This window comes from Thioclava sp. NG1 (assembly GCF_003122275.1).
Lineage (GTDB): Bacteria > Pseudomonadota > Alphaproteobacteria > Rhodobacterales > Rhodobacteraceae > Thioclava > Thioclava nitratireducens.
In genome coordinates this window covers 56,588-170,139 of record NZ_QFBB01000005.1, presented here as the reverse complement: position 1 = coordinate 170,139, position 113,552 = coordinate 56,588, and the positions used below count along the sequence as shown (strand labels likewise).

The window sequence follows — 113,552 nt, the reverse complement described above, 5'->3', positions numbered from 1 at the left end:
CGGGTCAGCGAGAACAGGTTGCCGCCGTCGAATTCAGGCAGCTGGCTGTCCTCGTTGGGAGCGTCCTTCAGGTGATCGGGCGCCCAGACGACCTGCGCAACCGGCTCGATCACATAGGCCGCGCGACCGCTCGTCTTGACCCAGGGCCAGCGGATCTCCGCGGCGACGGTTGGCTGGCCACGCAGGATCGTTTCGCTGAAGGCGGGGTCCTGGTTGGTCTCGATGATGTCGCCCGCGAATTGGGTCTCGATCGACCCGAGCATGCCCGGCCCGAACAGCCAGTTGCGCCGCCAATCGGCGGTGAGCGAGCCACGCACCATGTCGCGCCCGTCGGGGCGACCGTCGCCGTTCAGATCGACCGTCGCATTCGAAGCGCGCCGCGTGGCGAGGGTGGAAAACCGCACGCTGGCCTGTCCGCCGATCCCGGCGGGGCGGAAGGTGCGGAGCCATTCTCCGGTGCCGCTCAGCATTGGCTCGGTGGCGTTGCTCTCACCCGCGCGCAGCGAGTGGACATTGCCGACGCGGGCCCAGATCAATTCGTCGCTGCGTACCCGTTCGAGCGTGACGCCCGACCACAGGCGGTCATCGTCGCTGAGCCCGTAATTGAGCAGGTAGCTGTCGTCGCTGACCAGCCGAAGCTGCGCGGTCAGGCGAAACTCGCGCGGAAGCTGCGCCTCGAGATCGCCGAAGAGATAGCCGCGCGTGCCGCTGCGAATGTCGTCATTGCTCAGCGCGCCGGACCATTCCATCTTGCCCCAGTTGAAGGCCTGCCGATAGCGCAGGTTCAGTGTCTCGGTGCGCGAAGTGGCGAAATAGGGCGTCACCGTCAGATCTCGGCTGGGTCCGAGCGCGATGAAATAGGGTACCAGAAGCCCCGGGCCGAGACCGCTCGTGGTGCGGAAACGCGGAGCGAGGAAGCCCGTCATCCGCTTCACGCCTGGCGCGGGCAGCCGCAGCCGAGGCAGGTAGGCGATCGGCACGCCCGCCGCGCGGAACTGGGCGTCCTCGAATACGATCTGGCGCGTCGTCGCGTTATGCACGACGCGGCTCGCACGGATTTCCCAAAGCGGCGTCGGATTGGTCCGGCATACCTCGCAAGACGACGCCACGACCTTGTCCATGATGGTGATCGCGCCCTCGCGCCGCTCGATCCGGGCGGCGGCGAGCTGCAATTCGCGCGCCATCACCATGCGCGCGCTCAGCAGGATGCCGTTTTGCAGGTCGGAGGACAGTTCTGCCTGCGAGGCGAGGATCACCGCCTGCGACTGGCCGGGCTGAACCAGCCGGATCGGACCTTCGAGGTAAAGCTTGTCGGCCTTCTGGTCATAGACCACGCGTTTTGCAGACAGCCGGTTCGACTTGTAGAAGACCTCGACATTCCCTTCCGCGACCAACTCGTTCTGGTTGCGGATCGCGACCCGATCGGCCAGCAGCGTCGCCAATTCGTCCGAGGAGGGGATCGCCGCACCCTGCGTTGCGGGGGCCGTATCGGTCGCTGTTTGGTCTTGCGCGCGCCCGGGCTGCGGCCCTGCCACGCCAAGCGCGACGATCAGCGCCAGAGCGCTCGCCCGTCCTGCCAAAGCGCCGAATTGCCGCCGCATCACCCATCCTCCCGGTGCAGAAGCCGCGCCAGCGGCAGCATCAACCCGATCACCGGCGGCGCCCAGGCCGCGAGTAGAACGGGAATCTGTCCGTTATCGCCCAGAACTTGCGCGATATTGCGCAGGAAGAACAAGCCCAGACCGGCGGCCAAGGCGAAAAGAACCTTCGCGCCGATGCCGCCGAAGCGCACATGGTCCATCGTGAAGCTCGCCGCAATCAGGACCATCGCAACGAAGAGCACCGGCAGCGCGAGCTCCATCTGCAGCCACACGATATGGCGGCGCGCGGAGAAGCCTGCGGCCTCCAGCGAGGCGATGAAGCCCGGCAATTGCCAGATCGGCACTGCGGAGGGCTTGCCGAAACTGTCGCGGATGCTCGCCACCGTCAGGTCGGAGGGCAGCGAGAGGCTGTCTTCGATCGTAGCGTCGCGCTCGGGGTTGGTGGAGTCGCCCAACGGCCAGTCTTTCACGTCCTGCAACTGCCACGCGCCAGGCACCAGCGTCGCGGTTTTCGCGTCGATCCGGCGCACCGGGCCGCGTTGAGGGTCGAAAATCAGGAAGGTCACTCCATGCAGCGTCGTTGCATCGCCATTCGCGCGATCGGCATGAATCACCGCCTGCGCGAGCGTTTTGCCGTCCGAGGAAAGCCCCGCGCTTTGTCGCATCCAGACGCCTTCGCGCCCGATCGACACGGTCGAGCCCCCATTGGAGGTGTAGTGATCCAGGAGGGTCTCATAGCGCTTCGACGTGGCCGAGACGAGCGGGTTGCCCACCAGCAGCGTCAGCAGCCCGAGCACCAGCGCCGCCGCGATCGGTGCGGCCAGCATACGCAGTGCAGACCGGCCCGCGGCCCGGATCACGACCAGTTCCGAACTGCGCGCGAGAGAGATGAACAGCGCCACCGAGGACAGCATCACGATCAGCGGCAGGATCGTGTAAAGCGTCTCCGGGATGTTTAGCGCGGAGAGCAACGAGACCTGCAAAAGGCTCAGCCCCTGATCGGAGAAGCGGCGGATTTCCTCGACCACGTCGATCAGGAACAGGATGCTCCAGAAGCTTGCCGCGACGATCAGGAAGCTGCGGAGAAACCGTTTCGCAAGATAGAGAGCAAGCGTCACGCGGCAGCCTCCCGCTTGGGCCGGATGCGGCGCGGACGACCGGACCACCACAGCATGAACAGCACCATCACGATCCCGCCCAGCGTCGGCGCAATCAGGCTCGGCCAGAGCGAGGGGTCGCGCCCGGAACTGGTTTCTGCGGCGTTCTGAAGTACCTGCATCACGATCAGCCCGCCGATCGCGAGCGTCATCTGCCGCCACATGCCGAAGCGCGAGAAGGTACCCATCATCAGCGCCGAGAATCCGATCAGCGCCGCGATCGGGGCCAATAGCGGTTGCGTGATCCGCCGAGCGAGCTCCAGTCGTAGCGCGTCGCGGGCGGCCTTGACGCTGTCGGCGCCCGGAGTCGCCTCGAGACCGCTCCCCGCCATCATCGCGGCGAGGCGCGGGGTCATCATCTCGTCGATCTTCAGCGCCCGCGCTTTCCCGGACTTGAGGAAGGAGCCGATGTCGTAGGTGAAATTGGCAAAGCGGGTGACAGACAGGTGATCGGAGGGTTTGCGCAGGGTCTGGGCCATACCCGAGAACATGATCAGTTTCGGCCCCGTCTCGGTCTTCACGATCACCCCCTTGTCGGCGGTATAAATCGTGCTCGTCTGTGCCGAGCGGCTGTCGGAGACGAAGATATCCTGCAACTCCCCCAGATCAGAAATGCGCCGGATATAGATCGAGATGCCCGGCGCGGGATGCTGGAACGTGCCTTCGGTGAGGAATTTCGCGGTCAGGTTCTGCGCGACCTCCTGCTGGCGCTCGGCCAGACGGGCCTTCGCGGCGGGGACGAGGAAGTTCACCAGCAACGCCATCATCACCGAGGCGATCAGCCCGAAGACCAGTACCGGACGCGCCAGCCGCCAGTTCGAGGTTCCGGTGGCGCGCATCACCACCAGTTCGCTGTCCTGATCGAGCCGGTTGAACGCGTAGATCGTGGCGGCGAAGGCCGCGACCGGCAGCACGATGCGGATGACGTAAGGCAAGGTCAGCGCGGTGAATTCCAGCACCACCGTTGCGGTCTGGCCATCCGAAATCAGGCTGTCGAACATGATCACAGCCCGGTTGACCCAATAGACGGAGACCAGCACGAGCGCGAAAAACCCGAACAGCGCCATCAATTTGGACAAAACATATCTGTCCAGTCGCGTCACGACCCTTCAATACCCCCGAATATTTCCCTTTCTCTAGCCTGTCGGGCGAAGTGAGGGAAGGGCGCAGCGGGGGTGCTTTTCATTTTCCGGAGGCAGGGCTAGGCTCTCGCGCGAAATGATGCCAATCGCGACCGCGCGCCGCCGATCCGCGCGACGGTCCCATCTGCGGAGAGCCCCACATGACCCAACCCGTCGCCATCGCCTTCAAGGAAACCGATCCGGAGGGCTTTGCCACCCAAAGCGGGCGGATCGCTCTGATCGTGGGCGGGGACGGCAAGCTGGGCCAGGCCGGGCGCAAGCTGGACCGCGCGATGAAGGGCGCGATCAAGCGCGCGGTGGATTCGGAAGCCTTCGCGGGTTTGGGTGCGGGCGAGGCGATGGATCTGAGCTGGCCCGCCGCGATCGCCGCCGAAGCGGTGCAGCTGGTGCGGCTCGACCGGAAATCCAGTGCCGACGAGGCCCGCAAGGCGGGGGCTGCGATCGGGGCCAAGCTCGGCGAAGCCGGGGTTCTCGTGGTGGCGCAAGGCCATCCGCGCGCGGCTGATCTGTCGCTGGGGCTAGCGCTGCGCGCCTATCGCTTCGACTATCACACCGGCGAGGGCAAGAAGGATTTCGGCCCGGTGACGATCATGGTCGACAAGCCCGAAGAAGTCGCCGCTGCCGCCGCCCCGCATGCAGCACTCGCCGAGGGGGTGTTCTTCACCCGCGATCTGGTAAACGAGCCCGCAAACATCCTCACCACCGACGACTTCGCCGCCCGCCTCGCCGCTATGCAGGAGCTGGGCCTCGATGTCGAAATCCTCGAGGAAGAGGACATGAAGAAGCTCGGCATGGGCGCGCTTCTGGGTGTCGGCATGGGCTCGGAAATGCCCTCCAAACTCGTCGTCATGCAGTGGAAGGGCGGCGAGGAAGGTGAGGCGCCCTTCGCGCTCGTCGGCAAGGGCGTCGTCTTCGATGCGGGCGGCATCTCGCTCAAGCCCGGCGCGGGCATGGAAGAGATGACGATGGATATGGGCGGCGCAGGCGTCGTCTCGGGCGTGATGCGTACGCTGGCGCTGCGCAAGGCCAAGGCGAATGTCGTGGGCCTCGTGGGTCTCGTCGAAAACATGCCCGACGGGCGCGCGCAACGCCCCGGCGATATCGTGACCTCGATGAAGGGCGACACGATCGAAGTCATCAACACCGATGCCGAAGGCCGCCTCGTTCTGGCCGATGTCCTCTGGTATGCGCAGGACCGGTTCAAGCCCAAGGCGATGGTCAATCTCGCCACGCTGACCGGCGCGGTGATCGTCGCGCTCGGTCACGAGAATGCGGGCCTTTTCGCCAATGATGACAAGTTTGTAGCCGACATTCTTAAAGCGGCGAAGACCGAGGGCGAGGGCGCGTGGCACATGCCGCTGCAGCCCGCCTATGACAAGGCGCTGAAATCGCGGCTCGCGGATATGCGCAATGTCGGAAACCGCTGGGGCGGCGCGATCACCGCGGCCGCTTTCCTGAAGCGCTTCGTCAAGGACGAGGTGCCGTGGTGCCATATCGACATCGCGGGCGTCGCGCTTCCGCCGAACGAGACCACGCTGGCCCCGAAAGGGCCGACCGGCTGGGGCGTGCGCATGCTCGACCGGCTTATCCGCGACAAGTTCGAAGCCTGAGATGGGGCAGGTCAATTTCTACCATCTGACCCGCTCCAGTCTCGAGGAGGTGGTGCTGAACCTCGCCTCCCGGGCGGTGGAGCAGGGTTGGAAGGTGGAGTTGCGCGGTACCGATTCCGCGCGCCTTGACTGGCTCGACCAGAGGCTCTGGCTGATGGGAAGCGAGGCGAGCTTTCTGCCGCACGGGCTCGCAGGCGGGCCACATGACGCTTTGCAGCCGATCTTGCTGGGCACCACGCCCGCAGGCGACGGGCGCGAGGCGATGATGGCCGTGGACGGTGCCGAGGTCGCGGCGGAGGAGACCGACGCCCATAAACGCGTCTGGATCCTGTTCGACGGCAATGACCCGCAGGCGGTGCAACATGCGCGCGGCCAGTGGAAGACACTCACCGGCGCGGGCGCGAAAGCGATCTACTGGTCGGAAGAGGGCGGCCGCTGGGAGAAGAAGGCGGAGAGTTGAGCCGGGTGGAGATCAGCGCAGGATATGCCGGAGATGCGGAGCGCTTCGCCGGTCTCTTCGCGGATAGCTTCGCAGCCTGTGAAGGCCCCGACGAAGGTACGCTGATCGGGTCGCTCGTGCGCGACATCCTCGCCCGAACCGACCCCGGCGATCTGTACTGTTTCGTCGCGCGCGACGGAGAGACCCTCATCGGCGCAGTCTGCTTCACCCGCCTGCGCTATGTATCCACGCCGCGTCTTTCTGCTTTCGCCGATGGCAGTCGCCCCGACGCAGCAACGCAAGGGCGTCGGGCAGAGTCTGATCCGTCATGCCCTCGCGGAGCTTTCAGCGGCGGGTTCGAGGCCGTGCTGACCTATGGCGATCCGGCCTATTACGGACGGGTGGGATTTGCTCCGATTGTCGAGGCCGCCATTGCTGCGCCCTATCCGCTGACGATCCCGCAGGGCTGGCTCGGCCAATCCCTGACGCCGACGCCGCTCGGCACCTTCGCGGGGAGGCCGCATTGCGTGGCAGCCTTCCAGAGACCTGAGATCTGGTGAGCGCTACCGCAGCCGGTCGGGCTCCAGCACCATCACGGTCGGCTCGCGCGGCAAGGTTCTGAGCGAGACGATCACCTCGCTCACGCCGGGCCGCTCCACCGCGAAGACACCCTTCATCCCGTCGAGAAAGCTCTGCAGGGTCGGCTCGCCGAACCAATGGACCGGGATCACGATGCGTGAGCGCAACCGGTTCAGGATGCGGATCATCGTCGGCTGATCGACCGTGTAGGAGCCGTCCACCGCTGCCATCACGACGTCGAGCCGCCCGAGCGCCGCATATTGCGCGGGATCGGGCTCGTGATGCAGGTGGCCCAGATGGCCGATACACAGCCCCGCCACCTCGAAAACGAAGATCGAGTTGCCGTTCTCCTCGACCCCGCCCCAGCTGCGGATATCAGTGGGCACATTGCGGATCAGCATCTCGCCCAGATCGAGATGATGCTCGGCAGCGATGCCGAACTGATCCGACCAGCCCTTCAGCGCCACCGTCCCGTCCGGGATCATATCGGTCATATGGCTCGAATGAGCATGGTTCATCGTGACGTAATCGGGGGCAAACCGCGCCCCGCCGGTCCAGCCGTTGAAATCGGTAATGACCGACAGCCCGCCCTCCGTCTGCAAAAGGACCATCGAATGGTCGATGTAATGCAGCCGCACCGATTGCTCCGGCACCGGGTCGGACCAACTGGCCTTGTGCAGATATTCGATCCCGGGCGCTGCATCGGCGATCGCGATGCAGTGGCTGATCCGCTGGTTCTGCGCGGCCGCGACGACCGGCGCAAGCGTGGTGAAGAGGGCGAGAAGTAGGGCGCGGAACATGGCGAGCCTCCTTTTGCCTTAGCGTAAAGCGAAAAGCTGATTCCGGTCTATGCCCCTACGTAAGATGCCGTGCGCCCCCCGACGATTTCAAAGGGCTGACCGCGAAAAGATCGTCGCTTTACCCAAGTTTTGCAGCGTTTCTTCATAGGGTCAAATTCAACGAAAGATCGATGATTGTTTCACTTGGAGCCGCCATGTCCCTCGCCACACTCGACCAAACCGCTTATCAGAGCGCGCGCGACAGTTCCTTCCAGAATCTTCTGGTTTACGCGGCCAAGAAGTCGGGCCGTTCGGTGTTGCAGGTGCTGCGCGACTATCGCCAACTTGCGAGGTCGGAGACGCGGATCAACCTCGTCGAATATGTGCGCTTCGGGCTTTACGACGACCGGCCTGGCCTGATGGGGATGGAATTGCCTTTCTGGAAAGAACTCCTCGAAATCAACGAGCGGGCCGCGCGCAGCTTCGCCCCCGTCCGGTATCAATCCACCGATATCGCCATCACTGCGGATGGCCCCGTTGTGGTAGAGATCAACGCAGGCGGCGGGTTCGATCTTCCGCAATATTCCAATGGTCGCGGCATGCTCACTCCGGAGGTGCGCGCCTTTTTCGAAAGCTGCGGTGTGAAGTTCCGCCCGAAAAAGAGCCTGCTGCCCTTCTGATCGCTCTTCGCTCTGCTGCCGCGCGCGGCCTTCCCTTTGCGCCGCTTTGGGTCTATCAGCCGGGGCCGAAGGAGAGCCCCAGATGACCAAGTTCAGCTTCACCCTCAAGGCCACCGACGGCGCGGCGCGCACCGGGACGATTTCGACTCCGCGCGGCGAGATCCGTACGCCGGCTTTCATGCCCGTGGGTACCGCCGCCACCGTGAAGGCGATGATGCCCGAAAGCGTGGCCGCGACCGGCGCAGATATCCTGCTGGGCAACACCTACCATCTGATGCTGCGCCCTGGTGCAGAGCGCGTGGCGCGTCTGGGCGGGCTGCATAAGTTCATGAACTGGGACAAGCCGATACTGACCGACTCCGGCGGGTTCCAAGTGATGAGCCTCGCGAGCTTGCGCAAGCTGACCGAGGAAGGCGTGACCTTTGCCTCCCATGTCGATGGCTCGAAACATATGCTCTCTCCCGAACGCTCGATGGAGATTCAGAAGCTCTTGGGCTCGGACATCGTGATGTGCTTCGACGAGTGTCCCGCGCTGCCTGCGACCGAGGAAGAAGTGGCCAAATCCATGCGCCTCTCGATGCGGTGGGCGCAGCGCTCACGTGACGCCTTCGGCGACCGTCCGGGCCATGCGCTGTTCGGCATCCAGCAGGGCGGCGTGACGCGTGAGCTTCGAGAGGAAAGTGCCGAGAAACTCAAGGAGATCGGCTTCGAGGGCTACGCGGTCGGCGGCCTCGCCGTGGGCGAGGGGCAGGAGGCGATGTTCGGCGTGCTCGACTATGCGCCCGGCATGCTGCCGCAAGACAAACCCCGCTACCTGATGGGCGTCGGCAAACCCGATGATATCGTGGGCGCGGTCGAGCGCGGCATCGACATGATGGATTGCGTGCTGCCGTCGCGCTCGGGGCGCACGGGTCAGGCCTGGACCCGCCGCGGTCAGGTGAACATCAAGAACGCCCGCCATGCCGACGACCCGCGCCCCTTGGACGAGGCTTGCACATGCCCCGCCTGTTCGAACTATTCGCGCGCCTATCTGCACCACGTCTTCCGCTCCGGCGAGATGATCTCGGGGATGCTGCTCACCTGGCACAACCTGCATTACTATCAGGAACTGATGGCGGGCCTGCGCGCGGCGATCGACGAGGGGGCGCTGGCGCGCTTCGTCTCGGAATTCCACGAGACCCGCGCGATGGGCGATATCGAGCCGCTCTGAACCCCGCTCAGTGCGAGATCACGATCACCGCGGCGTAATGCGTCGCGGCTGCGGCCAGCACATGGCCGTGCCAGATCGCGCGCGAGAAGGGGATGCGTTCGGTCTGGTAGAAGATCACGCCGACCGTATAGGTCAGCCCGCCCACGACCAGCAGGATCAGCGCGGGCAAGGGCAGGGCCACGATCAACGGCCACATCGCGATCATCCCGAGCCAGCCCATCGCCAGATAGAGCCAGAACCCCGTGCGCTCCGCGCGGTGGAAGAAGCCGAGCTTCATCACGATGCCGAAGGTCGCGAGCGTCCAGACCGTCGCGGTCAGCGCCCAGCCCGCGACCCCGCCGAGGCCGATCAGCGCCATCGGCGTGTATGTGCCTGCAATCAGTAGATAAATCGCCGCGTGGTCGAAGCGCCGCAACACCGCACGCGTCGGTGCATGCAGCGTCAGGTTATAGGCGGCCGAGAGCGAGAAAGAGGCGATCAGCCCCACCGAATAGACCGCAAGCGGCCAGACGCGCCCCGCAGGTGCTGCGAGCGAGGCCCAGACGATCAGCGCGCTGACGCCTGCCACGGCGAAAACGACGCCCAGCACATGGACGACGCCATCGGCGACATGTTCGCGAAAGCTGTGGCTCAATTGGTGGCGCGTCATCGTGGTGATCCCCTCGGTCATCCTTTCAAGATAGCAACGATGAGGCGATCTCCCAAGCCGTGACGGAAAAAACGCTGGGTCACGAAGGGGCTCTGCGCCCGCGCGCTGGCGCCCCCCCCAAGAGGATATATGCGCAAACCCGAAGGCATTAACGAGAATTCAACTAATTCGCGGCGATAAACGAAGCACGGTACAGGCGGGGACGCCGATGACCGTCAAGACCGACGGCATCCGGCGCGACCGGTTCGGCCGCGCGTCGGGTGTTCCCATCGGGCTTGTTCAAATATCCCGGGGGTGAGGGCGAAGCCCGAGGGGGCAGAGCCCCCTCATTCTCTGACGTTTGCCGCGGTCCGGCGCCGGCGAGGGCAGCGCCCCCAGATATGCTCAGATGCCGTCGCCGACGAAGGCCTTCTCGACCACATATTCGCGGGGCTCGGAATTCGCGCCTTCGCGCAGGCCGAACCCTTCGAGCACCGCCATCACGTCCTTGTTGAAGGCGAGCGAGCCGCAGACCATCGCGCGGTCGGTCTCGGGGTTCATCGGCTCGAGGCCGAGATCCTTGAACACCTTGCCGTTCTCGAGATTGTCGGTGATCCGGCCCATATGGGGGGATTCCTCGCGGGTCGTGGTCGGGTAATATTTCAGCTTGCCCTCGACCATCTCGCCGATCAGCGGATCGTTGATCAGGTTCTCGACCAGCTGCCGGCCATATTCCAGTTCGGCGACGGTCCGGCAGGTATGCATCATGATGACCTCGTCGAACTTGTCGTAGGTCTCGGGGTCGCGCATCAGCGAGGCGAAGGGCGCGATGCCGGTGCCGGTGGCGAGGAACCACACGCGCTTGCCGGGCAGCAGCGCGTCATGGACCAGCGTGCCCACGGGCTTCGGACGCAGGATGATCTGGTCGCCCACATTGATATGCTGCAGCTTCGAGGTCAGCGGGCCGTCGGGCACCTTGATCGAGTAGAATTCCAGCTCCTCGTCCCAGTTCGGCGAGGCGATGGAATAGGCGCGCAGCAGCGGTTTGCCATTGTCGCCCATCAGTCCGATCATCACGAATTCACCCGAGCGGAAGCGCAGGGATTGCGGCCGCGTCACGCGGAAGGAAAACAGCCGGTCCGTCCAGTGGGTCACTTCGGTCACGGTCTGCGCGTCGGGCAGGGTTTTCACCTTGGGGATCTCGGTCACGGCGCTCTCGTTCATTGTCATATCTCTCTCGGGCCGGGGCAGGCGCCTCGGTCTGGCAAATATGCAGATCGGATACAGCTTGCGTCAGCGCTGGCCCTTGATCTGGCTCAATTGCCGGTCACGGGTGGGGTTTATCGGATATCGGCTGCAGGCGAAAGCCTCAGCCGGCAAGCCGCGCGCGGTAGTCATGCGCGGCCCAGTCGGCGCGGAAGAGCCATTGCGCCTGCGGTTGGCGCTCGGCCAGCTCCGGTGGGATTTCGACCTCGTCAAAGCCGACGCGCCGCGCCATCGCGTATTGATCCGCGATCAGCGGGCCCGCCGCGCGCAGCCGGCCGGAATAGCCGAGCGCACGGATGCGGCGCGCCAGCGAGAAGCCACGCCCGTCCGAGAAGGTCGGGAACAGGACGCGGATCATCTCGGCGCCGTCGATCAGCGCGGGTAGGTATCCCGCATCGATCTCCGGCGCGATATCGAGGCTCGCCCCGGTGAAGTCATCCTCGTGGAAGCCGTCGTCGCGAACGATCACGCTCATGCCACATTCTCCTTGTTCTCAATCACTTGGCCCTCACTGTTCACACGTACGGCCTTGCCGCCGATGAAGTGGATGCCGCATTCGGTCTTGGCGGCGCCGCGCCAGCGGCCCGCGCGTTCGTCCTCGCCCGGTTTCACAGGCGAGGTGCAGGGCGCGCAGCCGATCGAGGGATAGCCTTGCGCCACGAGCGGGTGGCGCGGCAGGCGGTTCTCGACCATGTAATCCTGCACATCCTGCTTGTCCCAATGGGCGAGCGGGTTGATCTTCATCCGCGCCTCGGTCTCGACCTCAAAGAAGTCGAGCGCCGCGCGCTGGCCGCCCTGAAAGCGTTTGCGCCCGGTGATCCAGGCGTCATAGCCCGAGAGCGCGTTTTCCAGCGGCACCGTCTTGCGCAGTGTGCAGCAGGCATCGGTGCTGTACTGGTGCAAAGTGCCATCCGGATCGTCGCGGGCGATCGCGGCCCGATCGGCCTGGATCACCTGCACATTCGTCAGGCCCAGCTTGTGCGCGACGTCGCGCTGATAGGCGAGCGTCTCAGGAAACAGCATCTGCGTGTCGATGAACAGCACCGGCGTGCCGGGCGCGATCACCGAGACCATATGCAAGAGCACCACCGATTCCGCCCCGAAGGAGGAGACCAGCGCGACTTCGCCCACGTCAGCGTCCCGCAACGCCCGCTCCATCACCGCGGTCGCGGCGTGGTGGCGGTAGCGTTCGTTCAGCCCGGCGACGCGCGTTGCGATATCCGGGCGATCATTGAGCGGCATGGCGTTGAGCCTCTGCATAGAGCGCCTCTTTGAACGGGTCCGGGCCAAGGCGACGCAGCGTTTCGAGGAAGCTCTCGGTCGCGTTTTCGCGCAGTTCGAGATAGGCACGCAGCAGACGCTCCAGCGCGGGGATCACCTCCGTATAGGCAAAGCCGGGGCCAGCGCGCTCGCCAAGCGCCATCGTCTCGGTCGCGTCGCCGCCAAGCGTGATCTGGTAGTTCTCCACGCCCGCACGGTCGAGACCGAGGATGCCGATATGGCCCAGATGGTGGTGGCCGCAGGCGTTGATGCAGCCCGAAATCTTGATCTTGAGCGCACCGATCTCCTGCTCCAGCCCGAGGTCGCGGAAATGGGTCGCGATCTGCTGTGCCAGCGGGATCGAGCGGGCCGTGGCCAGCGCGCAGTAATCCATGCCGGGGCAGGCGATGATATCCGAGGTCAGGCCGATATTCGCAGTAGCGAGGCCGCCCTTGCGCAGGGCCTCGAACAGCGCGGGCAGATCGGCCTTCGCGATATGCGGCAGGATCACGTTCTGCTCGTGGCTGATGCGCAGCTCCGACTGGCCGTAGCGTTCGGCAAGCTCCGCCAACAGGCGCATCTGGTCCGAGGTGGCATCGCCCGGAGGCGCGCCGTGATCCTTCAGGCTGACCGTGACCACCGCGTAATCGGGGTTGTGATGGGGCGAGACCGAGCGCGCGGCCCAGTCGCGCAGCAGCGCGTCGACATTGAGCGCGGCTTCGAAGCTCTCGCTCGCCCGCGCAGGCAAAACGGGCGGCGCGAATTGCGCCTTGAGATCTGCGAGGATCGCCTGATCAGCACCTTTGAAGGCCGCGCGGCGGGCCGGGAATTCGGCCTCGACCATCTCGGAAAACGTCTCGATTCCAAGCTCGTGCACGGTGATCTTGATGCGTGCCTTGTATTTGTTGTCGCGCCGGCCTGCGAGGTTCCAGGCCGCTACGATCGACTCCAGATAGGGCAGCAGATCGGCCACTGGCAGGAAGCTGCGCAGTTCCTTCGCGATCATCGGGGTGCGGCCAAGACCGCCGCCCACGAAGACCTGAAAGCCGATCTCGCCATCGCGCTCGACCAGTTGCAGGCCGACATCGTGGCCGCGGATCGCGGCGCGGTCGGCGCGCGCGCCATTGATCGCGATCTTGAACTTGCGCGGCAGGAACTGGAATTCCGGATGGTCGGTGGACCATTGACGGATCAACTCCGCATAGGGGCGCGGATCGGCGATCTCGTCGGCGGCGGCGCCCGCGAAGGCGTCCGTCGTCGTGTTGCGGATCGCGTTGCCCGAGGTCTGGATCGCGTGCATGCCGACATCGGCCAGCGCGTCGATCATGTCCGGCACATCGACCAGCTTCGGCCAGTTGAACTGGATGTTCTGGCGCGTCGTGAAATGCCCATAGCCGCGATCCCAGACATCTGCGATCTTGGCGAGCTGGCGCATTTGCCGCGCGTTGATCGTGCCATAGGGGATCGCCACCCGCAGCATGTAGGCGTGCAGCTGCAGATAGAGCCCGTTCATCAGGCGCAGCGGCTTGAACTCGTCTTCGGTCAGGCTGCCGTCGAGGCGGCGCGCGACCTGATGGCGAAACTGCTCGGCGCGCGCGCGGACGGCGGCGCGGTCGAAATCGCTGGGTTGGAACATGGATCAGCTCCCGGGTAGCTCAATGGAAGGGCCGGAGGCGCGGAAGGCCTCGCGGAAATGCGCGGGCTCGGGGCCATTCGGGCCAAGCGTGGCGGGCGCGAGATAGGCGCCGACGACTTTGTCGGGCTGCGCATTGGCCAGATCGAGCCACATCTCGGCAATCACCGGATCGTCGAGGAAAGCGGCGTCGCTCAGGCGCAGAACCCATTGGCCCGCGTCGTTCATGTAGACGACATGGCCTTCGCGCAGATCGTTGGCGCTGATCACGCCGGGGATGAATTTCTTGCTCATAGCGCGACCTCCTTCAGGGCGATGCGGGCGTCGCGCGGGGCGAGGCCCAGCAGGATCACGGCGGGGCCCTTGGCCTCGGCGGTAACGGTGGGCAGGGTGGCGAGCGTCGCGGGGCGGATCACCTGATCGGCGCGCGAAGCGTTCTCGACCACGCAGGCCGGGGTCGCGGGGGAGGCGCCATGCATCATCAGGCGCCCTTGCACGTAGCGGGCCGCGCGCTTGCCCATGTAGATCGCCGCGACCGCGCCGGGACGAGCGAGCGCCGTCCAATCCTGTTCGGCGAGCCCGTCGGCGTCATGGCCGGTGAGCAGGCGCAGCTCGCGATTGCGGCCGCGTTCGGTCAGGCTCTGGCCGAGCGATGCGGCGGCGGCGGAAGCGGCGGTGATGCCCGGCAGCACGCGATAGGCGATTCCGGCCGCGTCTAGCGCGTCCAGCTCTTCGCCCAGCCGCCCGAACACACCCGGATCGCCGGATTTCAGGCGGAGCACCCGCTGCCCCTCGCGCGCGAGGCGGACGATCAGGTCCGAGATGTCGCTTTGCTTCATCGAGGGGCCGAAACCGGTCTTGCCGGTCTCGATCAACTTCGCCTGCGGACCTGCAAGTGCGAGCACCTCGGCGCTCACCAGCGTGTCGTGCAGGATGACATCGGCGCACGTCATCTCGCGCAGCACCGCCATGGTCAGCAGGTCCGGGTCGCCCGGACCTGCGCCGGCAAGGGTCACCTGGGTCTGAGTTTCGAGAGTTTCCATGTCACGCTCCTCGTCTGCGTCTTGAGCGTTAATATAGGAAAATGTTCTCGTTTTTGGCTATATGCCCTTGCCAATAAGGACATTTGTTCCTTAAGGATTTGATGGGAGTAACAATCTTCTTTCTATCGGAGGGAAATCGGAATGGCGGTGCAGATCGACGAGCTGGATCGGAAAATCCTCGCGGAGCTACAGGACGATGCGAGCCAGTCGCTCGACGAAATCGCGCGGAAAACAGGCTCTTCCAAGACCCCGGTCTGGAACCGGATTCGCAAATTGCGCACGGCGGGGGTGATCGGAAAGCAGACCGCGATCCTCGATCCCGAGGCGCTTGGGTTCGATGCCTGTTTCTTCGTGCTGATCCGAACGTCCGAGCACGAGGCCGAATGGCAGGACAAGTTCCTCGCCACCCTGCGCGCGCGCCCCGAGGTGATGGAAGCGCACCGCCTTGCCGGCGATATCGACTACATCCTGAAAGTGCGGGTCGAGAATGCGCGCGCCTATGACCGCTTCTATCAGGCGCTGATCTCGGAAGTGAAAATTCACAACGTCACGGCGCTTCTGTCGATGGAAGAGCTGAAATCCACCACCGCACTGCCGCTGTGAGCGATCAGCGCTTGGTGTAGGTGGTCTCCAGCTTCTCCAGCCCGTGGAAATGGTAGAGATCGGCGTAATAGGGGCGGCGCGGCAGATCGAGCCCCTGTAGCCGCTCCATCAGAATCGGCAGGGCGAGTTTCAACTCCAGCCGGGCCAGCGGCGCGCCGATGCAGAAATGCGCCCCCGCGCCGAAACTGAAATTGATGCGCACCGGGCGGGACGGGTCGAAGGCGCTCGGATCGTCCCAAGCCGACGGGTCGCGGTTCGCACCGGCGAGTAGCAGCCCGATCCGTTCGCCTTTCCGCAGCATTTGCCCCTGAAACTCCATGTCCTCGTAGAGCCATCGCGTGAACAAGTGCAGCGGCGGATCGAAGCGCAGAAGTTCCTCTACCGTGCCGTCGATCCTCTCTGGCTCCAGCCAATGCGGCGCGACGGTCTGCTCGACGAGGGTCTTCACGCTGTTGCCGATCTGGTGGACGGTCGCCTCGTGACCCGCGTTCAGGAGCAGGATCACGGTGGAAATCAGCTCGTCGCGGCTCAGGTGAACGCCTTCCTCCTCGACCGCGATCAGTTCCGAGATCAGATCGTCGCCGGGCGTTTTGCGGCGGGTCTCGATCAGATCCCCGAGATACTCCGCGAATTCCGTTGAGGCCCGCGCCGCGTCTTCTTCGAGGCTGATGTCGCGGCGGGCCTGATACATCTGCACCATCGCGTTCGACCACGCGAGAAGCTTGTCGGCATCCTTCTCCGGCACGCCCAGAAGCCGCGCAATCACGATCACCGGAAGGGGCTTCGCGAAATGCTCCAGCAGGTCGCAGCCGCCCTCGGGCAGTTCGTCGACCAGCCGGTGGCAGAGTGTCGCGATCTCGTCCTCCATGCCTGCGATCCGGCGCGGAGTGAAGGCCTTCGTCACCAGCTTGCGCAGGCGGGTGTGGGTCGGCGCCTCCAACTCCAGCATCGAATGACGTTCGATCGCATAGAAGGGCTCGAGATGCTTCGGAACCTCCACCGCGTGTTCTGGCGGGGCTTCGCGCCCCAACCGCCGGTCCCGCAGCGCCGCGCCGACGATCGCGGCGCGCGCAGTCACGTGAAACCCGTATTCGGGCCATTGAACGAGAGGCGCGCCTTGACGCACGCGGTCATAGAACGGGTAAGGGTTCTGCACGAAATCTGGGTCGAGCGGGGATTGGGAAAGGGTCTGCATCGGCGCTCCGTTTGGTCGGAGGCCAGATTGGGCAGAAGGCGCCGCGCGATGCAAGACCAAGCGAACACGCCGCCTTGCATTGCCGCGCGGTTGGTCGCAAGGAAAGGGCGGGAGAGTGCTGATGCTGGGCCGTGTCGCTATATTGCTCATCTGGATCGCGCTGACGCTCGCCGCCTCGATCGGGGTGTGGCGGGTATCGGCGCGCGAGGGTCTGGCGCGGATCGAGGCGCAGGGGCAGTCCGACCTGCGGCTGGCCTCGGATCGTCTGGTGGCGGCCCTTCTGCAGTTTCGCGAAGTGGCCGTTCTGGCCGCCGATCATCCCGACGTGGTCGCGCTGGCGGGGCGTTTTGCCGAAGGGGGCAAGGCGGTCGGCACGTGGCGCGATGACGCGGTGAGCCTGACCTTGCAGCGCTTGGCCGATCACGCGGGCGCGCGCGACATCTGGCTGATCGCGCCGGGAGGCACGGTGCTCGCGGGCCCTGCGGACAGTCCCGATCGGGTCACGATGAACCGGGCGCTGGCCCGCGCCGCGCAAGGCGCGACTGGGTCAGAACATTTCGTCGATCCCGATACCGGCGACCGGCTGTTCGTCTTCGCCGCACCTGTCTTCGCCTCTGGCGGCCGCGTCTCGGGGATCGTGCTGCTGCGGCTGAATGCCGAGGATGTCGAGGCCGAGGGGCGCGGCAACCCGGTGCCCGTCTGGTTTACCGATGCCGACGGGGTGAGCTTCCTGACCAATCGGACCGATCTGGTGCTACTGTCCGAACCGGGCGCACGTCCCGATCCCGCGACCTATCCGGCGGGCTCGCTCGCCGGGGTGCTTCACTTGCGCGAACGCAATCTGGCGGGCCATCGTCTGGTGTCGGGGGATGGCTCGCTCGCCGGTCCCGCGCTGGATGTGTCGCGCGAATTGCCGGTGATCCAGATGGAGGGTCACGCGCTCGCCGCCGCCGATCCGGTGCTGCGCGCGGCGCGGCTTGCCGCGCTCTCGACGGCGGCCGGGTTTCTGGCGGTGGGCGCGGTGATCTTCGCACTCTGGGAGCGCAGGCGCGCGTTGGCAGAGGCAAATGCCGCGCTTGAGGTTCGCGTGGCGGAGCGCACGGCGGAGCTGTCGACCGCGAACGAGGAATTGCGCCGCACGCAGGCCGAGTTGGTGCAGGCGGGCAAGCTTTCGGCGCTGGGGCAGATGTCGGCGGGGATCAGTCACGAACTGAACCAGCCGCTGATGGCGATCTCGTCTTATGCAGAGAATGCCGAATTGCTGCTCGATCGCGGTCGGACAGAAGAGGCGGGCGAAACGCTGGGTAAGATCGGCGCGATGGCGCACCGTATGGCGCGCATCATCCGCAACCTGCGCGCCTTTGCGCGGCAGGAGAGCGAGCCCGCGACCCGCGTCGGTCTCGCGGCGGTGGTGGAAAGCGCGCTCGAGATGCTCGACGAACGGCTGAAGCGCGCGGGCGTCACCGTCGACTGGCAGCGTCCTGATTTCCCCGCGATCGTCATGGGTGGCGAGGTGCGGCTCAGCCAGGTCGTCATCAACCTGATCTCGAACGCGATCGAGGCGATGGAGGGCCAGCCCGAGCGCCGCCTGACGATCCGCATGGCGCGCACGGATGGCATGATCCGCCTCAGCCTGCGCGACACCGGACCGGGCATCCGCGACCCCGAGCGTATCTTCGATCCGTTCTACTCGACCAAGGAAGCCGGATCGGCAGAGGGGCTTGGCCTCGGCCTTTCGATCTCTTACGGGCTTGTGCAAGGGTTCGGCGGCAACCTGCGCGGCGAGAATGTTCCGGGGGGCGGGGCGCGCTTCACCATCGATCTGCGCGAAGCTGCGAGCCAACCCAGACCAACCGAGGTGGAGACATGATGCGCCGGGTTCTCTTTGTCGATGACGACCGCGCGGTGCGCGAGGCGCTAGGCCAGACGCTGGAACTGGCTGGGCTGAAGCCGACGCTCGCAGGGAGCTATATCGAAGCGAAGGACCATATCTCGACCGAGTTCGAGGGGATCGTGGTCACCGATATCCGGATGCCCGGGAAGGACGGGTTCGCGCTGCTGGACCTCGTGCAGAAGGCCGATGCGGAGCTGCCCGTCGTCCTGCTGACCGGCGAGGCCGATGTGCCGATGGCAGTGCGCGCGATGGCAGCGGGCGCGTTCGACTTTCTGGAAAAGCCTTGCGCAGGGAAAGACTTGCTGGCCGTTGTCGAGAAGGCGCTGGAAACGCGCGCGCGCGTAATGGAAGCGCGGTTCTCGCGGGCCGCCGGCAAGCGTGGCGATGCCGCGGCACGGATGCTGGTTGGCGACTCTCCGGTGGCGGAGGGCCTGCGCGAAGCGGCCCGTCGCGCGGCGCGCTCGGGCGCCGAGGTGCTGATCACCGGCGCGCCGGGTGCGGGCAATTCCAAGCTCGCCGAGGTGATCCATCTGCTCTCTACCAATGCGCGCCGTCCCTTCGTTAAACTCGCCGCGGCGGGCCTCGACGTGGAGGCGCTGGAGGCCGGTTTCGCGCAGGCCGAGGGCGGCACGCTTTACCTAGACGAGGTGGCCGACCTGCCGCGCCCGGCGCAATTCGCGCTGATCGAGCTCTTGGAGACCCGGCCTGCCACGCGCCTTATCGCGGGCACCTATCGCGACCTGCCAGGCGAGGCGCGGGCAGGGCGCTTCCACCCCGATCTCTACTGGCGGCTGGAGGCGTTGAAGGTGCGTATCCCCTCGCTCTCGGAACGCCCCGAGGACATTCCCGCGCTGTTTCGCCACTATGTCGCCACCGCCTGCGAACAGGCCAACCTGCGCGCGCCCGAAATCCCGGCCGAGATGACCGCACAGCTGATGGCCCGCGACTGGCCCGGCAATGCCCGCGCGCTTATGTCGGAGGCGATGCGCTTCGCGATGGGGCTGGAGGCGGGCGAGCCGCCGGCGGAGCTGGGCCTGTCCGAGCGGATGGCGGCGGTCGAGAAGTCGCTGCTGGCCGAGGCGCTGACCCGCGCGGGCGGCAACGCGACCGAGGCGGCGGCCGCGCTGAAGCTGCCGCGCAAGACCTTCTACGACAAGCTCGCACGCCATGGGCTGCGGCCCGACGATTACCGCGACTAGGGGCGGGCGAGGATTCGCACGGAGCCGCCTGTATCTGTGCGGGATTTCGCACACCCCTCGTCGGCGCGGGATCGGGGCTTTCTCGTAAGGCTTTGACTTAGATTGGTTATTCGGCATTGTCACAAGAGCTTCACGAAACAGTTGATCGGATCTCTCGGCGCCTTTCTGCTTGCCCCGATGCCGGGGAGGACCGGCGTGACATGAATACCGGGAGGACATTATGAAGAAATTTACCGCCGCCGTTTCGGCGCTCGCCCTCATGGCTTCGGCCTCGGTCGCAATGGCCGATCCGACGGGCTGCGACGAAGGCGAAATGGTCATCAAGTTCAGCCACGTCACCAATACCGACAAGCACCCGAAAGGGATCGCGGCGGCGCTGTTCGCCAAGCGCGTGAACGAAGAGATGGACGGCAAGGCCTGCGTCGAAGTCTACCCGAACTCCACCCTCTACAACGATGATCAGGTGCTGGAAGCGATGCTGCAGGGCGACGTGCAGATGGCTGCGCCCTCGCTGTCGAAATTCGAGACCTTCACCAAGAAATACCGCATCTTCGATCTGCCCTTCATGTTCAAGAACATGGAAGCCGTGGACGAATTCCAGAATTCCGAAGTCGGCCAGTCGATGAAAGAAGCGATGGTGCGTCGCGGTCTGCTGGGCCTCGATTTCTGGCATAACGGCCTCAAGCAGTTCTCGGCCAACAAGCCGCTGCTGGTGCCGGGCGACGCCAAGGGTCTGAAGTTCCGCGTGCAGCCCTCCGACGTGCTGATCGCGCAGATGGAAGCGCTGGGGGCGTCGCCGCAGCCGATGGCCTTCTCGGAAGTCTATGGCGCGCTGCAGACCGGCGTGGTCGACGGGCAGGAAAACACCTGGTCGAACATCTACGGCCAGAAGTTCTACGAAGTGCAGGACGGCATCACCGAAACCAACCACGGCCTGCTCGACTACATGGTCGTGACCTCGGTCGACTGGTGGGACAGCCTCGATCCGGCGATGCGTGACCAGATCAAGTCGATCCTCGACGAGGTCACGCAGGAGCGCAACGCCGCCGTGAACCAGGTCAACGAAGAGAACCGTCAGGCGATCCTCGATGCCGGTGCGACGATCCGCGAACTGACGCCCGAGCAGCGCCAGCAATGGGTCGATGCGATGAAGCCGGTCTGGGACCAGTTCAAGGATGACGTCGGTCAGGAAAACATCGACGCAGCGCAGGCGATCAACGCCAAGCACTGATCCGGAACGGACGGGCGACGGACCCCACCCGTCGCCCGAACTCACGGCGCGCGCGGCCCCCACATCACCCGCGCGCGCCACTTTCACCTCTCGACCTCAGACCGGAGTGAGCCATGAGCCAGCGCTATGAGCCGCGTAACGGGTTTTCGCGGGCGATCCACAACCTCGAGGAGACGCTGATCGCGTTGATCCTCGGCGTCATGACGGTGATCACCTTCGTCAATGTCGTACTGCGCTACGTCTTCAACTCCTCGCTGATCTGGGGGCTGGAGACGACGCTGATCCTGTTTGCCTGGCTGGTACTTCTGGGCATGAGCTACGCGGTGAAAGTGACCGCGCATCTGGGCGTCGATGCAATTATCAACATGCTGCGCCCCGGACCGCGCAAGGCCATGAGCCTCGTCGCGGCGGGCCTGTGCATTCTCTACGCGGTCCTGCTGCTGAAAGGGGCTTGGGATTACTGGGCGCCGTTCGCCGGGTTCGAGCAGACCTCGGGGCGCTGGTTCCCGACCGGCTTCCAGGAGACGCGCGACCGCGCCTTCTACGAGACCGACCAGGTGCCGATCGCGGATTGGCTCGCCGTCTGGCTCGGCGACCGGTTCAACATGGGCGAGGCCTATGACAAGTTGCCGCGTTTCATCCCCTATCTGATCCTGCCGATCGGCGTGACGCTTTTGCTGATCCGCTTCGTACAGGCGGCGATCGGGGTCGCCACGGGCACGCGTGCGGCGCTGATCGTGAGCCACGAAGCCGAAGACCAAGTGGCCGACGTGGCCCATTTCAACAAGGGTGACTGAGGCATGGATATTCTGTTCCTTTTCGTGATGGTGATCGGCTTCATGCTGATCGGCGTGCCGATCGCGGTCTCTCTTGGCCTGGCCTCGACGCTGTTCCTGCTGATCTTTTCGGACGCCTCGCTCGCCTCCATCGCGCAGTCGCTCTACGACGCGATGGACAACCACGCGACGCTGCTGGCGATCCCGTTCTTCATCCTTGCCTCGAGCTTCATGTCGACCGGGGGGGTGGCGCAACGGATCATCCGCTTCGCCATCGCCGTGGTAGGGCACCTGCCGGGCGGACTGGCCATCGCGGGCGTATTCGCCTGTATGCTGTTCGCGGCGCTCTCGGGCTCGTCGCCTGCAACCGTGGTCGCCATCGGCTCCATCGTCATCGCGGCGATGCGTCAGGTGGGCTACTCCAAGGATTTCGCCGCTGGCGTTATTTGTAACGCCGGCACGCTCGGCATCCTGATCCCGCCGTCGATCGTGATGGTCGTCTATGCTTCGGCGACCGACGTGTCGGTGGGCCGGATGTTCCTTGCGGGCGTCATTCCGGGCCTTCTTGCGGGCGTGATGCTGATGGCCACGATCCTGTTCTTCGCGATCAAGCGCAACCTGCCGAAAGGCGAGTGGCAAGGCTGGGGCGAGGTCGGCGCGAGCTTCGTCGACGCGTTCTGGGGCCTGATGCTGATCGCGATCATCATGGTGGGCCTCTACGGTATCCCCGGCATCACGGGTGGTATCTTCACCCCCACCGAGGCCGCTGCCGTCGCCGCCGTCTATGCATGGTTCGTCGCGAACTTCATCTATCGCGACATGGGGCCGCTCGACGAGGGCGAGCGAAAAACCTCACTTCTGAAGAAGCCGCAGGCACTGATCACCGCCATTTGGCACAAGGGCACGCGCGATACGCTGTTCGAAGCGGGCAAGCTGACAATCACGCTGATGTTCATCATCGCCAACGCGCTGATCCTCAAGCACGTCCTGACCGACGAGCAAATTCCGCAGAAGATCACCGAGGCGCTCCTCGGCGCAGGTCTCGGCAAGATCATGTTCCTCGTGATCGTCAACGTCATCCTGCTGATCGGCGGGCAGTTCATGGAGCCTTCAGGCCTCATCCTGATCGTCGCCCCGCTGGTCTTCCCGATCGCGATGGAGCTGGGCGTCGATCCGATCCATCTCGGCATCATCATGGTTGTGAACATGGAGATCGGGATGATCACGCCGCCGGTGGGTCTGAACCTTTTCGTAACCTCAGGCGTGGCAGGAATGCCGATCATGCGGGTCGTGAAGGCGGCCGCGCCCTTCCTCGCCGTGCTCTTCGTCTTCCTGATCCTGGTCACCTACGTGCCGTTCCTGTCGACATGGCTGCCGACGATGGCGATGGGACCGGAGACGGTCGTGAAATAACCCGAGCGGGGCAGGGGCTACTTCCGGCCCGATGTCCCGCCATTCCAACTAGGCGCGCCCGTGGCATCCCCACGCGGCGCGCTTTTCTGTGGGGTCGGTCTAGGGTGCTCTGCCCCCGCGCTGCGCGCGCGCCCCGGGACATTTCCGCCAGGGCGAGAAAACTGGATATTCTTTCGGCTTGGCGCAAATATCCCGGGGTGAATTCGCGAATGCGAAGAGGGGCAGCGCCCCTGCTGCCCGCTCGGAAATGGCACCGGCGCAAAATAAAAGGGCGACCCGATCGGCCGCCCCTCCTGCTCTGGCTATCGCCTGATTTTATTTCTGTTCGGAACCCGTCGGAGCCGCAGCGGCTGCAGCAGCCTCGGAGGCCGGCGGCGCGAGCTTCGGCGTGCCCTGACCGGTCTGCAGCGGGTCGTCCTGACGCTGCACCGAGCCTTCGAAATGCGCGCCGCTCTCGATCGCGATGGTTTTGTGAATGATGTCGCCTTCGACGCGTGCGGTCGAGGTCAGGCGCACCTTCAGGCCGCGCACACGGCCCACGACGCGGCCATTGACCACGACGTCGTCTGCCATGATCTCACCCTTGATCGTGGCGCTTTCGCCGACGGTCAGCAGGTGGGCGCGGATGTCGCCTTCGACGGTGCCTTCGATCTGGATGTCGCCGGTCGTCTTGACGTTGCCGGTGATGGTCAGGTCCGAGGAGAGAACCGAGGGCGCGGGCTTGGAGCGCGGCGCGGAGCTCGGCGTGTAGTCGCTCGAGCTGGACGTGGGGCGGCTCGGAGCGGTCGCGCTTTCAGCGGATTTGGGCTTGTCGCCGTCGGCCTTGGGGCCCGGTTCATGGATTTTCGATTTAGAAAACATTCTTACCAGCCTTGATGAAGGTCATCGGGTTAATTGGCTTGCCTCCGAGCCGGACCTCGTAGTGCAGATGCGGTCCCGTGGAGTGTCCGGTATTGCCCATATCAGCAATCCACTCGCCTTGCGACACCTTTTGCCCGACTTTCACGTGGAATTTGTTCAGGTGACCGTAGCGGGTGGTGATGCCGAAGTCGTGGCGGATCTTGATGATGTTGCCGTAGCCGCGCTCGTGCTCGGCCGCGATCACGACGCCATCGGCGGGCGCGTAGACCTTGGTGCCGATCGGAGCCGCCATATCGACGCCCTCATGCATCCGGCCCCAGCGCCAACCGAAGGGCGAGGAGAACCGGAAATGCGCCTTCACGGGCATCGAGAGCGGCAGCTTGTCGACGGCGATGCGATACATGTTCATCTCGTCGAGCTTGCGCAGGATGTTCTCGGCTCGGGCGGTATCGCCGTCGAGATCGGCTGTGCCCTTGGTCGAGAGCGAGATCGGCGAGAGCGGCCCGCCGGTGCCCGAATAGCCGCGCTTGATCTCCTTGAGGACGTGATCGGGGTCCATGCCGGCCTGCTTGAACACCTTGTCGAGCGGCTCCATCGAGATTTTCACGGCGCCTTCGAGCGTGGTGAAGATCTCGTCGTTGCGCTGTTCGAGAAGCCGCTTCTGCAGCGCGATCTTGTCCATCTGCAGCTGCGCGGTCTTGGCGTCGGCATTCGCTGTGTCGCGTTCCTTGGCTGTCTCTCCGAGTGCGCTGGTCAGCATGTCGACCGTTTTCGCCATGTCCTCCGCGCGGGCTGCCGGGGTGGGGCCGGCATCGGGGCCTTTGCCCTCGGCCTTGGCGAGTGCGAGGCGGGCGTTGTCGCGCTCTTCCATGGTGCGGCGCAGGGTCGCCTGAATCACGCCGATCCCGGTTTCCAGCTCGCGCTTGCGCTCTTCCGAGGCGAGCAGCGTGGATTGCATCTTCGAGACCTGCTCGAGGGCGGTCTGGAAGCGGTCTTGAGCGGCGAGAGCCTCGGCCGCGCGGGCGTCGCGCTCTTGCGAGAGCGCGTCGAGGCGTCGCTCGAAAGCGATTTTCGCAACCTTGTCGTTCTGCGCGGCCCCGCCAGAGGAAATCCCGTCGATGAAGAGCATCGAGGTCGCGACCATCGACCACACGAATACGCCAGCGCCAATCGCCAAGACGCTCGCCTGCGTGAGGGGGCGCAGTCGGACGAACCGCGTGGCGCTGTCTGATTTCAGAAACAGCCGCTGTTCGGGCAGGATGCGCTCGAGACGGGTGTTCAGGCGGTCGAGAATGCGTCTAGGCAAGCCGGTCGGTCCTGTGTTTGTTTCGGATCAAGGGCGACCACGAAGGGGCCGCGCGTCGCTCGCGGCGGTGCACCCGTCCTGCTTGTGGATAAGTCCTCCGCCCTTGGCCAAAGGGATTACCAAGGGGGGCAGGTCCGGGCAACCTCTTTCCCGGGCACATTCGGTCACGGTTCCCTCGCGCGCGCGGTATGAGCGGTTTCTTGCCCAAAAGACGGGACTTCCCGGCGGTTTAGGTCCTGCCGGTCATGCGGGCGTCACGTTGGTGTGATCCGCGCTTGCCGCTGGCGGTCGCCGTGCGACGGGCGCCGCGTCGCGAAGGCGGACGCCCGGGAAAGTCCCTTTTCGGGGTTTCGCTCAGCAGAGCTCTCGGACGGCGCCGAGCACCTCTTCTGCGTGGCCTTTGACCTTCACCTTCGGCCAGACCTTCGCCACCTTGCCGTCTGCGTCGATCAGGAAGGTCGCGCGAACAATGCCCCAGAAGGTCTTGCCATACATCGATTTTTCGGCCCAGACACCGTAAGCTTCGCAGGTTTCCGCATCATCGTCGGAGGCCAGATATATGCCCAGGTCATGCTTGGCGCAGAAATTCTCGTGCTTCTTCAGGCTGTCCTTGGAGATGCCGACAACGACCGCGCCTGCGGCGGCGAAATCCGGGGCGAGCCGGGTGAAATCGAGCGCCTCGGTGGTGCAGCCGGGCGTGTTGTCCTTGGGGTAGAAATACAGCACGACCGGACGGCCGGCGAAGGCCGACAGCGTCAGGTTGCCCTCCTCCGTGATCGGATTTCCGAGTGTTTCGAAGCTTTTGCCACCCGTGGCGGGCAGAGTGAAGTCCGGCGCTTTTTCGCCTGTCTCGATCATTGGGGAACCTCCTTGCAAGTTCGGGGCTTACTTTCCACGCCCGCTTGCGCGAGACTTAACCACGAGGCAGGAGACCCGGGCAAGACCGCGCGCGGTGGGCCCGGCAGATGAGACGGGGTCGGCACGCGCCGCTTCCGAGGGAGAAACGGCCCCGAGCCAACGGGCGCAAGACGAACGGTATGGAGAGAGAGCGTCCCGATAGCCGCGAATTGTCTGGCACGCCCGATAGGGCGGGCAAAGCGTCGACGGGCGACGCCGAGACGGTCGCCACCGGGGCGGAAACGTCGGCAGGTCGCGGCCGCAGGGCGCGCACCGGGCTCTTGCTGGTTCTCAGCTTCCTGTTTCTCGGAATCGTGGCCGCCGGGGCCTTTCTCGTCATCACGCATCGCGCGGTCGCCGTACCGCAATGGGTTGTTTCCCGCATCGAGACACGCGCCAATGACGCGTTGCAGGGGCAGATGCGGGTTCGGCTATCCGGCGGGATCGATCTCTATATCGATGACGGGATCCGGCCGCGAATCCGGCTGAACACGGTGCGGCTCGAGCGGCCTTCGGGCCTGCCGATCGCGGTGTTGCCCGAGCTGCGCATGACGCTCTGGGCGGAGCCGCTGCTGCGCGGGCGGGTGGAGCCGCGTTCGTTCCGGCTGCGCGGGGCGAGCCTTTCGCTGCATCGCCTGCCCGATGGCAAGCTCGATCTCGATTTCGGCGGCGGCAATCGCTTCGCCAATATCGACCTGAACAATGCCTCCGATCTCATTGAGACCTTTGAAAAAACGCTCGAGGTTCCAGCGCTGTCCAAGCTGCAGCAGATCAGCGCCGAAGACCTGCAACTCCGGCTGATGGACGAGCGTCTCGACCGGCTCTGGAAGGTCAGCGACGGCAGGTTCAAACTGACGCAGAGCGATAGCGAAATCTCTGTCGCGCTTGGCTTCGATCTGGGTAGTGGTCGGGCGAAGCCGGCGCAGGTCGCCCTGTCGATGACCACGCAGAAGGCCAGCCGCGAAGCGAGTTTCGGGGCTGCCGTGACCGCGCTTCCGGCGCGCGATCTCGCGGTGCAGGCGCCGGCGCTCGCGGCGCTCGGCGTGCTCGATGCGCCGATCTCGGGGGCGCTGCGCTCCGGGCTGAACGACAAGGGCGAACTGACCGGGATGAACGCGATGCTCGAGATCGGGCGCGGCGCGATCCGGCCCAACGAGGGCGTGAAGCCGATCCCGATCGAGAATGGCAAGCTCTATCTCAGCTATGATCCGAAGCGGCAGCGCGTCGAGGTCTCGACGCTTTCGCTCAACAGCAGGGCATTGCGGCTGCGGGCGGCAGGCCACACCTATCTGCGCGATCTCGAGGGCGGCGTGCCGAGGGAGATCCTCGGCCAGATCGCGATTTCCGATCTGCAGCTCGACCCGGCGGGTCTGTTCGAGAGCCTTGTGCAATTCGCGCAAGGCGCGGTCGACTTCCGGCTCAACCTTGATCCGTTCCGCGTCGATATCGGGCAGCTGGAGCTGAACGATCAGGGCGACACAACGATTTCGGCGCGCGGCAAGGTCAGCGCCGAGAAGGACGGTTGGAAAGTCGCGCTCGATGCCGGGATCGACCAGATCGACCAGACCAAGCTGCTCGCGCTCTGGCCGCCGGCGGTGGTGCCGAAGACCCGCGAATGGCTCGAGAAGAACGTGACCACCGGCCAACTGCGCAATGCCCGCGTCGCGCTGCGGCTGGTGCCGGGGGCGCAGCCGAAACTGGCGCTTGGCTACGAGTTCCGGGGCGCGGATGTGCGGATCATCAACACCTTGCCGCCCGTTCAGCAGGGCCGTGGCTTTGCCACGATCATCGACACGCGTCAGGCGCTCAAGGTCGAGGAGGGGCATGTGACCGCGCCGTCGGGCGGCCGGATCGAGGTGACGGGCTCGTCGCTCATCGTGCCCGATATCCGCATCAAACCAGCCCCGGCGGAGGTCACGCTGATGACCCGCTCGCCGATCCCGGCGGCGCTGTCGCTGCTCGATCAGCCGCCTTTCGAGTTTCTCAGCAAGGCAGGCATGAGCACCGATATCGCGCAGGGTTGGGCCGAGGCGCGTTCGGTAATCCGGCTACCGCTTAAACCCAAGGTGCCGCAGGACGAGATCGGTTTCGATGTCACCGCCCGGCTGACCGAGGTGAAGACCGACACGCTGGTGCCCAACCGGACGCTGCGGGCCGATTTGCTGACGCTGAAGGCCGATCCCAAGGGGATGACGATTTCCGGCAAGGGGACACTGTCCGGTGTCGGGTTCGATGCAGCCTGGACGCAGAAATTCGGGCCGGAGCACAAGGGCCGCTCGGAGGTTGCAGGCACGGTCGATGTAAGCGCTGACGGGCTGGATCGTCTTGGGATTGCCTTGCCGAACGGTATGGTGGGCGGCGCGGGCAAAGGCCGTATCGCGCTCGATCTGCGCAAGGATCAGCCGACCGCCTTCACCTTCACCAGTGCGCTGCAGGGGGTGCGGTTGTCGATCCCGGAAATCGGGTGGAGCAAACCTGCGGGCAGCGCGGGCGATCTGAAGATTTCCGGCACGCTCGGCGCGCCACCCGATATCGACAGCTTGTCGCTGAGCGCGGCGGGGCTGAAGGCGCAGGGCGGGATCACGCTGAACAAGGGCGGCGGGCTGAACCGGGCGCGGTTCTCGCGCCTCAGCGTCGGCAACTGGTTCGACGGTAGCGTCGATCTGATAGGCCAGGGCAAGGCGCGCCCGCCGAAGGTGAGTGTCACCTCCGGCGATCTGAACCTCGCACAGGCGGATCTGGGCGGCAGCGGCGGCGCCGGCGCAGGCGGTGGGGGCGGCACGTCGATTAATGCTGCCCTCGACCGGGTGCAGATAACGGACGGCATCGCGCTCACCGGGTTTCGCGGCGATTTCAGTACGCGGGGCGGTCTGTCGGGCCGGTTCCAGGGACAGTTGAACGGCAGCGCGCCGATCGACGGCACGGTGATCCCCGCCGCGGGCGGGCGCGTCGCAGTCCGGGCGCAAACGCAAGATGCGGGACAGGCGCTGGCGGCAACCGGAATATTCACCAAGGCGCGCGGCGGGCAGGGCACGCTGGTGCTGACGCCGGTTGGGCGGAAAAGCTATGACGGCAAGCTCACCGTCGCGAACCTGCGGGTGAAGGACGCGCCGGTTCTGGCCTCACTGCTGTCGGCGGCCTCGGGCGTGGGGCTGCTGGAACAGCTGAGCGGCGAGGGCATCCTGTTCAGTTCCGTCGATGGCGCCTTCCGCTTGACGCCCAACGGGGTGAGTGTCACACGGGGCGCCGCCGTAGGGGCCTCCATGGGGGTGACGATGACGGGCAACTACTACCCGCAATCGAAGACGCTGAACATGAAGGGCGTGATCTCGCCTTTCTATCTCGTGAACGGGATCGGTCAGGTCATCTCGAAGGCGGGGGAAGGGCTCTTCGGCTTCAACTACTCGCTGCGCGGAAGCGCCGACGCGCCGAAGGTCTCGATCAACCCGCTGTCGGTTCTGGCGCCCGGCGGATTGCGTGAGTTGTTCCGGGCGGCGCCGCCCAAGGTGCTGAGCGAATAAGGCTGAAGATGAAGCTAGACGATTTTGATTTCGAGCTCCCCGAGGGGCTGATTGCGACGCGACCTGCGCGCCCGCGCGATGCGGCACGATTGTTGTTAGCCGAAGGCGATACAATTCATGATCGCCACGTGCGCGATCTGGTCGACATCTTCCGCCCCGGCGACCGGCTGGTGCTCAACAATACCAAGGTGATCCCGGCGCGGCTGGCGGGCACACGGACCCGGCAGAGCGCCCAGGGCGAGGTGGTCGCGAAGGTCGAGGTGACGCTTCTGGAGCCCGCACCGGGCGGCGAATGGTCCGCGCTGGCGAAGCCTTTGCGCAAGGTGAAGGAGGGTGAGGAGATCGTCTTCTCCGACGCGCTTTCGGCCAAGGTCGAGGCGATCGAGGACGGCCAGCTGCGGCTCAGCTTCAACCTCACGGGCGAGGATTTCGACGCGGCTCTGGCCGAGGCCGGAGCGATGCCGCTGCCGCCCTATATCGCGGCGCTGCGCGCCCCCGATGACGAGGACAAGCGCGACTATCAGACCGTCTTCGCCCGCCATTCCGGCGCGGTCGCGGCGCCCACGGCCAGCCTCCATTTCACCCGCGAGTTGCTGGAGGCGCTGGCCGCCAAGGGTGTGGAGTTCACTGAAGTCACGCTGCATGTCGGCGCGGGCACCTTCCTGCCGGTGAAGGTCGAGGACGTCACCACGCACAAGATGCATTCCGAATGGGGCGAGGTGAGCGAGCAGGCAGCGGCCGAGATCAACGCGACCAAGGCCGCAGGCGGCCGCGTCATTCCCGTCGGCACCACCGCGCTGCGCCTGATCGAGAGCGCCGCACTCGCCGAGGGCGGCGCGAAAGGCCATATCGTGCCCTTCCGGGACGCCACAGACATCTTCATCTATCCCGGCTTCGAGTTTCGCATCACCGACGCGCTGATGACGAATTTCCACTTGCCGAAATCGACGCTGCTGATGCTCGTCTCGGCCTTGATGGGGCAAGATCGCATACGCAAAATTTACGATCATGCGGTTAAGACGGGCTACCGTTTCTTCTCTTACGGCGATGCGTCGCTTCTAATTCCCTAGAGTCGCTTTCAGGGCTTGGAAATGTTGTCGCCGCGGACTAGATGCCGCGGGACGACGCAATCCAATTCAGGCCCCCGGGAGACCGATATGCTGTTAGTGCTGCGCCAGACATGGCCGCTTTTGCTGGGCATCATGCTCTTGATGGTCGGCAACGGGATGCAGGGCACGCTGCTCGGTATCCGCGGCAAGATCGAGGGCATCAACACCTTCTACATGTCGCTCGTGATGTCGGCCTATTTCGCGGGCTTCCTGTTCGGGTCGCGCATGGTGCCCGAGATGATCGCGCGCGTCGGTCACGTCCGCGTCTTCGCGGCGCTCGGCTCGCTGATCTCGGCGGTACTGATCCTCTACGCGGCTTTCCCGAACTGGCCTGCCTGGGTCGCTATGCGCGTGCTGATCGGCTTCTCCTTCTCGGGCGTGTATATCACGGCGGAAAGCTGGCTGAACGCGGGCTCGACCAACGAGACGCGCGGCCAGGCGCTGTCGCTCTACATGATCATGCAGATGTTCGGCATCGTCACGGCGCAGGCGCTGCTGAACGTGGGCGACCCGGCGGGGTATCTCCTCTTCGTGATCCCCTCGGTTCTGGTGTCGCTGTCCTTCACGCCGATTCTGCTCGCAGCCTCGCCCGCGCCCAGCTTCGAGACGATCCAGCGCATGACCTTCAAGCGGCTCTGGGAAGCCTCGCCGCTGGGCATGGTGGGGCTCTTCCTGCTGGGTGGAATCATCTCGGCGATGTTCGGCATGGCCTCGGTCTGGGGTACCGCCGAAGGGCTCGACGTGAAGCAGATTTCGGCCTTCGTGGCGGCGATCTACGTTGGCGGCCTCGTGCTGCAATATCCGATCGGCTGGGCTTCGGACCGAATGGACCGGCGCCGCGTGATCATGGGGGCGGCACTCGCGGGCGCGGTGGTGACGTTCACGATCTTCGCGCTCAACCCACCCTTCTGGGTGCTGCTGATCGGAGCGACGCTGATCGGCGGTGTGGCCAATCCGCTCTATTCGCTCTTGATCGCCTATACCAACGACTATCTCGATTCCTCCGACATGGCGGCCGCCTCTGCGGGGCTGATGTTCGTAAACGGGCTTGGCGCGGTGGCGGGGCCGCTGGTGACGGGCTGGCTGATGAGCGTCATGGGTCCGGGCGGGTTCTTCCTCTATATCGGTGTGCTCTGCGCCGCGATCGCTGGCTATGCAGTGTGGCGGATGACGCGCCGCGAAGCGCCTTCGGTGGACGAGACCGGCTCCTACACGCTGCTCTCGCCGACGGCGACCGCGGTGGCGGTCGAGGCGCGTCTGGAAGTCGCGCAGGAGGAGGCCGAAGCGGCCAGCGAAGAGGAAGCCGAGACCGAGGCCGCGAAGAACGAGGATGCCGCCGCCTGATGCAAGGCCCTTTGCCTGCCTCTGCGCTTGCCCTACCATGATCTGATGACAGCGGGGCAGGCACGGCAGGGGAGGGCCGTCACCATGGATCGCATCAACGAGATTATACGCTTCTGGCGTATCGAGGTCGGCGAGAAATACTGGTACCAGTCGAGCGAGCAGATCGACGCCGCGATCCGGCGTCGTTACGCGCCGCTCTGGCAGGTAGGCGCGCAAGGCGCGCTGACCGAATGGGAGCGCAACGCGCAGGGCGCGCTGGCGCTTCTGCTGCTACTCGACCAGTTCCCGCGCAACATGTTCCGAGACGATCCGCGCGCCTTCCAGACCGACCCGATGGCACGGCGCCATGCCGATCGCGCCATCGCCGAAGGGTTCGACCTGCAGATCGGGCCGCCGCTGCAGCAATTCTTCTACCTTCCTTTCATGCATTCCGAAGAGCTTGCCGATCAGGACCGGGCGGTGACCCTGTTCTCCGAGCGCTGGCGCTCTGAAGATAACCTGCGCCACGCGCTCGCACATCGTTCAGTGATCGAACGGTTCGGGCGCTTCCCTTGGCGCAATTCCGCGCTAGATCGCGAGACAACGCCCGAGGAACAGGCATTCATGGAGCAGGGCGGCTACCGCAAGGCGCTTGCGGATGCGGATGAGTTGAAGCTGTCCGCAAAATAGTTTAATGCCAAACCAGTTTCTGACCGGAGGGAAGACATGGCATCGAAAACCTACGACATGATCGTGATCGGGGCAGGGCCGGGGGGCTATGTCAGCGCCATCCGGGGCGCACAGCTGGGCCTCAAGGTCGCGATCGTGGAGCGCGAGCATCTGGGCGGCATCTGCCTGAACTGGGGCTGTATTCCCACAAAGGCGCTTCTGCGCTCGGCCGAGGTGTTCCACCTGATGGAGCGCGCGAAGGATTTCGGCCTCAGCGCCGAGAAGTTCGGCTACGATCTCGACGCGGTGGTGAAACGCTCGCGCGGGGTGGCCAAGCAGCTCGCTTCGGGCGTCGGCCACTTGCTCAAGAAGAACAAGGTCGATGTCGTGATGGGCACCGCGAAACTTGCCGGCAAGGGCAAGGTTTCGGTGAAAACCGACAAGGGTAGCGAAGAGTTGACCGCCAAGAATATCGTGCTGGCGACTGGCGCGCGGGCGCGCAATCTGCCGGGGCTCGAGGCCGACGGCAAGCGCGTCTGGTCCTACAAGCACGCGCTCAATCCGCCGCATGAGCCGAAGAAACTGCTGGTCATCGGCTCGGGCGCGATCGGTATCGAATTCGCCAGCTTCTTCAATACGCTCGGCGCCGAGACGACGGTCGTCGAGGTGATGGATCGCGTGCTGCCCGTCGAGGACGAGGAAATCTCGAAATTCGCCAAGAAGCAGTTCGAGAAACAGGGCATGACGATCCGCGAGAAGACCACGGTAACCAAGCTCGACCGCAAGGCCGACAAGGTGATCGCAACGCTCGACAAGGGCGGCAAGACCGAGACGCTGGAAGTCGACACTGTGATCTCCGCGGTCGGTATCGTCGGCAATGTCGAGGATCTGGGCCTTGAAGAGGCGGGCGTGAAGATCGACCGCACCCATGTCGTGACCGATGAATACTGCCGCACCGGCGTCGACGGGCTCTATGCCATCGGCGATATCGCGGGCGCACCGTGGCTCGCGCACAAGGCGAGCCATGAGGGCGTGATGGTGGCCGAGCTGATCGCGGGCAAGCACGCCCATCCGGTCAAGCCGGGCTCGATCGCGGGCTGCACCTATTGCCAGCCTCAGGTCGCCTCGGTCGGCATGACGGAAGCGAAGGCGAAAGAGGCGGGCTATGACATCAAGGTCGGCCGCTTCCCCTTCATCGGCAACGGCAAGGCGATCGCCTTGGGTGAGAGCGAGGGGCTGGTGAAGACCGTGTTTGACGCGAAGACCGGCGAATTGCTGGGCGCGCATATGGTCGGCGCGGAAGTGACCGAACTGATCCAGGGCTATGTCGTGGGGCGCCAGCTGGAGACCACCGAGGAAGACCTGATGAACACCGTCTTCCCTCACCCGACCCTGTCGGAGATGATGCACGAGTCGGTGCTCGACGCTTACGGGCGCGCGATCCACTTCTGATCGGATGTGCCGGGAAGTGCGAAAGGCCGGGGGGAACCCCGGCCTTTTTGTTTTGGTGATAAGGGGCGCGCCCGAGCCTCGGGTGGGCGCTGCGCGTCGCCTGTGGCCGGGCGGTTTATCCTGCAAGTCCGCAAGTCGGATGCGCCTGCGCTGACATCGTCAATGCGCCCTCCCGGGGGGAGCGTCAGGCGCGGCCCGGGGCTGGCCGCCCCGTGCTGGTCATGACCAAGGCCCGTTCTTGCCTTTCCGGCGCACCTTCGGCATCGAGCGCGCGCCGCTCCAATCGCCCGTAGCCGGCGCGGGGGCCGCGCGTTCCCGACGCGCACCCGTACCGCCCGCAAGCTGGCGCAGCGCTGCAACGCGGTTCTCGGTAGAGGGGTGGGTGGCGAACAGGTTATCCGCGCCGTGCCCGCTCAGCGGGTTGATGATGAACATATGCGCGGTCGCAGGATTGCGCTCGGCGGCGACATTCTCGACCCGGCGCGCGCCAGCCTCGATCCGCTGCAGCGCCGAGGCCAGCCAGAGAGGGTTGCCGCAGATCGCAGCCCCTTCCTTGTCGGCCGCATATTCGCGTGTGCGCGAGATCGCCATCTGGACCAGCGCCGCCGCCATCGGGGCGAGGAACATCATCGCCAGCGTGCCCATGATCCCCATCCGCTCGCGCGAGCCGCCGAAGAACAGGGCGAAATTTGCCAGCATCGAAATCGCACCGGCGAAGCTCGCCGTCACGGTCATGATCGCGGTGTCGCGGTGTTTGATATGGGCCAACTCGTGAGCGATCACGCCCGACAGCTCTTCGCGCGACAGGCTCTGCATCAGCCCGGCGGTTACCGCCACGGCGGCGTTCTCGGGGTTACGGCCAGTGGCGAAGGCATTGGGCTGCGGCGTGTCGATCAGGTAGACGGCGGGCATCGGCAGGTCGGCATTCTTGGCCAGTTGCCCGACCAGCGCGTTCAGCCCCGCGCGGTCGCCCGGCGCCACCAGATGCGCGTTATGCATCCGCAGCACCATTTTATCCGAATTCCACCACGAATAGACATTCATCCCGGCGGCGAAGATCAGCGCGATCACCATGCCGGTCGCACCACCCATCAGGTAGCCCAGCCCCATGAACAGCGCCGTCATCGCCGCCATCAGCATCGCAGTCTTGGCATAACCCATTGTCGGTCTCACCCTTTGATCGTTACGCATCCGATATAGGCACGCGCCACGCCCACGCAATTCCATCGGCTGCGCAAAACAAAAGGGGCCCCGGCGGGACCCCTTCAAAATCATGCGACACAGTGCGCGATCAGCGCTCGATCTCGCCGCCACCTGCGTGCCAGTCGCCCAGACCGCCGATGTTGTAGACTTCGGCGTAGCCCATCTGGACGAGCATCTGCGCCGCACCTGCCGAGCGCCCGCCCGAGGCGCAATAGAGCGCGACCGGCTTCGCGGGGTCGAGGTCGGGATGCTTCTCCGGGCTCGACGGGTCGGCCTTCATGCGGATCGTCGCGAGCGGGATATGAAGCGCGCCCTTGGCCTTGCCCGAGCTTTTCACTTCCATGCCCTCACGCACGTCGACCACGGTCAGCTCACCGGCTTTCGCCTTGGCGACGGCGTCCTGCGGGGCAATGCGCTCGACCCGGTTGCCACCGGAAGGGCGAAGAAAATTCAGCATGTCGTTACCTCTTGCATTCGCGTGACCCGCAGGCCCGTTTCCCGGTTCATGTGGCAAATACCGGACCGCTTTCAAGAGTGATAGCGCGAAACCCGTCGAAAATACATTCAAGAAATGGAATTTAATGCCTAATTGCCGCAATTTTGATCGGGCTGCGAGGCGTGCAAGCGGCGCGACGGATACGCGCGACATTGCCGCCATGCAGAAAGTTCACATTTCGTTCGCAGATTTGGATTGGAGACTCGCGGGGAAACACCTATCTAGGGCTGGTGATAAAGGGGGCGTGGATGGCTGAACTGAAGTTCATCGAAGTGCGCGGCGCGCGCGAGCACAATCTCAAGGGCGTGGATGTCGATATTCCGCGCGACCAGTTCGTGGTGATCACGGGGCTGTCGGGCTCCGGGAAATCCTCGCTGGCCTTCGACACGATCTATGCCGAAGGGCAGCGCCGCTATGTCGAAAGTCTGAGCGCCTATGCGCGCCAGTTCCTCGACATGATGGGCAAACCCGACGTCGATCACATCTCGGGTCTGTCGCCTGCGATCTCGATCGAGCAGAAGACGACATCGAAGAACCCGCGCTCCACCGTCGGCACCGTGACCGAAATCTACGACTACCTGCGTCTGCTCTACGCCCGCGCGGGCACGCCCTATTCGCCCGCCACCGGCGAGCCGATCGAGGCGCAGCAGGTGCAGGATATGGTCGATATCGTGATGCAGATGGAGGAGGGCACGCGCGGCTATCTGCTCGCCCCGATCGTGCGCGACCGCAAAGGCGAATATCGCAAGGAATTCATCGAGCTGCGCAAGCAAGGTTTCCAGCGCGTGAAGGTGAATGGCGAGTTCTACGAGCTGGAAGAACCGCCGACGCTCGACAAGAAATTCCGCCACAACATCGACGTGGTCGTGGATCGCGTCGTCGTGCGCGAGGGGATGGAGACGCGGCTGGCCGACAGTTTCCGCACCGCGCTCGACCTCGCCGACGGCATCGCGATCTTCGAGAGCGCGCCGCGCGAAGGCGAGGGGGAGCCCGAACGCACGACCTTCTCGGAAAACTTCGCCTGTCCGGTGTCGGGCTTCACGATCCCCGAGATCGAACCGCGCCTGTTCTCGTTCAACGCGCCGTTCGGGGCCTGTCCGGTCTGTGACGGCCTCGGCGTCGAACTGTTCTTCGACGAGCGCCTGATGGTGCCCGACGTGACGCTCTCGGTGCAGGGCGGGGCGCTGGCGCCCTGGGCGCGGACGAAATCCCCCTATTACACCCAGACGATCGAGGCGCTGTCGAAACATTACGGCTTCGATCCGAAAAAGCCGTGGAAGGATCTGCCGGAAAACGTGCAGGAGCTGTTCCTGCGCGGCTCGGGCGATGAAGAGATCAAGTTCCGCTTCGACGAGGGCGGCCGCGTCTACGAGGTCAGCCGCACCTTCGAGGGGATCATCCCGAACATGGAGCGCCGCTACCGCGAGACCGACTCTGCCTGGTCGCGCGAGGAGATGGAGCGCTATCAGAACAACCGTCCCTGCCATGCCTGCGGCGGCTACCGCCTGCGGCCCGAAGCGCTCGCCGTGAAGATCGGCGGCAAGCATGTGGGCCACGTGGTCGAGATGTCGATCAAGGAGGCCCATGAGTGGGTCGCCACCGTGCCGGGCAGCCTCTCGCACCAGAAGAACGAAATCGCGACGGCGATCCTCAAGGAAATCCGCGAACGCCTCGGCTTCCTCGTGAATGTGGGTCTCGATTACCTGACCATGAGCCGCGCGGCGGGCACTCTGTCGGGCGGCGAGAGCCAGCGGATCCGGCTGGCCTCGCAGATCGGTTCGGGCCTGACGGGCGTGCTCTACGTGCTCGACGAGCCGTCGATCGGCCTGCACCAGCGCGACAACGACCGCCTCCTCCAGACGCTGAAAAACCTGCGCGATCAGGGCAATACGGTGATCGTGGTGGAGCATGACGAGGATGCGATCCGCCATGCCGATTACGTCTTCGATATCGGCCCGGGCGCCGGCGTGCATGGCGGTCAGGTCGTTTCGCGCGGCACGCCCGAAGAGATCGCCGCCGATCCGGCGTCGTTGACCGGGCAGTACCTGTCCGGCACGCGCGAGATCGCGGTCCCGACCGAGCGGCGCAAGGGCAACAAGAAGAAGCTCAAGGTCGTGGGTGCGACCGGCAACAACCTCAAGAACGTCACGGCCGAGTTCCCGCTCGGCAAGTTCGTTTGCGTGACCGGCGTTTCGGGCGGGGGCAAGTCCACGCTCACCATCGAGACCCTGTTCAAGACCGCCTCGATGCGGCTCAACGGTGCGCGTCAGACGCCCGCGCCCTGCGATACGATCAAGGGGTTGGAGCATCTCGACAAGGTCATCGACATCGACCAGCGCCCGATCGGGCGCACGCCGCGCTCGAACCCGGCGACCTATACCGGCGCCTTCACCCCGATCCGCGACTGGTTCGCCGGTCTGCCGGAGGCGAAGGCGCGCGGCTACAAGCCGGGGCGGTTCTCCTTCAACGTGAAGGGCGGGCGCTGCGAGGCCTGCCAGGGCGACGGCGTGATCAAGATCGAGATGCACTTCCTGCCCGACGTCTATGTCGAATGCGAGACCTGCAAGGGCAAGCGCTACAACCGCGAGACGCTGGAGATCCAGTATAAGGGCAAGTCCATCGCGGATGTGCTCGACATGACGGTCGAGGACGCGCAGGAGTTCTTCAAGGCGGTGCCCTCGATCCGCGAGAAGATGGACGCGCTGATGGAGGTGGGCCTTGGCTATATCAAGGTCGGCCAACAGGCAACGACGCTGTCAGGCGGCGAGGCGCAGCGGGTGAAGCTGTCCAAGGAACTGTCGAAACGCGCCACAGGTCGCACTTTGTACATTCTCGACGAGCCGACGACCGGTCTGCACTTCGAAGATGTTCGAAAACTGCTGGAGGTGCTGCACAGCCTCGTGGAGCAGGGCAACACCGTCGTGGTGATCGAGCACAATCTCGACGTCATCAAGACGGCCGATCATATCATCGATATCGGCCCCGAGGGCGGCGATGGCGGCGGCGAGATCGTGGCGGTCGGCACGCCGGAAGAAGTGGCCACCAACCCGCGCAGCCATACCGGCCATTACCTTGCGCAGATGCTGGGAGTGAAGGTCGCGGCGGAGTGATCCGCCGCGCTCTGGACGCGGGCGCGCGGGCTCAGCGCCGCGCGGTGCGGCCGATGACTTCCATGACCTTGTGGTCTTCCGCGCCGACTTTGTAGATCACGCCGCGCACGTTGTAGTAGCGCCAGGCGCCGGTCACGATCGGCAGATCGTAGCGGCGCAGGTTCAGGATCATCGAGTGCTGATAGACTGGAAACACATCGCCGACGCTGAACTCGGGCTCCATCTGACCCTGCAGTACCCAGCGTGACGTGCCATTGGTCGTGGCGACCTTGCAGAACGTGTCGCCCGTCGTGAGCGTCTTGCACTCCGGCGCGGCCTTTGCGGAAGCTTTGGCTTCCTGCGCTGCGGGGCTACCCATGTCGATCTTTCCACCGCGCATTACCTGAACCCCTTGCGCCGATCCTTCGGCAGAGGCGAGGGCGGGCAGGGCGCAGGTCAGCGCAATTAGGGCGAGCGGGCGCATCACGATCCTCATCTTGAAAGCCTATCCACGCGCGTGTCATCGGGCAACGAAATTGAGAATCGATACATCTTTCTGTCCTCCAACCTTTCGAGGACAATAAAAAACGGGCGGAGTGGTTCCGCCCGTTTTTCAATTTCCGTCTGGACTGTGGCTCAGAAGCCGACAATGTCCGTGGCCTTGCCGACCTGGGCGAGCACTTCGCCGCTCTCGGGGCTGACTTCGTAGATGTAGCCGAACGAGCGCCAGTAGGTCGCGTCAGCCTTCAGGCCGAACGCGGCGGGCTGGCGGAGGCGAACGTGGTTCTCGGTGATCTGCTGGCCAACTTGCCAAAGCAGGTCGTTGCGAACCGAGGGCTTCTGATCATGCGACTGGTTCGCGACCGAGACGCTTGCTGCCATTTTCGAACCTGCGGCGCTCATCGGACCATCTGCGAGAGCTGCCATCGGGGTAAAAGCTGCGCCGATCACCGCGATCAGCGCGACACGGGGGAGATAAGTCATGCGCGTTTTCCTTTCGTCTTGAGGGACCAAATGCCGCATTGCGGCGAAAAGGTCCATTGCAGATTCCGCATTGCCGCCATGCGTAGAAGCGAAAGCTGTTGCGCGCTGTAAGATGCTGTTATTGCTTAATAAAAAATTACGATATTTCCGTGTCAAATCACAAAGGCCTCCACTTTACGTGAAGGCCTCGTGTTCAGATGCGGCGCTATGTCGCGGTTGACGCTGCGTCTGCGAAGTCAGTAGCCGAGGATCGAACGCGCGAGTCCGATCAGAGCGAGCACTTCGCCGGTCTGGCGGTCGACCTGATAGACGTAGCCGTTGGAGCGCCAATAGGTGCGATTGTCGTTCAGGCCGTAGCGGTTCGGGTCGCGGATCAGGACGTAGTCGCCGGTGATCCGGTCACCGCGGCGCCAACGGCGCTCCGCGTCCCGCCATTCGTCGTCGCGCTCGTCGTCGTGGCGATAGCTCTTCTTGGCGAGACCGGGCGGACGGCAGCCATTGTTCTTCTTGGCCAGTCCGGGCGGGCAGCCCCTGTAATCGCGCTCTGCGTGGCCGCGGTCGTTCTTCCATTTGCCGTGGCCATGGCCGTCAGCAAGGGCGGCCCCGGGCAGAAGGCTCGCCCCGAGGGCAGCGGCGAGGGTAAGCTGGGTCAGGTGTTTCATGTGACCTCTCCTTTCCTGACGCGCTCATGCGCGTGTTGGGATATAAATGAACGTAGCTGGCCAGCCGTTCCATCGCGAAATCGGGCTTTATCCACGCGCAACCCTCTCACAAGCAAGACCCCGCCGAAGACGCGTGGTCATTCGGCGGGGTCCGGCTCGCCCTCGGGGCGAAATCAGGCTTCTGGGGTTACTTCTTACAGGTATTGACGCCAAGCATCGAGTAGAGCGGGCAGGTGCCCAGCAACCCGGTCCCGAGCGGAATCAGCCCCACCCAGAAAAGCCAGCGATAGGGGCCGGGCGGGGTCATGAAGAAGGCGATGATCAGGGCCAGCCCGACCACGATGCGCAGAGTGCGGTCGATGCCGCCGACATTGTTCTTGAACATTCAAAGCCCTTTCCGTGGCGCAGCTTCCTTGCAACTTGATACTGTTACGCGAACTCAGGCGGCAAGGATTAACTGCGGGAGGCGCGGTGACGCGCCTCCACTCGGAATTCAGGTGCGGCTGCGCTTTTCGAAACGCGGCAGCATGGCCGAGAAGTCGCGGCCCTTGCCGCCTTCGGTTTCCACGAAGGCCGAATAGAGCGCGGCGGCCAGCTTGCCCATCGGCGTGTCGGCATCGGCGCTCTCGGCGGCCTGCTGGCTCAGCCGCAGGTCCTTGAGCATCAGCTCGGCGGCGAAGCCCGGCTTGTAATCGTTGTCGGCGGGCGATTGCGGGCCGACGCCCGGCGCCGGGCAATAGGTGTTCATCGACCAGCTCTGACCCGAGGAGGTCGAGACCACGTCGAACATCTTCTCGCGGTCGAGGCCCAGCTTGTCGGCCAACGCGAAGGCTTCGCAGGTCGCGATCATCGTCACGCCGAGGATCATGTTGTTGCAGATCTTGGCCGCCTGACCCGCGCCCGCTTCGCCGCAATGCACGGCCTTCTGGCCCATCACGTCGAAGAGGGGCTTCACGATCTCGAAGCTTTTCGCGTCACCACCCACCATGAAGGTCAGCGTGCCGTTGGTCGCGCCGCCCACGCCACCGGAGACAGGCGCGTCGAGCGAACCGAGGCCGCGCTCTGCCGCCATCGCCGCGACCGCTTTCGCGCTGTCGACATCGACCGTCGAGCAATCGCACAGCACCGCATCTTCCTGCATCGCCGGGATCACTTCCTTCGCGACGTCGCGCAGGATCTGGCCGTTGGGGAGCATGGTGATGACGACCTCGGCCTCCTGCGCCGCCGCCGCTGCGGTCGTCGCCCGACCCACGCCCTCGGGCGGCGGGGCGGTGAGGTCGAAGCCGATCACTTTGTGACCCGCAGCGACCAGATTGGCCGCCATGGGCCCACCCATGTTTCCAAGCCCGATGAATGCGATTTTCATGTCGTCTCCTCCCAGATGGCCCATTCGGGGCCGAGCGGCTCCAGCATCTGCGCGACCGCCTCTTCCGGCAGCGCATCCAGAGCATATTTCCATTGCGGATTGCGATCCTTGTCTATGATCTGCGCCCGCACGCCCTCAAGAAAATCACCTAGCTCCGCCGCACGCCAGGTAAAGCGGAACTCATGGGTGAGGGCGGCGCGGATCGTGTTCTCGGCGCGGGTCATGCGGATCAGGCGCAGCGTCGCCTCCATCGACAGCGCGGAGTTGCGCAGCACCGTCTTGTAGGTCTTCTCGGCGAACTCGCTGCCCGAAGTCTCGAGCTTGGCGACGATCGCGCTGAGGTTCTCGGCCCAGAAGATGCGGTCGATCTCGGGGCGCAGGCCCTCGAGCTTGCCAGGTTCGGGCGGGGTGCGCGGATGGGGCAGGGTGTCGATATTGCCGGTCTCGATGAGCCGGGTCTTCAACTCCTCCCAATCGGCCTCGGGCACGAACATATCGGCGAACCCGGCATAGAGCGCGTCGGTTGCGTTCATTCGCGCCCCCGTGAGGCCGAGATATTCGCCCACGTGGCCTGGCGCGCGCGCCAGCAAGAGCGTGCCGCCCACGTCCGGGATCAGCCCGATCCCGCTTTCCGGCATCGCGACCTGCGTGCTTTCGCCCACGATCCGGTGGCTGGCATGGCCGCCGACGCCGACGCCGCCGCCCATCACGAAGCCCTGCATGAAGGCGACGATGGGCTTGGGATATTCCGCGATCTTTGCGTTCATCCGGTATTCGTCGCGCCAGAAGTCGCGTCCCGGCGCATAATCGCCAGCGATCCCGGCCCGGTACACGGCGGCGATGTCGCCGCCCGAGCAGAAGGCGCGATCACCCGCTGCGTCGATCACGACAAGATCGACCTCCGGGTCGTCGCGCCATGCGTCGAGCGCCGCCTCGATCGCCATGGCCATCTCGTGATCGAGCGCGTTGAGCGCCTTGGGTCGATTGAAGGTCAGCCGTCCGGCGTGGCCTTCCTTTCTCGCGATCATCGTTTCTTCGGTCATCCACGCTCCGCCAGCATCGCGCGGCTGACGATCAGCCGCATGATTTCATTCGTGCCTTCAAGGATCTGGTGCACGCGCAGGTCGCGCACGATCTTCTCGATCCCGTAATCGGCAAGATAGCCGTAACCACCATGCAATTGCAGGCATTGGTTTGCCACATCGAATGAGGCATCCGTCACATAGAGTTTAGCCATGGCGCAGAACTTCGTCGCATCATGGGTCTTGTTGTCGAGCTTCCATGCCGCCTGACGCAGGAAGGTGCGCGCGGATTCCAGCTTCACCTCCATATCGGCGAGGCGGAATTGCAGCGCCTGGAACTGGTCGAGCGATTTACCGAAGGCCTTGCGCTCGCCCATATAGGCCAGCGTCTTGTTGAGCGCGGCCTGCGCGCCGCCCAGGGCGGAGGCCGCGATATTCAGACGCCCGCCATCGAGACCCGCCATCGCATAAGTGAAGCCTTTGCCCTCTTCGCCCAGCAGGTTCTCCGCCGGAATGTGGCAATCGTCGAATTGCACCTGCGCGGTCGGCTGGGCTTTCCAGCCCATCTTGCGCTCGAGCCCGCCGAAGCTGAGCCCCTTTGCACCGTCCTCGACCACGACCGTCGAGATGCCCTTGGGCCCCGGATCGCCGGTGCGGACCATGGTCACATAGACATCCGAATAGCCGCCGCCCGAGATGAACGCCTTGGTGCCGTTCAGGACCCAGCCCTCGTTCGAGCGCTCGGCCTTGGTCCGCAGCGCCGCTGCGTCCGAGCCCGAACCCGGCTCGGTCAGGCAGTAGGAGAAGACCTTTTTCATGCTGACCAGATCGGGCAGCCAGCGCGCCTTGTCCTCGTCCGAGCCGAACTTGTCGATCATGCCGCCGCACATGTTGTGGATCGACAGGAACGAGCCCACGGCGGGGCAGGACATCGCGAGCGCCTCGAAGACGAGCGTGGCATCGAGGCGCGACAGGCCCGATCCGCCATAGTCTTCGGAGACGTAGATGCCGCCCAGACCCAGCTCGGCCACTTTCGGCCAGAGCTCTTTCGGGATCGTGCCAGCCTCTTCCCACGCGTCCGCATGGGGGGCGATCTCGTCCTGCCCGAAGGCATAAGCCATGTCGAAAATGGCCTGCTGTTCCTCGCTGAGCGCGTAATCCATGAAACTCCTCCCCGAGCTCACTTTCGGTAAAGGCTCGACCTCAACCGGATGAATTGAACACCCGTTTAATTTCGAATCCTTGCGAGAGTTTTGCAAGGGGGAGCTTGTGCAAGTGCAAGCGTGCCGTCAGCCCGTCAGATAATCCGAGATCACCGAGTGCGACCCGCGTGCCCAGACGTCATTGAGAAGCGCGGTGAATTTCGCCACGACCTCGGCATTCTCGGCCAGATCGCCGTAGATCTCGGACATCTCCAGCCACGCGGCGGGACGCTCCTTCGCCAGCTTCGACTGCGCGACGAGGCGATCCCAATTCGGATCGTTCGGCGCGATCTCGGCGCCGGTCTCGCTGGTGCCGTAGCAATAGCGGCACCAGAGCGCGCTCTCGAGGATCAGTCCGGTGCAATCCCGGCCCTGAGCGAGGCAATCGCTGATCGAGGTGATGATGAACTTCGGTTGCCGGTTCGAGCCGTCATGGCACAGGCGGCGGATCGTGTCGGCCACTTCCGGGTTCGAGAAGCGGCTCAAGATCAGCTGCTTGTAATCGTTCAGGTCGGTGTCGGGCACCGGCGGCACGATGGGCAGGATCTCGGTCGTCTCGATCTTGTCGAGATAGGCGCGGATCTGATCGTCGGCCATCGCCTCATGCGCGTATTCGATGTCCCGCAGGCCTGCGGCATAGGCGATGATCGCGTGCCCGCCATTGAGGATACGGATCTTCATCGTCTCGAACCGGTCGACCGCATCGGTGAAGGTCACGCCGACTTTCTCCAGCGCGGGGCGGCCTGCCGGGAAATTGTCCTCCATCACCCATTGCCGGAAGGGCTCGCAGGTGACGGGGGCGGCGTCCTCGATCCCGAAGCTTTGGGCCAGCGCACGCTCGCGCGGGCCGGTGGCGGGGGTGATCCGGTCCACCATCGAGTTCGGAAAGGCGACATTGGCCTTTATCCATGCGCTTAGCTCCGGATCGGAGAGTTCCGCCAGTCCGCAAACCGCGTCGCGCGTGACATGGCCGTTATGGGGGACGTTATCGCAACACATCACGGTGAAGGGCGGCACGCCCGAGGCTCGGCGCGCCTTCAGCGCGGCGATGATCGCGCCGAACGCGGTCTCGGGATGGTTCGGATTGGCCGCATCGGCCTGAATGTCGGGATGGGTCGGGCTGAACGTGCCGGTCTTCGGGTCGATGTAATAGCCGCCCTCGGTCACGGTAAGCGACACGATCCGAACGCTGGGCTGCGACATGGCGGCGATCAGCGGCGCATTTCCGGAGGCCACTTCGGCAAAACCAACCATCGAGCCTATCACGCGGGCCGATTTCGCCGCCGGGTCCAGTTCGATCACGCTATAAAGCCCGTCCTGTGCTAGAACCGCATCGCGCATCTTCGCATCGCCCGGTCGAACGCCCGCGCCCATGAGCGCCCAGTCATGGCCTTCGCCCAAATTGAACAGATCGTCGAGATAGACCGCCTGATGCGCCCGGTGGAAATTGCCGCAGCCGATGTGAACGATGCCGGGGGTGAGCGCTGCGCGGTCGTAACCGGGGCGCGCCACGTCTGCGGGAAGCTCGGAGAGGGTGTCGTTGGAAAGTGTCATGTCAGCTCATCCAGTTTCCGCCGTCGACATTGTAGGTCTGGGCGACGATGTATTCGGCCTCGTCCGAGGCGAGGAAAACGGCCATGCCGGTCAGGTCGGCGGCGGTCCCCATGCGGCCATAGGGGACGGACTCGCCGACCTCTTTTTTCTTCTGGCCCAGGGGTTTGTTCTCGTATTTCGCGAAGAAGGCATCGACGCCGTCCCAATGCTCGCCATCGACCACGCCGGGCGCGATCGCGTTCACGTTGATGCCATGTTCGATCAGGTTCAGCCCCGCCGATTGCGTAAGGCTGATGACGGCGGCCTTGGAGGCGCAATATACCGCGACCAATGCCTCGCCCCGACGTCCGGCCTGAGACGCCATGTTGATGATCTTGCCGCCACGGGCCTGCGCGATCATCTCCTTCGCCGCCGCCTGCATCATGAAGAGCGTGCCTTCGACGTTGATCTTGAAGACGCGGGCGTAATCCTCGCGGGTGATTTCCACGAGCGGCGCGGCGGTGAAGATCGCGGCGTTGTTGATCAGGATGTCGATCCCGCCCGAGGCGCGCATCTTCTCCATGGCGGCGTCGATGCTCGCCGCGTCGGTCACGTCGAGCTTGAGCGCGACCGCGCCGATCTCGGCCGCGGTGTCCTCGGCCCGCGCGATGTCGATATCGCCGATCACGACCTCCGCGCCTTCCGCGATGTATTTCTCCGCGAAAGCGCGGCCGATCCCACGGGCTGCCCCGGTGATCAGAGCGCGTTTGCCATTCAGTCGCATCAGATTGCCTGTCCTTGCGCGTCGAATTTGTGGAGTTGGTTGAGGTCGGGGGTCAGGTAGACCCTGTCGCCCGAATGCAGCCCGATCTCGCCACCGCCGCGCACGTTGATCACGCCATGCTTCGTTTCGACATGCAGGAACGTGTCGGAGCCCAAGTGCTCGGACACGCCGACCGTGCCCTCCCACGCGCCTTCGGTCGTCGAGACCTCGATATGCTCCGGGCGGATGCCGATGCTGTCGGCGCCGTATTTCGCAGCTTCGTCGCCCTCGATGAAGTTCATCTTCGGCGAGCCGATGAAGCCCGCGACGAACTTGTTGCGCGGCGAGCGATACAGTTCCAGCGGCGAGCCAACCTGTTCGATCCGGCCGGCCTGCAGCACGACGATCTTGTCGGCCATGGTCATCGCCTCGACCTGATCGTGGGTGACGTAGATCATCGTGGTCTTGAGCTTCTGGTGCAGTTCCGAGATCTCCAGCCGCATGTTCACCCGCAGCGCCGCATCGAGGTTCGACAGCGGTTCGTCGAAAAGGAACGCGGCCGGTTCGCGCACGATGGCCCGACCGATCGCGACGCGCTGGCGCTGACCGCCCGAAAGCTGGCCGGGGCGACGGTCGAGATAGTCGGTCAGGTTGAGGATGCGCGCGGCATTGTCGACCTTCTCCTTGGCCGCCGCCGCGTCCAGCTTTGCCATCTTCAGCGGGAAGGCGATGTTCTTGCGCACCGACATATGCGGGTAGAGCGCGTAGCTCTGGAACACCATCGCCAGACCGCGCTTGGCGGGGGGCAGGTCGCTCGAAGGTTGACCGTTGATCTCGATTTCGCCGCCCGAGACGTCTTCCAGACCCGCGATCAGGCGCAGAAGGGTGGATTTGCCGCAGCCCGAGGGGCCGACGAAGACGACGAACTCGCCTTCGTTGATTTCCAGATCGAGCGGCGGGATGACCTCGACATCGCCGAAGGCCTTGCGGACGCCCTTGAGGGTAATCTGTCCCATGGGTTTAGCTCCTTATTTCACGGCGCCGAAGGTCAGGCCACGCACCAGCTGTTTCTGGCTGAACCAGCCGAGGATCAGGATCGGTGCGATAGCCAGCGTCGAGGCGGCGGAGAGTTTCGCGTAGAACAGCCCTTCGGGGCTGGAATAGGCGGCAATGAAAGCGGTGAGGGGGGCGGCATTCGCCGCCGTCAGGTTCAGCGTCCAGAAGGCTTCGTTCCAGGCGAGGATCACGTTGAGCAGAAGCGTCGAGGCGATGCCGGGCACGGCCATCGGGGTCAGCACGTAGAGGATCTCGCCGCTCAAGGTCGCGCCATCCATACGGGCGGCCTCGAGGATGTCCTTCGGAATTTCCTTGAAATAGGTGAAGAGCATCCAGATCACGATCGGCAGGTTCATCAGGCACAGCACGATGACCAGACCGGTCCGGGTATCCAGCAGGCCCCAGTCGCGGAACATCAGGTAGATCGGGACGAGCACGCCCACGGCGGGCATCATCTTGGTGGACAGCATCCACATCAGCACGTCCTTGGTGCGCTTGCCCGGCACGAAGGCCATGGCCCAGGCCGAGGGGATCGCGACGATTAGCGCCAGCAGGGTGGAACCGAACGAGATCACCACCGAATTCATGAAGTGGCGGAAGTAGTTCGAGCGCTCCTGAACGAGATGGTAGCTGTCGACGGTCCAGGCCGAGGTCAGCACGTCCCACGGGGCCTTGATCGCGTCGCCCTCGGTCTTGAACGACAGGATGATCGTCCAGAGGATCGGGAAGAAGATCACTAAGGCCAGCGCCCATGCGATCACGGACATGATCGTGCGGCGGCGGTTGGAGATTTTGCGCGCCATTGGATTACGCCTCCAGGTTCTTGCCGATCATCCGCATCAGGAAGATCGCGACGATATTTGCGAGGATCACGGCGATCACACCGCCCGCGGCGCCTCCGCCCACGTCGAATTGCAACAGCGACTGGACATAGACGAGGTAGGTGAGCGTGGTGGACGCGTTGCCCGGCCCGCCATTCGTGGTCACGAGGATTTCCGCGAAGGTCGAGAGCAGGAAGATCGTCTGGATGAGGATCACCACGGTCGCGGCGCGCGCGAGGTGCGGCAGCATGATGTAGAAGAACCGCGACAGCGCGCCCGCGCCGTCCATCTCGGCGGCTTCCAGCTGCTCGGAATCCAGCGATTGCAGCGCGGTCAGCAGGATCAGCGTCGCGAAGGGCAGCCACTGCCATGCCACGATGATGGTGATCGAAAGCATCGGCGCATGGGCGAGAAAGTCATATGGCTGTAGCCCTATCGCCTTGGCGATATAGGCGAAAATGCCGTTCACCGGATTGTAGAGCATGTTCTTCCAGACCAGTGCGGACACGGTCGGCATGACGAAGAAGGGCGCGATCACGAGAACCCGCACGATGCCCTGGCCGAAGATCGGCTGATCGAGGAGCAGCGCCAGCAGGATGCCCCCGATCACGGTGATCAGCAGCACGCCCCCCACCAGCACCAAAGTGTTCTTGAGCGCAGTGAAGAAGGCGGGATCGGTGAGGAAGTAATAGTAATTGTCCCAGCCCACGAAGCCGCCCTGACCGGGCATCAGCAGGTTGTAGCGCTGGAACGAGAACCAGATCGTCATGCCCAGCGGCACGGCCATCCACATGAACAGCAGGATGACGGATGGCGAAATCATGAGACGCGCGGCAGAGCGCGAGGCTTGCGTGGACATCGGTCCGGCTCCGGTTATCGGAAGTTGAAAAAAGAGGCACGGGGCGGTCAGACCCAAAATGACCGCCCCGGCCGGGGAGGGGCCTGGTTACTTGATGTAACCGGCCTTCTTCATCTCGCGCTCGGTCAGGCTCTGTGCGTTTTGCAGTGCCTGATCGCCGGAGATTTGCCCTGCGAGCGCAGCCGAGAACTGCTGGCCGACGGCGGTGCCGATCGCCTGGAACTCGGGGATCGCGACGAACTGGACGCCGGTATAGGGAACCGGGTCGACCGTCGGATTGGTCGGGTCAGCCGCGTTGATCGAGTCCAGCGTCAGCTTCGCGAAGGGGGCCGCTTCGAGATATTTCGGGTTCTCGTAGAGCGAGGTACGGGTGCCCGGGGGCACGTTCGCCCAGCCCTCTTTCTCGGCCACGAGCTCGGTATAGTGCTTCGAGGTCGCCCATTCGATGAAGGTCTTCGCGGCGTCTTCCTTCTGGGTGCCCGCCGGAATCGCCAGCGACCAGGCCCAGAGCCAGTTCGCGCGCTTGTCGACGCCTTCCTTGTTCGGCGCGAGCGCGAAGCCGACCTTGTCGGCCACGGTCGAGTCCTTGGGGTTGGTCACGAAGGACGCAGCCACCGTGGCGTCGATCCACATGCCGCATTTGCCCTGCTGGAACAGTGCGAGGTTCTCGTTGAAGCCGTTGGCCGACGCGCCGGGCGGGCCGTATTTGTTCATCATGTCGAGGTAACGCGACATGGTCTCTTTCCACGGGGCCGTGTTGAATTGCGGCTGCCAGTTCTCGTCGAACCAACGTCCGCCCATCGAGTTGTCCATCGTGGTCAGGAAGGCGGCGTTCTCGCCCCAACCGGCCTTGCCGCGCAGACAGATGCCGTAGACTTCATTGTCCTTGTCGGTCATCGCGGCAGCGGCTTTTTCGATGTCGGACCAGGTCGGCTTCTCGGGCATTTCCATCCCGGCCTTTTCCATCAGGTCCTTGCGATACATCACGAAGGAGCTTTCGCCGTAGAAGGGCGCTGCATAGAGCTTGCCATCCACGGTAAGGCCCTTGCGGATCTGCGGCAGCAGGTCGTTCACGTCATAGCTGTCGGGCATGCCGTCGAGCGGCACGAGCCAGCCCTGCTTGCCCCAGATCGGAACCTCGTAGGTGCCGATGGTCAGCACGTCGAACTGGCCGCCCTTGGTGGCGATGTCGGTGGTGACCTTCTGGCGCAGGACGTTCTCTTCCAGCGTGACCCATTCCACCTTGATGTCGGGATGCTCGGCATAGAAGTCGTCCATCAGGCCCTGCATGCGGACCATATCGCCGTTGTTCACGGTTGCGACGGTGATGGTGGTCTCGGCTGCCGCAGCAGTCGCAAGCGCGCCGAGAGCACAGGCGCCCATGAGCGCCCGGATCGTATAAGTCATAGATTTCCTCCCTTGCGGTCTGAGCATATGCCCAAACTGTGAGAAAATATTCACAAACAGAACCCAAGCTGTCAATCAAGAATTACTGCGATGTCTTGATTTATTATGAACGCCGTCTCTAACGCCTTGTTTCGGCGTCAGTCTTCCAACAGGGCCTGAGCCGTCGGCTCGTCGGTCACGAGCCCGTTGAGAAGCCCGCCTTCCAGAGCGGCACGAATCGCGACCAGTTTCGAGCTGCCAGCGGCGATGCCGATCACCGGGGCGTCGCGCTTGGGCTCGATCCGGAACGAGCCGAAACGCGTCGTGGTGGGAGTGGTGATGTAGTTGCCCTGCGCATCGTAGAACGAGCCCACGAGCTCGCCCACGCCGCCCGCCGCGCGCAGCTCCTCGAGTTCGGCGAGGGTGACGAAGCCGTCCTTGTGCACCGGCGCGTCCTCGCCCAGCTGGCCGACGCCGACGAAGGTCGCATCCGCCTCCGCCGCGAGCCGCTTCACGGCCTGCACCGGCTTGAGCCGGTCGAACATCGCACGTTCCTCCACCGTTTCCGAGATCACCGGAACCAGCATCGGATAATGCGGCAGGCGCAGTTTGTCGGCCATCCGCATGATGACGTCATAGAACGAGGCAGAACCGTCCGGGGCGATGTTGCCGATCAGCGAGACGATCTTGTGCTCGGTCGCGGGGCGCTGCATCACCTCGTTCACCATCGCAGAGAGCGAGCGGCCCGTCCCGAAGGCGATCACCTGCGGCTCGGACCGTGCGAGGATCCGTTCGAGAAGCGTGGCGGCGAAAGCGGCGGTGGCCGTGGCCGGGTCGCCGCGTTCACCCAGCGACGGCGCGACGCGCACCGTCTGCAGCCCGAAGCGACGCATCAGCGCCGCTTCCAGTTCCAGACAGGCGCCGATCTTGTGCTCGATCCGCACCCGCACCAGTCCTTCTGAAACCGCGCGGCTCACCAGCCGCTGCGCGCGCTGGCGCGACACGCCAAGTTCGGCGGCGATCTGGTCCTGCGTCATGCCGCCGACGTAATAGAGCCATCCGGCCCGTGCCGCCTCGTCATCGCGCGAAGTTTCGGCCTCATTCATACGGCTCACGACTCTTTCTCCCTGATGAGTCCATTCTGGAAGAACTCGGTGAAATGCGCAAATTCGCGATGCGGACGGGCATCCTCGGGCGGCGTCAGGTCGCGCCCGGCTAGATGGCTGCCGCCGGTGAAACGCCAGACTTCCATCCCCGCCGCAAGCCCTGCACGAATGCCGTTGAGGCTGTCCTCGATCACCAGCGTGCGGGCAGGGGCCGCGCCCATCTTCTCCGCCGCGTGCAGGAACAGGTCGGGTGCGGGCTTTCCATGGGCGACCTCGCTCGCCGTGAACAGCCGATCGCCCACCCGGTCGCGCAGGCCTGCGATTTCCAGCGAGCGTTCGGCGCGCGGCAGGCTCGACGACGTGGCCACGCACCATGGCACGTCGAGTACATCCAGCACATCGGCCACGCCCTGAGTCACCCGCAGGTCCCGCTCGAACGCGTCGAGCAGACGCGCGCGATACTGCGCCTCGAACTCCTCCGGAAGATCAAGCCCGAACTCGGAGCGGATCTGCTTCATCACCGTGGGATAGGACCGGCCAAGGAAATGGAGCGCGACGTAATCGAGGTCGATATTCACCTGCAGCGTGGCCAGCTCGTCGATCAGCATCTGCGCCGAAATGATCTCGGAATCGATCAGCACCCCGTCGCAGTCGAAAATCACCAGATCGGTCATGGTTCCTCCCCCCTGTCATTCGCGCAGCGATAGCGTGCGAAACCGGGGATGGCCAGAGGCGGGAACGGTCTGTCAGACCATGGCCTCCTGCGCACCGATCCCGGTCACCCGAAGCACGATCGCGCCCGCGCCGAACAGGAAGACCGCCATCACGCCGAGCCAACCGACCCACGGGATGATCCAGATCAGCGCGCCGATCGCCGCGCCACCGAACGCCGCGAGGGCGCATTCGCCCGGCGTGACCGGCTGGCCGCGCCCGATCAGATCATGCAACCACGCGCCGATGACCCAGATCCCCACGATATAGCCGCCGAAGCCCAGCACCAGCACTCCGAGCAGCGAGAACGGCACCAGCACCAGCCCGATCACGGTCATCGCAAGCAGCAAGATCGACCCCACGAGCGCCGAGAGCCCGACGAACCCCGCAAGGCCCGCGCGCAAGGGATGGGCGAGGCTGCGCCGGCGCATGCGGTCCATCAAGCCCGGCGCGAAGACCGCGAGAAGCGTGGCCACGATCCCGACCACGAGCACGCCGCCCAGCCAGTCGCGGATCTCGATCAGGTAATTGCGCGCCGGGGCAGGGCGTGCCTTCGCCTCTTCGAATTCCTTCGCCTGATGAATGCTCACCCGTTCGGCCGGGGCGACGCTGGAGGGGACGGTCACCTCACCGGGCGTGTCGGTATAGACCTGAACCTTGCCTGTGACCGTCGCGCCATCGCCCCAGGTGACGGTCTTTGTTCCCAGCACGAGATCGCCCGAAATTTCGGCGTCGATCAGCGCCTCGTCGGCGCCGATGACCGCGCTGCCCGCGACAGGAGCCTCGAGCCGAACCTGCTGCCCCATCGCGCGCAGGTTGCCCGAGATCGTTCCCTTGACGGTGAGCGCCTGACCCGCGAGCGTCGCCGCACCCGCGACCGGGGCCGCGAGGTCGATATCCTGACCCGCCGCATAAAGGTCGCCGCCCACCCGTGCGCCGATCACGATATTCTGGCCCGCGAGATGCGCCGCGCCCGTGATCGGGCTACCCATAGTGACGTGCTGACCAGCGGCGAAAAGATCGTGGATGTTCTCACCCGTGGCACTCACGGTTCGGCCCGCGAGATAGGCGTCGCCGCCGAAGCGCCAGTCTTGAGTTTCCTCGGCCGCCGCGACCGAGGCGGCCAGAGCGACAGCGAGGCAGGCGAGGGATTTGACGAGGAAATTGCGCGACATAACCGGGGCCTTCCAGCGAAATTGACGATGGGGAAGTGTAACACCAATCGTTCACGGCCACGTGACATAGCTCAATACGGGCATAAAAACCTGCGATTTACGCATGTGAAAAGGGGCGCCCCTTCCGGAGCGCCCCTTCCCATAGATCCCTGAAGCGGGAACGGCTGATTACATCATGCCGCCCATGCCGCCCATGCCGCCCATGTCGGGGGCACCGCCAGCGCCTTTCGGCTCCGGCTTCTCGGCGATCATCGCTTCGGTGGTGATCAGCAGGCCAGCAACCGAGGCCGCGTCTTCGAGCGCGGTGCGGGTCACTTTCGCCGGGTCGATCACGCCGAACTCGAACATGTTGCCGTACTCTTCGGTCTGCGCGTTGAAGCCGAAGTTCAGGTCGTCGCTCTCGCGGACCTTGCCGGCCACGACAGCACCGTCCACACCGGCGTTCTCTGCGATCTGACGCAGCGGCGCTTCGAGGGCGCGCTTGACGATCGCGATACCGGCTTCCTGGTCGGAGTTCGCACCGGAGAGACCGGCGAGCACTTTCGCGCCCTGAACGAGGCTGACGCCACCGCCGACAACGATGCCTTCCTGAACGGCCGCACGGGTCGCGTTCAGAGCGTCGTCCACACGGTCCTTGCGCTCTTTCACTTCGACTTCGGTCATGCCGCCGACGCGGATGACAGCCACGCCACCGGCCAGTTTCGCGACGCGCTCTTGCAGCTTCTCGCGGTCGTAGTCCGAGGTGGTTTCCTCGATCTGGGTGCGGATCTGGCTGACGCGCGCTTCGATCTCGGCCTTGTCACCAGCGCCTTCGACGATGGTGGTGTCGTCCTTGGTGATGCTCACCTTCTTGGCGGTGCCCAGCATGTCCATGCCGACGTTCTCGAGCTTCATGCCGAGGTCTTCCGAGATCACCTGGCCGCCGGTCAGGATCGCGATGTCCTGCAGCATGGCCTTGCGGCGGTCGCCGAAGCCCGGTGCTTTCACGGCTGCGATCTTAAGGCCGCCGCGCAGCTTGTTGACCACGAGGGTCGCGAGCGCTTCGCCTTCGACGTCTTCAGCGATGATGAGGAGCGGCTTTTGCGACTGGATGACCTGCTCGAGGAGCGGCACCATCGGCTGCAGCGACGAGAGTTTCTTCTCGTGGAGCAGGATGTAGCAGTCTTCGAGTTCCGCGACCATCTTGTCGGGGTTGGTCACGAAGTAGGGCGACAGGTAGCCACGGTCGAACTGCATACCTTCGACGACTTCGACTTCGGTCTCCATGCCGCGGGCTTCTTCCACGGTGATGACGCCGTCATTGCCGACTTTCTGCATCGCGTTGGCGATCATTTTGCCGATGGCTTCTTCGCCGTTCGCCGAGATGGTGCCGACCTGAGCGACTTCGTCCGAGTCCTTGACCGGGCGAGCAGCGCTCTTGATCGCGTCGACGACTTTCGAGGTCGCGAGATCGATGCCGCGCTTGAGGTCCATCGGGTTCATGCCAGCGGCCACGGCTTTCAGGCCGTCCTTGACGATCGCCTGAGCGAGCACGGTGGCGGTGGTGGTGCCGTCGCCAGCCTCGTCATTGGTGCGCGAGGCGACTTCTTTCACCATTTGCGCGCCCATATTCTCGAACTTGTCCGAAAGTTCGATCTCTTTGGCGACCGACACACCGTCTTTGGTGATGCGCGGCGAACCGAACGACTTTTCGATGACGACGTTGCGGCCTTTCGGGCCCAGCGTGACCTTCACCGCGTCGGCGAGGATGTTGACGCCGTCGAGCATACGATCGCGGGCGTCGGTGGAGAATTTCACGTCCTTGGCTGCCATGTTTGTTGGCTCCTTGACTGAGTTGTTCTTGGGATATCAGGGCATCTCGGTAAGGGCAGGGCGCCTTACGAGATGATGCCCATGATGTCGCTTTCTTTCATGATGAGCAGCTCTTCGCCGTCGAGGGTCACTTCCGTGCCCGACCACTTGCCGAAGAGAACGCGGTCGCCAGCTTTGACGCCCGGTGCGATCAGCTCGCCCGATTCCTTGCGCGCGCCGTCACCCACTGCGACGACTTCACCCTCTGCGGGCTTTTCCTTCGCGCTGTCGGGGATGATCAGGCCACCCTTGGTTTTTTCTTCGCTCTCCACGCGCTTGACCAGCACACGGTCATGAAGCGGTTTGAATGCCATCTGGGTCACTCCCTAAAGGTTCCAGGTTCGAAAACTTTTAGCACTCGTTATTGGTGAGTGCTAACGATGGCGGAGTTAGTCACTGAGGCGGGCGGCTGTCAATAACCGAAAAGCGAATTTTTTGCGTCAATTCGAACGATCGGGGCGCGGCGATTTCGCCTCTATGCGGAACGCATATCGCGTGGCACTCTCGCCCTCATGAAATTCGCCAAGCTCCTTCGGCCTTTGCTGGCCCCCGCGCTTTCTCTCTGCCTCGCACTACCCGCATGGGCGGAGTGCCGCGGCACGAATATCTTTGACGCGCTGCCCAAGGCCGAGCAGGAGGCGCTGACCGCCGCCGCCGATTCCGCGCCCTTCTCTCGCGGATTGCTGTTCTCTGCAACCAAGGGTACGGAAAAGATCACGCTGGCCGGCACCTACCATCTTCCCGATCCGCGTCATGACAAGCTGGTCGGGGCGCTCTCGAAGGCGCTCGAGAAAGCGTCGCGGCTGCTGGTGGAGGCGGGCCCGGACGAGCAGGCGCGGCTGGAGCACGCGATCCAGACCGACCCGACGCTGATGTTCTCGACCGGCAAGACCCTGCCACAGATGATGTCCGAGCAGGACTGGAACATGACCAAGGCGGCGCTCGCGGCCCATGGGATGCCCGCTTTCCTCGCCGCCAAGATGCGCCCCGCTTTCGTCGCGATGACGCTGTCGCTGCCGCCCTGTGCCACGGCCGAGCTCGCCAAGGGGGAGGGCGGTCTGGACCTGCAGGTAATGACGCAGGCCGAGGCCGACGGCGTGCCGGTCGAGGCGCTGGAGCCGTGGGACACTGTCTTCAAGCTGTTCAACGGCATCACCGAGACCGAGGCGCTGGAAATGCTCCGCGCGGCAGTGATCGGCGCGCCCTTGGCTGACGATATGGGCGTGACGATGGGCGATCTCTATTTCCGGGGCGAACCGCGCCTGATCTGGGAACTGGCGCGCGAACAGGCCGTCACGGCAGGCATGAATGCCGATGAGGTCGAGCGCCAGATGAAGCTCTCCGAGGATCTGCTGATGGTCGCCCGCAACCGCAACTGGCTGCCCAAGATCGAAGCCGCGGCGAAGCAGGGGCCGGTCGTGGTCGCGGTGGGCGCGCTGCACCTTTCGGGTAAAGAGGGGTTGTTGCGGTTGCTCGAGAAGGACGGCTGGAGCATCGAGCGGCTCGATAGCTGAGACGTCGAAATGCAGTTTGCCCCGGGGCGACCCGCCCCGGTCCGCGCCTGTCCGGTTGCTCGCTTGCGGCTCTTTCCGCATCGCCAGACCCCTAGGTGACAAGCCCAGACACAGCGCCTATAACCTGCGCCGACAGTTGATTATCCGAGAGGATCTCCCCATGACGATTAAGGTTTTCGGCCACAAGGCCCCCGACACCGACTCGACCGGCTCGCCCATTGCCTGGGCGTGGTATCTCAACGAAGTCAAAGGCACCCCGGCCAAGCCCTGCCTGCTGGGAGAGCCCAATACCGAGGCGGCTTTCGTCATCGAGCATTGGGGCCTCGACAAGCCCGAGATCATCTCTGACGTGGAAGAAGGCGAGGACGTGGTCGTCGTCGACACCAACAACCCCGCCGAGCTGCCGAGCGGTATCAACGCGGCCAACGTCATCCAGATCATCGATCACCACAAGCTGACCGGCGGGATCGAGACCAAGGGTCCGATCGACATCACGATGCGCCCGCTCGCCTGCACCGCGACCATCCTCTACGATCTGATGGGCGACGACGTGGCGAAAGCGCCGCGCGGCATCAAGGGCGCGATGCTCAGCTGCATCCTGTCGGATACGCTGGAATTCCGCTCGCCCACCACGACCGATCACGACCGCGCCGTCTGCGACGCGCTGGCGAGCGATCTGGGCATCGACATGCACGAGCTGGCCGAGAAGATGTTCGAAGCGAAATCGGACGTCTCCGCCTTCACCGATGCAGAACTGCTGCGGATGGATTCCAAGGAATACCCGGTCGACGGCACGACCTTCCGCGTTTCCGTGCTGGAGACCACCGCGCCGAAGATGGTGCTGGACCGGAAGGCCTCGCTGATGACCTCGATGGAAGAGGTCGCGAAGGAAGACGGCGTCGATCAGGTGCTCCTGTTCGTGATCGACATCCTGAAGGAAGAGGCGACGCTGCTGGTGCCGAACGATCTGGTGAAGGGCGTGGCCGAGAAGAGCTTCGACGCCACGGTCGAGGGCGACACGGTGGTGCTGCCCGGCGTTATGAGCCGCAAGAAGCAGATCATCCCGTCGCTCAAGGTCTGAGCTTTCGGGATTTGAGATAGGGAAGGGGTGTCCGGTCGGGCGCCCCTTTTTCTTATTTGGTCGCCCAGTTCGGGCGCAATCGCGAAGCGGGAGCATTTTGCTCTGGCGCGGGGCGACCAGCCCCGGGCCGCGCCCGAGCCTCCCCCGGGAGGGCGCATTGGCGGTGTCATCGCGTGCACGACCGATCTTCGGGCTTGCGAGATAAACTGCCAAGCCACCCGCCGATCGAAGCGCCCAACCGAGGCTCAGGCCCGCCCCTCAGTGCCTCATTCCTCCATCGTCCCCGTCTCGACAAACCGCTGGTGCCAGCTCAGCGCCTCGCCCAGCAGGTTCGGGGCATGATTGGCGAAGCTGCCCTTCTTGGCGCGCTCGAAATAGTCCCGCAGCATCGGGCGATAGGCGGGATGGGCGCAGGTCTCGATGATCGTCTCGGCACGCTGCTTCGGAGACAGCCCGCGCAGATCGGCCAGACCCTGCTCGGTCACAATTACCTGCACGTCCTGCGCGATGTGATCGACATGGGCGGCCATCGGCACGATCGCCGAAATCTTACCACCTTTGGCGACCGACGGAGTCATGAAGATCGAGACATAGCCGTTGCGCGCGAAATCGCCCGAACCGCCGATGCCGTTCTGGATCTTCGAGCCCATCACATGTGTCGAGTTCACGTTGCCATAGATATCCGCTTCGATCAGCCCGTTCATCGCGATGCAGCCCAATCGGCGCACCAGCTCTGGATGGTTCGAGATTTCCTGCGGGCGCAGGATCAGCTTGTCGCGGAAATAGGCGGCGTTGTCGTTGAAATACTGCGCCTTCTCGGGCGAGAGCGAAAAGGCGGTAGCCGAGGCCATGCGCAGCTTGCCCGCCTCGATCATGTCGAGCATCCCGTCTTGAATGACCTCGGTGAAGGCGGTCATCTGGTCGAAGGGGGCCTCGATCAGCCCGGCCATCACCGCGTTCGGCACGTTGCCCACGCCGGATTGCAGCGGCAGCAGCCCGCGTGGCAGGCGGCCCTTTTTCACCTCGTTGCCGAGAAAGTCGAGGATATGGCCCGCAATCGCCTCGGCCACCGCATCGGGCGGGCTGAAGGGCGCGTTGCGGTCGGGCGCGTCGGTCTCGACCACGGCCACGACTTTCTCGGGATCGACCTCGAAATAGGTCTGGCCGATGCGGTCGTCAGGCTTCACCAGCGGGATCGGCACGCGGTTCGGGGGCAGGGCGGTGCCGTAATAGATGTCATGCATCCCCTCCAGCATCGGTGACTGCCAGCGGTTCACTTCGAGGATGATCTTGTCAGCGCAGTCGAGCCACGTCTTGTTATTGCCGACCGAGCTCGACGGGATCAGCTTGCCGTCCTCGGTGAAGCCGGAAATCTCGATCACCGCCGTGTCGAGCTTGCCCATGAACCCCATCCACGCCATCGGCGCGACCTGGCTCAGGTGCATGTCGAAATATTTCATCTGACCCGCATTGATCCGCTCGCGCGCGATCGGGTCGGAATTGTAGGGCAGGCGGAATTCGATCCCGTCGGCCTTGGCCAGAGCGCCGTCCAGCTCGGGGCCCGTCGAAGCGCCCGACCAGATCTTCACCTTGAACGGGCGGCCCGCCGCGTGCTCGGCCTCGATCCGGGAAGCGAGCGCCATCGGCACCGCCTTGGGATAGCCCGAGCCGGTGAAGCCCGACATGCCGATCGTCGCGCCATTGTCGATCAGGGCGGCGGCGTCTTCGGCGGACATCACCTTGGCGGCGAGCCCGGCATGGGCTTTGCGGATCGTGTGGTTCATGAGCAAGCGCCTCCTTCGCGATGGTTCGGTCGCGATGGCGCGGAGCGGGGCTCCTCTCTGCCTCGCATCGCCGCGCGACCTCGTGTTCCGCTGACGAGGAACGCGAGGTTGCGCGGGATGTCCATGTTTGGCCGGTATGCGATGGACGCATGACTGATGTCGCTGGGCGCATGGCGTAGATTTTGGGGCCGGGAGCGTTGAGATCAGGCTTCGACAAACCCCATCGAAATCAGGGCTTGGGCGAAATCGTCGTCGGTGAAGGGCTTGATCAGTATTTTGCCTTCAGGGAAACCATCCATCATCACGGATTTTTCATCATAGCCGGTCGAATAGAGGATTGGCACCGCGCGTTCGCGCAGCGCCTTGGCAGCTTCCAGCGAGGTTTCGTCGCCGAGATTGATGTCGAGCAGCGCCATCGAGATATCGTTGCCGCCAGCGATGTGCTGCAACGCTTCATCGACGGTGCCGAAGATGACCACGTCGCGCGCACCGAATTCGCTTAGCATCGCGGCCGCGTCATAGGCCACGATCATTGCGTCTTCGAGAACCAGCGCGGTGCCGTCGATCCGAGGTGGCGCACAAAGAGTCACGAGGACCGCCTAGCCGCGCGGCGGGCATCGCTTGCGCGATTCTCGCTTCGTTCGTGCTGGATATTCCGGGGCATCAGCATCCTGTCCTTGCAGATAACTGCGTTCGAAGGGGGGAAGGGATCGTAGTTGATCCGGCGTCGCATCTGAAATTTAGGCGTCAGTCCCGGTCGACGGTGCGCTGAGAGGCCTCGTGAACCTTAATGCACGTCATAATCTTCGGGGTCATTTAACTATGACATACCTTCGCAATTCGTCTAGCCGCTTGTTTCCGGCTCTACAAAGCATCGTGAACGCCTGTCGGCGGAAACGTGAGGCAAATATCGGGAAACACTCGCTTCCTCCCGAAGATCGAAAGGAACCCGCCAAGGCCATCCGCGTTGCCTTATGACGCAAAAGTGAGCCAAGGCATGACAAGTAACTGTAGAAATTGCCCCTTCGTCGATAATCCCGCCTTCATGGCGCCGGATCCGGGTGAAGAAGCGATCACTGAAGCCGCCCGGGCGGGCGAGCTGCGGATGCCCTCGGGCCAGGCCGTGGTGATGGAAGGGAACGAGCCGCAGCGCTTTTTCACTCTGCTCGAGGGTCAGGCGATGCGCTACCGGATGCTGGAAGACGGACGGCGGCAGGTGCTCAATTTCCTCTTTCCCGGCGATCTGATCGGTCTCGACGCGATCATGATGGGAGTGGCCTCGCATACGACCGAGGCGCTGACGCCGGTGAAGCTCAGCGTATTCGACCGCAGACAGGTCTGGGAACTGTTCTCGAAAATGCCGCAGCGCGCGATGATGCTGACATGGCAGGTCGCGCGCGAAGAGCATTTCCTCGGCGATGCGCTGGTGACGGTTGGCCAGCGCTCGGCGCGCGAGGCACTCGCATGGGCCTTCGTGACGCTCTACGAGCGCGGCATGCAGACCGGGCTGGTGCGCGATGGCAAGATGCCATTCCCCGTCCGCCAGCAGGATCTTGCGGATGCGCTTGGGCTGTCCCTGGTTCACACCAACAAGACCCTCGCCCGCCTGCGCAGCGAAGGGTTGGTTCAGTGGGCGCAGGGGATTCTCCAACTGCCAGATCTGGAAAAGCTCGCCGACATAGGAGTCGTCGAGCTCGGAGCCGGGAAGCCACGCTACTATTTGTAGTGGCGTAATTCCCCAGCCCGACCGCAGCCGCACACCGATTCTCGAAGCTTTTCACATAGGCGAAAAGCGATTTTTCGCAGGGTGACGCCGAGGAATACCGGAAAAGATCTGCAGCGATGTCCTATGACGTAGCGCGTTCATCGGTTTCGCGGCAGATGCTGGCTTTCCTCGAATAAGTTAACAAAACGGAACCGAGCAAGCTTGGAAGACCTGTCTCGAAAATCTGACTTCGCCAATCTGGCGGACGTTTCCCATTCGCAACGCGCGGTGCCCGTGGGCGCGGCGCTTCTGCCCGAGTCCACGCCGCTGATCGCGCGGATCGAGCGCGGCATCGCCATGCGCTATACTCTGATCGAAGACGGGCGTCGGCAGGTCGAGGCGCTGGTTTATCCCGGCGATCTCTGCGGCCTCACGAGCGTGCTGCACGGCCCCGGGGCGAGTTACTACGAGGCGCTCACGCCGGTGATACTGTCGAGCTTCGATCCGGCCGATCTGCGCCAACCCGCGATCAACGGCCCAGATCGCGACACTGCGCTTCTTTGGCTGATGACGCGCGAACTGACGCGGCTTTCGGGCTGGCTGGCCTCCGTCGGGCAGCGCAACGCCAACGAGGGCATCGCCTGGTTCGTGATGCACGCATGGGAGCGCGCCGAGGCGGTCGGTCTGATCGAGAAGGACAGCGCCCCGTTCCCCTTCGCCCAGCAGGTCGTGGCAGATTCCCTCGGGCTCTCGCTGGTGCATACCAACAAGACGATCCGCCGTCTGCGCGATCAGGGGCTCTTCCGCATCTCCGGCGGGCGCGTACGGATTTCCTCGCTTCCGGCGCTGCGTCGGGCGGCCGCTCTCTAAGCTCTTCCCTGTCGCCCAAACGACGCGCTGCGACCTTGTTTGGCGCCGGTCCGACACAGCGCCCAGGAGGGCCAGATCCGGCTTCCAAAGCGAGTCCCGCACCCGGCGACGCCCCTCACATCCGGCGTGACCTCAAGCGCGCGTGATCGGCTAAGTTGCTCATTTTGCTCACGGATCGCTCACCGCCGTATCACAAGCGCGAGAGATTGGCCCGTTTGCCCCTGTGTTTCGATGCGCGCGTTCAAGCCCAACCCCCTTTATTTATTGGGAATTTTTTCGTGTGTCGCAGGACTGTGATGGAAATTGTGCATATATTTCATATGTTTGCGGCTGTTCCTGCGACAATTTGTCAAGACCGATTGACCTCAAGGGCGCTGCCCTAGAGTGGAAGGCAACGCGCGGGATGGGAGCCCTCGCGGCCTCCCCCGAGAGACCCCTATGCCCCCGCGCCAAGAAGAGGGAATAGGAAAGGTATTTCCGTGTTGTTTGAAAAAATCTACAAGCGGCCCAGCCGCCTCGCTGCCCCGGTCCTGTTGACCGTCGCGGCTGCATGGCTGTCAGGTTGCGCGGAGAACGGGGTGATGACCCCGCTCGGGCCGGTCGCGGCCGGAGAACGCGCGCACTTGATCAGCTTCTTTCTCTGGATGCTGCCCATCACGTTGCCGATCCTGATCGGTACGCCGTGGATCGCGATGCGCTATCGCCGCCGTGGCGGCAAGGGCAAGTACGACCCGAACTGGGCACACTCGGTTGGGGCGGAAGTCGTGATCTGGGGCGGTGCCACGCTCACCTTCCTCATCGTCGGCTGGCTCACCTGGGGCCACGTGCAGGGCGAAGACCCCTACAAGCCGACGGGCAAGGACCCGATGCATGTGAAGGTCATCGGTTCCGAGTGGAAATGGATGTTCATCTATCCCGGCAAGGTCGCCGCCGTGAACCGGCTGGTTCTTCCCGAGAACACCCCGGTCGAGTTCGACCTGACCGCGACCGGCGCGATGCAGAGCTTCTGGATTCCGCGTCTCGCGGGCCAGATCTACGCGATGCCCGGCATGAAGACGAAGATGAACCTGACCACCTCGGAGAACCCGTCGCAGACCTATGGCTTCAATAGCCAGTTCAACGGCGCGGCTTTCCCGCTCAACAAGTTCGAAGTGGACGTGGTGAGCCAGGATCAGTTCAACGCCTTCCTGCAAGAGCCCAAGCACCCCTTCGCCCAGCTCGAGAAGCAGTTCAAGAAAACCGCGACCTGGTCGGGGCCTGAACTCTTCGAGCCGCCGGAGACCGGTTTCTGGGACAAGGTGGCTATGAACCCCGACATGCTGACCGATGGTGGCGCCGCCATCCTTCCCGACAACGCGCCCGAGCAGAAACAGATCGATGACGCGATCCGCGACGAGCTGCATGTCTCGCAAATTCAACCTCAAGGGGACGCGCAATGAGTATTCTTGGTAGTCTCGACTGGAACGATATCTTCATCGTTCCCTTCTTTACGGAGCCGTCTCTGTCCACCGGGATCGCGGCCGGCGCCGGCGGCGTCGTCGTGCTCGGCGCGCTCGCGGTCATGGTTCTGCTGACCGTCAAAGGCTGGTGGAAACCGCTCTGGTCCAACTGGATCACTACGCTCGATCACAAGAAGATCGGCGTCATCTACATCGTTCTTGCCCTGATCATGCTGATCCGCGGCGTGCTTGAGGCGGTCGTGATGCGCGCCCAGCAGGTCTCGCCCGCACCGGGCTTCCTGTCGGTCGAACACCATGCAGAGCTGTTCTCGACCCACGGCACGATCATGATCTTCTTCGTGGCGATGCCCTTCCTGACCGGCGTCATCAACGTCGTCATGCCGCTCCAGATCGGTGCGCGCGACATGGAGTTCCCCTTCATGAACGCGGTTTCGCTCTGGCTGTCGATCGGCGGTGCGGCGCTCGTGATGGCCTCGCTCGTCGTCGGTCACTTCGAGACCGGCGGTTGGACCGCTTACCCGCCCTACACGGGCATCAAGCTGTCGCCGAACGAGGGCGTGGATTACTGGATCTGGTCGCTGGGCCTGACATCGGTGGGCTCGACGCTTTCCGGCATCAACTTCCTCGTGACGATCTACAAGCAGCGTGCCCCCGGCATGAAACTGTTCGACATGTCGATCTTCGCCTGGGCGACGCTGTGCACCGCGATCCTGATGATCTTCGCGATGATGCCGCTGACGGTGGCCTCGCTGATGCTGGCGCTTGACCGTCAGGCGGGCTTCCACTTCTTCACCGCCACCCAAGGCGGGAACATGATGAACTTCGCCAACATGTTCTGGCTGTTCGGTCACCCGGAAGTCTACATCCTGATCCTGCCGGCCTTCGGCGTGTTCTCGGAAGTCATCCCGACCTTCTCGGGCAAGAAGATCTACGGCTACACCTCGCTGGTCTGGGCCACCATTGCCATCGCAGTGTTGTCCTTCACCGTCTGGGTGCACCACTTCTTCACGATGGGCCAGACGGCCAACCTGAACGCGATCTTCGGGATCGCCACGATGACGATCGGCGTGCCGACGGGCGTGAAGGTCTTCAACTGGATGCTGACGATGTGGCGCGGCAAGCTGCGGTTCTCGACCGCGATGCTGTTCTCCACCGGCTTCATCTTCACCTTCGTGATCGGCGGGATCACGGGCGTCATGCTCGCCAACCCGACGATCGACTTCGCAACCCACAACTCGCTGTTCCTGGTGGCGCACTTCCACAACATGCTCATCCCGGGCCTGCTGTTCGGTATGTTCGCGGCCGTGAACTTCTGGTTCCCGCTCTGCTTCGGCTTCCGCCTGGACGAGAAATGGGGCCGTCGCAGCTTCTGGCTGTGGATGATCGGCTTCTACGGGGCCTTCATGCCGCTCTACGCGATCGGTCTGATGGGCGCGCCGCGCCGCATGGCCTTCTTCACCGAGCCGGCCTACTTCCCGTGGCTGGTGATCGCGATGCTCGGCGCGCTCTGCGTGCTGGCGGGGCTGACCGCGCAGGTCATCCAGATCTGGGTCTCGGTCAAGAACCGTGAGAGCCTGATGGTGCCGGCGGGCGATCCGTGGGACGGTCGTGGTATCGAATGGTCGCTGGGCTGCCCGGTGCCGGAATACGACTTCACCACCATTCCCGCGATGACCTCGCGCGAGCCGTGGGTCGATGCGAAGGAAGCGGGCAAGCGGATCATGGATCCGACCGAGTTCGTCGACATCCATCTGCCGAAGCCGACCGGTATGCCCTTCCTCGTGGGCCTCGTCGCGACGCTCTTCGCGTTCGCCATGATCTTCCAGATGTGGCTGATCGCGGCGGTGGGCTTCGTGGCCATGTGGGTGCTGGTGCTGATCCGCTCCTACGACACCGATTGGGAAGAAACCATCACTGCGGAAGAACTGCGCGAGGGCTATGAAGCCCATAAGCGCCTCGTCGAAACCACGCCGCAAATCCGGCTCGACGATGAGTTCACCACCAAGAACCGCGGCCTGATCATGGAGACGCAGGTATGAGTGCAACTATGAGCAACACGGGGGCAGCGCACGCTGCCTCCCACGATCACGGCCATCACGACAAGACGGGCACGGTGATCTTCGGCTTCTGGATCTTCCTGATGTCGGATCTCATCGCCTTCTCGCTGATGATCGCCAACTACGCCGATGCCGAATGGCACGGCATCGCGAACGGGCCGAGCCCGCATGAGCTGTTCAGCCTCGGCCTGCCCACGATCGAGACGATGGCGCTGCTGATCTCGACCTTCACCTTCGGCATCTGCACGCTGGGGATGAAATACGGCGCGTCGATGAAGCGCACCGTGGGCTGGCTCGTCCTGACGCTGGCGCTCGGCGCGATCTTCCTCGGGATCGAACTCTACGAATTCCACGAGTTCTGGACCGAGGGCAACACGCCGCAAGTGTCGGGCTTCCTGACCGCCTATTACTCGCTGGTGGGGCTGCACGGTCTGCACGTCACCTCGGGTATCATCTGGGGCATCCTGCTGATGGTTCAGATGAAGACCTTCGGGATGAACGACCTGATCAAGTCGCGCCTCGTGCGTCTGGGCCTGTTCTGGCACATGCTGGACATCGTCTGGATCGCGCTGTTCACGAAAGTCTACCTGATGGGGGTGCTGTGATGGACTATATCAACTCCGACGTCGGCATGGACTCGGCTGAGTACAAGCACGACATGGCGCGCTATGTCTGGGGCTTCGCCCTCTCGGTGGTCCTGACGCTCGCAGGCGTCGTGATCGTCGCGGGCGGCATGTTCTCGGTCGGTGTCGCATGGTCCCTCGTGGGGCTGCTCGGCATCGCGCAGCTGGTGATCCAGTTCTGGGCCTTCATGCACCTCGATTTCTCGAAAGAGGCGCGGCCGGACCTGTATCTGGTGCTGTTCACCTTCCTGCTCATCATCCTTATGGCCGCGGGCACCGTCTGGGTGCTGGCCGATCTGGCAAGCCGGATGGGTATGGGCGCCGGCAGCATGTGAGCCGAGGGGCCGGGGCCTTCGGTCCCGCGCCGCCAAGACAAAAAGAAACGCGGGCAGCGAAAACTGCCCGCGTTTTTTCATGTCCGCCTTTGCTGCGCGGTTACATCGGGAAAAGCTGGTAGCCTTGGCTCTCGAGCACCGGAACCGCCGCCAGCGCGGAGAGCGCCACATCCACATTCGGCCCGACCTGATCCTCGCTGAAGCCGTGATCGGCCAGCGCCTGCCCGCAGACGTAGAGCGTGACGCCTGCCTCCGCGAGCTCCTTCTTGAGCTTCGTGTCTGGATCATCGTTGCCGAATTTCTTCTTATACGCTTCCGGCGAGAGGGCGAGCTTGGTCGCCGCGCCGTGCAGCACCACCGCGAACTTGCGATGCTCCTTGTCGACGCCCGCATTGCCGTAGACGTTGACCGCGCGGGCGACATGCCAGAGCGCCGCGTTCACGCCGTCTTCCATCGTCTTGTCGCCGCCGACGTCGAAGACGATCTTCCAGTCCTTTTTCGGGTCAGGGGTCAGCGCGCCATCGGGCACGGGATGCATCTTGCCGTAATCCTTCACGACCGGGTGGATCCATTCGGTCTGACCGGAGCCGGTTCCGGGATCGTCCGAGGCGGCATAGGCCATGGTGCTGCCAAGCGCGATCGCGGCGAAATAGGGGATGACGAGGCGGGCGGGATAGCGCATCGGGAAACTCCTCGGATTGCAGGTGCCTTCGGGCTGCGAAATCGCAGCTCAGGGACAATCCGGAGACGGGGGCGCACGTTCCTCTACGATTTCTCACGCGCGATCCAGTTTTTGTGAGCGCAGGTTCGGGCGCGAGAACGCAAAGAAAAACGCCGCTCGAATAAGCGGCGTTCAGGGTGGTCTAGACGGTGAAGGGGGGGCTCAGGAGCCCCAGTGCCGCACCGGACCGCAATCCATATGCACGAAGTTCGAGCGCGAGTACTTGCCCACGCCGCCGGCATGGCAGGCGGTCGCTGCCTTGTACATCTGGCTGACCGAGCGCGACTTCAGCCGCAGGTCCATCGCCAGCCCCTTCATGTGCAGCGAGTTCTTCGCGACGCCTTTCGAGCGGGCGCGCAGCATCGCGTTGGTCTTGGGCGAGCGGTAGCCCGAGAGCAGCATGTAAGGTTCGTTCGATTCCATCAGGTTGTGTGCGGCCGCCGCGATGTCCACGGTGCGCGCGTCGATGTTTTTCAGCTGGTTGGTGCGCCAGTCGCGGGCGAAGTAGGTGATTTCCTTCAGCGCGTCCGGGATATACTCGCCTTCGATCCAGTAAACGGTGTCGAGCGTCTCGCCGGTACGACCGTTATACATCTTGATCCGTCGGATATCCCCAGCGCCCTTGAGTAGACCGAAAGCGTTACTCATGGTGGGGGCTGCCGTCACCATGGTCGCAGCAAATGCGCCCAGAAGGCCGCGCCGGGAAATCGTCGTCATAGCAAGTTCCTGTGTTCGCCTGTCTCTCGATTTGCCCGCCCTGTTTCGGGCGGTTGAGGGATGGTAGACCCAAACTTCTCACTTCTTATGGCATAGACCGATTAATCGATAAAGAACGGAACTGATGCATCTTTGCCATAACGAGGCGGGTCGGCAAAAATTCGCCTGCCGGTAGTAAAAATCTCCTCACAGCCATGTGGGAGCGGCGCGAGGCCGCGGCCCCGGGTGGAGGAAAGGCGCTGTTGCGCGCCTGCATCTTTCCTCGGGCCTCGGCTCAATTCGTTGCGCGCAGGCAACGCTTTGCTGGACAGTTGCGGGTAAGTTTGGAACATCTGGAACGAAGGGTCCGGGCAGGGGTTTAGACGCCATGACGCGCAATTTCCGTAAGATAGGGCTGGCCTTCGCGCTGGCTACGCTCGCCGCCGGCGCCCAGGCGCAAGGCACTGCCCAGATCGCCGCCCAAGGGGCCATGTCGCCATTGGCAGGGGTCGAACTCTCGGGATTCACCCAAGCTGTCGCCGAAGCCGCCGCCAAGACTCCCGCCCTCGCCGCCTTCTACGCCGCGCGCGATTACCGACCGATCTGGACCGCCGCCGGGGATGCCGATCGCCGCGCCGCCTTCATGCGAGCGCTCGACCTGTCGAGCCTGCAGGGGCTGCCGACCGCGCATTACGATCCCGCGGGCCTGCGTGTCGCCTTCGCCGCCGTCCAGTCCGAGCGCCAGCGCGGTCTGCTCGAAGTGAAGATGAGCCAGATCTTCCTCGATTACGCGCATGACCTGTCGCATGGCGTGCTCGATCCGCACAGCGTGATTTCCGATATCAAGCGCGAACCCAAGCGCGCCGATCCCGAGGCCCGGATCACTGCCTTCGCGGCCTCGACGAACCCCGCGCTGTTCCTGCGCGAACTCGCTCCGCAGATGCCGCAATATGCGCAGCTCGTGAAAGCGCGCCTCGATCTGGAGCATCAGATAGAAGCGGGTGGCTGGGGGCCGACGGTGCCCGGCTCCAAGCTCGAGCCCGGCGACAGCGGGCCGGACGTGATCGCGCTTCGGAACCGGCTGCAGAAGATGGGCTATCTGGGCCGCACCGCCAGCGCGAGTTACGACGCCGATATGCAGAAGGCGGTGCAGGCCTACCAGGCCGATCAGGGGCTCGCGACCGACGGCATCGCCGGGCCGAGCACGCTGGGCGAGTTGAACAAGAGCCCGGAGGCGCGGATGAAATCCATCCTCGTCGCGATGGAACGTCTGCGCTGGATGAACGGCATCGATTTCTCGCAACGCTACGTCTGGGTCAACATCACCGATTTTTCGGTCCGCGTGGTCGATCATGGCAAGACAATTTTCCGCTCGGTCACGGTGGTCGGGCAGAACAGCTCGGATCGCCGCACGCCGGAGTTCTCCGACGAAATGGAGCGGATGGTCATCAACCCGGCATGGCATGTGCCGCGCTCGATCGTGACCAAGGAATATCTGCCGAAGATGCAGCGCAATCCGAACGCGGCGAGCCAGCTTCAGTTGATCGACAGCCAAGGCCGGGTCGTGCCACGCTCGGCGGTGAATTTCGCGGCTTATAATGCGAGCAACTTCCCCTTCGCGATGAAAGAGCCGCCATCGAGCCGCAACGCGCTCGGACTGGTGAAATTCCTGTTCCCGAACCGCTGGAATATCTACCTGCACGACACACCGTCGAAATCGCTCTTCCAGAAAGAGACGCGGGCGTTCAGCCACGGCTGCGTGCGCGTCGGCGACCCCTTCGATCTGGCATATACCCTTCTGAGCGCGCAAAGCGACAATCCCGAGGCGGAGTTCAAGCGCATCCTCAATTCGGGGCGCGAAACTGTGGTGCCGCTGGAAAAGCACGTTCCCGTGCACCTGACCTACTTCACCGCCTGGCCGACCGCGACCGGCCATGTCGAGTATCGCCGCGACGTCTACGGGCGTGACGCGATCCTCTTCGACGCGCTGCAAAAGGCCGGGGTGGAATTGGGTACGCAGGACAGCTAAATCTCTGGCAACGGGGGCGGTACTCCCGCCCCCAAGCGACCATGAGAGGATCGGCCATGTCCCAGACAATCGAGCAAATCGCTAAGGCGCTGGAGGCCCGCGCCGAAGGCGACCTGACGATCGAGGTGACGGGAGCTTCCGAGCCCGCCGCTGCGGGGCCCGACCAGATCGCGCTGGCGATGAGCGAGAAATACGCCGAAGGTCTGCAAGCCGGGAAGGCCCGCGCCGCGCTGGTATGGGAAGGCGCGGATTGGCGCGGCTACGGGCTCGAGGCCGCGGTTTTCGTGACCCGGCCCCGGCTCGCGATGGCGGGGCTGTCGAAAGCCTTCGACCCGGGCCCCTCGATCGCCTCCGGCGTTCACCCCTCCTGCGTGATCGACCCGACCGCCGTGATCGGCGCGGACGCGGCCATCGGTCCGTTCACCATCGTCGGGCCGGACGTGCGGATCGGCCCGGGCGCGCGCATCGTCGGGCAGGTCACGATCGGTGAAGGCGCCCGGATCGGGGCCGAGGCGCTGATCCATGCCGGCGTGCGCATCGGCGCGCAGGTGGTGATCGGCGACCGGTTCGTCTGCCAGCCCGGCGCGGTGATCGGCTCGGACGGGTTTTCCTTCGTCACGCCCGATCCCTCCGGCGTTGAGGAAATCCGCCAAACGCTCGAGCAGCGCGAAGAGATCACCGAGCAGAAATGGACCCGCATCCATTCTCTGGGAACGGTCGAGATCGGCGACGATGTCGAGATCGGCGCCAATACCTGCATCGACCGTGGCACCGTGCGCGCGACGGCCATCGGCTCGGGCAGCAAGCTCGATAACCTCGTCCATATCGGTCACAACGTGCAGGTCGGCGAGGATTGCCTGCTCTGCGGGCAGGTCGGTGTCGCGGGCTCCACCCGGATCGGGCACCGCGTGGTGCTCGCAGGCCAATGCGGCGTGTCGGACAATATCACCGTGGGCGACGACGTGATCGCGGCGGGCGGGACCAATATCTACACCAACGTGCCGAAGGGCCGCACGATCTGGGGCAGCCCGGCGGTGAAGATGGAAACGCAGCTCGAGATCAACAAATCTCTGCGCAGACTGCCGAGATTGTTTGCGCAAATGGCCGAGCTTCGAGAAACTGTTACGAAACTCACGCAAAAAGGCGGCACGGAGTAACGCCAGACATGAGGTCAGACGTGCAAGACCAGGTTTTCTCGATCATCGCCCGCGAAGCCCTTCGTGAGCCCTCCGAGCTTTCGCCCGAAATGACCCTCGACGAGTTGGGGCTCGACAGTCTCGGTCTGGTGGAGGTGATCTTCGCCATCGAAGAGACGTTCGACGTTTCGGTGCCTTTCAACGCCAACGAGCCCGCCGCCTCGCAATTCGACATGTCCTCGATCGGGGCGATCGTCGGCGCGGTGGAGCGTCTCGTCTCGGGTGGCAAACCCTCGACCGCCGTCGCCTGATGCGGCGGGTCGTCATCACGGGCGCGGGCACGATCAACGCGCTTGGAGAGGGCGTTGCGGCAACCAAGACGGCCATGGCGGAGGGGCGCAGCGGTATCGGGCCGCTCTCCTTCGCTGATGTGGAGCGGTTGAGCATTCGCATCGGCGGCCAGATCCACGGCTTCGATGCCACCAGCCGCTTCACCTCGGCGCAGCTCGCGCAATACGATCCTTTCACCCAATACGCGCTGGTCGCGGGGGCGGAGGCGATGGCTCAAGCCGGGCTGGAGCGCGCCCCCGATCCCGCGTCCTGGGGCTGCATCATCGGCACGGCGGGCGGGGGACACACCACCGCGAACAACGCCTATCGCGCTGTTTTTGCCGACCAAAAGAACCGCGTTCACCCGCTGACGGTGCCCAAGCTGATGGGCAATGCCGCGCCTTCACATCTCTCGATCCGCTACGGGCTGCAGGGGCCGAGCTTCGCCGTCGCCACCGCCTGCGCCAGTTCGAACCACGCGATCGGCCTCGCCTTCCAGATGGTGCGTTCCGGCATGGCCGAGGGGATGCTCGCGGGCGGCTCGGAAGCGATGCTCAATTTCGGTGGGCTGAAAGCGTGGGAAGGACTGCGGGTGATGTCGCCCGATGGCTGCCGCCCGTTTTCGGCGGATCGCAACGGCATGGTGCAGGGCGAGGGCGCGGGCGTTTTCGTGATCGAGGCGCTGGAAAGCGCCGAGGCGCGCGGCGCGCGGCCCTTGGCCGAGATTGCGGGCTTCGCGATGAATTCCGATGCGCGTGACGTCGTAATGCCCTCGCGCGAGGGGGCGAGCGCGGCGATCTCAGGCGCGCTGCGCGATGCGGCTATGGCGCCTGAAGAACTCGGCTATATCAACGCCCACGGGACCGGCACGGCGGCCAATGACCGGATCGAGACAGCCGCGATCCGCGCGGCGCTAGGCCCGACGGCCGATCAGGTCGCGGTTTCCTCGACCAAGGCGCTGCACGGCCACTGCATCGGCGGCACCGGGGCGGTGGAGCTGATCGCCTGCCTGATGGCGCTTGGCGACGGGGTGATCGCGCCGACGGCGAATTACACCACACCCGATCCCGACTGCGATCTCGATTACGTGCCCAATACCGCCCGCAAGGCACAGGTCGGCGCGGCGCTGTCCAATGCTTTCGCCTTCGGTGGGCTCAACGCGGTTCTCGCGCTGCGTGCGATATGAAAACGCCGCGCCCGGATCGGGCACGGCGTCTTTGAACTCAAATGGTTATGAGCCGAAGCTCATCCATCCAGCTTACTGCTGAACGCCATTTTCCTTGTTGGTTTTCACAGTTTCCTCGAAGGCCTTGGTGAAGCCCTTGAGCGAGATATCCGCTTTCACCTTCTGCTGCGGGTTGGCCAGCGGCGTGATCGTGATCGTCGCCTTGCTGCCTTTCTTGAGCGAGTCCAGTTCGGCCTTGCTGACGCCGAAGCGGGCGAAGCAGCCCATCATCCGCGGGTCGCAGAAGGAATAGGGGTAGACCATCGGCTTGCCGCCATCGACCTGCATCACGAGGTTCTGCGACAGGAGCGTTTGGATCGGCACCATGATGGTGAGGCCGGCTGCGGCCTGGCTGCCATCGGGCAGGCCGATCACCGAGATGTCGGCCACGTTGCCGCCATTCTGGTCCTTGATCACCTGGTACATCTGGCAGGGATCCTTGCCGTCGGGCGACTTGGCGCATTGCAGCTCCCAGTCTTCGTAGGTCGCCTTGACGTAGGTCTGCGGCTCCTGCGGCTTCTGGGCCTGCTGGTCGGCGCCGGGCATGGTCGGGGCGTCCGCAGCCGCATCGGGCGCGGTCTGGCCGTCGGTCGCCTGATCGGTGTTGGTCGCATCCGCGGCCGGGGCCGTCGTGCCATCGGCGCTTGCGCCTGCGGTCGCATCCGCCGACGGGGTCGTGGAGGTGTCGCTCGACGTGGTGTCTTGTGCCCAAGCCCCGCTTGCAAGGCCGAGGGCCAGAGCGAGGGCGAGCGGTTTCGTCAGTTGAGACATATTACTCTTCTCCTGAAACGTATTGGGCGAAGGCTTAACACGGGTCCGCGGCGCTGTCAGTGATGAATTCGGCAGCCGCGCTCACGGATAGGCGGCATGCTGCCACAGTTTCGTGAGGTGCCGGGACGCGCGCGTCGGGCTGGCTGTGAGCGGGAAATGCCGAGAGGCTCAGAGGGGCGATTCATCCGCGACGGGCGCGGGTGTGACGGGGCGTTTCGGGGCCACGATAGAGGGGCTTTCCAAGCGAAAGGGGCCCGTTCAGGACCCCTTCCTTTTCCCCCTGTCGGACTGGCCGACTTCGTCATTGACGCCACGCTAGGCTGTAATTTTTCACAGGTCAACAGGCAAAGTTGAGGAAGTGTTACGCGCGGTGAGGGGATGAGGCGCGCGGCGCAATCCCTTGGCATGCAAGAAAAAGACCGCGCCGAGGAGGGCGCGGCCAGTCTGACAGGGAGGAAGTGCCCCCGTCTGCGCAAAAGCGTAACCCGAGGGCAGGATCACACTGGCGCAAAGGGGTTAAGATAGTATTGTCTGAGCCGGGATTTGTTTGGCGAGGGCGAAATGACAGGTGTTCTGACCGAAGAGGGCGTGTTCGTTGGTGGCGGCGGCGAAGGCTACGCGACCCCGCAGGAATTGAAGCTCCAATACGGCAACCGTCACGGGCTCGTGGCGGGCGCGACGGGCACCGGAAAGACGGTGACGCTGCAGATCCTCGCCGAGGGATTTTCGCAGGCGGGCGTGCCGGTCTTCATGGCCGATGTGAAGGGCGATCTTTCGGGTATCGCGGCCTCCGGCTCGACCGAGGCCAAGCTGCATGACGCCTTCATGGAGCGCGCGCAGACGATCGGCTTCGATCTGGACTACCGCGCCTATCCGACGGTCTTCTGGGACATGTTCGGCGAGAAGGGCCACCCGGTGCGCACGACCGTCTCCGAGATGGGGCCGCTGCTGCTGAGCCGGCTGCTGGGGTTGTCCGAGGCGCAGGAAGGCGCGCTTAACATCGCCTTCCATATCGCCGACAAGGAGGGGCTGGCGTTGCTCGATCTCGATGATCTGCGCGCGATGCTACGCCATATCGGCGAGCGCGCGGACGAGATCGCGCTGGAATACGGCAATGTCGGCACCGCGACGATCGGGGCGATCCAGCGCGACCTGCTGGTGCTGGAGAACCAGGGCGGCGGGCAATTCTTCGGCGAGCCGGCGCTTGACCTGACCGACCTGATCCGAACCGATGAGAACGGGATGGGCCAGATCAACATCCTTGCTGCCGACAAGCTGATGGGAAATCCGCAGCTCTACGCCACCTTCCTTTTGTGGCTGCTTTCGGAACTGTTCGAGGAACTGCCCGAGGTCGGCAACCCGGACAAGCCGAAGCTCGTGTTCTTCTTCGACGAGGCGCACCTGCTGTTCGACGACGCGCCCAAGGCGCTGGTCGACAAGGTAGAGCAAGTGGCGCGGCTGATCCGCTCGAAGGGGGTGGGCGTGTTCTTCATCACCCAGAACCCCGGTGACGTGCCCGACGGCATTCTCAGCCAACTCGGCAACCGGGTGCAGCATGCGCTGCGGGCCTTCACCGCGAAGGATCAGCGCGACCTGCACCGCGCGGCCGAAAACTACCGCGCCAATCCGAGCTTCGACACCGAGATTGCGATAAAGGAGGTCGGCACCGGCGAGGCTGTCACCTCTTTCCTCGAAAAGAAGGGCGTGCCGGGGATGGTCGAGCGCACGCTGATCCGCCCGCCGCAATCGCGCCTCGGCCCGCTTAGCGATACCGAGCGCGCTGCGGTAATTGCGGAAAGCGGTTTGGGCGACAAGTATGACACGCCGGTGGATCGCGAGTCGGCGCAGGAAATCCTTGCCAAGCGCGCCGAACTGGCCGCGCGCGAGGCGGCGGAGGCGGAAGCGCGCGAGAAGGCCGCCAAGACCGCCGCGGGCCGCTCCGAGCTCGATGCGGGGTTCGAGAATTTCAACAACGCGCGGCGCTACGATCCGACGGCGAAGTCGAAGCCGACGCGCAGATCCTCGAGCCGATCCGATACGATACTCGAGACCTTTGGCAAGAGCCTCGCGCGTCAGCTGGGCACCAAGACGGGCCAGACGATCGTGCGCGGGGTTCTCGGCTCGCTCTTCAAGTCACGCTGAGGTTGACATCGATTTTCGGGCCAGCCGGGCTTCGGCGAGCAGGGCGATCAGCAGTTCGAGATGGCGGGCGACCGAGTAGGTGGCCTCGCCCGCGCGCCGCGCCTGATCGAGCGCCATTTCCTCCGCCATCAATGCGCGCAGCGCCGCGCCGGGGCGCGGCAGCTCGCTCATCCGCATCACCCGCCTGAGGTCGCGTTTGCGGCTGTAATCGCTCAGTCCGAAGCGCGCGGCGCGGATCAGCAGGCGCGGGCGACGCATTCTCGCGACCCCAGCGACGGGATCGGACGCGACGCTAGCGGGTGCCGTGGTTTCGACCAGATACAGTTGAGCGTAAGGGCGGAGAGCGGGCGTGTTTTTCTGGCGAAATGCGGCGGTCATCGGAAACTCCCTTGAGGTGAGATCCCGAGCGTGACGCAGCTTCGCACGGTGTTGCGCAAATTTCGGCGTCAGCGCGCGCCCGGCAAAGCTTTGTTTAGGAAGTTTAAGGAATTCTTGCTGGCGTCCCGTTTGTTAACGAACGGGCAACCAAAGCAACTCACGGTTGTTACCGAACGGACTCGCCGGGCTTTGCCCGGCGTAATCTGGGGGACAGAATGAATTCGATCGCACCGGCCCCGGCGGAACTTCCCGCCTGGCTGCCCAAACATGCTCAACTCTATCTGCGCCATGTCGAAGACGGCATTCCGATCAGGGAGTTGGCACGGGCCGAAGGCTGTGCAGCCTCGACAATCCTGCGCCGCGTGCGCCGGATCGAGGCGCGGCGGGATGATCCGCTGGTCGATGAGGCGCTGGAACGTCTCGGCCGTGCGGCCGGATCGGGCGCTGCCAATCCCTCTATCGCTCCGGGACCGACCGTGCTCCAGAAGGACACGCCCATGACTGCAGCTTTCCGCCCTAGTGAAACTCCCGCCAACGAAGAGCAACTGCGCCGCGAGACGCGCCGCATCCTGCGCCGCCTGTCCGAGCCGGGCGCGCTGTTGATCGTGGGGCGCGAGATGGACAAGGCCGTGGTGCTGCGCGGCACGGTGCGCACGGCGGTGCTGGAGCGAGCGGTGGCGCAGGCCTTCGCACTGAAGGACTAGATCGAGGTGGCCCATGAGGGGCGCGTCACCAGCTACAAGATCACGCATGCGGGGCGCGCAGCGCTGAAGCGTGTGCTCGAAGAAGAGGCCGCCGCGCGCGGGGAGACCGCCGCCAATCCCTTCGCTGCGCAACATGGCGAGTTCGTCCAGGAGACGCGCGCCGACGCCGACGGTCACCAGCGCCGCGTGCGCGCCAATCTCGCCGAGAGCCCGCTCGCAGTGCTGGCGCGGCGGCGCGACGAGCAGGGACGGCCGTTCCTGAGCGCCGATCTGGTCGCCGCAGGCGAGCGGCTCCGCGAGGATTTCGAATTGGCGCAGATGGGCCCGCGGGTCGGGCAGAACTGGGAACGCTTTCTGACCGGCGGTGGCGGGCGCGGGCAGTATCGCCCCGAACTGGCGATGGGCGGCGGCTCCGACACCGCGCGGGAGCGGGTGGCGCTGGCGCTGCGCGATCTGGGGCCGAGTCTGGGCGACATGGCGCTGCGCTGCTGCTGTTTCCTTGAAGGGCTGGAGACGGCGGAGAAGCGGCTGGGCTGGTCGGCGCGGTCGGGCAAGATCGTCCTGCGGATCGCCCTGCAACGCCTCAAGCGGCACTACGACGAGACCTATGGCGGGGCCAGTCCGATGATTGGATGAGCGGTGAGGCCGTGAACGCGCAATGCGCCACCCAATGCTCAAACCTAACGGGTCGCTAAAGTTAAGGTATCACTTCAATTAAGACCCGTAGGTGAATAGAAGATATAAGAAAAGGCGCGAAAAAATTTTGCGCCGTTTTCACTGTTCGCGGGCCAACGTCTTCCTCGCTGCGAGAATTTTAATTGGAGAGTGGCCTCTTCGCATGCGTCCTCCATCAACATTCCCATAAAGAGAAATTGTAAAAATATCCAAGTCTCGATAATTGGAGACTATGAATATAACGCTTCGCCAACTCACCTATCTGCGCGCGCTCGCCCAGGCGCGCTCGTTCTCGCGCGCCGCCGAGCTGGTCCATGTCAGCCAACCCGCGCTCTCGGTCCAAATCCGCGAGCTGGAGGAGCAGGTCGGTCAGCCGCTGGTCGAGCGCCGCCCGCGCGACGTGCGGTTGACGCGGGCGGGTCGGCGGGTGCTGGAGACCGCCGAGCGGGTCGCGGGCGAGTTGCGCGATCTGCAGTCCGAGGCGCGGCGCGGGCTGGGGCAGATCAATCTCGGCGTGATCCCGACCATCGCGCCCTATCTGCTGCCCGCCGCCTTGCCCGGGCTGCGCGCGCAAGGGGCGCTGCGGCTGCGCGAGGCCACGACCGAGACGCTGCTGACCGAGATAGCCGAGGGCCGCCTCGATGCCGCGATCATCGCCACCCCGGCACCGGAACTGTTCGAGGTCCCGCTGTTCGAGGATCGCTTCCTGCTGGCGGGCACGCCGGACCAGCTGACGATGGTGCGCGGCCTCAGCCCGCAGGCGATCGACCCGGATCAGTTGCTGCTTCTGGATGAGGGGCATTGCCTTGCCGATCAGGCGCTCGCGCTGTGCGGGCTGACGCGGGCGGCGCAACGCATCGACCTTGGTGCGTCGTCGCTGAGCACGCTCTGTGCGCTGGCGGGGCAGGCGATGGGGCTGACGCTGGTGCCCGAGATCGCGAGCCTGCAGGAAACGCGCGCCGTCCCGACGCTCGCGCTCAGCCGTTTCGACGAGGAGCCCGCGCGGATGGTCCGGCTGGTTCGGGCCCGCGAGGTCTCCGATGCCGAGGCATGGTTCGATCCGCTGGTGCGCGTGTTGCGAAAGGCGGGCGAGGGGCTGGTCGCGCAGGCGCGCAGACGGTTCTGATACCCGCCGCGCGCCCCGTGGCTTAGAGCGCCGGCCCGAAACCGGGCCGGCAGTTGGTCACGCCGCCGCTTCGGCGTTGGCGTCGACCAGCCAGTTCAAGACGGTCTCGGGCGAGGACACGCCATAGGGATCTTCGCCGTGGTTGTCTTCGAGGCCGGGCTCCTCGAACCAGGCTTCGATCACGCCGTCATTGACGACGGCCGCATAGCGCCACGACCGCAGACCGAAGCCGAGATTGTCCTTGCGTACCAGCATGCCGACGCGGCGGGTGAACTCGCCCGAACCATCGGGGATCACCTGCACGTTCTCGAGGCCCTGCGCCTTGGCCCACTGGTTCATGACGAAGCTGTCATTGACCGACAGGCAATAGATCGCGTCGATGCCCTGTTCGGCGAAATCGTCGAAGCCCTTCTCGAAACCGGGCAGCTGGTAGGTCGAGCAGGTCGGCGTGAAGGCGCCGGGCAGCGCAAACAGCACCACGCGCTTGCCCGCGAAGAAATCCGCGGTGGTCTTGTCCTGCCAGCGGAACGGGTTCGGCCCCTCGATGCTTTCGTCGCGCACGCGGGTGTGGAAGGTGACGTCGGGCAGTTTCGAACCGGGAAGCATAGGGAGGTCTCCTTGATCGGTTGGGAAGGTTGCGTTTTGGAGAGAGGCCTGACTAACGGATGTCGCTTTCGGTCGCAATCGCTGACTTTGCAGATGCAGCATTCGCCGCGCGACCTTCACAAGGGCCGCTGGCGGAGTTCGGCGTTGCGAATGTTCGTCCCCGCTCTGTCCGCTTGCCACGGCCTCGGGCAGATCGCGCAGCCTCGCGCGGTGTGCAATACTGCCTTTGGGCCTGCGCATTTGCATCCTGCACGCAATCGGCTTATGTGACGATCAACCGCACTCCGAAAGGATGGATCATGCGCGATCTCAAGATGCCCGGTGAACGCCACCCCGAAAAGGCGCATCGCGCCGACAATGCTCAGCCCAAGAAACCCGACTGGATCCGCGTGAAAGCGCCGGTCTCGGAAGGCTACAAGAAGACGCGCGACATTCTGAAGACCAACAAGCTGGTCACCGTCTGCGAAGAGGCGGGCTGCCCGAATGTCGGCGAATGCTGGAGCCAGGGCCACGCCACCATGATGATCATGGGCGAAATCTGTACCCGTGGCTGTTCCTTCTGCAACGTGGCCACCGGTCGCCCCGACGCGCTCGACGTGTTCGAGCCGGGCCGCGTCGCCCATGCGGTCGAGACGCTGGGCCTGAACCACGTCGTGATCACCTCGGTCGACCGCGACGATCTGGACGATGGCGGGGCGGAGCATTTCGCCCAGACGATCCGCGCGATCCGTCACCGCTCGCCCGACACCACGATCGAGATCCTGACGCCGGACTTCCTCAAATGCGAGCCCGCCGCGCTGGAGAAGGTTGTCGAGGCGCGCCCCGACGTGTTCAACCACAATCTCGAAACCGTGCCGGGCCTCTATCCCGGCGTGCGCCCCGGCGCGCGCTACTTCCACTCGCTGCGCCTGTTGCAGCGCGTGAAAGAGCTGGACCCGTCGATGTTCACCAAATCGGGCATCATGGTGGGTCTGGGTGAAGATGCGCCGCAGGTCCGTCAGGTGATGGATGACATGCGCTCGGCCGATGTCGATTTCCTGACCATCGGGCAATATCTGCAGCCGACGCCGAAGCACCACGCGGTGATGCGTTTTGTCACGCCGGAAGAGTTCCGCGACTATGAGAAAGCGGCCTACGGCAAGGGCTTCCTGATGGTATCCGCGACGCCGCTGACCCGTTCGAGCTATCACGCGGGCGACGACTTTGCGCGGCTGCGCGAGAACCGGCTGAAGAAGCTCGGCCTGAGCTGAGCGCGCCAGAAGCGATTTGAAAGAACCCGGCCCCGGTGGCCGGGTTTTTCATTTCGCAAGTCGGGTGAGTTTTTCTCCAAGCCGAACAGGTCGCGAAACTGCAGCGCATCGCGCGCGCCCTGTCTTGACGGTCTGCGACCTGCGGGCATCATCCGGGCCAAGTGATCCGGCGCGCCGATTGCCTGCGTAGCCCTGTCAGCCAAGCAAGAGGAGAGTGTCATGCGCCGCCTGTCGATCGCCTTTCTCGCATCAAGCTTCTTCGTGGGGCTGATGCCGGGCCTAGCCCCGGCCTCGATCTTCGGTGGCTGGACCGAGCAGCGGTTCTCGCTGTTTTCCTCGAATGACTGGGAACAATCGCCAAACGGCGTGGAGATGCGCTCGGACGGGGCGGTGTCGTTGATCTGGCGTGCGCTGCCTCAGGCAGATTGGGGCGCGCGCAAGGCCGCGTGGCAATGGTCGGTCAGCCAAAGCGTCCCGCCGACGAAGCTCGACCGAAAGGGCGGCGACGATCGCGACCTCTCGCTCTACTTCGTCTTCATGCCAGAGGCGGTCGCCCGGGCCAATCAGGGGGCGGGCATCCGCAAGCTTCTGGCGGTTAAGGAAGCGCGGGTGCTGATGTATGTCTGGGGTGGCGCGCATGGGCGCGGGGCGCTCTTGCCGTCGCCCTATCTGGGGGCGCGCGGCAAAACGGTGGTGCTGCGCCCGGCGGGCACCGGAGCGCATTCCGAGAGCGTCGATCTGGCGCGCGACTACCAGCGCGCCTTCGGGGGCCAGCCGACGCAGCTCGTGGGGCTGGCGCTGTCAGGGGACAGCGACGACACTGACAGCGCGATCCGTGCCCGAATCTCGGCGCTGAAGCTGAACTGACCGCGCCACACGGCTTCCGGTAATTTCACACAAAAACACTGCCAAGACATGACTTTGTCGGTAACCTGTGGCAGCAAGACCCAAAAGGGGGGCAGGATGGCGCTCAATTTCCGACAGTCCGAAATTCTCGAGATCGCGCGCGACGAGGGCCGTGTGGTGGTCGAAGCCTTGGCCGAACGCTTCAATGTGTCAGTCCAGACGATCCGGCGCGACCTGACGGAGCTCTCCGAAGCGGGGCATCTGGAACGCGTGCATGGCGGGGCGGTGATCCGCACCGGCGTTGTGAATTTCGCCTATGAAGAGCGCCGCCGGATGAACGAGGCGGCGAAGGCGGCGATCGGGCGGGCCTGTGCGCAGGCGATCCCCGATAACAGCTCCATCGTGCTGACGCTGGGCACCACGACCGAGGCGGTGGCGCGAGAGCTTCTGCATCACCGCAACATCACCGTGGTCACGAATAACATCAATGTCGCCAATATCCTGCTGGCCAATGAGAGCTGCGATATCCTCGTCGCGGGCGGCAATCTGCGCCGCTCGGATGGCGGGCTGGTGGGTGACCTGACGGCGGATTTCATGGGCGAATTCAAAGCCGATTTCGCGGTGATCGGGACCTCCGCGCTCGATTCCGACGGCGACATGCTCGATTACGATCTCGCCGAAGTGCGCGTCAGCCGCCGGATCTTGCGGCAGGCGCGGCAGAGCTTTCTGGTGACCGACGCGTCGAAGCTGGAACGCTCCGCGCCGGTGCGGCTCGCCTCGCTCTCCGACATCGACCGGGTTTTCATCGACAAGCCCTTGCCGGATGCGCTCACGGCGCTTTGCGCGCAATGGGACACCGAGATCACCGTGGCGGGGTGAGGCTCAGCGCAGCACGCGCCGCAGCCCCGTCTGCACCCGCGTGAGTTCCGGCAGATAGGTCTCGATCAGCGTCTCCGCCGGATCGGCGCTCGCCGCCATCCCGGTATTGAGCGCGGCCACGACCCGCCCATGGATGTCGTAAAGCGGCACCGCGATGGAGCGCAGCCCAATCTCCACCTCCTGATCGATCACCGCATAGCCGTCACGGCGCACCTGATCGATGCGCGCGAGGATTTCGCCCGGATCGGTGAGGCTATAGGCCGTGCGCGGCGTCAGGTCCGAGGCCTCCACGGCTGCGCGGGCGTCCTCCGGGGGCAGGGCGGCCAGCAACACGCGCCCCATCGAGGTGCAATGCGCCGGAAGGCGCGAGCCCGGCATCAAGCCGATCGACATCACCCGCCGCTGCGCCGCCCGCGCGAGATAGACGATCTCCGTCCCGTCGAGGATCGAGACCGAACAGCTCTGCCCGATCCGATCGGTCAGCTGATCGAGCCAGGGCTGCACGATCTGCGGCAGCGGCAGCGAGGCCAGCGCCCCCATCCCGAGCCGCAGAACCTTCGGCGTCAGCGTGAAGAACTTGCCGTCGTATTCCGCGTAGCCTTCCGCATTCAGCGTCAGCAGACAGCGCCGCGCCGTGGCCCGGTCGAAGCCCGTCGCCTGCGCCACCTCGGCAATCGAGAGCCGCGGCGTCTCGGCCCCGAAACATTCGATGACGCGTAGCCCCTTGGCGAAAGAGGCGATGAAATCGGTCGGTTTGTTCAACATGCGAACAGGTTTTCGCGCGATGCGAACAAATGTCAAGATGCGCACGAAATCCGTGGAAAGCCGTCCCACGCAGGTCTAAATCCAAGCCCTCAGGAGGACCGCAAATGGACAAGAGACTTTCCTCGCTGACCGAGGCCGTGGCCGATATTCAAGACGGCGCCACGGTGATGGTCGGCGGTTTCGGCGGCTCGGGCGCGCCGATCGAACTGATCCACGCCCTGATCGACCGCTATCTGGAGACCGGATCGCCCAAGGGGCTGAGCGTGATCAACAACAACGCAGGCAACGGCCATGTCGGCATCGCCGCGATGATCGAGCAGGGCATGGTCAAGAAGATGATCTGCTCTTTCCCGCGCTCGGCCGATCCGACGGTGTTTACCGAACGCTATCTGGCGGGCGAGATCGAGCTGGAACTGGTGCCTCAAGGCACGCTCGCCGAACGTATCCGCGCAGGCGGCGCGGGCATTCCGGCCTTCTTCACGCCGACCTCCGTGGGCACCGATCTGGCCGAGGGCAAGCCGGTGCAGCAATTCGACGGCCGCGACTACGTGATGGAGCGCTGGCTCAAGGCCGATCACGCGCTGATCAAGGCCGAGCAGGGCGACGCGCTTGGCAACCTGACCTACCGGATGGCCGCGCGGAACTTCTCGCCGCTGATGGCGACGGCGGCGGCAAAGGTCATCGTGCAGGTGAGCAAGGCGGTCGAGCCGGGCGAGATCGACCCGGAAGTCATCGTCACCCCGGGCATCTTCGTGGATGCGATCGTCGAGGTCGCCAATCCCGCCCAGGAAGAAGAGTTGAACCGCGCCGGAGCCCATCACCCATGACCCAGAAACTGAGCAATGCACAGATCGCCTGGCGCGCCGCCCAGGACATCGAGGACGGCGCCTATGTGAACCTCGGGATCGGCTTTCCCGAGATGGTCGCGCGCTTCCAGCCTGAGGGCCGCGAGGCGATCTTTCATACCGAAAACGGCGTGCTGGGCTTCGGTCGCGCGCCCGAGCCCGGTCAGGAAGACTGGGACCTCATCAATGCCGGGAAAAAGGCGATCACGCTGAAGCCCGGCACCGCGTTTTTCCACCATGCCGACAGCTTCGCAATGGTGCGGGGCGGGCATCTCGACGTGGCGATCCTCGGCGCCTATCAGGTGGCCGAAACGGGCGATCTGGCGAACTGGTCGACCGGACCGAAAGGCGTGCCGGCCGTGGGCGGGGCTATGGACCTTGTGCATGGCGCGAAACGCGTGGCTGTCATCACCGACCACGTCACCAAGAAGGGCCAGCCGAAGCTGGTGGAAAGCTGCACCTTCCCGCTGACCGGCGTGGGCTGCGTGACCCGCGTCTATACGTCGCTCGCCGTCGTGGACGTGGTCGATAGCCGCTTCGTCCTGCGTGAAAAGCTCCCCGCGATCTCGATGGAGGAGCTGCAATCCGTCACCGGCGCGACCCTCCATGTCGAGGGCGAGGTGGGTGACCTGATCTGTCCCGAGGAGTTGGCCGATGCGTGACGCTTATATCTGCGACTATATCCGAACCCCGATCGGCCGTTTCGGCGGCGCTCTGGCACCTGTCCGCGCCGACGATCTGGGGGCGATCCCGCTGAAAACTCTGATGGCGCGCAACACGGGCGTCGATTGGGAAGCGGTCGAAGACGTGATCTTCGGCTGCGCCAATCAGGCGGGCGAAGACAACCGCAACGTGGCGCGGATGTCGGCGCTGCTCGCGGGTCTGCCGGTGAACGTGCCGGGGACCACGATCAACCGGCTTTGCGGCTCGGGGATGGATGCGGTCATCACAGCCGCCCGCGCGATCAAGGCGGGCGAGGCCGATCTGATGATCGCGGGCGGTGTCGAGAGCATGTCGCGCGCGCCCTTCGTGATGCCGAAAGCCGAGGCCGCCTTTAGCCGCGCCAATGCGGTCTATGACACGACCATCGGCTGGCGCTTCGTGAACAAGCTGATGAAAGAAGCCCATGGCGTCGACTCGATGCCCGAGACGGCGGAGAACGTGGCCGATGATTTCGGCGTGAGCCGCGAAGATCAGGACGCCTTCGCGGTCCGCTCGCAGGAGGCTGCTGCCAAGGCGATGGAAGCGGGCCGTCTGGCCGAGGAGATTACTCCGGTCACGATCCCGCAGCGCAAGGGCGATCCGCTCGTGGTCGACACTGACGAGCACCCGCGCCCCGGCACGACGCTTGAGGCGCTGGCCAAGCTGCGGCCCATCGTGCGCCCCGACGGCACGGTCACGGCGGGCAATGCGTCCGGCGTGAACGATGGCGCGGCGGCGCTGATCATCGCCTCCGAGGAGGCCGTGCGCAAACATGGGCTGACGCCGCTGGTGAAGATCTCGGGCGGGGCCGCGGCTGGCGTGCCGCCCCGGATCATGGGCTTCGGGCCTGCGCCTGCCAGCAAGAAGCTGATGGCGCGGCTGGGGCTCACTCAGGACGCCTTCGATGTTATCGAGCTGAACGAAGCCTTTGCCAGCCAAGGTCTGGCCACGCTGCGCGATCTGGGTATTGCGGATGACGATGCGCGCGTGAACCCCAATGGCGGGGCGATCGCTCTGGGGCATCCTCTGGGCATGTCGGGCGCGCGGATCACCGGCACGGCGGCGCTGGAACTGGTGCGCCGCAAGGGCCAACGGGCGCTGGCCACGATGTGCATCGGCGTGGGTCAGGGCATCGCCGTGGCGCTGGAGGCGGTGTAACCGAGACTGCGCCCGCTACGTGCCGAAGGCGCAGGGCGTGCGCCAGTCCGTCCCGGCGGGCTGGCGCATCTGCCATTCGCGCGCCGCTCGGCGAATGGAGGGGCGTGGCGGGGATTGACCGCCCAGCCCGAGGGTCGCGTGCGCCATCCCACGGACCGGCGCACACCCTTTCAGATGGAGCGCGTCTCCGCTTGAGCCGCCCCTCCGCCACTCATTGCGCAAAGGTATCGCGCCAGCGCTCCAGAAACCGCGCGGCTTTCATCGTGTCGGTCGCGACCAGCAGCGGCGGGCCCAGTGCGATGAGGCGTTGCAAGGTCAGCGTCTCGTCGCTGTCGCTGCCGCCCCCGTCATTCGCGATCGGGTCGATCAGCTTGGTCTGCGCCAGCGCCCGTTGGCCCGCGGGTGAGAGCAGAAAATCCAGCAGTTTGGCGGCGGTCGGATCTGGCTCGGGCCCCGGAAGGTAGGCCGCGCGCGAGAGCACCAGCGTGTAATCGGCGGGCGCGATGATACCCAGATCGGGATTGTCGCGCGCCGCCTGCGCCGCGTAGGAGCCGAGGATGTTGTAGGCGATCAGGTAGCGGCCGCCCGCGACACCGTCGATGATCTCGGCCGAGCAGCAGGTCGCGACCGCGCCGGAGCGCGCAAAGGCTTCCATCAAGCCGCCGAAGGTGCTGGCCTCTTGGCTGTCGAGAAAAGCGAAGAGGAACCCCAGCCCGGAATCCGCTATGTCATAGGTCGCGATCTTGCCGGTATAGGGCGATTGCGCGGGCCGCAGCAGGTCGACCAGATCGAAACGCGTGCGCGGCACGTCCTCGGGCGGAACCAGCGCGCGGTTGTAGATCATCACCGCGGGTTCGCGCGAGATGCCCCAGACCTGATCGCGCCAGCGCAGATCCTTCGGCAGTGCCGTCGTCTCGGGCGAGATCCATGTGGCGGCGCAATTGTCGTTCACCAGCTTGACCACATGTTGCACGCCCGAGCTGATCACCAGTTCGGCGCCGGGCTTGCCCTTCGCGCAATCGGCCTCGGAGATATCGTAGAGGTCGTTCGAGCCCCATTGCTCGAACCGGATCGCGAGGCCGGGCTGGGTGTCGAGAAACGCCTTGATCGCGGGGGCGAGGATATTGACGTCGGTCGTGGTGCGCAGGGTGATCTTGCGGGCGGGCTGATCTGGGCCGAAGGTGCGGACGGCCTCGGGCTCTGCGGCCAAAAGGGGGACGCTCAGGCACAGCCAGAGCGACAGGGACAGGAGCATGCGGATCATGATGCCTCCTCGGCTCGGGGCAGGGTGATCGCGATGGTGAAGCCTGCCGCATCGCTTTCCATCTCCAGCGTGCCGCCATAGGTCTCGGCCACCGATTGCGCAATGGCGAGACCCAGCCCGCTGCTCGCGCCGCGCCGCCGCGTGTCCGTGCGCCCAGGCGCGAAACGCTCGCCCAGGCGCGCGCGCAGTTCGGGGGAGGGGCCGGGCCCCGCATCGCGCACCCAGAGCCGGGCGCGCCCGTCGCGCAGCTCCGCGCCGATGGTGACCGGGGCCTCGCCATGCGCCAGCGCGTTGCCGAGCAGGTTCTTCGCCGCCTCCGAGAGTGACAGCTCATCGGCCAGCACGGGCACCTCCGCCTCGGCGATCTCCAGCCGGATGTCGCTGCCCGGCGCGAGAGCCGCATGATCGCCTTCCTCGAAGATATCCAAGGCGATGTTGCGCAGATCGACCCGCTCGCGCCGCGCACTGTCGGCGCGGTGGATCACAAGCGCGCGCGACAGCATCTGGTCGAGCAGGCGGCTCAGCCGCACCGTTCCGGAATGCATCTTCGCGACGATCTGGTCGCGCCGCGCCGGGTCGTCTTCCTCGGCGGCGAGGTCGGATTGCGCGCGCAGGGCGGCGACGGGTGTCCGCAACTGATGCGCGGTGTCCGAGATCAGGCTTTTCATCGTGGCGAACTGCCGGTCGAGCCGCCCCATGAACCCGTTCGTGGCCTGCACCAGCACATCGACTTCGCGCGGGACGGCGGCGCGGATCGGGGTCAGGTCCTGCGGATCGCGTTCCGAGATGCCATGAGCCAGCCGCTCCAGCGGGCGCAGCGCGCTATGCACGATGATGATGGCGAAAGCGAGCATGGCGATGCCGCCGACCGCCAGTCCGCCAAGTGCGTTGCGAGTGATGCTGAGCGCAAGCTGGGTGCGCGCCCGCAGGGTTTGCCCCACGATCACCTCCACCGTGCCGGAGAACTGGCGTTCCGCGAAACGGCGCGTGACCCGGATGTAGCGCGCGGGCTCTCCCTTGAAGCGCGCATCGTAAAGCTCCGAGTCCTGTGCCGTCGTGTTCGGGCGGGGAAGGTCCTTGTAGCCTGTGAGCACCGCGCCTTTAGGCCCGCTGACCTGATAGGCGATGCGGTCGTCGGGGGCGAGGGCCAAGAGTTCGAAGGCTGAGACCGGAAGATCGACCACCGGCGCGCCGTCGCGGATCGAGATCGAAGCGGCGATGTCATTGGCGGCCCCCACCAGCAACCGGTCGAAGGCGTCGCGGGCCGCCGTGCGCCCATAGGCGAAGGCTGCGAGCGCGAGGATCAGCCCGCCGACGATCATCAGCCCCGACAGCCCGGTCACCAGCCGCGCGGTCAGGGATCGCGTGGCGGCGAGGCCGGTGTCGTGGGAGCGGGCGCCGTCAGACATCGCCGCCGCGCGCCGCCAGACGGTAGCCGCGTCCGCGCAGGGTCTCGATCTCGACCCCGCTGCCGGTAAGCTTCTTGCGCAGCCGAGCAATATAAAGCTCGATCGCGTTGTCGCCCGGCACGGCGTCGTCGAAGGCGTAAAGCCCCTCGTGCAGCCGGTCCTTCGACATCACTTGCCCCGCATTGCGCATCAGAATTCCCAGCAGCGCGAATTCGCGGCCCGTCAGTTTCAGCGCCTGATCCCCGACCGAGGCGCTGCCCGCCGTTGCGTTGTAGCGCAGATGTCCGAGTTCGAGATCGGCGGAGCGGTCGGTCGCCTGACGTCGCCCGATCGCATGAAGTCTTGCTTCCAACTCACGGTGATCAAAGGGTTTTACGAGGTAGTCGTCCGCCCCGAGCTGGAAGGCGGAGATCTTGTCGTCGACCGAGAATTGCGCGGTCAGCATCAGCACCGGCATCATCGCGGCCTGCGCGCGCATCTCGCGCAAGAGGTCGGTGCCGCTGCCATCGGGGAGGTTGATGTCGAGGATCACCGCGTCATAGGCCTGCACCGCCAGAAAATCGCGCGCCTCCTCTACGGTGGCGGCGAGATCGCAGGCCATGCCGGACCGCGCAAGCCGACGCTGCGTGGCCTCGGCCAGTTCCTCGGCATCCTCCACTAGCAGAAGCCGCATCCATCCTCCCCGTTTCGGCTCCGAACCTGTGACAGGTTCGTGACAGGTTCAAGCGGTAAAACCCGTCCCATAGCCCGCTGCGGGAGGCAACGGGCGGACAGTGGAGGATATACCATGGCTTTTAAACTCATGCGCGCGGCGATTGCTGCCGCGGCGCTCACCGTCGCGACCGGCGCGTCGGCACAGGAATGCATCGCACCGGCGAACCCCGGCGGCGGCTGGGACTTCACTTGCCGTCAGGTCGGCAAGACCATGCAGGATCTGGGTCTGATCGACTCGACCATGCAGGTCGTGAACCTCGCCGGCGGCGGCGGTGGCGTGGCCTTCGCCGAAGTGGTGAACAAGCGCAACGACGACGATAACCTGATCGTCGCGGCCTCCTCGGCCACCGCGACCCGTCTGGCGCAGGGCGCCTATCCGGGCAACTCGATGGATCAGGTCCGCTGGGTCGGATCGATCGGCGCGGATTACGGCGTGATCGCCGTGGCTGCCGACAGCGACATCCAGACGCTTCCGGAACTGCTCGACAAGATCAAGGCCGACCCGAACTCGGTCTCCGTCGCGGGCGGCTCGGCCGTGGGTGGCTGGGACCACCTCAAGGTTCTGATCGCGGCTGACGCTTACGGCATCGACGATGTGCGCAAGGTCAAGTACATCGCCTTCGACGGCGGCGGCGAAGCGGTGACCCAGCTTCTCGCGGGTTCGGTCCAAGCCTTTACCGGCGATCTGTCGGAAGCCAAGGGCTTCGTCGATTCCGGCGATATCCGTGTGATCGCGGTGCTGGCACCCGAGCGTCTGGACGGTGAATTCTCGAAATTCCCGACCGCGAAAGAGCAGGGCATCGATGCGATCGGCGCCAACTGGCGCGGCTTCTACGCACCGGGCGGCATGTCCGACGAAGCCTATCAGGCTTGGGTCGACAAGGTCGGCAAGCTCTACGCTTCGGACGAGTGGAAGCAGGTGATGGCGGCCAACGGTCTGGCCCCGCTCGACCTGCAGGGCGCCGAATTCGAGGCCTTCGTCGAGAAGTCGGTCCAGCAGATCCAGGACATCTCGCGCCAGATCGGCATCATCAAGTAAGCGAGACACCCATGCGCGCGGCGGGCCCAAGGGCGCCGCCGCGCCTTCATTTCAAGGGAGGGGATCATGAGTGATCGCATCTTCGGCGCCGTCGGCCTGTGCCTCGCGCTGTTCTACGGCTGGGCGACGCTGCAAATCCAAGAAAGTTTCCTGTCGGATGCGGTGGGGCCGAAAACCTTTCCGCTGGTGATCGCGGTGATCCTCGGGCTGGCTTCGCTCGCGATCCTGCTCAAGCCCGATCCCGACCCGGTCTGGCCGAGCCTCTCGCGGCTCGCTGAAATCCTCGCCGCCGTCGTGGTGATGATCCTCTATGCGGAATTCCTGCCCATCGCGGGCTTCCTGATCGCGACCGCTTTTGCCAGCGCCTACCTGACATGGCGGCTGGGCACGCGTCCGCTGCAATCGGTCGTCGTCGGCGTCGCCACCTCGATCGGTATCTACGTAATTTTCAAGCTGGTGCTGGGCCTCTCGCTCGCCAGCGGCCCCTTCGGTTTCTGAGGTGAAATGATGGACACCCTGATGTCACTCGCAGACGGTTTTCACACCGCTCTGACCTTCGAAAACCTGCTGCTCGCGCTTTTGGGCACGTTCCTCGGCACCATGATGGGCGCGCTGCCCGGCCTCGGCCCGTCCAACGGCGTCGCGATCCTGATCCCGCTGGCGTTTACGCTGGGGCTGGGGGCAACGCCTTCGCTGATCTTGCTCACGAGCGTCTATTACGGGGCGATGTATGGCGGGAGGATCAGTTCGATCCTGCTGAATATTCCGGGCGACGAGCCCGCGATGATGACCTGTCTCGACGGCTACCCGATGGCCAAGAAGGGGCTTGCGGGCGAGGCGCTGTCGCTCTCGGGTATCGCAAGCTTCGTGGGTGCTTTCATCGCCACCTGGGGCCTGATCCTGCTGGCACCGCAGCTGGTGAAATTCGCGCTGCTGTTCGGTCCGGCGGAATATTTCGCGCTGTTCGCGCTGGCCTTTGCCACGCTGGGCGGCGTCTCCTCGACCAATCAGGCGAAATCGGCCTTCGCCGCGATGCTGGGCCTCGGCCTGTCGGTGATCGGGGTGGACACGCAGACCGGCGTGCCGCGTCTGACCTTCGGCGAGGTGCACCTCTATGACGGGCTCGATTTCCTCGTCGCCATCGTCGGTCTTTTCGCGCTGTCGGAAGTGTTCATCTTCCTCGAGCACCGCCACGGTTCGGCCACCGGCGCGGGTCACAAGGTCTCGGTCGGGCGCATCACACCCCCGTGGAAGATGGTGAAAGAGACGACGCCGACCATGCTGCGCTCGTCGCTCTTGGGCTTCGTCGCGGGCGTGCTGCCGGGGGCAGGGGCGTCGCTGGGCTCCTTCATCTCCTACTCGATGGAGAAGAAGCTGGTGGACCGCAAGAACACCTTCGGCACGGGCGACCCGCGCGGTGTGGCCGCCCCCGAGGCGGGCAACAACGCGGCAGCCGGCGGTGCGCTTGTGCCGATGCTGGCGCTCGGCGTGCCGGGCTCGGGGACGACGGCGGTGCTGCTCGCGGTGCTTCTGTCGCTCAACATCACGCCCGGCCCCTTGCTGTTCCAGAACAACCCCGATGTCGTCTGGGGCCTGATCGCGGCGCTCTTCATCGCCAACTTCATGCTGCTTGCGATGAACATCCCGATGGTGGGCATCTTCACCCGCGTCCTGATGATCCCGCCGCGCATCCTGATGCCGATCGTCGCGATGGTGTCCTTCGTGGGGATTTACGGGATTTCCGGCTCCAGCTTCGATCTGCTGGTGATGATCGGCTTCGGCGTGATGGGCTGGGTACTGCGCAAGCTCGACGTGCCGCTGGTGCCGATCATTCTCGGCACCCTTCTGGGCAACACGATGGAGAACAACCTGCGTCGGGCGGTCACGATCTCGAATGGCGATTACGGAACGCTGGTCGGCAGCCCGCTGGCGATCGGTCTGTGGACGGTGGCGATTGTCGGCTTCATCCTGCCGCTGTTCCTCGGGCGCTTCGTGAAAGCGCGGATGCATGAGCGCCGCGATGACGAGGGTGCGATCGAAGACTGATCGCACCCCCAAGCGCAGGCACCGCACCTCCCCCGCGGTGCCTGCGCCGGATTGAAGGCAGGGGCGGCGGTGGTCAATCCGCCGCCCCCTTTTTGCCTCCGATCCGTTACTGCGTGGTCCAGCCACCATCGACCGGAATGGACGTACCGGTCACGTTGTGCGCGATCGGCGCACAGAGCCAAAGCGCGAGCGCCCCGATCTCGGACGGGTCCGAGAGACGTCGCGTCGGCTGCTTCTCCGCCAGAAGATCCGCGATCCCCGCGGCCCGGTCGCCGCCATGGGCTGCTGCGCGTTCAGCGATCTGCGGCCCGAGAATGTCGGTCTCGGTCCAGCCCGGGCAGATGCAGTTCACCGTCACGCCGCCCGCTTCACGCGTGCCCGCCTGCGCATATTCCAGCGCCGCGACGCGGCTCATGCCGACGAGGCCGAATTTCGAGGCGACATAGGGCGCCTTGTTGGCCGAGGCCACAAGCCCATGCACCGAGGCGATATTGATCACCCGCCCGTAGCCGCGCTCGGCCATGTCCGGCATCGCGCGGCGCATCGTATGGAATGCACCCGAGAGGTTCACCGCGAGCACCGCGTTCCAGATCTCGGGCGTGGCGTCGGCAAGGCTGGTGGTGCGCTGGATGCCTGCGTTGTTCACGAGGATATCCGCGCCGCCCCACTCCGCGACCGCGTCCATCATCGCGTCGATTTGCGTGGGATCGGCCATGTCGGCGTCGAAGAACTTCACCTCGGGCGAACCCGCCTTTTCCAGCACCGCCGTCGCCTTGGCGATCTGCGCCTCATCGGCCAGCCCGTGCAGCGCGATACGCGCGCCCGCCTCGGCCAGCGACTTGGCGATGGCGAGCCCGATCCCCTGCACCGAGCCTGTCACCAGTGCGGTCTTTCCCTCCAGTTGCGACATCAATCCTCCTCCGTCACCAGTTTGCGCAGCTCGGTCTTGAGGACCTTGCCGTAATTGTTCTTGGGAAGCTGCGTCACCACGCGATACGCCTTGGGGCGCTTGAACCGCGCGATCTGATCGCAGCAATGTCGATCGAGGGCGGCGGGGTCGATCTCGGCTCCCGGCGCGGGCGTGACGAAGGCCACGACGCTCTCACCCCATTCCGGGTCGGGTTTTCCGACCACCGCGACCTCGTGGACGGAAGGGTGCAGCAGCAGAACCTCCTCGACCTCGCGGGGATAGATGTTGGTGCCGCCCGAAATGATGACATCCTTGGAGCGATCCTGCAGCGTGACGAAGCCGTCCGCATCCATCGTGCCCAGATCGCCGGTCCAGAGCCAGCCGCCGCGAAGCGCCTTCGCACTCGCCTCCGGGTTCTGCCAGTAGCCCGACATCACCGCCGCGCCGCGCACGAGGATCTCGCCGGTCTCGCCAGCGGGCAGGGGGCGGCCATCGGGATCAGCGATCCGCACCGAGACCGGGCTATGCGCGAGCCCGACCGAGGCCAGTCGTTCGCGCCAGCGCGGGTGGGTGCGATCCGCCACCAGCTCGCGCGACAGGGCGGTGATCGTCATCGGGCTCTCGCCCTGGCCGTAGATCTGCACGAAGCGCGGCCCCATCACCTCGACTGCCTCGATGATATCGGCGACATACATCGGCCCACCGCCATAGACGATGGTCTTGATGCCCTCGCCGGTTTGCCCCGCGGCGCGGGCGCGGTCCACCAGACGACGGATCATGGTGGGGGCGGCGAACATCGAGACATGTTGCAGCTTCGGCGCGAGGTCGAGAATTTCGTCGGCCTCGAACCCGCCCGAGCGCGGCACCACATGGCGCGCGCCGCGCATCACATGGACGAAGTTGTAAAGTCCCGCGCCATGCGACATCGGCGCGGCGTAGAGGATCGCGTCCTGCGCCTCGACGCTGTCGACGTCCGAGAAATACCCAAGACACATCGCCTGCACATTGGCCGAGGTGATGCACACGCCCTTGGGCCGCCCGGTCGTGCCGGAGGTGTAGAACAGCCAAACCGTCTGGTCGGCGGCGATCTCGACCGGTGCGAGCATCGGGGCATGACACAGAAGATCGGCATAGGCCGGGCCTCTCAGGTCCACCGTCTCGACGCCCAAATCGCTTTCCGGCCCCCCGGTGAAGGCAAGCTTCGCCTCGGAGGCTTCAACGATCCATGCGGCCTCGCGCGGGTGCAGCTTGCCGTTGATCGGCACCGCCACTGCACCTGCGAACCACGCGCCATACATCGCCTCGAGATATTCCGGGCAGTTCTTGGCGAACAGCGCGACGCGGTCGCCCGGAGCGATCCCTTTCGCGACCAGCGCTGCCCCGATCCGGGCGGCGCGGTCGGCGAATTCCGCATAGGTGGCGCGCAGCTCCTCGCCCTGCAGCAGCGCGGGGGCGTCGGGGGTGCGGATCGCGCTGCGGATCAGCCACTCCGCCGGGTTCATGCCGCGCGCTCCGCTTCGAGGATCGAGCAGTAATTCGCGACGCCCGAGCCGCCCATATTGAAGACGCAACCCAGTTCCGCGCCGGGCAGTTGCATCTCGCCCGCCTGACCGGTGAGCTGCATCGCGGCCAGCACATGCATCGACACGCCGGTCGCGCCCACGGGATGCCCCTTGGCCTTCAGCCCGCCCGAGAGGTTCACCGGAAGCTTCCCGTCGCGCAGCACGAGCCCGTCGTCGATGGCGCGCGCGCCGGCGCCTTGCGGCACCAGCCCCATCGCCTCGTAGACGAGCAATTCCGCGATGGTGAAACAGTCATGGACCTCGGCGAAAGAGAGATCGTCGACACTCACGCCCGCCGCCGCATAGGCGCGGCGGAAAGCCTCCGCCGGGCCCTCGAAGGCCAGCAGATCGCGGCGCGACATCGGCAGGTAGTCATTGACCTGCTCGGCGGCGCGGAAACCGATGGAATTGGCGAAATCGCCCGCGCGGTCGTCCGCGACCATGACCAGCGCCGCCGCCCCGTCGGAGATCAGCGAGCAATCGGTCATCCGCAGCGGCGGGGCGATCATCGGGTTCTTGTCGCTCACCGTGTTGCAGAACTCGAACCCCACATCCTTGCGCATCTGCGCCAGCGGGTTGGCGAGCGCATTGTGGTGGTTCTTCGCCGCGATCCGGGCCAGCGCGGCCGAGCGGTCGCCATGCGCCTGATAATAGGCCTGAGCGAAGCGCGCGAAAATCTGCGGGAAGGAGACGCCCGCCTCCTCCATCTGGTAAGACGCTCCGGCGAGCGCCTCGGTGACGCCTGCGGTGTCCTTCGCGGTCATCTTCTCGGCCCCGATGACCAGCGCGGCCTTCACCCGGCCCGAACGGATCGCATCGCGCGCGGCATAGATCGCAGCCGAGCCCGACGCGCAGGCGTTCTCGACGCGGGTCGCAGGCGTGAAGCGCAGCTTGTCGTCGATCCCCAGCGCCAGCGAGCTTGCGAACCCGTCCGGCACCAGCCCGGAGTTGAAATGCCCCAGCCAGATGCCGTCGATCTCTGCCGGGTCGATCCCGGCGTGCTCCAACGCGTCGCCGCCCGCTTCGAGAACCAGATCCTCGAGCGTGCGCCCCTCCAGCTTGCCGAATTTCGTATGGCCCCAGCCGACGATCTTCGCGTCCATGCGGCTCTCCTCCCAATGGTTCTCCGTTGCGGCGGAGACTAGCGCAGGGGCGGCACGACCTCTATTCGTAGAACTACGCTATCGGGAGAAGAGGATGGAGCAGGACCTGCTGGACAGCGATGACATGGCGGTGCTGGCCTTCGATCATGCTCCGGTCGGGCTGGCGGTCACCCGCAATCGGGTGATCGAGCGGTGCAACGCGCGGTTTTGCGAAACCTTCGGCTATGCCGAAGACGAGTTGCCGCAGCGCTCGCTCGCGGTGCTCTACCCGTCGCAGGAGGAGTTCCTGCGCATCGGCGAGATCGGGTTGCGGCGGATGCGTGAGACCGGGCGCTATGCCGATGAGCGGATCATGCAGCGCCGGAACGGGGCACTGTTCTGGTGCCGGGTGCGCGGGCAATCCCTTACGCCGGACGATCCTTTCGCGCGCGCGGTCTGGAGCTTTGCGGATCTCTCGGAATCGCGCCCCGTCGCCGATCTGACGGCGCGAGAGCGGCAGGTGGCCGCGCTTCTGGCCGAGGGGCAGACTAACAAGGAAATCGCGCGGGCGCTGGAGCTGTCGCCGCGCACGGCAGAGGCGCATCGCGCGCGGCTGCAGGCCAAGCTCGGCGCGCGCAACACTGCCGAATTGGTGGCGCGGCTGACGGGGCTGCCGCTGTAAGGCTTATTCCAGATGAAAAAGGGGCGCCCGAGCGCCCCTTCGAATTCGCTCCCTCGTCAGGGATTGGGTTCGGGTTCCCGTGGGGCGCCGTTCTTGGGCGACAGTTTGCTCTGGATGATCGCGAGAGCGCTCGACAACGAGGCGGCCTCACGCGAGCTTGTCGCCTCTTCGGGGAAGACGTAATTGCCGTCCGCGATGCTCTTGGCATCCCGTGCGAGCCGCTCGACCGGGCGCAGCAGCAGCTTGAGGAAGACCAGCGTCACGATCAGCATGCACAGCGCCGCAGCCGCGACCGTCGCCAGCGTCACCTGCGTCAGCATCGGAAGATCGGTCGAAACGTTGTCGCGGCGCAGGACCGCGAAGACCCGCCAGCCGAAGTTGGGCAGCTCGTCCTCAACGAAATTCGGTGCGAAAGCATAGGTTTCCCCGTTCTTGTCGTCCACGATGTGGAAGACGCCGGAGGACTTGCTGCGCAGGCTCGCGCCCGATGTCAGATTGTCGGGGAGGGGGGTGCCGTGGTGACGGGTGTCGATCACGGTATCGCCGTTGATGTCCTGCACGACCACGTCGATGCCAAGCTCCTTGCTGGCTTCGAACAGGAAACTGCGCACCCACGCGATCCGCACGCGGTAGACCAGCACACCGGCCTTCTGTCCGTTCGCGCCTTTCACCGGGGTCGAGAGGTTCAGGTAACGCTCCGGCTCGCCAGTCTGCGCATTGGTGATCACCTCGGTGATGGAATCGATCGACGGCACGCGTATGCCGTCGCGGAACCACCGCTTGGAGCTGACATTCTTTCCGACGTCATAGCCGTTCGAGCCGGAGATGATCGTGCCATCGGGCGCGGCGAAGCCTGCCCAGGCGACCTGACCGCCGGTCCGCGAGACGGCGTCCATGAACCTGTCGATGTCGTCTTGCGTTGCAGAACCGAGGGCCCGCGCCACGGCGTGCATACTGTCCCATTCCCGCGTCAAAGCCGTGTTGAAGCTGAGCGCGATCGCGTCCGAGCCTCGGAGGACCAATTTGTGCTCGATAGCTACCTGGTACTCGTGGGCCCGGTCCGAGACGATCTTTGCGACGAAGACTGCAGTCGCGGCCACGACAAGTACCATCGCCATAGCGGTACGCAGGAAAATGCCCCCGAGATTGTGATTTCGACGCATGGTCATCCTCGTTTCAATCCTAAGTTATGTACAGGAGGGAACGCCTATAAGTCATAGTTAATGGTTAATTACGGCGAGAAAGTGGTGTCGGGTTGTTGTTGTGAACCTTTTTGCGGGACCGGGGTCAGGCCGCTTGCAAAGCGCAAATCGACGCCGAACACTCGCCATCGAAGGATACGCCTTGTTCCCGTATTGGACGGTGCTGAAAAACAAGAGTTTCCCTGAGGTTAAGGGGAATCAGAGGAGGCCGCCAAGGTCTCAGGCAGAGCTATACAGGATTCGCAGAATGCACAAGATTCACTGGCTGAGCGTCGCGGTCGCGACGTCGCTGACACTGTCGCTAGGGCCGGTCTTGCCCGCCCGCGCAGACGGGACGTTCTTGCAGGCCGATCTCGGGACGAACACTTCCGATGCGGTGTTTGCGATATCGCGCGGCAAGGTGAGTTTCGGCGCGAATTTCTCCGATTACGAGGGCGGCTGGTCGACCGGGGCCGTAGTGACGCGTGACTTCGCGCTTGGGGGAAGCGGAACGCTGAAGGTCGGGCCCAGCATCGGGCGGACGCTGTCGGACGATAACTGGCGACTCGGGGTGCGGGCGGGACTGGAACACTATTCGCCGACTCGATTCGGGCATGTCTTCCTGCTGGCCCAGTACAACACGATCGATCAGGATTGGTTCGCGCTGTTTCAGGCCGGGAATCGCTCCGGTCTGGGGCTCGAGCTTTCGGCGGGGGGAAGCGACACTTATTCCGAGCGGACGATTGCGGTGACCCAGAAAATCGGCGACGGGCCGGTCTCGATCCGGGCTGGCTGGCGGGCCTTCGCCAAGGAAGCCTTCGTGGGTCTTTCCATCAACACCTATTGATGCCTGCCGTCGCAGGGTCACTCGTCCGACGAGTATTTCGGCAGGAAACGGCGGTAGATGTCGTGCAGGAGGGCGCCCGGGCGGACATGGCTGACGCCGGGCTCGTCACCTTCCGCGTAGAAGCGCACGAAGAGCTGTTCGCGCTGCTCCTCGGTCGGGAGCAGCTGCAACCGCGCGCCGTCCCGCGTCTTCGCGATGACGTAGCACTCGATCGGGCCGGTGATCTGGTCGATCGTCAGTTTGCCGCGGGTCTGTTCTGGTAAGGTCAGGCCGCGAAGGCGCACCGTGTCCATCGTGAAGGAGGTCATCCAGACCCAGTATTCCACGCCGTCGGAGTCGAAGGAAATCCGCTCGGGCTTGTCCGCGACATGGATTTCCCGCCGGGGCAGCTCAACACAGGCGCGACAGGTCGCGGCGAGCAGGAACAGATTGTAGATGGTCCAGAACAGGATCACCCATTTACCGTCCCCCGCGTCGAAATAGGCGAAGCGATCCCAGATGATCCCGATCAGAAGGCCGCCCAGCGTCAGGAAAAGCAGGATCAGGAAGGGCATCATGATCCGCCACTGCACGACGACTTTCGACCGATCCCCGCCTTTCGCTGTCACCGAGAACGGGTGGCCATGGGGGCGCAGCAGACCTGTGAAGGCGGCGCGAGCGATCGGGATCGCGCCGATCAATTGGCTGACATCGTTCAGGATCGGCACGACCATACCGCGGCTGAGCATGTTGAGCGTCATCAGGCTCCATAGGTAGTAGACACCGAAATAGCTCAGTACGTCCGCGAGGCCCGCATTCACCACCGTGATGTTGAAATACCAGTAGAGCAGCGGATAGCAGATCGCCGCGATCCGGAAGGGGAAGGTCGTGGTCCAGTAGAGGATCGAGTCGATCACGCTCCAGCGGTCGCGCAGGCGCAGGTTGCTCTTCGAGAACGGTCCGAGCGAGGAGCGCGCGATCTGCATCAGGCCGAGGCACCAGCGGGCGCGCTGAGTGATGTATTCCTTGAGCCCTTCCGGGGCGAGCCCCTCGGTCAGCGGCTCGGCCAGATAGACGGTGCGCCAGCCCGCGTTCTGCAACGCCAGCGTCAGCATGAAATCCTCGGTCACGCTCTCGGTGTTGAAGCCGCCGATCTCGCGCAGCGCGCTCCAGCGGCAGACCGAGGAGGTGCCGCAACAAAAGGCGATCCCCCAGCCGTCGCGCGACGGCTGCATCTGATCGAAGAAGAAACGCTGCTCGTCGGGATAGGAGCTGTCGAGGCGGAAATTGTGCTGGATCGGGTCGGAGTTGAAGAAGTGTTGCGGCGTCTGCACGAGCCCCACTTCGGGGTCGTGAAACAGCGCCAGCGTGCGTGAGATGAAGCCGCGATGGGGCACGAAATCCGCATCGAGGATTGCGACGAAGTCGGGCTGCACCTCTTCTTCGGCCAGCCGGTCCAGCGCGTGGTTGATATTGCCCGCCTTCTGCCCTTCGTTGTCGGCCCGGCGCATGTAGCGCACGCCCTTGGCCTCGCAGAAATCGCGCAGCCAGTCGCGGCGGCTGTCGTCGCAGACGATGATCGTCTTGTTGCGGTGACGCAGGAACTTCGCGCCCACGATGGTGCGTTCGAGAACGTCGCGATCCTCGTTATAGGTGGCGATCAGGATCGCGACGAGCGGCTCTCGCTCGGTCGGGAGATTGACGTATCGATCCGCGTCCTCGCTGCGCAGCTTGATCCGCGACAGGACCAGAAAGGCGCTGAGCGAGCCGATCATGGTGAGACCTTCGAGTGCATAGAGCGACCAGCTCGCCAGCGCGTCCAGCGTCAGGCCGGGCGGGGCGAGGGTCTCAGTTCCGCGCCACCAGATATAGCGCAGCGCCAGAACGGCGCTGATCCCCAGCAAGACCGTGCGGTGCCAGTTGCGCCGCGTGTTGACGAAGCTCGGCAGGATGGCCGTGATGCCCACCACGAGGATGAGCTGCATCGCCGCCGAGCCAAGCTCTCCCAGTTGCGGATAGAAGAACATGCCGTCCCGTCCTCAGCGCAGGAAGTCGAGGGGGCGGCGCTCGAAGAATACCCGCCCGGTCCGCCCCACGGGACAGTCGAGATCGGGATCCGATTTCAGTTCCGGGACGAGAAGGGTCACATCGTAACGCTCGAGATGTTCCTTGTTCGGCGCGATCGCGAGATGCTGGTAGACCTCCGCCGCGCCACTCCCTGCGAGCCGGGCGACCGTCGCGTCGTAAATCCTGTCGCGCGAGGCCAGTTTGAACGTCGCGGAATCGCCCACCTTGAGGCTGTTATAGACCCCTTCGCTCACCGAGGCGGTCACCAGCGGGACGTCGCAATCGACGAGCTCCATGATCGGATCGCCCCGCTGCACCGTCACGCCATCCGCCTGCAGTGTCTCCCAGTAGATCCCGTTCGCAGGCGAGGTCACATGGCTGGAGGACATCGTGGTCACCCGCGTCTGTTCCTGCGCGCGGCGGTCTTCCAGCGTCTTGAGGCGGGTCTGGGCCTCCGTGAGGTTCGCTTCGAGCGAGGCGATCGCCCCATCCAGATCGGCACCGCGCTGTTCGGAGCTCGGCGCGTCGTTATAGCCGTCGCCGAGAAAGACGCCCGACTTGGCCGCGTCGAGCGAAATTTCGAGCAGCGCCACGTCTTCGCGCGCCTGCATCAGAGGAGCGGTGTCCGTGGTGGCGGGCGGGGCGGTCTGCGCAACCTTGGTCGCGCTCGTCTCCGAGCCTTGCGCCTTCGGCTGGAGCCGGTCGAGCCGCGCGCGGGCGAATTTCAGCTTGGTCTCGATCTCGGCAATGCGATGTTCACGATAAATCTTGGTGCGCTCGCCATAGGATTTGCGTTGCGCCCGTTTTGCGCCGAGATCGCTCTTGATACGATCGACGGTCGCCTGCGCGTTCGCAACCTCCATCCGCAGATCGTCGAGCCGCGTCCTGTCGGGCAGGCTGTCATCTACAGTGGCAAGTCGTTCGCCCTTGGCGACATCCGCGCCGAGCGGGCGCTTCGGCATCGAAAGCTTGCCCGCAGTGCTACTGCGTACGGTGACGACGGGCGCATTGACGACGGCGTCGGCACTGACGCCCGACATCTGCTCTCCGACGATGACCCAAAGAGCGCCCGCGACGAGGACAAGGCCGATGACGGGGCGTAGCGTTTTCAATTCGAGGCTCCTCGAGAATGCGCGTTTCAGCGGGGCGGGGCGATGACGCCAGACAACTTATAAACGTAACGTAATTGCAAGATGCAACCCAAGGCCGATAGGGAAATTTGATCTGTGATCTATGCGCTATGCCCATGCCGCTGGCGGTGGCGGCAGCGGCGGCGTTGGGCGGGCGCCTTGCCTGAACTATCCGTCGATAAGATGAGGGCAATTCACGCGTCCGTGATATGCTTCTTCCTCTCAGGAGGAGGATTCATCCATGACCGACCCAGCCAATGCGCGTCGCTTGACGGCGGCCGATTTCGACCAGGAACTTCTCGATCTTTATGACTATTATGTCCATGGCAAAATCTCGAAACGGGAATTTCTCGACCGCGCGGGGAAATGGGCGGTGGGTGGCCTGACCGCCGTCGCGATTCTCGGGGCGCTCGCGCCGAATTACGCGCTCGCCCAGCAGGTGGCCGAGGACGATCCCGACATTCAGGGCGAGGACATAACCTATCCCAGCCCGAACGGCACCGGCGAGATCACCGCCTATCTGGTGCGCCCGACGCAGATCGACCCGGACAATCCGCCCGCCGCGATCCTCGTCGTGCACGAGAACCGCGGCCTCAATCCCTATATCCGCGACGTCGTTCGCAGGCTCGCCAAGGCGGGGTTCGTGGCGATGGGGCCCGATGGGTTGTCCTCTCTCGGCGGCTATCCGGGCAATGACGACGAGGGCCGCGAGATGCAGCGCAGTCTCGATCAGGGGGCGCTGCTCAATGATTTCTTCGCGGGATTTGAGTATCTCCAGACGCTCGACGGCACCAACGGCAAGGTCGGCGCGACCGGATTCTGCTATGGCGGGGGCGTGGTGAACAAGCTCGCTGTCGCCTACCCGGAAATGGGCGCGGGCGTGCCGTTCTACGGGGCCGCGCCCGACAGCGCACAGGTCGCAATGATCGAGGCGCCGCTACTGATCCAACTCGCCGCGCTCGATCAGCGCATCAATGCGATGTGGCCCGAGTATCAAAGGGCGCTCGAGGAAAACGACAAGCGCTACGAGGCTTATATCTATCCGGGCGTGAACCACGGGTTCCACAACGACACGACGCCGCGCTACGACGAGGCCGCCGCTAAGCTGGCAGAGGAGCGCATGATCGCGTGGTTCCGGACCTACCTCGCCGGGTGATCTGCCGCGCTTGCGACGTGCCGGGGGTGCGCTCGGATTTGGCGCGTGCTACGCCTCTCGCAGATCCGCGCCGAAGCGCGGAGCGGCACAAGAGGGAGAGAGGCGCGCGCATGAGAAACGGTGGTCAACTTCTGGTCGAGAGCCTCGTAGGGCTCGGTGCGCGCAAGGCGTTCGGGGTGCCGGGCGAAAGCTATCTCGCGGTGCTCGATGCGCTGCACGACACGCAAGGCACGCTCGATTTCGTGCTGTGCCGTCAGGAAGGCGGGGCGAGCTTCATGGCCGCCGCATATGGTAAGCTGACCGGGGAGCCGGGCATCTGCATGGTGACGCGCGGCCCCGGGGCGACCAATGCCTCGATCGGGGTGCATACCGCGATGCAGGATTCCGCACCGATGATCCTCTTCGTGGGGCAGGTCGGCACCGATATGAAGGGCCGCGAGGCGTTTCAGGAGCTCGATTACAAGGCGGTTTTCGGGACGATGGCGAAATGGGCGGTCGAGATCGACCGGGTCGAACGTATCCCCGAAATTCTGTCGCGGGCCTGGACGATGGCTGTGAGCGGGCGGCCCGGCCCGGTCGTGGTTGCGCTGCCCGAGGACATGCTGACCGCGAGGACCGAGGCCGCGCCGCTTGGCGCGCCCGTCCGGATCACCGAGCCGCAGCCCGATCCGACGGTGATGGGCGAACTGCGCGAGATGCTCGCCGGGGCCGAGCGTCCCTTGATCCTCTACGGTGGGTGCAACTGGCGCGGGGACGGCACGTCGCCCATTAAGTTCTTCGCGGAAGCTTCTGATATCCCTGTGCTTTCGGTCTTTCGCTATCAAGACCAGTTCGACAATAAATCACCCGTTTTCTGTGGCGATGCGGGCGTCGGGATGGCGCCGCATGTGAAGCGTCTGATGCGCGAGGCCGACGTGATCCTCGCGATCAATGCGCGCTTTGGCGAGAATACGACCGACGGCTACACGCTCTTGGATGTGCCGCAGCCCGCGCAGCGGCTGATCCATGTCCACGGCTCAGATCTGGAGATCGGCAAGATCTACCGTCCCGAACTGGGCATCCATGCCGGGCCGAACGCCTTTGCCGCCGCACTTGGCGCAATGGACCCGGTCAAAGGCGGCTGGGCCGATTGGCGCGCCGAGGGACGGGCGGCCTATGACGCTGGCTTCGATCTGCCGGAGCTGCCCTCGCCGGTCGATATGGGCAAGGTCTGCGCCTATCTGCGCGAGGAACTGCCCGAGGACATGATCCTGACCAACGGGGCGGGCAATTTCGCGGTCTGGCCGGGGCGGTTCTTCCGCTTCGGGCCGAAGGCCACGCTGCTTGCGCCGCAATCGGGGGCGATGGGCTATGGGGTGCCCGCCGCGATTGCCGCCAAGGTGGCGCAGCCCGAGCGGACCGTGGTCTGTTTCGCGGGCGACGGCGATTTTCAGATGACGTCGCAGGAACTGGCCACCGCCGCGCAGGCGGGCGCACAGCCGATCATTCTGATCCTCAATAACGGGATTTACGGCACGATCCGCGCCCATCAGGAGCGCAATTATCCGACCCGCGTGTCGGGCACGACGATGGCGGTGAACCCGGATTTCGCGGCGTTGGCGAAGGCCTATGGCTTCCACGGCGAGCGGGTCGAGCGGACGGAGGATTTCGCCGCCGCCTTTGAACGTGCGCGGGCGTCCGAGACCGGCGCGGTGCTGGACCTCGTGATCTCGCCCGAGGCGCTGACCCCGCGCCAGTCGCTCTCGGCGATGCGTTCGGCGGCACTGGAGGCGGGCAAGGGGCGCTGAGCGCCTGCCGCCTCAGAACGTCTCGACCCAGGGGCGCAGCGTGATCTCGTTTGTCCAGGCGCTGCGATCCTGCTCGATCAGTTGGCGGTAGGTCTTCGCGATCGCCTCGGGGCGCAGCATCGAGCCGGGCTCGTCCGGCGCCTCGCTGCGACCGGGGTTGAGGATCATTCCGTCGATATTCACCCAGGCGACATGGATACCCTTGGGGTGCAACTCTCGCGCCATGCTCTCCGCCAGCCCGCGTTGCGCGAATTTGCCCATCGCGAAGGGGGCGGAGCGTGCGAATCCTTTCACCCCGGCGGACGCTCCGGTGAACAGGATCGTGCCGCGAGTGCCGTCGGCGGGCTCCGCCGTCAGCATCCGGCGCGCGGCGTGTTTGCCGGTGAGAAACGCCCCGATCGCAGTGATCTCGACGGCGGCGCGGACCTCTTCGGCGTCGAGCTCCGCAACCGGGCCGCGCACCCGTCCCGAGGGGTTGTAGACCACGACGCGCGGCGGCTCTGGCAGAGCGTCGAACAGCGCCGCGATGGCGGCCTCGTCGGTCGCGTCGAGCTGCACCGTGCGCGCACCGATTTCCTCGGCCAGCGCCTGCATCCGCACGGTGCTGCGGGCTGCGAGAGTCAGGTCATAATCGGGCGCAAGCTCCCGCGCCACGGCGGCGGAAAGCCCGTCGCCCACCCCGATGATCACCGCCTGTGCCTTGCTCATGGCCTGTCCTCCTTGCTCGGTTTCGGTCCCCGCGCGCGCCGCGGATGCCCTATGACATAGTCCGGTGCGACAGGGGCCCAAACCGGGCCTCGCGTCCGCGCCAGCCACAGCTTACCCGAAAAGTTTAAGATGCGAGCGCCAGATCACGATCGGGCAGACGGCCCCGAAATCGGCGAGCCCGGCCATCGAGCAGACCAGCAGCCGGCCCGGCCAGTGGCGGCGACCGTCAGATGATCGGTCAGCAGGATTGCCTGCAGCAGGTCGCGGGCGCGCCGTCAGCAGCGCCACGCCCACGCCCTGCGTACAGGCCCGGCTGACCGTTCTGTCTTCAGGCCACGCGGCGCCAAGGCTGCGCAGGGAAGTGCACGGCCTCGCCGGTCTCGATCGAGCGTTGCACGGCCTGACCGATCGCGACCGCGGCCCAACCATCTTCCAGTGTGACCTCGGGTGCTGCGCGCTCTCCGCGCACGAGAGCGAGGAAGCCGACATGCTGGTGATAGGTGGAGCCGTTGTGATCGCCAGCGGCGAGCAATTCCTCGGGCACGGGCAACTCGCGCTCCACCGGGCCCTTCGGATCGCGCGGCGAGATCACCAGCTTCGGTACCGGCGGCAGCCCCAGATGCTCGGGCCAGAAGCGGGTCGGGCCGGGCACCAGCGCCTCGATCTTGCCGTTGGGCCCGACGGCGGTGACCTCCTCCTGATAGCGCGCGCCCTCGGCATACATGCACAGTTCCAGCATCGCCCGCGCGCCGTTCTCGAATTCGACGATCGCGAAGCCCGCGTCGAGGATGTCGGGTGCTCCGTCCTCGGAGACGTGGTTCACCGGCGCAGGAGCCGAGGCCATGACGCGCACCGGCTCGGACTTCAGCGCGAGGCGCATCAGGTCGAAGAAGTGGCAGCATTTCTCGACGAAGGTGCCGCCGGTATAGCGATTGAAGCGGTTCCAGTTGCCGACCTTGAACAGGAAGGGGAAGCGGTGTTCGCGGACCGTGAGCATAGTGATCCCGCCCGTCGCTGCCTCGGCCTCGTCAAGGAAGGCGGCGATCGGCGGCATGTAGCGATATTCCATCGCGACCCAGACCGGGGCGGGGTAGTTGTCGCGGAAGGCTTGCAGCCGCTCGGCATGGGTCGGGGCGGTGAAGAGCGGCTTTTCCACGAGCACCGGCAGCGGGCGTGTCGATGCGATTTCTTCGAGCTGTTCGAGATGGCGGAAGTTCGGGCTGGTGATGACGAGGCAGTCGAGCGCCTCCACCGCCAGAAGCTCCGCCACCGAGGCCACCATCTGCGCCCTCGGCGCGAGCGTCTGCGCGGCCTGCGCCATCTCTGCGTCGGGCTCGAAGATCGCCGCGACCTCCGCCCCGTCGAGCAGTGCGATATTGCGCAGGTGTTCCTGTCCCATCATGCCGCAGCCGATCATGCCGTAGCGAACGGGTTCCGTCTTGGTGGCGCTCATCCGAGCCTCCTCATCTCATGCGTTGAACGTAATGCGCGCGGCTGGTGTCGAACCATGTGCGCGAAAATTCGACCGGGGCAGACCCGTCGGCCCAGCTGAAGCGCTCGATATAGCCAGCGGTCTCACCGGGGCGGCAGTCGAGCTCCGACGGCCCCCAGTCCGGCATCGGGGCGAAGCTGACCCGGTCTTCGGCGCTCGCGATCCAGAAACCGAGCGCGCGTTGATAGTAGGCGTAAAGCGAGTCCTCGAGATCCTCGGCTTTCACCTCGCCCTTCGAGGCGTCGAGCCAGATTTCCTCCGCCGCGACTGGCGTCTCATCGAGGAAACGCAGGCGGCGCACCCGGCTCGCACGCGAGGCTGTGCCGAAGGCAGGCAGGTCGGCGGGCTTGTCCATCACGTCGACCGAGAGGATGCGGGCATTCGGGAAGCCGCCGCCCGAGAGCAGTTCGATCCGCAGCATGGAGTAGAAATGGTCGCGCAGGTTGCGGGTGCGGATGTAATTGCCCGAGCCTTGCACACGCTCCAGCAGGCCTTTCTCCTCGAGATCCTCCAGCGCGCGCCGCAACGTCCCCACCGCGATCTTCAGCTGCGCGGACATCGTCCGTTCCGGGGGCAGGCGCTCCCCGTCGGTGAGTCGTCCCGCCGCGATATCTCGAATCAGCATCTCGGAAATCTGCTGATAGATCGGCAGTCCGGTGCGCTCTGCCCCTTGATTTGCCTGTGTCACTTGGTCGCCCCAAAAATTGATACAGTATTGATCTATATCAAGGCGGCTGCTAAGTGAAGGGAAATCGAACGGGAATCGCGAGGGAGGAACGCATGACTGTTGTGCCGGTAAGATCGGCCGATCTCGATGCCGCGGAGGTGTCCTGGTTCTCGGCGCTTTGCTCGGATGATTATCGCTATCTGGGCCAGCCCGAAGGCGATCTGCGCTCCAGCTGGGCGCATTGCTCCGACATCGTGCGCGAAGCCGAGCGGCAGGGGTTCCGCAACATCCTGTGCCCGTCGAGCTATCAGGTGGGCCAAGACACGCTGAGCTTCGTCGCGGGTGCCAGCCAGATCACGAACCGGATGAATTTCCTCGCCGCCGTGCGCTGCGGGGAGATGCAACCGATCATGCTGGCGCGGACCATCGCCACGCTCGACCACATGCTCGAGGGGCGTCTGACGGTGAACATCATCTCATCCGATTTCCCGGGCGAGAAGGAAGAGAGCGAATTCCGCTACCAGCGCTCGCGCGAGGTTGTGGAGATCCTCAAACAGGCCTGGACCCGCGACGAGATCAATTACGAAGGTCAGATCTACAATTTCAAAGGCCTCACCACCGACCCGGCGAAGCCTTATCAGCAGGGCGGCCCGCTACTTTATTTCGGGGGCTATTCCCCGGCGGCGGTCGAGCTTTGCGCAGAGCATTGCGACGTCTACCTGATGTGGCCCGAGACCAAGGAAGAGCTGGAAGGCCGGATGAAGGTCGTCAACGAGGCCGCCGAGCGTCATGGCCGTGTGCTCGATTACGGGCTGCGGGTCCATGTGATCGTGCGCGACACCGAGGCAGAGGCGAAGGAATACGCACAGGAGCTGGTTTCCAAGCTCGATGACGAGGAAGGTCGCAAGATCCGCGAGCGGGCGCATGATGCAAGCTCGCTTGGCGTGTCGAAACAGGCGCGCAACCGCGAGATCGCGGATGAGAGCGGCTATGTCGAGCCGAACCTCTGGACCGGGGTCGGGCGCGCGCGCTCTGGCTGCGGTGCGGCGCTGGTGGGTTCGGCCGATCAGGTGCTCACGAAGCTCGAGGAATATCGCAAGATGGGCATTCGCGCCTTCATCCTCTCGGGCTATCCGCATATCGACGAGGCCCGCCAGTTCGGCCGTCTCGTGATGCCGCATCTCGACACGGTCTCGCTGCCCGAAGTCTATGGCCGCGTCCCGATGGGACCGCCCGCAACACCGCTCGCAGAAGGGGAACGCCGTTAATGGAAAAGATCGACCTCACCTCCGACGTGGCGCTCAGCCGGATCGTCTATGGCATGTGGCGCCTCGGCGACGACACCGATACCTCGCCCGCCCATGTGCGCGCCAAGATCGACGCCTGTCTGGAGCAGGGGATCACCACCTTCGACCATGCCGACATCTATGGCGGCTACACGGCGGAGGGCATCTTCGGCGCGGCGATGCGCGAGGACCCGTCGCTGCGCGATCAGATGGAAATCGTCACGAAATGCGACATCATCGTCTCGGCGGGGCGTCATTCCCACCGCAAGGTGAAGCATTACGATACCTCGCGCGCGCATATCGAAGCCTCGGTCGAGACCTCGCTGCGGGAGCTTGCCACCGACCGGATCGATCTGCTGCTGATCCACCGCCCCGATCCGCTGATGGATCATCACGAGACAGGCGCTGTGCTCGATGATCTCGTAGCCTCGGGCAAGGTGCGTGCGGTGGGCGTGTCGAACTTCCGCCCCTGGGACTGGGAACTGCTGCAATCGGCGATGAAGACGCCGCTCGTGACCAACCAGATCGAGATCAGCCTCGGCTGCCTCGCGCCCTTCACCAATGGCGACCTGGCCTTCCACCAGCGTCAGTCCCAACCCCCGATGGCATGGTCGCCGCTGGGTGGCGGCGCGCTGATGACAGGCGAGGGCCCGGTGCAGGCGGTGCTCGACGAGATCGCGCAGGCGCAGGGCGTCGATCGCGCAGCTGTCGCGACCGCTTTCCTGCTTGCACATCCGGCGCGGATCATCCCGGTGATGGGCACCAACAATCTCGAGCGCATCGCGAAGCTCTCCGATGCTTTGAAGGTTCAGATCGACAGGGAGACGTGGTTCCGCCTCTACGAGGCCGGACTCGGTCAGGAGGTCCCATGATGAACGCCACCCGCCAGTTTACCCCGCGCACCTTCGTGCCGGGCCCCGAGAACACCCGCCTGCTGCGCGACGCCTTCGGGCGGTTTGCGACAGGCATCACCATCGTGACCGCCGCCAGCGAGAATGGCCCGGTCGCGATTACGGCGAACAGTTTCTCTTCGGTCTCGCTCGATCCTCCGCTGGTGATCTGGGCCCCGGACCGCAATTCGCGACGTTTCGTGCATTTCGAGAAGGCCGAGCATTACGCGATCCACGTGCTCGCCGCCGATCAGGACGATCTCTGCTTTGCGACTACGAAGAACGCCCACGCGCTGCTCGACCACGCCTATCACCTGAACGATCACGGCGTGCCGCTGATCGACGGTTGCCTCGCGCGGTTCGAATGTCACCGCGTGGCCTGTCATGAGGGCGGCGACCACCTGCTGGTGCTGGGTCAGGTCGAGCGCGCGGTGATGCGTGACGATGGCGATGCGCTGGCCTTCTACCGCGGCCAGGTGCGGCGCATCGAGATGAACTGAGACGGCACATATACGGCCCGGGCCGCGCAGGAGGAGCGCGGCGCCGGGCCTTCAAGGGATCGCGAGGGAGGAAACGCGCGCATGACCCTGCTGACAATCCTGGCCAGGCCGCTGGTCCGGCTGAACGACATCCTGCTCGCGATCGGACGCTGGGCGGGCGTCGTCGCCGTGGCGGCGATGGTCATCGCGATCCTGATCCAGATCTGGTTTCGCTACGTGCTCAACAACGCGCTGCCCTGGCCTGACGAGGCGGCGCGGTTCTGCATGCTCTGGATGGGGGGGCTGATGGCGCCCTCGGCCTTCCGCTCGGGCGGGTTCGTGGCGATCGACATGCTCGCGGCGATGCTGCCGAAGCTGGTCGCGCGCGGCCTGACGCTGGTGCTTCTGGTGTTCTCGCTGATGGTCTCGGTCGCGGCGCTGAAACTCGGCTGGGACGGGATCACCGGCTTTGGCGGCAAATTCGCGACCGCCTCTCTCTGGGTGCCCGACAGCCTGACCTTCGACGCCTGGATCCGTGTGCCGCGCAGCTGGATGATGGCCTCGCTCGTGGTGGGCTTCGCGCTTCTGGTGCTGGTCAATATCGAGCTGATTCTGCGCAACCTACTGGCCCTGCGCACCGGAGACGACCCGCTGCCGCCCGTGCTCGCGATCGCTGGAGGGGCAGAGTGATGCTGGTCTGGTTCCTTCCGCTTTTCCTCGTCCTGATCCTGATCGGCTTCCCGATCTTCTTCGCGCTGCTCGCGGCCCCGGGCGCGATGCTGCTCCTGAACGGGCAGGAGCGCGACTTCGCGCTGCTTTACCGCAACCTCTACAACGGGATGGACAGCTTCCCGCTGCTTGCCATCCCGTTCTTCATGCTCGCCGGCGAGATGATGAACTCGGGCGGCATCACGCGCCGTCTGGTGGAGTTCTCCGAGGCGATGATGGGCCATCTCCGCGGCGGCCTCGCGCATGTGAATATCCTGTCCTCGATGCTGTTCGCGGGGCTTTCGGGCTCGGCAGTGGCCGATACGTCCGCGCTGGGCTCGATGCTGATCCCGGCGATGGAGCAGCAGGGCTACACCCGTAAATTCGCCGCTGCGATCACCGCGGCCAGTTCGGTGATCGGGCCGATCATCCCGCCTTCGGGCATCATGATCATCTATGCCTATGTGATGGGCCAGTCGGTCGCGGCGCTTTTCCTTGCGGGGATCGTGCCTGGCGTTCTGGTCGGTGTCGGGCTGATGGTGATGGTCAAGTTCATGGCCAACAAACACGGGTTTCCGCCCGCCTCGAAGAAACACACATGGCCCGAGCGGGGACAGGCGAGTTTGCGCGCCTTCTTCCCGCTGATGACGCCGGTCATCATTCTGGGCGGTATCTTGGGCGGCGTCTTCACCCCGACCGAGGCCGCCGCGATCGCCGTGGCCTACGCGCTGATCGTCGGCCTCTTCATCCTGCGCACGCTGCGCTGGAGCGACCTGCCGCATATCCTGATGCGGGCGGGGCTGACGTCCTCGGTGGTGCTGCTGCTCGTGGGCGCGGCGATGGCGTTCAAGACGGTCGTCAGCCTGTCGCACGCCCCCGAAGCGCTGGCGGAGTTCATCCTCGGCCTGTCGCAGAACCCGCTGATCCTGCTGTTCCTGATCAACATCCTGCTGTTCATCGTCGGGATGTTCCTCGACGCGGGCCCCGCGATCATCGTGCTGGGGCCGATCCTCGCGCCGATTTTCACCGGGCTCGGGGTCGATCCGATTCATTTCGCGATCATCATGAGCGTGAACCTGACCGTGGGGCTCGCCACGCCGCCGATGGGGCTGGTGCTGTTCGTGGCCGCCGCGGTGTCGAAGGAACGGGTGGAGACCATCGCCCGCGCGATCCTGCCGTTCCTCGCGGTCGAAGTGGCCGTGATCTTCCTGATCACCTACTTCCCCGCGATTTCGATGACCATTCCCCGTCTGACGGGGTTCGCCAACTAAAACGATACTGAAGCATATAGGGAGGAAATGATGCTCAGAACTTTCGTGAAATCGCTTGCGCTGGGGGCCGTTCTGGCCTCGGGGCTCGGCATGGCCGCACAAGCTCAGGACGATACGATCACGCTGCGCGCGGTCGCCAACTCGAACACGAATGACGAGGATTACGACGGTCTCGTCGTGTTCAAGAACTATGTCGAGAACGCCTCGAACGGGAAGATCAAGGTCGACCTCTTCATCGGCACGCAGCTGTGCTCGAACGGGGCAGAGTGTCTGCAGGGCATCGCGGATGGCTCGCTCGACATCTACATCTCGACCTCCGGCGGGGCTGCGGGGATCTTCCCCTATGTGCAGGTGCTCGACCTGCCGTATCTGATGCCGAACGACCGGGTTGCCGAAGAGGTGCTGACCCATACCGACTTCACCTCGCAGCTGCGCAAGATGGCGCTGGCGGACAGCGACAACATGATCCGCCTGATGACGATCGGAAACACCGGCGGCTGGCGCAACTTCGCCAACACCAAGCACACGGTGAAAACGCCCGAGGATCTGAAAGGCATGAAAATCCGCACCATCGTCGCGGACCTGCCGCAGGAGCTGGTGAAAGCGATGGGTGCCTCGCCGACCCCGATCCCGTGGCCGGAACTGTTCACCGCGCTGCAGACCGGCGTCGTGGACGGCACCAAGAACGGCATCACCGACATCATGAACATGAAATTCCCCGAGGCCGGGCTGAAATACGTCACGCTCGACGGGCATGCCTACATGGCGGCGCTGTGGTGGATGAACAACCAGAAGTTCAAGGACATGTCGCCCGACATGCAGCGCGTGATCGTGGACGGGTTCGCGGCGCTCCAGCAGGCGACCTTCGCTTCGCCGAAGCGCAAGTCGATCGCCGCCTATGAGGAGTTCAAGAAGGACGGCGGCGAGATCTACGTGCCGACGCCCGAGCAGAAGAAGCAGTTCCAGGATGCGGCGCAGCCGGTCTATGGCTGGTTCAAGGAGAACGTCCAGAACGGTGGCGA

At 64.6% G+C, this 113,552-nt stretch carries 106 protein-coding genes and 1 pseudogene (2 of these 107 running past the window's edge); 51 read left to right on the top strand and 56 right to left on the bottom strand.

Translation table 11 applies throughout. From position 1 onward, the window contains the following. The 3 genes in view from DEM26_RS11425 to lptF are tightly spaced (each overlapping or abutting the next) and all read right to left on the bottom strand, a layout consistent with a single transcriptional unit that may run on beyond the window. A protein-coding gene (locus DEM26_RS11425; protein WP_109172438.1) for an LPS-assembly protein LptD crosses the window boundary here: on the bottom strand, positions 1-1,601 show its 5' portion. The gene continues 628 nt to the left of window position 1, outside the view; the window shows 1,601 of its 2,229 coding nt (coding positions 1-1,601); the start codon lies at positions 1,599-1,601; the stop codon falls past the left edge of the window. Beyond that, entirely contained in the window at positions 1,601-2,719 is a 1,119-nt protein-coding gene (gene lptG / locus DEM26_RS11420; protein ID WP_075774566.1) for an LPS export ABC transporter permease LptG, read from the bottom strand. The genes DEM26_RS11425 and lptG overlap by 1 nt, the downstream gene beginning before the upstream one ends. After that, positions 2,716-3,861: an LPS export ABC transporter permease LptF gene (gene lptF, locus DEM26_RS11415; RefSeq protein ID WP_109172437.1), complete on the bottom strand. Its 1,146-nt coding sequence runs from the start codon at positions 3,859-3,861 to the stop codon at positions 2,716-2,718. The genes lptG and lptF overlap by 4 nt, the downstream gene beginning before the upstream one ends. Before the next feature lie 179 nt (positions 3,862-4,040). On the opposite strand from lptF, the gene DEM26_RS11410 reads away from it, so the two are divergent. The 3 genes from DEM26_RS11410 to DEM26_RS11400 are packed head-to-tail and all read left to right on the top strand — an operon-like array spanning position 4,041 to position 6,509. Next, the gene (locus tag DEM26_RS11410; RefSeq protein ID WP_088721736.1) at positions 4,041-5,510 is read left to right on the top strand and encodes a leucyl aminopeptidase; all 1,470 of its coding nucleotides are present in this window, start codon (positions 4,041-4,043) and stop codon (positions 5,508-5,510) included. A 1-nt stretch (position 5,511) separates the two neighbouring features. Continuing rightward, complete coding sequence (locus DEM26_RS11405; RefSeq protein WP_088718844.1) at positions 5,512-5,970, top strand: DNA polymerase III subunit chi; 459 nt, start codon at positions 5,512-5,514, stop codon at positions 5,968-5,970. Further along, positions 5,967-6,509, top strand: coding sequence for an N-acetyltransferase (locus tag DEM26_RS11400; RefSeq protein WP_233243083.1), 543 nt, complete (start codon positions 5,967-5,969; stop codon positions 6,507-6,509). The genes DEM26_RS11405 and DEM26_RS11400 overlap by 4 nt, the downstream gene beginning before the upstream one ends. A gap of 3 nt (positions 6,510-6,512) precedes the next feature. Here DEM26_RS11400 and DEM26_RS11395 read toward each other — a convergent pair whose 3' ends face one another. Beyond that, entirely contained in the window at positions 6,513-7,328 is an 816-nt protein-coding gene (locus DEM26_RS11395) for an MBL fold metallo-hydrolase (protein ID WP_088726768.1), read from the bottom strand. Positions 7,329-7,522: 194 nt separating this feature from the next. On the opposite strand from DEM26_RS11395, the gene DEM26_RS11390 reads away from it, so the two are divergent. Continuing rightward, the gene (locus DEM26_RS11390) at positions 7,523-7,987 is read left to right on the top strand and encodes a sugar-transfer associated ATP-grasp domain-containing protein (protein WP_158275117.1); all 465 of its coding nucleotides are present in this window, start codon (positions 7,523-7,525) and stop codon (positions 7,985-7,987) included. 82 nt (positions 7,988-8,069) lie between these two features. Beyond that, positions 8,070-9,197 carry a tRNA guanosine(34) transglycosylase Tgt gene (gene tgt, locus DEM26_RS11385; RefSeq protein WP_075774572.1) on the top strand — a complete coding sequence of 376 codons (1,128 nt, stop codon included), beginning with the start codon at positions 8,070-8,072 and terminating at the stop codon, positions 9,195-9,197. A gap of 7 nt (positions 9,198-9,204) precedes the next feature. Here the strand turns inward: tgt and trhA are convergent, their stop codons facing one another. From trhA to cobA, 7 genes are all read right to left on the bottom strand, one after another. Continuing rightward, positions 9,205-9,846, bottom strand: a complete 642-nt coding sequence (gene trhA, locus DEM26_RS11380) for a PAQR family membrane homeostasis protein TrhA (protein WP_109172513.1) — start codon at positions 9,844-9,846, stop codon at positions 9,205-9,207. A gap of 384 nt (positions 9,847-10,230) precedes the next feature. Next, entirely contained in the window at positions 10,231-11,049 is an 819-nt protein-coding gene (locus DEM26_RS11375; protein ID WP_088719387.1) for a ferredoxin--NADP reductase, read from the bottom strand. 145 nt (positions 11,050-11,194) lie between these two features. Then, the gene (locus DEM26_RS11370; protein WP_109172435.1) at positions 11,195-11,566 is read right to left on the bottom strand and encodes a DUF934 domain-containing protein; all 372 of its coding nucleotides are present in this window, start codon (positions 11,564-11,566) and stop codon (positions 11,195-11,197) included. Beyond that, entirely contained in the window at positions 11,563-12,333 is a 771-nt protein-coding gene (locus DEM26_RS11365) for a phosphoadenylyl-sulfate reductase (RefSeq protein WP_075774740.1), read from the bottom strand. Before DEM26_RS11365 ends, DEM26_RS11370 begins: the two co-directional genes overlap by 4 nt. Next, the gene (locus DEM26_RS11360; protein ID WP_109172434.1) at positions 12,320-13,987 is read right to left on the bottom strand and encodes a nitrite/sulfite reductase; all 1,668 of its coding nucleotides are present in this window, start codon (positions 13,985-13,987) and stop codon (positions 12,320-12,322) included. The genes DEM26_RS11365 and DEM26_RS11360 overlap by 14 nt, the downstream gene beginning before the upstream one ends. 3 nt (positions 13,988-13,990) lie before the next feature. Beyond that, a complete protein-coding gene (locus DEM26_RS11355) occupies positions 13,991-14,278 on the bottom strand; it encodes a DUF2849 domain-containing protein (protein WP_075774576.1) in 288 nt (95 codons plus the stop codon). Beyond that, a complete protein-coding gene (gene cobA, locus DEM26_RS11350) occupies positions 14,275-15,027 on the bottom strand; it encodes a uroporphyrinogen-III C-methyltransferase (protein WP_109172433.1) in 753 nt (250 codons plus the stop codon). The genes DEM26_RS11355 and cobA overlap by 4 nt, the downstream gene beginning before the upstream one ends. Before the next feature lie 141 nt (positions 15,028-15,168). Between cobA and DEM26_RS11345 the strand changes: the two genes are divergently transcribed. Continuing rightward, entirely contained in the window at positions 15,169-15,630 is a 462-nt protein-coding gene (locus tag DEM26_RS11345; RefSeq protein WP_075774578.1) for an Lrp/AsnC family transcriptional regulator, read from the top strand. A gap of 4 nt (positions 15,631-15,634) precedes the next feature. Here the strand turns inward: DEM26_RS11345 and DEM26_RS11340 are convergent, their stop codons facing one another. Beyond that, on the bottom strand, positions 15,635-16,825 hold the full coding sequence (locus tag DEM26_RS11340) for a cytochrome P450 (RefSeq protein ID WP_109172432.1): 1,191 nt from the start codon (positions 16,823-16,825) through the stop codon (positions 15,635-15,637). Positions 16,826-16,946: 121 nt separating this feature from the next. On the opposite strand from DEM26_RS11340, the gene DEM26_RS11335 reads away from it, so the two are divergent. The 5 genes from DEM26_RS11335 to DEM26_RS11315 all read left to right on the top strand — a co-directional run bounded on the left by DEM26_RS11335 (position 16,947) and on the right by DEM26_RS11315 (position 23,338). After that, entirely contained in the window at positions 16,947-18,695 is a 1,749-nt protein-coding gene (locus DEM26_RS11335; RefSeq protein ID WP_088721730.1) for an ATP-binding protein, read from the top strand. Next, a complete protein-coding gene (locus DEM26_RS11330) occupies positions 18,692-19,918 on the top strand; it encodes a sigma-54-dependent transcriptional regulator (protein WP_075774581.1) in 1,227 nt (408 codons plus the stop codon). Before DEM26_RS11335 ends, DEM26_RS11330 begins: the two co-directional genes overlap by 4 nt. A gap of 220 nt (positions 19,919-20,138) precedes the next feature. Next, on the top strand, positions 20,139-21,149 hold the full coding sequence (locus tag DEM26_RS11325; RefSeq protein WP_075774582.1) for a TRAP transporter substrate-binding protein: 1,011 nt from the start codon (positions 20,139-20,141) through the stop codon (positions 21,147-21,149). 113 nt (positions 21,150-21,262) lie between these two features. Further along, positions 21,263-21,946 (top strand): TRAP transporter small permease, encoded by a 684-nt coding sequence (locus DEM26_RS11320; RefSeq protein ID WP_075774583.1) that lies wholly within the window; start codon positions 21,263-21,265, stop codon positions 21,944-21,946. Between the two features lie 3 nt (positions 21,947-21,949). After that, the gene (locus DEM26_RS11315; protein WP_088735679.1) at positions 21,950-23,338 is read left to right on the top strand and encodes a TRAP transporter large permease; all 1,389 of its coding nucleotides are present in this window, start codon (positions 21,950-21,952) and stop codon (positions 23,336-23,338) included. A 315-nt stretch (positions 23,339-23,653) separates the two neighbouring features. Here the strand turns inward: DEM26_RS11315 and DEM26_RS11310 are convergent, their stop codons facing one another. The 3 genes from DEM26_RS11310 to DEM26_RS11300 all read right to left on the bottom strand — a co-directional run bounded on the left by DEM26_RS11310 (position 23,654) and on the right by DEM26_RS11300 (position 26,363). After that, the gene (locus DEM26_RS11310; protein ID WP_075774585.1) at positions 23,654-24,199 is read right to left on the bottom strand and encodes a bactofilin family protein; all 546 of its coding nucleotides are present in this window, start codon (positions 24,197-24,199) and stop codon (positions 23,654-23,656) included. Next, positions 24,189-25,505 (bottom strand): M23 family metallopeptidase, encoded by a 1,317-nt coding sequence (locus DEM26_RS11305; RefSeq protein ID WP_088718836.1) that lies wholly within the window; start codon positions 25,503-25,505, stop codon positions 24,189-24,191. The genes DEM26_RS11310 and DEM26_RS11305 overlap by 11 nt, the downstream gene beginning before the upstream one ends. A gap of 354 nt (positions 25,506-25,859) precedes the next feature. Continuing rightward, positions 25,860-26,363 (bottom strand): peroxiredoxin, encoded by a 504-nt coding sequence (locus DEM26_RS11300; protein WP_088735677.1) that lies wholly within the window; start codon positions 26,361-26,363, stop codon positions 25,860-25,862. Between the two features lie 179 nt (positions 26,364-26,542). On the opposite strand from DEM26_RS11300, the gene DEM26_RS11295 reads away from it, so the two are divergent. From DEM26_RS11295 to lpdA, 5 genes are all read left to right on the top strand, one after another. Beyond that, positions 26,543-29,923: an AsmA-like C-terminal region-containing protein gene (locus DEM26_RS11295; protein WP_158275116.1), complete on the top strand. Its 3,381-nt coding sequence runs from the start codon at positions 26,543-26,545 to the stop codon at positions 29,921-29,923. Positions 29,924-29,931: 8 nt separating this feature from the next. Next, positions 29,932-30,993 carry a tRNA preQ1(34) S-adenosylmethionine ribosyltransferase-isomerase QueA gene (queA, locus tag DEM26_RS11290; RefSeq protein ID WP_109172430.1) on the top strand — a complete coding sequence of 354 codons (1,062 nt, stop codon included), beginning with the start codon at positions 29,932-29,934 and terminating at the stop codon, positions 30,991-30,993. 87 nt (positions 30,994-31,080) lie between these two features. After that, on the top strand, positions 31,081-32,376 hold the full coding sequence (locus DEM26_RS11285; protein WP_075774589.1) for an MFS transporter: 1,296 nt from the start codon (positions 31,081-31,083) through the stop codon (positions 32,374-32,376). An 84-nt stretch (positions 32,377-32,460) separates the two neighbouring features. Beyond that, a complete protein-coding gene (locus tag DEM26_RS11280) occupies positions 32,461-33,045 on the top strand; it encodes a DUF924 family protein (protein WP_075774590.1) in 585 nt (194 codons plus the stop codon). Positions 33,046-33,081: 36 nt separating this feature from the next. Continuing rightward, positions 33,082-34,476 (top strand): dihydrolipoyl dehydrogenase, encoded by a 1,395-nt coding sequence (gene lpdA / locus DEM26_RS11275; protein ID WP_075774591.1) that lies wholly within the window; start codon positions 33,082-33,084, stop codon positions 34,474-34,476. A gap of 219 nt (positions 34,477-34,695) precedes the next feature. On the opposite strand, the gene htpX is transcribed toward lpdA, so the two are convergent. Next, positions 34,696-35,637: a zinc metalloprotease HtpX gene (gene htpX, locus DEM26_RS11270; protein WP_109172429.1), complete on the bottom strand. Its 942-nt coding sequence runs from the start codon at positions 35,635-35,637 to the stop codon at positions 34,696-34,698. A gap of 130 nt (positions 35,638-35,767) precedes the next feature. Then, complete coding sequence (locus tag DEM26_RS11265) at positions 35,768-36,136, bottom strand: rhodanese-like domain-containing protein (protein ID WP_075774593.1); 369 nt, start codon at positions 36,134-36,136, stop codon at positions 35,768-35,770. Positions 36,137-36,423: 287 nt separating this feature from the next. On the opposite strand from DEM26_RS11265, the gene uvrA reads away from it, so the two are divergent. Beyond that, positions 36,424-39,285, top strand: a complete 2,862-nt coding sequence (gene uvrA / locus DEM26_RS11260; protein WP_075774594.1) for an excinuclease ABC subunit UvrA — start codon at positions 36,424-36,426, stop codon at positions 39,283-39,285. Between the two features lie 31 nt (positions 39,286-39,316). Here the strand turns inward: uvrA and DEM26_RS11255 are convergent, their stop codons facing one another. The 18 genes from DEM26_RS11255 to groES form a co-directional block, all read right to left on the bottom strand. Then, complete coding sequence (locus DEM26_RS11255) at positions 39,317-39,748, bottom strand: hypothetical protein (protein WP_075774595.1); 432 nt, start codon at positions 39,746-39,748, stop codon at positions 39,317-39,319. A gap of 152 nt (positions 39,749-39,900) precedes the next feature. After that, on the bottom strand, positions 39,901-40,248 hold the full coding sequence (locus DEM26_RS11250; protein ID WP_075774596.1) for a hypothetical protein: 348 nt from the start codon (positions 40,246-40,248) through the stop codon (positions 39,901-39,903). 236 nt (positions 40,249-40,484) lie between these two features. Further along, positions 40,485-40,910, bottom strand: a complete 426-nt coding sequence (locus DEM26_RS11245) for a hypothetical protein (protein ID WP_075774597.1) — start codon at positions 40,908-40,910, stop codon at positions 40,485-40,487. A gap of 187 nt (positions 40,911-41,097) precedes the next feature. After that, positions 41,098-41,295, bottom strand: coding sequence for a YgaP family membrane protein (locus DEM26_RS11240; RefSeq protein ID WP_075774598.1), 198 nt, complete (start codon positions 41,293-41,295; stop codon positions 41,098-41,100). 108 nt (positions 41,296-41,403) lie between these two features. Then, positions 41,404-42,276 (bottom strand): 3-hydroxyisobutyrate dehydrogenase, encoded by an 873-nt coding sequence (mmsB, locus tag DEM26_RS11235; protein ID WP_075774599.1) that lies wholly within the window; start codon positions 42,274-42,276, stop codon positions 41,404-41,406. Continuing rightward, complete coding sequence (locus DEM26_RS11230; protein ID WP_075774600.1) at positions 42,273-43,319, bottom strand: enoyl-CoA hydratase/isomerase family protein; 1,047 nt, start codon at positions 43,317-43,319, stop codon at positions 42,273-42,275. The genes mmsB and DEM26_RS11230 overlap by 4 nt, the downstream gene beginning before the upstream one ends. Further along, complete coding sequence (locus tag DEM26_RS11225) at positions 43,316-44,461, bottom strand: acyl-CoA dehydrogenase family protein (RefSeq protein WP_109172428.1); 1,146 nt, start codon at positions 44,459-44,461, stop codon at positions 43,316-43,318. Before DEM26_RS11225 ends, DEM26_RS11230 begins: the two co-directional genes overlap by 4 nt. Positions 44,462-44,587: 126 nt before the next feature. Continuing rightward, entirely contained in the window at positions 44,588-46,054 is a 1,467-nt protein-coding gene (locus DEM26_RS11220) for a mannitol dehydrogenase family protein (RefSeq protein WP_109172427.1), read from the bottom strand. Position 46,055: 1 nt separating this feature from the next. Then, the gene (locus tag DEM26_RS11215; protein WP_075774603.1) at positions 46,056-46,820 is read right to left on the bottom strand and encodes an L-iditol 2-dehydrogenase; all 765 of its coding nucleotides are present in this window, start codon (positions 46,818-46,820) and stop codon (positions 46,056-46,058) included. Beyond that, a complete protein-coding gene (locus tag DEM26_RS11210) occupies positions 46,817-47,812 on the bottom strand; it encodes an ABC transporter ATP-binding protein (protein WP_109172426.1) in 996 nt (331 codons plus the stop codon). Before DEM26_RS11210 ends, DEM26_RS11215 begins: the two co-directional genes overlap by 4 nt. A 12-nt stretch (positions 47,813-47,824) precedes the next feature. After that, on the bottom strand, positions 47,825-48,655 hold the full coding sequence (locus DEM26_RS11205; RefSeq protein WP_109172425.1) for a carbohydrate ABC transporter permease: 831 nt from the start codon (positions 48,653-48,655) through the stop codon (positions 47,825-47,827). A gap of 4 nt (positions 48,656-48,659) precedes the next feature. After that, positions 48,660-49,532: a carbohydrate ABC transporter permease gene (locus DEM26_RS11200; protein ID WP_075774606.1), complete on the bottom strand. Its 873-nt coding sequence runs from the start codon at positions 49,530-49,532 to the stop codon at positions 48,660-48,662. 87 nt (positions 49,533-49,619) lie between these two features. Continuing rightward, entirely contained in the window at positions 49,620-50,939 is a 1,320-nt protein-coding gene (locus tag DEM26_RS11195) for an ABC transporter substrate-binding protein (RefSeq protein WP_075774607.1), read from the bottom strand. Positions 50,940-51,076: 137 nt separating this feature from the next. Beyond that, a complete protein-coding gene (locus DEM26_RS11190; protein ID WP_088725030.1) occupies positions 51,077-52,024 on the bottom strand; it encodes a sugar-binding transcriptional regulator in 948 nt (315 codons plus the stop codon). Between the two features lie 5 nt (positions 52,025-52,029). Then, complete coding sequence (locus DEM26_RS11185) at positions 52,030-52,698, bottom strand: HAD family hydrolase (protein WP_109172424.1); 669 nt, start codon at positions 52,696-52,698, stop codon at positions 52,030-52,032. A gap of 72 nt (positions 52,699-52,770) precedes the next feature. Further along, positions 52,771-53,910, bottom strand: a complete 1,140-nt coding sequence (locus tag DEM26_RS11180; protein WP_109172423.1) for a hypothetical protein — start codon at positions 53,908-53,910, stop codon at positions 52,771-52,773. Between the two features lie 168 nt (positions 53,911-54,078). Further along, positions 54,079-55,722, bottom strand: coding sequence for a chaperonin GroEL (gene groL, locus DEM26_RS11175; protein WP_075774611.1), 1,644 nt, complete (start codon positions 55,720-55,722; stop codon positions 54,079-54,081). 65 nt (positions 55,723-55,787) lie between these two features. After that, positions 55,788-56,075 carry a co-chaperone GroES gene (gene groES / locus DEM26_RS11170; protein ID WP_075774612.1) on the bottom strand — a complete coding sequence of 96 codons (288 nt, stop codon included), beginning with the start codon at positions 56,073-56,075 and terminating at the stop codon, positions 55,788-55,790. A 198-nt stretch (positions 56,076-56,273) separates the two neighbouring features. Here groES and DEM26_RS11165 point away from each other — a divergent pair, with 198 nt between their 5' ends. After that, the gene (locus DEM26_RS11165) at positions 56,274-57,275 is read left to right on the top strand and encodes a TraB/GumN family protein (RefSeq protein ID WP_077701191.1); all 1,002 of its coding nucleotides are present in this window, start codon (positions 56,274-56,276) and stop codon (positions 57,273-57,275) included. A gap of 160 nt (positions 57,276-57,435) precedes the next feature. Next, positions 57,436-58,356, top strand: coding sequence for a manganese-dependent inorganic pyrophosphatase (locus DEM26_RS11160; RefSeq protein WP_075774613.1), 921 nt, complete (start codon positions 57,436-57,438; stop codon positions 58,354-58,356). A gap of 266 nt (positions 58,357-58,622) precedes the next feature. On the opposite strand, the gene DEM26_RS11155 is transcribed toward DEM26_RS11160, so the two are convergent. Next, positions 58,623-60,140: an acetyl-CoA hydrolase/transferase family protein gene (locus DEM26_RS11155; protein WP_109172422.1), complete on the bottom strand. Its 1,518-nt coding sequence runs from the start codon at positions 60,138-60,140 to the stop codon at positions 58,623-58,625. 203 nt (positions 60,141-60,343) lie between these two features. After that, the gene (locus tag DEM26_RS11150) at positions 60,344-60,730 is read right to left on the bottom strand and encodes a response regulator (protein WP_143597886.1); all 387 of its coding nucleotides are present in this window, start codon (positions 60,728-60,730) and stop codon (positions 60,344-60,346) included. Between the two features lie 407 nt (positions 60,731-61,137). Between DEM26_RS11150 and DEM26_RS11145 the strand changes: the two genes are divergently transcribed. The 6 genes from DEM26_RS11145 to DEM26_RS11120 all read left to right on the top strand — a co-directional run bounded on the left by DEM26_RS11145 (position 61,138) and on the right by DEM26_RS11120 (position 67,190). Beyond that, positions 61,138-61,866 carry a Crp/Fnr family transcriptional regulator gene (locus tag DEM26_RS11145; protein WP_233243082.1) on the top strand — a complete coding sequence of 243 codons (729 nt, stop codon included), beginning with the start codon at positions 61,138-61,140 and terminating at the stop codon, positions 61,864-61,866. A 201-nt stretch (positions 61,867-62,067) separates the two neighbouring features. Then, the gene (locus DEM26_RS11140; RefSeq protein WP_075774617.1) at positions 62,068-62,715 is read left to right on the top strand and encodes a Crp/Fnr family transcriptional regulator; all 648 of its coding nucleotides are present in this window, start codon (positions 62,068-62,070) and stop codon (positions 62,713-62,715) included. A gap of 479 nt (positions 62,716-63,194) precedes the next feature. Then, positions 63,195-64,154 carry a cytochrome c oxidase subunit II gene (locus DEM26_RS11135; RefSeq protein WP_146194457.1) on the top strand — a complete coding sequence of 320 codons (960 nt, stop codon included), beginning with the start codon at positions 63,195-63,197 and terminating at the stop codon, positions 64,152-64,154. Then, positions 64,151-66,214 (top strand): cbb3-type cytochrome c oxidase subunit I, encoded by a 2,064-nt coding sequence (locus DEM26_RS11130; RefSeq protein ID WP_088718822.1) that lies wholly within the window; start codon positions 64,151-64,153, stop codon positions 66,212-66,214. Before DEM26_RS11135 ends, DEM26_RS11130 begins: the two co-directional genes overlap by 4 nt. Positions 66,215-66,222: 8 nt before the next feature. Next, positions 66,223-66,837, top strand: a complete 615-nt coding sequence (locus DEM26_RS11125) for a cytochrome c oxidase subunit 3 (RefSeq protein ID WP_199224666.1) — start codon at positions 66,223-66,225, stop codon at positions 66,835-66,837. Then, entirely contained in the window at positions 66,837-67,190 is a 354-nt protein-coding gene (locus DEM26_RS11120) for a cytochrome o ubiquinol oxidase subunit IV (RefSeq protein ID WP_077701192.1), read from the top strand. The genes DEM26_RS11125 and DEM26_RS11120 overlap by 1 nt, the downstream gene beginning before the upstream one ends. A 100-nt stretch (positions 67,191-67,290) precedes the next feature. On the opposite strand, the gene DEM26_RS11115 is transcribed toward DEM26_RS11120, so the two are convergent. Then, positions 67,291-67,872: a DsrE family protein gene (locus DEM26_RS11115; protein WP_109172419.1), complete on the bottom strand. Its 582-nt coding sequence runs from the start codon at positions 67,870-67,872 to the stop codon at positions 67,291-67,293. Between the two features lie 201 nt (positions 67,873-68,073). Beyond that, positions 68,074-68,628, bottom strand: coding sequence for a YcbK family protein (locus DEM26_RS11110; RefSeq protein WP_075774621.1), 555 nt, complete (start codon positions 68,626-68,628; stop codon positions 68,074-68,076). A gap of 367 nt (positions 68,629-68,995) precedes the next feature. Between DEM26_RS11110 and DEM26_RS11105 the strand changes: the two genes are divergently transcribed. The 4 genes from DEM26_RS11105 to DEM26_RS11090 are packed head-to-tail and all read left to right on the top strand — an operon-like array spanning position 68,996 to position 73,288. Next, positions 68,996-70,636, top strand: coding sequence for a L,D-transpeptidase family protein (locus DEM26_RS11105; RefSeq protein WP_088718819.1), 1,641 nt, complete (start codon positions 68,996-68,998; stop codon positions 70,634-70,636). A 56-nt stretch (positions 70,637-70,692) separates the two neighbouring features. Beyond that, positions 70,693-71,793 (top strand): UDP-3-O-(3-hydroxymyristoyl)glucosamine N-acyltransferase, encoded by a 1,101-nt coding sequence (locus tag DEM26_RS11100; protein ID WP_088718818.1) that lies wholly within the window; start codon positions 70,693-70,695, stop codon positions 71,791-71,793. Between the two features lie 8 nt (positions 71,794-71,801). After that, positions 71,802-72,083 (top strand): acyl carrier protein, encoded by a 282-nt coding sequence (locus tag DEM26_RS11095; protein ID WP_088735664.1) that lies wholly within the window; start codon positions 71,802-71,804, stop codon positions 72,081-72,083. Continuing rightward, entirely contained in the window at positions 72,083-73,288 is a 1,206-nt protein-coding gene (locus DEM26_RS11090; protein ID WP_109172418.1) for a beta-ketoacyl-[acyl-carrier-protein] synthase family protein, read from the top strand. The genes DEM26_RS11095 and DEM26_RS11090 overlap by 1 nt, the downstream gene beginning before the upstream one ends. A 72-nt stretch (positions 73,289-73,360) precedes the next feature. On the opposite strand, the gene DEM26_RS11085 is transcribed toward DEM26_RS11090, so the two are convergent. Then, positions 73,361-74,098, bottom strand: coding sequence for an invasion associated locus B family protein (locus DEM26_RS11085; RefSeq protein WP_075774625.1), 738 nt, complete (start codon positions 74,096-74,098; stop codon positions 73,361-73,363). Positions 74,099-74,659: 561 nt separating this feature from the next. Between DEM26_RS11085 and DEM26_RS11080 the strand changes: the two genes are divergently transcribed. Further along, entirely contained in the window at positions 74,660-76,240 is a 1,581-nt protein-coding gene (locus DEM26_RS11080; RefSeq protein WP_199224665.1) for a helicase HerA-like domain-containing protein, read from the top strand. Here DEM26_RS11080 and DEM26_RS11075 read toward each other — a convergent pair. Then, on the bottom strand, positions 76,232-76,618 hold the full coding sequence (locus tag DEM26_RS11075; protein ID WP_369907799.1) for a DUF6477 family protein: 387 nt from the start codon (positions 76,616-76,618) through the stop codon (positions 76,232-76,234). The two genes, DEM26_RS11080 and DEM26_RS11075, sit on opposite strands and share 9 nt — an antisense overlap. 215 nt (positions 76,619-76,833) lie before the next feature. Here DEM26_RS11075 and DEM26_RS11070 point away from each other — a divergent pair. Next, positions 76,834-77,958 (top strand): annotated as a pseudogene (locus DEM26_RS11070) (DUF6456 domain-containing protein). Between the two features lie 271 nt (positions 77,959-78,229). Next, complete coding sequence (locus DEM26_RS11065; RefSeq protein ID WP_075774748.1) at positions 78,230-79,123, top strand: hydrogen peroxide-inducible genes activator; 894 nt, start codon at positions 78,230-78,232, stop codon at positions 79,121-79,123. Positions 79,124-79,180: 57 nt separating this feature from the next. Here the strand turns inward: DEM26_RS11065 and DEM26_RS11060 are convergent, their stop codons facing one another. Then, complete coding sequence (locus tag DEM26_RS11060; RefSeq protein ID WP_075774627.1) at positions 79,181-79,729, bottom strand: peroxiredoxin; 549 nt, start codon at positions 79,727-79,729, stop codon at positions 79,181-79,183. A 299-nt stretch (positions 79,730-80,028) separates the two neighbouring features. Here DEM26_RS11060 and lipA point away from each other — a divergent pair, with 299 nt between their 5' ends. The 3 genes from lipA to DEM26_RS11045 all read left to right on the top strand — a co-directional run bounded on the left by lipA (position 80,029) and on the right by DEM26_RS11045 (position 82,704). Further along, entirely contained in the window at positions 80,029-80,979 is a 951-nt protein-coding gene (gene lipA, locus DEM26_RS11055; RefSeq protein ID WP_109172416.1) for a lipoyl synthase, read from the top strand. Between the two features lie 219 nt (positions 80,980-81,198). After that, positions 81,199-81,846, top strand: a complete 648-nt coding sequence (locus tag DEM26_RS11050) for a DUF3047 domain-containing protein (protein WP_109172415.1) — start codon at positions 81,199-81,201, stop codon at positions 81,844-81,846. A 96-nt stretch (positions 81,847-81,942) separates the two neighbouring features. Further along, positions 81,943-82,704: a DeoR/GlpR family DNA-binding transcription regulator gene (locus DEM26_RS11045; protein ID WP_088718813.1), complete on the top strand. Its 762-nt coding sequence runs from the start codon at positions 81,943-81,945 to the stop codon at positions 82,702-82,704. Positions 82,705-82,707: 3 nt separating this feature from the next. Here the strand turns inward: DEM26_RS11045 and DEM26_RS11040 are convergent, their stop codons facing one another. Beyond that, positions 82,708-83,469, bottom strand: coding sequence for an IclR family transcriptional regulator domain-containing protein (locus DEM26_RS11040; RefSeq protein WP_088718812.1), 762 nt, complete (start codon positions 83,467-83,469; stop codon positions 82,708-82,710). A gap of 104 nt (positions 83,470-83,573) precedes the next feature. On the opposite strand from DEM26_RS11040, the gene DEM26_RS11035 reads away from it, so the two are divergent. The 3 genes from DEM26_RS11035 to pcaF are packed head-to-tail and all read left to right on the top strand — an operon-like array spanning position 83,574 to position 86,174. After that, entirely contained in the window at positions 83,574-84,296 is a 723-nt protein-coding gene (locus DEM26_RS11035) for a 3-oxoacid CoA-transferase subunit A (RefSeq protein WP_109172414.1), read from the top strand. Further along, positions 84,293-84,976, top strand: coding sequence for a CoA transferase subunit B (locus tag DEM26_RS11030; protein WP_088718810.1), 684 nt, complete (start codon positions 84,293-84,295; stop codon positions 84,974-84,976). The genes DEM26_RS11035 and DEM26_RS11030 overlap by 4 nt, the downstream gene beginning before the upstream one ends. Beyond that, complete coding sequence (pcaF, locus tag DEM26_RS11025) at positions 84,969-86,174, top strand: 3-oxoadipyl-CoA thiolase (protein ID WP_109172413.1); 1,206 nt, start codon at positions 84,969-84,971, stop codon at positions 86,172-86,174. Before DEM26_RS11030 ends, pcaF begins: the two co-directional genes overlap by 8 nt. Before the next feature lie 211 nt (positions 86,175-86,385). Here pcaF and DEM26_RS11020 read toward each other — a convergent pair whose 3' ends face one another. The 3 genes from DEM26_RS11020 to DEM26_RS11010 are packed head-to-tail and all read right to left on the bottom strand — an operon-like array spanning position 86,386 to position 89,520. Next, entirely contained in the window at positions 86,386-87,438 is a 1,053-nt protein-coding gene (locus DEM26_RS11020; protein ID WP_109172412.1) for an ABC transporter substrate-binding protein, read from the bottom strand. Next, positions 87,435-88,847, bottom strand: a complete 1,413-nt coding sequence (locus DEM26_RS11015; protein ID WP_109172411.1) for a sensor histidine kinase — start codon at positions 88,845-88,847, stop codon at positions 87,435-87,437. Before DEM26_RS11015 ends, DEM26_RS11020 begins: the two co-directional genes overlap by 4 nt. Beyond that, entirely contained in the window at positions 88,840-89,520 is a 681-nt protein-coding gene (locus tag DEM26_RS11010; protein ID WP_088726744.1) for a response regulator transcription factor, read from the bottom strand. The genes DEM26_RS11015 and DEM26_RS11010 overlap by 8 nt, the downstream gene beginning before the upstream one ends. A 114-nt stretch (positions 89,521-89,634) precedes the next feature. On the opposite strand from DEM26_RS11010, the gene DEM26_RS11005 reads away from it, so the two are divergent. The 3 genes from DEM26_RS11005 (at position 89,635) to DEM26_RS10995 (ending at position 92,646) form a co-directional block, all read left to right on the top strand. Continuing rightward, positions 89,635-90,600 carry a Bug family tripartite tricarboxylate transporter substrate binding protein gene (locus tag DEM26_RS11005; protein ID WP_199224664.1) on the top strand — a complete coding sequence of 322 codons (966 nt, stop codon included), beginning with the start codon at positions 89,635-89,637 and terminating at the stop codon, positions 90,598-90,600. 66 nt (positions 90,601-90,666) lie between these two features. Beyond that, on the top strand, positions 90,667-91,098 hold the full coding sequence (locus DEM26_RS11000; RefSeq protein WP_075774638.1) for a tripartite tricarboxylate transporter TctB family protein: 432 nt from the start codon (positions 90,667-90,669) through the stop codon (positions 91,096-91,098). 9 nt (positions 91,099-91,107) lie between these two features. After that, positions 91,108-92,646, top strand: coding sequence for a tripartite tricarboxylate transporter permease (locus tag DEM26_RS10995; RefSeq protein WP_075774750.1), 1,539 nt, complete (start codon positions 91,108-91,110; stop codon positions 92,644-92,646). 106 nt (positions 92,647-92,752) lie between these two features. Here the strand turns inward: DEM26_RS10995 and DEM26_RS10990 are convergent, their stop codons facing one another. The 3 genes from DEM26_RS10990 to DEM26_RS10980 are packed head-to-tail and all read right to left on the bottom strand — an operon-like array spanning position 92,753 to position 96,221. Further along, complete coding sequence (locus DEM26_RS10990; RefSeq protein WP_075774639.1) at positions 92,753-93,556, bottom strand: 3-hydroxybutyrate dehydrogenase; 804 nt, start codon at positions 93,554-93,556, stop codon at positions 92,753-92,755. Beyond that, positions 93,556-95,058 carry a class I adenylate-forming enzyme family protein gene (locus DEM26_RS10985; RefSeq protein WP_109172410.1) on the bottom strand — a complete coding sequence of 501 codons (1,503 nt, stop codon included), beginning with the start codon at positions 95,056-95,058 and terminating at the stop codon, positions 93,556-93,558. Before DEM26_RS10985 ends, DEM26_RS10990 begins: the two co-directional genes overlap by 1 nt. Next, positions 95,055-96,221: an acetyl-CoA acetyltransferase gene (locus DEM26_RS10980; RefSeq protein WP_109172409.1), complete on the bottom strand. Its 1,167-nt coding sequence runs from the start codon at positions 96,219-96,221 to the stop codon at positions 95,055-95,057. Before DEM26_RS10980 ends, DEM26_RS10985 begins: the two co-directional genes overlap by 4 nt. Positions 96,222-96,315: 94 nt before the next feature. On the opposite strand from DEM26_RS10980, the gene DEM26_RS10975 reads away from it, so the two are divergent. After that, positions 96,316-96,882 carry a LuxR C-terminal-related transcriptional regulator gene (locus DEM26_RS10975; protein ID WP_369907795.1) on the top strand — a complete coding sequence of 189 codons (567 nt, stop codon included), beginning with the start codon at positions 96,316-96,318 and terminating at the stop codon, positions 96,880-96,882. Between the two features lie 56 nt (positions 96,883-96,938). Here the strand turns inward: DEM26_RS10975 and DEM26_RS10970 are convergent, their stop codons facing one another. Then, positions 96,939-98,051, bottom strand: a complete 1,113-nt coding sequence (locus DEM26_RS10970; protein WP_109172408.1) for a cache domain-containing protein — start codon at positions 98,049-98,051, stop codon at positions 96,939-96,941. Between the two features lie 280 nt (positions 98,052-98,331). Between DEM26_RS10970 and DEM26_RS10965 the strand changes: the two genes are divergently transcribed. Further along, positions 98,332-98,910 (top strand): hypothetical protein, encoded by a 579-nt coding sequence (locus DEM26_RS10965; RefSeq protein ID WP_109172407.1) that lies wholly within the window; start codon positions 98,332-98,334, stop codon positions 98,908-98,910. A gap of 17 nt (positions 98,911-98,927) precedes the next feature. Here the strand turns inward: DEM26_RS10965 and DEM26_RS10960 are convergent, their stop codons facing one another. Both DEM26_RS10960 and DEM26_RS10955 read right to left on the bottom strand, forming a co-directional pair. Further along, a complete protein-coding gene (locus DEM26_RS10960) occupies positions 98,928-100,916 on the bottom strand; it encodes a glycosyltransferase (protein ID WP_088735650.1) in 1,989 nt (662 codons plus the stop codon). A 12-nt stretch (positions 100,917-100,928) separates the two neighbouring features. Continuing rightward, positions 100,929-102,068: an HlyD family secretion protein gene (locus DEM26_RS10955; RefSeq protein ID WP_109172406.1), complete on the bottom strand. Its 1,140-nt coding sequence runs from the start codon at positions 102,066-102,068 to the stop codon at positions 100,929-100,931. A 259-nt stretch (positions 102,069-102,327) separates the two neighbouring features. On the opposite strand from DEM26_RS10955, the gene yghX reads away from it, so the two are divergent. Both yghX and DEM26_RS10945 read left to right on the top strand, forming a co-directional pair. Continuing rightward, a complete protein-coding gene (gene yghX / locus DEM26_RS10950) occupies positions 102,328-103,242 on the top strand; it encodes a YghX family hydrolase (protein ID WP_109172405.1) in 915 nt (304 codons plus the stop codon). Between the two features lie 110 nt (positions 103,243-103,352). Next, entirely contained in the window at positions 103,353-105,029 is a 1,677-nt protein-coding gene (locus DEM26_RS10945) for a thiamine pyrophosphate-dependent enzyme (protein ID WP_109172404.1), read from the top strand. A 12-nt stretch (positions 105,030-105,041) separates the two neighbouring features. On the opposite strand, the gene DEM26_RS10940 is transcribed toward DEM26_RS10945, so the two are convergent. The 4 genes from DEM26_RS10940 to DEM26_RS10930 all read right to left on the bottom strand — a co-directional run bounded on the left by DEM26_RS10940 (position 105,042) and on the right by DEM26_RS10930 (position 107,917). Continuing rightward, complete coding sequence (locus DEM26_RS10940) at positions 105,042-105,737, bottom strand: SDR family NAD(P)-dependent oxidoreductase (RefSeq protein WP_075774648.1); 696 nt, start codon at positions 105,735-105,737, stop codon at positions 105,042-105,044. Positions 105,738-105,848: 111 nt separating this feature from the next. After that, the gene (locus tag DEM26_RS20385) at positions 105,849-106,025 is read right to left on the bottom strand and encodes a hypothetical protein (protein WP_158275115.1); all 177 of its coding nucleotides are present in this window, start codon (positions 106,023-106,025) and stop codon (positions 105,849-105,851) included. A 40-nt stretch (positions 106,026-106,065) separates the two neighbouring features. Next, positions 106,066-107,190, bottom strand: a complete 1,125-nt coding sequence (locus DEM26_RS10935; protein WP_109172403.1) for a Gfo/Idh/MocA family protein — start codon at positions 107,188-107,190, stop codon at positions 106,066-106,068. Between the two features lie 10 nt (positions 107,191-107,200). After that, complete coding sequence (locus DEM26_RS10930) at positions 107,201-107,917, bottom strand: GntR family transcriptional regulator (RefSeq protein ID WP_109172402.1); 717 nt, start codon at positions 107,915-107,917, stop codon at positions 107,201-107,203. Between the two features lie 92 nt (positions 107,918-108,009). Between DEM26_RS10930 and DEM26_RS10925 the strand changes: the two genes are divergently transcribed. The 6 genes from DEM26_RS10925 to DEM26_RS10900 all read left to right on the top strand — a co-directional run. Then, positions 108,010-109,164 carry an LLM class flavin-dependent oxidoreductase gene (locus DEM26_RS10925; RefSeq protein ID WP_075774650.1) on the top strand — a complete coding sequence of 385 codons (1,155 nt, stop codon included), beginning with the start codon at positions 108,010-108,012 and terminating at the stop codon, positions 109,162-109,164. Beyond that, a complete protein-coding gene (locus DEM26_RS10920) occupies positions 109,164-110,054 on the top strand; it encodes an aldo/keto reductase (protein ID WP_109172401.1) in 891 nt (296 codons plus the stop codon). Before DEM26_RS10925 ends, DEM26_RS10920 begins: the two co-directional genes overlap by 1 nt. Then, entirely contained in the window at positions 110,051-110,572 is a 522-nt protein-coding gene (locus DEM26_RS10915; protein WP_369907789.1) for a flavin reductase family protein, read from the top strand. The genes DEM26_RS10920 and DEM26_RS10915 overlap by 4 nt, the downstream gene beginning before the upstream one ends. A gap of 81 nt (positions 110,573-110,653) precedes the next feature. After that, positions 110,654-111,241: a TRAP transporter small permease gene (locus DEM26_RS10910; protein WP_088718796.1), complete on the top strand. Its 588-nt coding sequence runs from the start codon at positions 110,654-110,656 to the stop codon at positions 111,239-111,241. Further along, positions 111,241-112,530 carry a TRAP transporter large permease gene (locus tag DEM26_RS10905; protein ID WP_075774653.1) on the top strand — a complete coding sequence of 430 codons (1,290 nt, stop codon included), beginning with the start codon at positions 111,241-111,243 and terminating at the stop codon, positions 112,528-112,530. Before DEM26_RS10910 ends, DEM26_RS10905 begins: the two co-directional genes overlap by 1 nt. A 30-nt stretch (positions 112,531-112,560) precedes the next feature. Next, positions 112,561-113,552: the 5' portion of a TRAP transporter substrate-binding protein gene (locus DEM26_RS10900; protein ID WP_109172400.1), read on the top strand. Its footprint extends 79 nt past the window's final position; 992 of the gene's 1,071 nt are visible here — the first part of the coding sequence; it begins with the start codon at positions 112,561-112,563; its stop codon lies off the right edge, out of view.

Coding starts and splice junctions, on each gene's coding strand:
- DEM26_RS11410 (WP_088721736.1), top strand. CDS start 4,041: ATGACCCAACCCGTCGCCATCGCCTTCAAGGAAACCGATCCGGAGGGC.
- DEM26_RS11405 (WP_088718844.1), top strand. CDS start 5,512: ATGGGGCAGGTCAATTTCTACCATCTGACCCGCTCCAGTCTCGAGGAG.
- DEM26_RS11395 (WP_088726768.1), bottom strand. CDS start 7,328: ATGTTCCGCGCCCTACTTCTCGCCCTCTTCACCACGCTTGCGCCGGTC.
- DEM26_RS11390 (WP_158275117.1), top strand. CDS start 7,523: ATGTCCCTCGCCACACTCGACCAAACCGCTTATCAGAGCGCGCGCGAC.
- tgt (WP_075774572.1), top strand. CDS start 8,070: ATGACCAAGTTCAGCTTCACCCTCAAGGCCACCGACGGCGCGGCGCGC.
- trhA (WP_109172513.1), bottom strand. CDS start 9,846: ATGACGCGCCACCAATTGAGCCACAGCTTTCGCGAACATGTCGCCGAT.
- DEM26_RS11375 (WP_088719387.1), bottom strand. CDS start 11,049: ATGAACGAGAGCGCCGTGACCGAGATCCCCAAGGTGAAAACCCTGCCC.
- DEM26_RS11370 (WP_109172435.1), bottom strand. CDS start 11,566: ATGAGCGTGATCGTTCGCGACGACGGCTTCCACGAGGATGACTTCACC.
- DEM26_RS11365 (WP_075774740.1), bottom strand. CDS start 12,333: ATGCCGCTCAATGATCGCCCGGATATCGCAACGCGCGTCGCCGGGCTG.
- DEM26_RS11360 (WP_109172434.1), bottom strand. CDS start 13,987: ATGTTCCAACCCAGCGATTTCGACCGCGCCGCCGTCCGCGCGCGCGCC.
- DEM26_RS11355 (WP_075774576.1), bottom strand. CDS start 14,278: ATGAGCAAGAAATTCATCCCCGGCGTGATCAGCGCCAACGATCTGCGC.
- cobA (WP_109172433.1), bottom strand. CDS start 15,027: ATGGAAACTCTCGAAACTCAGACCCAGGTGACCCTTGCCGGCGCAGGT.
- DEM26_RS11345 (WP_075774578.1), top strand. CDS start 15,169: ATGGCGGTGCAGATCGACGAGCTGGATCGGAAAATCCTCGCGGAGCTA.
- DEM26_RS11340 (WP_109172432.1), bottom strand. CDS start 16,825: ATGCAGACCCTTTCCCAATCCCCGCTCGACCCAGATTTCGTGCAGAAC.
- DEM26_RS11335 (WP_088721730.1), top strand. CDS start 16,947: ATGCTGGGCCGTGTCGCTATATTGCTCATCTGGATCGCGCTGACGCTC.
- DEM26_RS11330 (WP_075774581.1), top strand. CDS start 18,692: ATGATGCGCCGGGTTCTCTTTGTCGATGACGACCGCGCGGTGCGCGAG.
- DEM26_RS11325 (WP_075774582.1), top strand. CDS start 20,139: ATGAAGAAATTTACCGCCGCCGTTTCGGCGCTCGCCCTCATGGCTTCG.
- DEM26_RS11320 (WP_075774583.1), top strand. CDS start 21,263: ATGAGCCAGCGCTATGAGCCGCGTAACGGGTTTTCGCGGGCGATCCAC.
- DEM26_RS11315 (WP_088735679.1), top strand. CDS start 21,950: ATGGATATTCTGTTCCTTTTCGTGATGGTGATCGGCTTCATGCTGATC.
- DEM26_RS11310 (WP_075774585.1), bottom strand. CDS start 24,199: ATGTTTTCTAAATCGAAAATCCATGAACCGGGCCCCAAGGCCGACGGC.
- DEM26_RS11300 (WP_088735677.1), bottom strand. CDS start 26,363: ATGATCGAGACAGGCGAAAAAGCGCCGGACTTCACTCTGCCCGCCACG.
- DEM26_RS11295 (WP_158275116.1), top strand. CDS start 26,543: ATGGAGAGAGAGCGTCCCGATAGCCGCGAATTGTCTGGCACGCCCGAT.
- queA (WP_109172430.1), top strand. CDS start 29,932: ATGAAGCTAGACGATTTTGATTTCGAGCTCCCCGAGGGGCTGATTGCG.
- DEM26_RS11285 (WP_075774589.1), top strand. CDS start 31,081: ATGCTGTTAGTGCTGCGCCAGACATGGCCGCTTTTGCTGGGCATCATG.
- DEM26_RS11280 (WP_075774590.1), top strand. CDS start 32,461: ATGGATCGCATCAACGAGATTATACGCTTCTGGCGTATCGAGGTCGGC.
- lpdA (WP_075774591.1), top strand. CDS start 33,082: ATGGCATCGAAAACCTACGACATGATCGTGATCGGGGCAGGGCCGGGG.
- htpX (WP_109172429.1), bottom strand. CDS start 35,637: ATGGGTTATGCCAAGACTGCGATGCTGATGGCGGCGATGACGGCGCTG.
- DEM26_RS11265 (WP_075774593.1), bottom strand. CDS start 36,136: ATGCTGAATTTTCTTCGCCCTTCCGGTGGCAACCGGGTCGAGCGCATT.
- uvrA (WP_075774594.1), top strand. CDS start 36,424: ATGGCTGAACTGAAGTTCATCGAAGTGCGCGGCGCGCGCGAGCACAAT.
- DEM26_RS11255 (WP_075774595.1), bottom strand. CDS start 39,748: ATGCGCCCGCTCGCCCTAATTGCGCTGACCTGCGCCCTGCCCGCCCTC.
- DEM26_RS11250 (WP_075774596.1), bottom strand. CDS start 40,248: ATGACTTATCTCCCCCGTGTCGCGCTGATCGCGGTGATCGGCGCAGCT.
- DEM26_RS11245 (WP_075774597.1), bottom strand. CDS start 40,910: ATGAAACACCTGACCCAGCTTACCCTCGCCGCTGCCCTCGGGGCGAGC.
- DEM26_RS11240 (WP_075774598.1), bottom strand. CDS start 41,295: ATGTTCAAGAACAATGTCGGCGGCATCGACCGCACTCTGCGCATCGTG.
- mmsB (WP_075774599.1), bottom strand. CDS start 42,276: ATGAAAATCGCATTCATCGGGCTTGGAAACATGGGTGGGCCCATGGCG.
- DEM26_RS11230 (WP_075774600.1), bottom strand. CDS start 43,319: ATGACCGAAGAAACGATGATCGCGAGAAAGGAAGGCCACGCCGGACGG.
- DEM26_RS11225 (WP_109172428.1), bottom strand. CDS start 44,461: ATGGATTACGCGCTCAGCGAGGAACAGCAGGCCATTTTCGACATGGCT.
- DEM26_RS11220 (WP_109172427.1), bottom strand. CDS start 46,054: ATGACACTTTCCAACGACACCCTCTCCGAGCTTCCCGCAGACGTGGCG.
- DEM26_RS11210 (WP_109172426.1), bottom strand. CDS start 47,812: ATGGGACAGATTACCCTCAAGGGCGTCCGCAAGGCCTTCGGCGATGTC.
- DEM26_RS11205 (WP_109172425.1), bottom strand. CDS start 48,655: ATGGCGCGCAAAATCTCCAACCGCCGCCGCACGATCATGTCCGTGATC.
- DEM26_RS11200 (WP_075774606.1), bottom strand. CDS start 49,532: ATGTCCACGCAAGCCTCGCGCTCTGCCGCGCGTCTCATGATTTCGCCA.
- DEM26_RS11195 (WP_075774607.1), bottom strand. CDS start 50,939: ATGACTTATACGATCCGGGCGCTCATGGGCGCCTGTGCTCTCGGCGCG.
- DEM26_RS11190 (WP_088725030.1), bottom strand. CDS start 52,024: ATGAATGAGGCCGAAACTTCGCGCGATGACGAGGCGGCACGGGCCGGA.
- DEM26_RS11185 (WP_109172424.1), bottom strand. CDS start 52,698: ATGACCGATCTGGTGATTTTCGACTGCGACGGGGTGCTGATCGATTCC.
- DEM26_RS11180 (WP_109172423.1), bottom strand. CDS start 53,910: ATGTCGCGCAATTTCCTCGTCAAATCCCTCGCCTGCCTCGCTGTCGCT.
- groL (WP_075774611.1), bottom strand. CDS start 55,722: ATGGCAGCCAAGGACGTGAAATTCTCCACCGACGCCCGCGATCGTATG.
- groES (WP_075774612.1), bottom strand. CDS start 56,075: ATGGCATTCAAACCGCTTCATGACCGTGTGCTGGTCAAGCGCGTGGAG.
- DEM26_RS11165 (WP_077701191.1), top strand. CDS start 56,274: ATGAAATTCGCCAAGCTCCTTCGGCCTTTGCTGGCCCCCGCGCTTTCT.
- DEM26_RS11160 (WP_075774613.1), top strand. CDS start 57,436: ATGACGATTAAGGTTTTCGGCCACAAGGCCCCCGACACCGACTCGACC.
- DEM26_RS11155 (WP_109172422.1), bottom strand. CDS start 60,140: ATGAACCACACGATCCGCAAAGCCCATGCCGGGCTCGCCGCCAAGGTG.
- DEM26_RS11145 (WP_233243082.1), top strand. CDS start 61,138: ATGACAAGTAACTGTAGAAATTGCCCCTTCGTCGATAATCCCGCCTTC.
- DEM26_RS11130 (WP_088718822.1), top strand. CDS start 64,151: ATGAGTATTCTTGGTAGTCTCGACTGGAACGATATCTTCATCGTTCCC.
- DEM26_RS11125 (WP_199224666.1), top strand. CDS start 66,223: ATGAGCAACACGGGGGCAGCGCACGCTGCCTCCCACGATCACGGCCAT.
- DEM26_RS11120 (WP_077701192.1), top strand. CDS start 66,837: ATGGACTATATCAACTCCGACGTCGGCATGGACTCGGCTGAGTACAAG.
- DEM26_RS11115 (WP_109172419.1), bottom strand. CDS start 67,872: ATGCGCTATCCCGCCCGCCTCGTCATCCCCTATTTCGCCGCGATCGCG.
- DEM26_RS11110 (WP_075774621.1), bottom strand. CDS start 68,628: ATGACGACGATTTCCCGGCGCGGCCTTCTGGGCGCATTTGCTGCGACC.
- DEM26_RS11105 (WP_088718819.1), top strand. CDS start 68,996: ATGACGCGCAATTTCCGTAAGATAGGGCTGGCCTTCGCGCTGGCTACG.
- DEM26_RS11100 (WP_088718818.1), top strand. CDS start 70,693: ATGTCCCAGACAATCGAGCAAATCGCTAAGGCGCTGGAGGCCCGCGCC.
- DEM26_RS11095 (WP_088735664.1), top strand. CDS start 71,802: ATGAGGTCAGACGTGCAAGACCAGGTTTTCTCGATCATCGCCCGCGAA.
- DEM26_RS11090 (WP_109172418.1), top strand. CDS start 72,083: ATGCGGCGGGTCGTCATCACGGGCGCGGGCACGATCAACGCGCTTGGA.
- DEM26_RS11085 (WP_075774625.1), bottom strand. CDS start 74,098: ATGTCTCAACTGACGAAACCGCTCGCCCTCGCTCTGGCCCTCGGCCTT.
- DEM26_RS11080 (WP_199224665.1), top strand. CDS start 74,660: ATGACAGGTGTTCTGACCGAAGAGGGCGTGTTCGTTGGTGGCGGCGGC.
- DEM26_RS11075 (WP_369907799.1), bottom strand. CDS start 76,618: ATGACCGCCGCATTTCGCCAGAAAAACACGCCCGCTCTCCGCCCTTAC.
- DEM26_RS11065 (WP_075774748.1), top strand. CDS start 78,230: ATGAATATAACGCTTCGCCAACTCACCTATCTGCGCGCGCTCGCCCAG.
- DEM26_RS11060 (WP_075774627.1), bottom strand. CDS start 79,729: ATGCTTCCCGGTTCGAAACTGCCCGACGTCACCTTCCACACCCGCGTG.
- lipA (WP_109172416.1), top strand. CDS start 80,029: ATGCGCGATCTCAAGATGCCCGGTGAACGCCACCCCGAAAAGGCGCAT.
- DEM26_RS11050 (WP_109172415.1), top strand. CDS start 81,199: ATGCGCCGCCTGTCGATCGCCTTTCTCGCATCAAGCTTCTTCGTGGGG.
- DEM26_RS11045 (WP_088718813.1), top strand. CDS start 81,943: ATGGCGCTCAATTTCCGACAGTCCGAAATTCTCGAGATCGCGCGCGAC.
- DEM26_RS11040 (WP_088718812.1), bottom strand. CDS start 83,469: ATGTTGAACAAACCGACCGATTTCATCGCCTCTTTCGCCAAGGGGCTA.
- DEM26_RS11035 (WP_109172414.1), top strand. CDS start 83,574: ATGGACAAGAGACTTTCCTCGCTGACCGAGGCCGTGGCCGATATTCAA.
- DEM26_RS11030 (WP_088718810.1), top strand. CDS start 84,293: ATGACCCAGAAACTGAGCAATGCACAGATCGCCTGGCGCGCCGCCCAG.
- pcaF (WP_109172413.1), top strand. CDS start 84,969: ATGCGTGACGCTTATATCTGCGACTATATCCGAACCCCGATCGGCCGT.
- DEM26_RS11020 (WP_109172412.1), bottom strand. CDS start 87,438: ATGATCCGCATGCTCCTGTCCCTGTCGCTCTGGCTGTGCCTGAGCGTC.
- DEM26_RS11015 (WP_109172411.1), bottom strand. CDS start 88,847: ATGTCTGACGGCGCCCGCTCCCACGACACCGGCCTCGCCGCCACGCGA.
- DEM26_RS11010 (WP_088726744.1), bottom strand. CDS start 89,520: ATGCGGCTTCTGCTAGTGGAGGATGCCGAGGAACTGGCCGAGGCCACG.
- DEM26_RS11005 (WP_199224664.1), top strand. CDS start 89,635: ATGGCTTTTAAACTCATGCGCGCGGCGATTGCTGCCGCGGCGCTCACC.
- DEM26_RS11000 (WP_075774638.1), top strand. CDS start 90,667: ATGAGTGATCGCATCTTCGGCGCCGTCGGCCTGTGCCTCGCGCTGTTC.
- DEM26_RS10995 (WP_075774750.1), top strand. CDS start 91,108: ATGGACACCCTGATGTCACTCGCAGACGGTTTTCACACCGCTCTGACC.
- DEM26_RS10990 (WP_075774639.1), bottom strand. CDS start 93,556: ATGTCGCAACTGGAGGGAAAGACCGCACTGGTGACAGGCTCGGTGCAG.
- DEM26_RS10985 (WP_109172410.1), bottom strand. CDS start 95,058: ATGAACCCGGCGGAGTGGCTGATCCGCAGCGCGATCCGCACCCCCGAC.
- DEM26_RS10980 (WP_109172409.1), bottom strand. CDS start 96,221: ATGGACGCGAAGATCGTCGGCTGGGGCCATACGAAATTCGGCAAGCTG.
- DEM26_RS10975 (WP_369907795.1), top strand. CDS start 96,316: ATGGAGCAGGACCTGCTGGACAGCGATGACATGGCGGTGCTGGCCTTC.
- DEM26_RS10970 (WP_109172408.1), bottom strand. CDS start 98,051: ATGACCATGCGTCGAAATCACAATCTCGGGGGCATTTTCCTGCGTACC.
- DEM26_RS10965 (WP_109172407.1), top strand. CDS start 98,332: ATGCACAAGATTCACTGGCTGAGCGTCGCGGTCGCGACGTCGCTGACA.
- DEM26_RS10960 (WP_088735650.1), bottom strand. CDS start 100,916: ATGTTCTTCTATCCGCAACTGGGAGAGCTTGGCTCGGCGGCGATGCAG.
- yghX (WP_109172405.1), top strand. CDS start 102,328: ATGACCGACCCAGCCAATGCGCGTCGCTTGACGGCGGCCGATTTCGAC.
- DEM26_RS10945 (WP_109172404.1), top strand. CDS start 103,353: ATGAGAAACGGTGGTCAACTTCTGGTCGAGAGCCTCGTAGGGCTCGGT.
- DEM26_RS10940 (WP_075774648.1), bottom strand. CDS start 105,737: ATGAGCAAGGCACAGGCGGTGATCATCGGGGTGGGCGACGGGCTTTCC.
- DEM26_RS10935 (WP_109172403.1), bottom strand. CDS start 107,190: ATGAGCGCCACCAAGACGGAACCCGTTCGCTACGGCATGATCGGCTGC.
- DEM26_RS10925 (WP_075774650.1), top strand. CDS start 108,010: ATGACTGTTGTGCCGGTAAGATCGGCCGATCTCGATGCCGCGGAGGTG.
- DEM26_RS10920 (WP_109172401.1), top strand. CDS start 109,164: ATGGAAAAGATCGACCTCACCTCCGACGTGGCGCTCAGCCGGATCGTC.
- DEM26_RS10915 (WP_369907789.1), top strand. CDS start 110,051: ATGATGAACGCCACCCGCCAGTTTACCCCGCGCACCTTCGTGCCGGGC.
- DEM26_RS10910 (WP_088718796.1), top strand. CDS start 110,654: ATGACCCTGCTGACAATCCTGGCCAGGCCGCTGGTCCGGCTGAACGAC.
- DEM26_RS10905 (WP_075774653.1), top strand. CDS start 111,241: ATGCTGGTCTGGTTCCTTCCGCTTTTCCTCGTCCTGATCCTGATCGGC.